This window comes from Micromonospora sp. NPDC049139 (genome assembly GCF_055586845.1).
Map to the genome: position 1 here is coordinate 170,377 of NZ_JBVJHK010000007.1, position 109,135 is coordinate 279,511.

At 73.6% G+C, this 109,135-nt stretch carries 112 protein-coding genes, 3 tRNA genes and 2 pseudogenes (2 of these 117 running past the window's edge); 48 read left to right on the forward strand and 69 right to left on the reverse strand.

The features are described 5' to 3' along the window. The 4 genes from ACZ6Q9_RS15730 to ACZ6Q9_RS15745 form a co-directional block, all read right to left on the reverse strand. Positions 1 to 697: the 5' portion of a metallophosphoesterase gene (locus ACZ6Q9_RS15730; protein WP_396829230.1), read on the reverse strand. The gene continues 548 nt to the left of window position 1, outside the view; only the first 697 of its 1,245 coding nucleotides appear in the window; the start codon lies at positions 695 to 697; its stop codon lies off the left edge, out of view. Positions 698 to 710: 13 nt separating this feature from the next. Continuing rightward, on the reverse strand, positions 711 to 950 hold the full coding sequence (locus ACZ6Q9_RS15735) for a MoaD/ThiS family protein (protein WP_393260632.1): 240 nt from the start codon (positions 948 to 950) through the stop codon (positions 711 to 713). 134 nt (positions 951 to 1,084) lie between these two features. Next, complete coding sequence (gene moaA, locus ACZ6Q9_RS15740; protein ID WP_396829231.1) at positions 1,085 to 2,098, reverse strand: GTP 3',8-cyclase MoaA; 1,014 nt, start codon at positions 2,096 to 2,098, stop codon at positions 1,085 to 1,087. After that, complete coding sequence (locus tag ACZ6Q9_RS15745) at positions 2,095 to 3,000, reverse strand: fructosamine kinase family protein (protein ID WP_393457726.1); 906 nt, start codon at positions 2,998 to 3,000, stop codon at positions 2,095 to 2,097. The genes moaA and ACZ6Q9_RS15745 overlap by 4 nt, the downstream gene beginning before the upstream one ends. A gap of 150 nt (positions 3,001 to 3,150) precedes the next feature. Here ACZ6Q9_RS15745 and ACZ6Q9_RS15750 point away from each other — a divergent pair, with 150 nt between their 5' ends. Next, positions 3,151 to 4,191, forward strand: a complete 1,041-nt coding sequence (locus ACZ6Q9_RS15750; RefSeq protein WP_393259465.1) for a DUF4192 domain-containing protein — start codon at positions 3,151 to 3,153, stop codon at positions 4,189 to 4,191. A 32-nt stretch (positions 4,192 to 4,223) separates the two neighbouring features. Here the strand turns inward: ACZ6Q9_RS15750 and ACZ6Q9_RS15755 are convergent, their stop codons facing one another. The 3 genes from ACZ6Q9_RS15755 to ACZ6Q9_RS15765 all read right to left on the reverse strand — a co-directional run bounded on the left by ACZ6Q9_RS15755 (position 4,224) and on the right by ACZ6Q9_RS15765 (position 6,211). Beyond that, positions 4,224 to 5,099, reverse strand: coding sequence for an alpha/beta hydrolase (locus ACZ6Q9_RS15755; protein WP_396829232.1), 876 nt, complete (start codon positions 5,097 to 5,099; stop codon positions 4,224 to 4,226). Positions 5,100 to 5,285: 186 nt separating this feature from the next. Then, positions 5,286 to 5,480: a DUF397 domain-containing protein gene (locus ACZ6Q9_RS15760; RefSeq protein WP_363701326.1), complete on the reverse strand. Its 195-nt coding sequence runs from the start codon at positions 5,478 to 5,480 to the stop codon at positions 5,286 to 5,288. Continuing rightward, positions 5,468 to 6,211 (reverse strand): Scr1 family TA system antitoxin-like transcriptional regulator, encoded by a 744-nt coding sequence (locus ACZ6Q9_RS15765; RefSeq protein WP_396829233.1) that lies wholly within the window; start codon positions 6,209 to 6,211, stop codon positions 5,468 to 5,470. The genes ACZ6Q9_RS15760 and ACZ6Q9_RS15765 overlap by 13 nt, the downstream gene beginning before the upstream one ends. 207 nt (positions 6,212 to 6,418) lie before the next feature. Here ACZ6Q9_RS15765 and ACZ6Q9_RS15770 point away from each other — a divergent pair, with 207 nt between their 5' ends. Next, positions 6,419 to 6,703 (forward strand): hypothetical protein, encoded by a 285-nt coding sequence (locus ACZ6Q9_RS15770; RefSeq protein ID WP_393259461.1) that lies wholly within the window; start codon positions 6,419 to 6,421, stop codon positions 6,701 to 6,703. Continuing rightward, positions 6,700 to 6,951 carry a flavin reductase gene (locus ACZ6Q9_RS15775; RefSeq protein ID WP_393259459.1) on the forward strand — a complete coding sequence of 84 codons (252 nt, stop codon included), beginning with the start codon at positions 6,700 to 6,702 and terminating at the stop codon, positions 6,949 to 6,951. The genes ACZ6Q9_RS15770 and ACZ6Q9_RS15775 overlap by 4 nt, the downstream gene beginning before the upstream one ends. A gap of 195 nt (positions 6,952 to 7,146) precedes the next feature. Here ACZ6Q9_RS15775 and fdhD read toward each other — a convergent pair whose 3' ends face one another. Next, complete coding sequence (gene fdhD, locus ACZ6Q9_RS15780) at positions 7,147 to 8,001, reverse strand: formate dehydrogenase accessory sulfurtransferase FdhD (RefSeq protein WP_393457732.1); 855 nt, start codon at positions 7,999 to 8,001, stop codon at positions 7,147 to 7,149. A 51-nt stretch (positions 8,002 to 8,052) separates the two neighbouring features. On the opposite strand from fdhD, the gene ACZ6Q9_RS15785 reads away from it, so the two are divergent. The 3 genes from ACZ6Q9_RS15785 to ACZ6Q9_RS15795 all read left to right on the forward strand — a co-directional run bounded on the left by ACZ6Q9_RS15785 (position 8,053) and on the right by ACZ6Q9_RS15795 (position 10,227). Further along, complete coding sequence (locus tag ACZ6Q9_RS15785; RefSeq protein ID WP_396829235.1) at positions 8,053 to 8,778, forward strand: NTP transferase domain-containing protein; 726 nt, start codon at positions 8,053 to 8,055, stop codon at positions 8,776 to 8,778. Continuing rightward, positions 8,775 to 9,041: a DUF6457 domain-containing protein gene (locus ACZ6Q9_RS15790; RefSeq protein WP_393259454.1), complete on the forward strand. Its 267-nt coding sequence runs from the start codon at positions 8,775 to 8,777 to the stop codon at positions 9,039 to 9,041. The genes ACZ6Q9_RS15785 and ACZ6Q9_RS15790 overlap by 4 nt, the downstream gene beginning before the upstream one ends. A gap of 79 nt (positions 9,042 to 9,120) precedes the next feature. Next, positions 9,121 to 10,227, forward strand: coding sequence for a T3SS (YopN, CesT) and YbjN peptide-binding chaperone 1 (locus ACZ6Q9_RS15795; protein WP_393259452.1), 1,107 nt, complete (start codon positions 9,121 to 9,123; stop codon positions 10,225 to 10,227). Positions 10,228 to 10,303: 76 nt separating this feature from the next. Here the strand turns inward: ACZ6Q9_RS15795 and ACZ6Q9_RS15800 are convergent, their stop codons facing one another. Further along, positions 10,304 to 12,160: a beta-propeller domain-containing protein gene (locus ACZ6Q9_RS15800; protein ID WP_396829237.1), complete on the reverse strand. Its 1,857-nt coding sequence runs from the start codon at positions 12,158 to 12,160 to the stop codon at positions 10,304 to 10,306. A gap of 91 nt (positions 12,161 to 12,251) precedes the next feature. Then, positions 12,252 to 12,710: an Lrp/AsnC family transcriptional regulator gene (locus ACZ6Q9_RS15805; RefSeq protein ID WP_350702553.1), complete on the reverse strand. Its 459-nt coding sequence runs from the start codon at positions 12,708 to 12,710 to the stop codon at positions 12,252 to 12,254. A gap of 59 nt (positions 12,711 to 12,769) precedes the next feature. Here ACZ6Q9_RS15805 and ddaH point away from each other — a divergent pair, with 59 nt between their 5' ends. After that, on the forward strand, positions 12,770 to 13,603 hold the full coding sequence (ddaH, locus tag ACZ6Q9_RS15810; RefSeq protein ID WP_393259448.1) for a dimethylargininase: 834 nt from the start codon (positions 12,770 to 12,772) through the stop codon (positions 13,601 to 13,603). Between the two features lie 81 nt (positions 13,604 to 13,684). Here ddaH and ACZ6Q9_RS15815 read toward each other — a convergent pair whose 3' ends face one another. After that, positions 13,685 to 14,881, reverse strand: a complete 1,197-nt coding sequence (locus ACZ6Q9_RS15815) for an ABC transporter substrate-binding protein (RefSeq protein WP_393457741.1) — start codon at positions 14,879 to 14,881, stop codon at positions 13,685 to 13,687. Between the two features lie 79 nt (positions 14,882 to 14,960). Continuing rightward, a complete protein-coding gene (locus ACZ6Q9_RS15820; protein ID WP_396829238.1) occupies positions 14,961 to 15,758 on the reverse strand; it encodes an alpha/beta hydrolase family protein in 798 nt (265 codons plus the stop codon). A gap of 83 nt (positions 15,759 to 15,841) precedes the next feature. Between ACZ6Q9_RS15820 and ACZ6Q9_RS15825 the strand changes: the two genes are divergently transcribed. Then, entirely contained in the window at positions 15,842 to 16,444 is a 603-nt protein-coding gene (locus ACZ6Q9_RS15825) for a bacterial proteasome activator family protein (protein ID WP_357697925.1), read from the forward strand. 31 nt (positions 16,445 to 16,475) lie between these two features. Here ACZ6Q9_RS15825 and ACZ6Q9_RS15830 read toward each other — a convergent pair whose 3' ends face one another. Both ACZ6Q9_RS15830 and ACZ6Q9_RS15835 read right to left on the reverse strand, forming a co-directional pair. Beyond that, positions 16,476 to 17,288 (reverse strand): HAD family hydrolase, encoded by an 813-nt coding sequence (locus ACZ6Q9_RS15830; RefSeq protein WP_396829239.1) that lies wholly within the window; start codon positions 17,286 to 17,288, stop codon positions 16,476 to 16,478. Then, a complete protein-coding gene (locus ACZ6Q9_RS15835; RefSeq protein WP_350678411.1) occupies positions 17,288 to 18,109 on the reverse strand; it encodes an HAD family hydrolase in 822 nt (273 codons plus the stop codon). The genes ACZ6Q9_RS15830 and ACZ6Q9_RS15835 overlap by 1 nt, the downstream gene beginning before the upstream one ends. Positions 18,110 to 18,303: 194 nt before the next feature. On the opposite strand from ACZ6Q9_RS15835, the gene ACZ6Q9_RS15840 reads away from it, so the two are divergent. Continuing rightward, positions 18,304 to 18,825: a GNAT family N-acetyltransferase gene (locus ACZ6Q9_RS15840; protein WP_393457750.1), complete on the forward strand. Its 522-nt coding sequence runs from the start codon at positions 18,304 to 18,306 to the stop codon at positions 18,823 to 18,825. A gap of 86 nt (positions 18,826 to 18,911) precedes the next feature. On the opposite strand, the gene ACZ6Q9_RS15845 is transcribed toward ACZ6Q9_RS15840, so the two are convergent. Further along, positions 18,912 to 19,658: a hypothetical protein gene (locus ACZ6Q9_RS15845; RefSeq protein ID WP_393457753.1), complete on the reverse strand. Its 747-nt coding sequence runs from the start codon at positions 19,656 to 19,658 to the stop codon at positions 18,912 to 18,914. 112 nt (positions 19,659 to 19,770) lie between these two features. On the opposite strand from ACZ6Q9_RS15845, the gene ACZ6Q9_RS15850 reads away from it, so the two are divergent. The 3 genes from ACZ6Q9_RS15850 (at position 19,771) to ACZ6Q9_RS15860 (ending at position 21,526) form a co-directional block, all read left to right on the forward strand. Further along, positions 19,771 to 20,202, forward strand: a complete 432-nt coding sequence (locus tag ACZ6Q9_RS15850) for an OsmC family protein (protein WP_350702569.1) — start codon at positions 19,771 to 19,773, stop codon at positions 20,200 to 20,202. 112 nt (positions 20,203 to 20,314) lie between these two features. Further along, positions 20,315 to 20,659 carry a metallopeptidase family protein gene (locus tag ACZ6Q9_RS15855; RefSeq protein WP_350702725.1) on the forward strand — a complete coding sequence of 115 codons (345 nt, stop codon included), beginning with the start codon at positions 20,315 to 20,317 and terminating at the stop codon, positions 20,657 to 20,659. A gap of 144 nt (positions 20,660 to 20,803) precedes the next feature. Further along, a complete protein-coding gene (locus ACZ6Q9_RS15860) occupies positions 20,804 to 21,526 on the forward strand; it encodes an AIM24 family protein (RefSeq protein WP_350678421.1) in 723 nt (240 codons plus the stop codon). 79 nt (positions 21,527 to 21,605) lie between these two features. Here the strand turns inward: ACZ6Q9_RS15860 and pheA are convergent, their stop codons facing one another. From pheA to ACZ6Q9_RS15885, 5 genes are all read right to left on the reverse strand, one after another. Continuing rightward, positions 21,606 to 22,562: a prephenate dehydratase gene (gene pheA, locus ACZ6Q9_RS15865; protein WP_396829240.1), complete on the reverse strand. Its 957-nt coding sequence runs from the start codon at positions 22,560 to 22,562 to the stop codon at positions 21,606 to 21,608. A gap of 9 nt (positions 22,563 to 22,571) precedes the next feature. Continuing rightward, positions 22,572 to 23,078, reverse strand: coding sequence for a hypothetical protein (locus ACZ6Q9_RS15870; protein WP_396829280.1), 507 nt, complete (start codon positions 23,076 to 23,078; stop codon positions 22,572 to 22,574). Between the two features lie 156 nt (positions 23,079 to 23,234). After that, on the reverse strand, positions 23,235 to 23,627 hold the full coding sequence (locus tag ACZ6Q9_RS15875; RefSeq protein WP_393259436.1) for an ACT domain-containing protein: 393 nt from the start codon (positions 23,625 to 23,627) through the stop codon (positions 23,235 to 23,237). Positions 23,628 to 23,702: 75 nt separating this feature from the next. Continuing rightward, a complete protein-coding gene (locus ACZ6Q9_RS15880; protein WP_393259435.1) occupies positions 23,703 to 24,161 on the reverse strand; it encodes a hypothetical protein in 459 nt (152 codons plus the stop codon). Positions 24,162 to 24,337: 176 nt separating this feature from the next. Beyond that, on the reverse strand, positions 24,338 to 25,078 hold the full coding sequence (locus tag ACZ6Q9_RS15885) for a hypothetical protein (RefSeq protein WP_393259433.1): 741 nt from the start codon (positions 25,076 to 25,078) through the stop codon (positions 24,338 to 24,340). Positions 25,079 to 25,238: 160 nt separating this feature from the next. On the opposite strand from ACZ6Q9_RS15885, the gene ACZ6Q9_RS15890 reads away from it, so the two are divergent. Next, a complete protein-coding gene (locus tag ACZ6Q9_RS15890; RefSeq protein ID WP_393259431.1) occupies positions 25,239 to 26,453 on the forward strand; it encodes an arginine deiminase in 1,215 nt (404 codons plus the stop codon). Between the two features lie 115 nt (positions 26,454 to 26,568). On the opposite strand, the gene ACZ6Q9_RS15895 is transcribed toward ACZ6Q9_RS15890, so the two are convergent. The 19 genes and pseudogenes from ACZ6Q9_RS15895 to ACZ6Q9_RS15985 all read right to left on the reverse strand — a co-directional run bounded on the left by ACZ6Q9_RS15895 (position 26,569) and on the right by ACZ6Q9_RS15985 (position 45,966). Further along, a complete protein-coding gene (locus tag ACZ6Q9_RS15895; RefSeq protein WP_393259430.1) occupies positions 26,569 to 27,453 on the reverse strand; it encodes a DUF5926 family protein in 885 nt (294 codons plus the stop codon). A 61-nt stretch (positions 27,454 to 27,514) separates the two neighbouring features. After that, the gene (locus ACZ6Q9_RS15900; protein ID WP_357450640.1) at positions 27,515 to 27,931 is read right to left on the reverse strand and encodes an ATP-binding protein; all 417 of its coding nucleotides are present in this window, start codon (positions 27,929 to 27,931) and stop codon (positions 27,515 to 27,517) included. Positions 27,932 to 27,974: 43 nt separating this feature from the next. Next, complete coding sequence (locus ACZ6Q9_RS15905; protein ID WP_396829241.1) at positions 27,975 to 29,456, reverse strand: PAS domain-containing sensor histidine kinase; 1,482 nt, start codon at positions 29,454 to 29,456, stop codon at positions 27,975 to 27,977. A 118-nt stretch (positions 29,457 to 29,574) separates the two neighbouring features. Then, entirely contained in the window at positions 29,575 to 30,366 is a 792-nt protein-coding gene (locus tag ACZ6Q9_RS15910) for a glycerophosphodiester phosphodiesterase (RefSeq protein WP_393259426.1), read from the reverse strand. A gap of 9 nt (positions 30,367 to 30,375) precedes the next feature. Next, complete coding sequence (locus ACZ6Q9_RS15915; RefSeq protein ID WP_357698375.1) at positions 30,376 to 30,711, reverse strand: rhodanese-like domain-containing protein; 336 nt, start codon at positions 30,709 to 30,711, stop codon at positions 30,376 to 30,378. Between the two features lie 83 nt (positions 30,712 to 30,794). Beyond that, the gene (locus ACZ6Q9_RS15920; RefSeq protein ID WP_466021407.1) at positions 30,795 to 31,880 is read right to left on the reverse strand and encodes an LCP family protein; all 1,086 of its coding nucleotides are present in this window, start codon (positions 31,878 to 31,880) and stop codon (positions 30,795 to 30,797) included. 89 nt (positions 31,881 to 31,969) lie between these two features. Next, a complete protein-coding gene (locus ACZ6Q9_RS15925) occupies positions 31,970 to 33,163 on the reverse strand; it encodes an LCP family protein (RefSeq protein ID WP_393259424.1) in 1,194 nt (397 codons plus the stop codon). A gap of 235 nt (positions 33,164 to 33,398) precedes the next feature. Next, entirely contained in the window at positions 33,399 to 34,637 is a 1,239-nt protein-coding gene (locus ACZ6Q9_RS15930) for an LCP family protein (RefSeq protein WP_396829242.1), read from the reverse strand. Between the two features lie 78 nt (positions 34,638 to 34,715). After that, positions 34,716 to 35,693: a UDP-glucuronic acid decarboxylase family protein gene (locus tag ACZ6Q9_RS15935; protein ID WP_393457771.1), complete on the reverse strand. Its 978-nt coding sequence runs from the start codon at positions 35,691 to 35,693 to the stop codon at positions 34,716 to 34,718. A gap of 86 nt (positions 35,694 to 35,779) precedes the next feature. Next, positions 35,780 to 37,453 carry a solute symporter family protein gene (locus tag ACZ6Q9_RS15940; protein WP_393259419.1) on the reverse strand — a complete coding sequence of 558 codons (1,674 nt, stop codon included), beginning with the start codon at positions 37,451 to 37,453 and terminating at the stop codon, positions 35,780 to 35,782. Then, positions 37,431 to 37,802: a DUF485 domain-containing protein gene (locus tag ACZ6Q9_RS15945; RefSeq protein WP_350702596.1), complete on the reverse strand. Its 372-nt coding sequence runs from the start codon at positions 37,800 to 37,802 to the stop codon at positions 37,431 to 37,433. Before ACZ6Q9_RS15945 ends, ACZ6Q9_RS15940 begins: the two co-directional genes overlap by 23 nt. Before the next feature lie 409 nt (positions 37,803 to 38,211). After that, positions 38,212 to 38,754 (reverse strand): annotated as a pseudogene (locus tag ACZ6Q9_RS15950) (flavin reductase family protein); the annotation flags it as partial. A gap of 172 nt (positions 38,755 to 38,926) precedes the next feature. Then, entirely contained in the window at positions 38,927 to 39,415 is a 489-nt protein-coding gene (locus ACZ6Q9_RS15955; protein WP_396829243.1) for an SRPBCC family protein, read from the reverse strand. A 68-nt stretch (positions 39,416 to 39,483) separates the two neighbouring features. Further along, the gene (locus ACZ6Q9_RS15960; protein WP_396829244.1) at positions 39,484 to 40,740 is read right to left on the reverse strand and encodes a hypothetical protein; all 1,257 of its coding nucleotides are present in this window, start codon (positions 40,738 to 40,740) and stop codon (positions 39,484 to 39,486) included. Next, on the reverse strand, positions 40,733 to 41,287 hold the full coding sequence (locus ACZ6Q9_RS15965) for a SigE family RNA polymerase sigma factor (RefSeq protein ID WP_393259413.1): 555 nt from the start codon (positions 41,285 to 41,287) through the stop codon (positions 40,733 to 40,735). The genes ACZ6Q9_RS15960 and ACZ6Q9_RS15965 overlap by 8 nt, the downstream gene beginning before the upstream one ends. Positions 41,288 to 41,388: 101 nt before the next feature. After that, entirely contained in the window at positions 41,389 to 43,089 is a 1,701-nt protein-coding gene (locus tag ACZ6Q9_RS15970; protein WP_396829245.1) for an ABC transporter permease, read from the reverse strand. After that, positions 43,074 to 43,838, reverse strand: coding sequence for an ABC transporter ATP-binding protein (locus ACZ6Q9_RS15975; protein WP_350702602.1), 765 nt, complete (start codon positions 43,836 to 43,838; stop codon positions 43,074 to 43,076). The genes ACZ6Q9_RS15970 and ACZ6Q9_RS15975 overlap by 16 nt, the downstream gene beginning before the upstream one ends. Positions 43,839 to 43,934: 96 nt before the next feature. Then, positions 43,935 to 45,575 carry a sodium/solute symporter gene (locus ACZ6Q9_RS15980; RefSeq protein ID WP_393259409.1) on the reverse strand — a complete coding sequence of 547 codons (1,641 nt, stop codon included), beginning with the start codon at positions 45,573 to 45,575 and terminating at the stop codon, positions 43,935 to 43,937. A 1-nt stretch (position 45,576) separates the two neighbouring features. Beyond that, entirely contained in the window at positions 45,577 to 45,966 is a 390-nt protein-coding gene (locus ACZ6Q9_RS15985) for a DUF485 domain-containing protein (RefSeq protein ID WP_393260619.1), read from the reverse strand. Positions 45,967 to 46,303: 337 nt separating this feature from the next. On the opposite strand from ACZ6Q9_RS15985, the gene ACZ6Q9_RS15990 reads away from it, so the two are divergent. After that, positions 46,304 to 46,867, forward strand: coding sequence for an RNA polymerase sigma factor (locus tag ACZ6Q9_RS15990; protein WP_393259407.1), 564 nt, complete (start codon positions 46,304 to 46,306; stop codon positions 46,865 to 46,867). Then, positions 46,854 to 48,089: a WD40/YVTN/BNR-like repeat-containing protein gene (locus ACZ6Q9_RS15995; protein WP_393259405.1), complete on the forward strand. Its 1,236-nt coding sequence runs from the start codon at positions 46,854 to 46,856 to the stop codon at positions 48,087 to 48,089. Before ACZ6Q9_RS15990 ends, ACZ6Q9_RS15995 begins: the two co-directional genes overlap by 14 nt. A 47-nt stretch (positions 48,090 to 48,136) precedes the next feature. Here ACZ6Q9_RS15995 and ACZ6Q9_RS16000 read toward each other — a convergent pair whose 3' ends face one another. The 5 genes from ACZ6Q9_RS16000 to ACZ6Q9_RS16020 form a co-directional block, all read right to left on the reverse strand. Beyond that, positions 48,137 to 48,787 carry a DUF5701 family protein gene (locus tag ACZ6Q9_RS16000; protein WP_396829246.1) on the reverse strand — a complete coding sequence of 217 codons (651 nt, stop codon included), beginning with the start codon at positions 48,785 to 48,787 and terminating at the stop codon, positions 48,137 to 48,139. Positions 48,788 to 48,849: 62 nt separating this feature from the next. Next, the gene (locus tag ACZ6Q9_RS16005) at positions 48,850 to 49,611 is read right to left on the reverse strand and encodes a LytR/AlgR family response regulator transcription factor (RefSeq protein WP_393260617.1); all 762 of its coding nucleotides are present in this window, start codon (positions 49,609 to 49,611) and stop codon (positions 48,850 to 48,852) included. A gap of 17 nt (positions 49,612 to 49,628) precedes the next feature. Then, entirely contained in the window at positions 49,629 to 50,855 is a 1,227-nt protein-coding gene (locus ACZ6Q9_RS16010) for a sensor histidine kinase (protein WP_393259401.1), read from the reverse strand. A gap of 39 nt (positions 50,856 to 50,894) precedes the next feature. Beyond that, entirely contained in the window at positions 50,895 to 52,466 is a 1,572-nt protein-coding gene (locus ACZ6Q9_RS16015) for a sugar transferase (protein ID WP_393260615.1), read from the reverse strand. A gap of 266 nt (positions 52,467 to 52,732) precedes the next feature. Then, positions 52,733 to 53,593 carry an Fpg/Nei family DNA glycosylase gene (locus tag ACZ6Q9_RS16020; RefSeq protein WP_393259400.1) on the reverse strand — a complete coding sequence of 287 codons (861 nt, stop codon included), beginning with the start codon at positions 53,591 to 53,593 and terminating at the stop codon, positions 52,733 to 52,735. A gap of 80 nt (positions 53,594 to 53,673) precedes the next feature. Between ACZ6Q9_RS16020 and ACZ6Q9_RS16025 the strand changes: the two genes are divergently transcribed. Then, positions 53,674 to 54,948 (forward strand): glycosyltransferase, encoded by a 1,275-nt coding sequence (locus tag ACZ6Q9_RS16025; protein WP_393259398.1) that lies wholly within the window; start codon positions 53,674 to 53,676, stop codon positions 54,946 to 54,948. A 535-nt stretch (positions 54,949 to 55,483) separates the two neighbouring features. Here the strand turns inward: ACZ6Q9_RS16025 and ACZ6Q9_RS16030 are convergent. The 5 genes from ACZ6Q9_RS16030 to ACZ6Q9_RS16050 form a co-directional block, all read right to left on the reverse strand. After that, positions 55,484 to 56,206: a CDP-alcohol phosphatidyltransferase family protein gene (locus ACZ6Q9_RS16030; protein WP_396829247.1), complete on the reverse strand. Its 723-nt coding sequence runs from the start codon at positions 56,204 to 56,206 to the stop codon at positions 55,484 to 55,486. Beyond that, complete coding sequence (locus tag ACZ6Q9_RS16035) at positions 56,181 to 57,248, reverse strand: iron-containing alcohol dehydrogenase family protein (RefSeq protein ID WP_393459414.1); 1,068 nt, start codon at positions 57,246 to 57,248, stop codon at positions 56,181 to 56,183. The genes ACZ6Q9_RS16030 and ACZ6Q9_RS16035 overlap by 26 nt, the downstream gene beginning before the upstream one ends. Beyond that, a complete protein-coding gene (locus ACZ6Q9_RS16040; RefSeq protein WP_393260612.1) occupies positions 57,236 to 57,967 on the reverse strand; it encodes a phosphocholine cytidylyltransferase family protein in 732 nt (243 codons plus the stop codon). The genes ACZ6Q9_RS16035 and ACZ6Q9_RS16040 overlap by 13 nt, the downstream gene beginning before the upstream one ends. 79 nt (positions 57,968 to 58,046) lie before the next feature. After that, positions 58,047 to 58,817 carry a hypothetical protein gene (locus ACZ6Q9_RS16045; RefSeq protein WP_393459411.1) on the reverse strand — a complete coding sequence of 257 codons (771 nt, stop codon included), beginning with the start codon at positions 58,815 to 58,817 and terminating at the stop codon, positions 58,047 to 58,049. Then, positions 58,814 to 59,263, reverse strand: a complete 450-nt coding sequence (locus ACZ6Q9_RS16050) for an NUDIX domain-containing protein (RefSeq protein WP_350682518.1) — start codon at positions 59,261 to 59,263, stop codon at positions 58,814 to 58,816. Before ACZ6Q9_RS16050 ends, ACZ6Q9_RS16045 begins: the two co-directional genes overlap by 4 nt. A gap of 115 nt (positions 59,264 to 59,378) precedes the next feature. On the opposite strand from ACZ6Q9_RS16050, the gene ACZ6Q9_RS16055 reads away from it, so the two are divergent. The 4 genes from ACZ6Q9_RS16055 (at position 59,379) to corA (ending at position 63,023) form a co-directional block, all read left to right on the forward strand. Next, complete coding sequence (locus ACZ6Q9_RS16055; protein WP_393259390.1) at positions 59,379 to 59,771, forward strand: CBS domain-containing protein; 393 nt, start codon at positions 59,379 to 59,381, stop codon at positions 59,769 to 59,771. 90 nt (positions 59,772 to 59,861) lie between these two features. Beyond that, complete coding sequence (locus ACZ6Q9_RS16060; RefSeq protein WP_393259389.1) at positions 59,862 to 60,320, forward strand: ester cyclase; 459 nt, start codon at positions 59,862 to 59,864, stop codon at positions 60,318 to 60,320. Positions 60,321 to 60,426: 106 nt separating this feature from the next. After that, positions 60,427 to 61,521 carry an aminotransferase-like domain-containing protein gene (locus ACZ6Q9_RS16065; RefSeq protein ID WP_393259387.1) on the forward strand — a complete coding sequence of 365 codons (1,095 nt, stop codon included), beginning with the start codon at positions 60,427 to 60,429 and terminating at the stop codon, positions 61,519 to 61,521. A gap of 353 nt (positions 61,522 to 61,874) precedes the next feature. Then, positions 61,875 to 63,023, forward strand: coding sequence for a magnesium/cobalt transporter CorA (gene corA / locus ACZ6Q9_RS16070; protein WP_393260610.1), 1,149 nt, complete (start codon positions 61,875 to 61,877; stop codon positions 63,021 to 63,023). Between the two features lie 76 nt (positions 63,024 to 63,099). On the opposite strand, the gene ACZ6Q9_RS16075 is transcribed toward corA, so the two are convergent. Beyond that, a complete protein-coding gene (locus ACZ6Q9_RS16075; RefSeq protein WP_396829248.1) occupies positions 63,100 to 63,912 on the reverse strand; it encodes a hypothetical protein in 813 nt (270 codons plus the stop codon). 84 nt (positions 63,913 to 63,996) lie between these two features. Here ACZ6Q9_RS16075 and ACZ6Q9_RS16080 point away from each other — a divergent pair, with 84 nt between their 5' ends. After that, entirely contained in the window at positions 63,997 to 64,527 is a 531-nt protein-coding gene (locus ACZ6Q9_RS16080; protein WP_350682508.1) for a peptidylprolyl isomerase, read from the forward strand. 94 nt (positions 64,528 to 64,621) lie between these two features. Further along, entirely contained in the window at positions 64,622 to 65,536 is a 915-nt protein-coding gene (locus ACZ6Q9_RS16085) for a rhomboid family intramembrane serine protease (protein ID WP_393459402.1), read from the forward strand. 61 nt (positions 65,537 to 65,597) lie between these two features. Here the strand turns inward: ACZ6Q9_RS16085 and ACZ6Q9_RS16090 are convergent, their stop codons facing one another. Then, complete coding sequence (locus ACZ6Q9_RS16090) at positions 65,598 to 66,029, reverse strand: PH domain-containing protein (protein ID WP_393259381.1); 432 nt, start codon at positions 66,027 to 66,029, stop codon at positions 65,598 to 65,600. Between the two features lie 89 nt (positions 66,030 to 66,118). Here ACZ6Q9_RS16090 and ACZ6Q9_RS16095 point away from each other — a divergent pair, with 89 nt between their 5' ends. After that, on the forward strand, positions 66,119 to 67,291 hold the full coding sequence (locus tag ACZ6Q9_RS16095) for a thiolase family protein (RefSeq protein ID WP_396829249.1): 1,173 nt from the start codon (positions 66,119 to 66,121) through the stop codon (positions 67,289 to 67,291). A 23-nt stretch (positions 67,292 to 67,314) separates the two neighbouring features. On the opposite strand, the gene ACZ6Q9_RS16100 is transcribed toward ACZ6Q9_RS16095, so the two are convergent. Then, on the reverse strand, positions 67,315 to 67,968 hold the full coding sequence (locus ACZ6Q9_RS16100) for a class I SAM-dependent methyltransferase (RefSeq protein ID WP_393259377.1): 654 nt from the start codon (positions 67,966 to 67,968) through the stop codon (positions 67,315 to 67,317). Positions 67,969 to 68,110: 142 nt separating this feature from the next. On the opposite strand from ACZ6Q9_RS16100, the gene ACZ6Q9_RS16105 reads away from it, so the two are divergent. The 7 genes from ACZ6Q9_RS16105 (at position 68,111) to ACZ6Q9_RS16135 (ending at position 76,017) form a co-directional block, all read left to right on the forward strand. Next, positions 68,111 to 69,112 (forward strand): phosphotransferase, encoded by a 1,002-nt coding sequence (locus ACZ6Q9_RS16105; RefSeq protein ID WP_396829250.1) that lies wholly within the window; start codon positions 68,111 to 68,113, stop codon positions 69,110 to 69,112. Positions 69,113 to 69,299: 187 nt separating this feature from the next. Beyond that, positions 69,300 to 70,898, forward strand: coding sequence for a glycoside hydrolase domain-containing protein (locus ACZ6Q9_RS16110; RefSeq protein WP_393259374.1), 1,599 nt, complete (start codon positions 69,300 to 69,302; stop codon positions 70,896 to 70,898). 20 nt (positions 70,899 to 70,918) lie between these two features. Next, positions 70,919 to 72,529: a glycoside hydrolase domain-containing protein gene (locus ACZ6Q9_RS16115; RefSeq protein ID WP_396829252.1), complete on the forward strand. Its 1,611-nt coding sequence runs from the start codon at positions 70,919 to 70,921 to the stop codon at positions 72,527 to 72,529. Between the two features lie 129 nt (positions 72,530 to 72,658). Beyond that, positions 72,659 to 73,171 carry a hypothetical protein gene (locus ACZ6Q9_RS16120; RefSeq protein WP_350702644.1) on the forward strand — a complete coding sequence of 171 codons (513 nt, stop codon included), beginning with the start codon at positions 72,659 to 72,661 and terminating at the stop codon, positions 73,169 to 73,171. Positions 73,172 to 73,239: 68 nt separating this feature from the next. Continuing rightward, positions 73,240 to 73,932: a response regulator transcription factor gene (locus ACZ6Q9_RS16125; protein WP_357698310.1), complete on the forward strand. Its 693-nt coding sequence runs from the start codon at positions 73,240 to 73,242 to the stop codon at positions 73,930 to 73,932. After that, complete coding sequence (locus ACZ6Q9_RS16130) at positions 73,925 to 75,364, forward strand: sensor histidine kinase (protein WP_393259370.1); 1,440 nt, start codon at positions 73,925 to 73,927, stop codon at positions 75,362 to 75,364. The genes ACZ6Q9_RS16125 and ACZ6Q9_RS16130 overlap by 8 nt, the downstream gene beginning before the upstream one ends. 59 nt (positions 75,365 to 75,423) lie before the next feature. After that, positions 75,424 to 76,017, forward strand: coding sequence for a hypothetical protein (locus tag ACZ6Q9_RS16135; protein ID WP_393259369.1), 594 nt, complete (start codon positions 75,424 to 75,426; stop codon positions 76,015 to 76,017). A gap of 73 nt (positions 76,018 to 76,090) precedes the next feature. On the opposite strand, the gene ACZ6Q9_RS16140 is transcribed toward ACZ6Q9_RS16135, so the two are convergent. Beyond that, the gene (locus ACZ6Q9_RS16140) at positions 76,091 to 77,689 is read right to left on the reverse strand and encodes a ricin-type beta-trefoil lectin domain protein (RefSeq protein ID WP_396829253.1); all 1,599 of its coding nucleotides are present in this window, start codon (positions 77,687 to 77,689) and stop codon (positions 76,091 to 76,093) included. 359 nt (positions 77,690 to 78,048) lie between these two features. Beyond that, the gene (locus tag ACZ6Q9_RS16145; RefSeq protein WP_396829254.1) at positions 78,049 to 80,286 is read right to left on the reverse strand and encodes a hypothetical protein; all 2,238 of its coding nucleotides are present in this window, start codon (positions 80,284 to 80,286) and stop codon (positions 78,049 to 78,051) included. A 122-nt stretch (positions 80,287 to 80,408) separates the two neighbouring features. Here ACZ6Q9_RS16145 and ACZ6Q9_RS16150 point away from each other — a divergent pair, with 122 nt between their 5' ends. Continuing rightward, entirely contained in the window at positions 80,409 to 81,116 is a 708-nt protein-coding gene (locus tag ACZ6Q9_RS16150) for a glycosyltransferase family 2 protein (RefSeq protein WP_357698383.1), read from the forward strand. 39 nt (positions 81,117 to 81,155) lie between these two features. On the opposite strand, the gene ACZ6Q9_RS16155 is transcribed toward ACZ6Q9_RS16150, so the two are convergent. Then, positions 81,156 to 82,058 carry a transketolase family protein gene (locus ACZ6Q9_RS16155; RefSeq protein ID WP_396829255.1) on the reverse strand — a complete coding sequence of 301 codons (903 nt, stop codon included), beginning with the start codon at positions 82,056 to 82,058 and terminating at the stop codon, positions 81,156 to 81,158. A 2-nt stretch (positions 82,059 to 82,060) separates the two neighbouring features. After that, positions 82,061 to 82,804 carry a transketolase gene (locus tag ACZ6Q9_RS16160; RefSeq protein ID WP_396829257.1) on the reverse strand — a complete coding sequence of 248 codons (744 nt, stop codon included), beginning with the start codon at positions 82,802 to 82,804 and terminating at the stop codon, positions 82,061 to 82,063. 46 nt (positions 82,805 to 82,850) lie between these two features. On the opposite strand from ACZ6Q9_RS16160, the gene soxR reads away from it, so the two are divergent. Then, complete coding sequence (gene soxR / locus ACZ6Q9_RS16165; RefSeq protein WP_393459372.1) at positions 82,851 to 83,315, forward strand: redox-sensitive transcriptional activator SoxR; 465 nt, start codon at positions 82,851 to 82,853, stop codon at positions 83,313 to 83,315. Between the two features lie 179 nt (positions 83,316 to 83,494). Here soxR and ACZ6Q9_RS16170 read toward each other — a convergent pair whose 3' ends face one another. Next, positions 83,495 to 84,472, reverse strand: coding sequence for an NAD(P)H-quinone oxidoreductase (locus tag ACZ6Q9_RS16170; RefSeq protein WP_393459369.1), 978 nt, complete (start codon positions 84,470 to 84,472; stop codon positions 83,495 to 83,497). Positions 84,473 to 84,481: 9 nt separating this feature from the next. Beyond that, positions 84,482 to 85,021 (reverse strand): AAA family ATPase, encoded by a 540-nt coding sequence (locus ACZ6Q9_RS16175; RefSeq protein WP_396829258.1) that lies wholly within the window; start codon positions 85,019 to 85,021, stop codon positions 84,482 to 84,484. 97 nt (positions 85,022 to 85,118) lie between these two features. On the opposite strand from ACZ6Q9_RS16175, the gene ACZ6Q9_RS16180 reads away from it, so the two are divergent. Further along, a tRNA-Ser gene (locus ACZ6Q9_RS16180) sits at positions 85,119 to 85,207 on the forward strand. 165 nt (positions 85,208 to 85,372) lie between these two features. On the opposite strand, the gene ACZ6Q9_RS16185 is transcribed toward ACZ6Q9_RS16180, so the two are convergent. Together ACZ6Q9_RS16185 and ACZ6Q9_RS16190 are read right to left on the reverse strand one after the other, a co-directional pair. Continuing rightward, positions 85,373 to 86,386 (reverse strand): hypothetical protein, encoded by a 1,014-nt coding sequence (locus tag ACZ6Q9_RS16185; protein ID WP_396829259.1) that lies wholly within the window; start codon positions 86,384 to 86,386, stop codon positions 85,373 to 85,375. Between the two features lie 330 nt (positions 86,387 to 86,716). Then, positions 86,717 to 87,424, reverse strand: coding sequence for a hypothetical protein (locus ACZ6Q9_RS16190; RefSeq protein ID WP_396829260.1), 708 nt, complete (start codon positions 87,422 to 87,424; stop codon positions 86,717 to 86,719). 153 nt (positions 87,425 to 87,577) lie between these two features. Between ACZ6Q9_RS16190 and ACZ6Q9_RS16195 the strand changes: the two genes are divergently transcribed. Beyond that, positions 87,578 to 88,111, forward strand: a complete 534-nt coding sequence (locus ACZ6Q9_RS16195) for a YbhB/YbcL family Raf kinase inhibitor-like protein (protein ID WP_393259353.1) — start codon at positions 87,578 to 87,580, stop codon at positions 88,109 to 88,111. A 127-nt stretch (positions 88,112 to 88,238) separates the two neighbouring features. On the opposite strand, the gene ACZ6Q9_RS16200 is transcribed toward ACZ6Q9_RS16195, so the two are convergent. After that, positions 88,239 to 88,949, reverse strand: coding sequence for a class I SAM-dependent methyltransferase (locus ACZ6Q9_RS16200; RefSeq protein WP_350712433.1), 711 nt, complete (start codon positions 88,947 to 88,949; stop codon positions 88,239 to 88,241). A 211-nt stretch (positions 88,950 to 89,160) separates the two neighbouring features. Between ACZ6Q9_RS16200 and ACZ6Q9_RS16205 the strand changes: the two genes are divergently transcribed. Then, positions 89,161 to 90,981 carry a DUF6311 domain-containing protein gene (locus tag ACZ6Q9_RS16205; protein WP_396829261.1) on the forward strand — a complete coding sequence of 607 codons (1,821 nt, stop codon included), beginning with the start codon at positions 89,161 to 89,163 and terminating at the stop codon, positions 90,979 to 90,981. Between the two features lie 22 nt (positions 90,982 to 91,003). Here ACZ6Q9_RS16205 and ACZ6Q9_RS16210 read toward each other — a convergent pair whose 3' ends face one another. Further along, on the reverse strand, positions 91,004 to 91,783 hold the full coding sequence (locus ACZ6Q9_RS16210; RefSeq protein WP_393260607.1) for an IucA/IucC family C-terminal-domain containing protein: 780 nt from the start codon (positions 91,781 to 91,783) through the stop codon (positions 91,004 to 91,006). A gap of 282 nt (positions 91,784 to 92,065) precedes the next feature. On the opposite strand from ACZ6Q9_RS16210, the gene ACZ6Q9_RS16215 reads away from it, so the two are divergent. Continuing rightward, the gene (locus ACZ6Q9_RS16215) at positions 92,066 to 93,583 is read left to right on the forward strand and encodes a peptide deformylase (protein ID WP_396829262.1); all 1,518 of its coding nucleotides are present in this window, start codon (positions 92,066 to 92,068) and stop codon (positions 93,581 to 93,583) included. 223 nt (positions 93,584 to 93,806) lie between these two features. Here ACZ6Q9_RS16215 and ACZ6Q9_RS16220 read toward each other — a convergent pair whose 3' ends face one another. Continuing rightward, positions 93,807 to 94,925 carry a globin domain-containing protein gene (locus ACZ6Q9_RS16220; protein ID WP_393259347.1) on the reverse strand — a complete coding sequence of 373 codons (1,119 nt, stop codon included), beginning with the start codon at positions 94,923 to 94,925 and terminating at the stop codon, positions 93,807 to 93,809. A gap of 144 nt (positions 94,926 to 95,069) precedes the next feature. Between ACZ6Q9_RS16220 and ACZ6Q9_RS16225 the strand changes: the two genes are divergently transcribed. Continuing rightward, the gene (locus tag ACZ6Q9_RS16225) at positions 95,070 to 95,840 is read left to right on the forward strand and encodes a CPBP family intramembrane glutamic endopeptidase (RefSeq protein ID WP_393259346.1); all 771 of its coding nucleotides are present in this window, start codon (positions 95,070 to 95,072) and stop codon (positions 95,838 to 95,840) included. Here ACZ6Q9_RS16225 and ACZ6Q9_RS16230 read toward each other — a convergent pair. Next, entirely contained in the window at positions 95,801 to 97,273 is a 1,473-nt protein-coding gene (locus ACZ6Q9_RS16230; protein WP_396829263.1) for a hypothetical protein, read from the reverse strand. The genes ACZ6Q9_RS16225 and ACZ6Q9_RS16230 overlap by 40 nt on opposite strands. A 170-nt stretch (positions 97,274 to 97,443) precedes the next feature. On the opposite strand from ACZ6Q9_RS16230, the gene ACZ6Q9_RS16235 reads away from it, so the two are divergent. The 4 genes and pseudogenes from ACZ6Q9_RS16235 (at position 97,444) to ACZ6Q9_RS16250 (ending at position 98,743) form a co-directional block, all read left to right on the forward strand. Continuing rightward, a tRNA-Ser gene (locus ACZ6Q9_RS16235) sits at positions 97,444 to 97,534 on the forward strand. A 36-nt stretch (positions 97,535 to 97,570) separates the two neighbouring features. Next, positions 97,571 to 97,646: transfer RNA gene (locus tag ACZ6Q9_RS16240), tRNA-Arg, on the forward strand. Between the two features lie 369 nt (positions 97,647 to 98,015). Then, positions 98,016 to 98,315: pseudogene (locus ACZ6Q9_RS16245) on the forward strand (PadR family transcriptional regulator); the annotation flags it as partial. Between the two features lie 197 nt (positions 98,316 to 98,512). Beyond that, positions 98,513 to 98,743 (forward strand): hypothetical protein, encoded by a 231-nt coding sequence (locus tag ACZ6Q9_RS16250; protein WP_396829264.1) that lies wholly within the window; start codon positions 98,513 to 98,515, stop codon positions 98,741 to 98,743. 95 nt (positions 98,744 to 98,838) lie between these two features. Here ACZ6Q9_RS16250 and ACZ6Q9_RS16255 read toward each other — a convergent pair whose 3' ends face one another. After that, positions 98,839 to 101,868: an AfsR/SARP family transcriptional regulator gene (locus ACZ6Q9_RS16255; RefSeq protein WP_396829265.1), complete on the reverse strand. Its 3,030-nt coding sequence runs from the start codon at positions 101,866 to 101,868 to the stop codon at positions 98,839 to 98,841. A 182-nt stretch (positions 101,869 to 102,050) separates the two neighbouring features. Between ACZ6Q9_RS16255 and ACZ6Q9_RS16260 the strand changes: the two genes are divergently transcribed. From ACZ6Q9_RS16260 to ACZ6Q9_RS16275, 4 genes are all read left to right on the forward strand, one after another. Continuing rightward, the gene (locus ACZ6Q9_RS16260; RefSeq protein ID WP_396829266.1) at positions 102,051 to 102,647 is read left to right on the forward strand and encodes a peptidase inhibitor family I36 protein; all 597 of its coding nucleotides are present in this window, start codon (positions 102,051 to 102,053) and stop codon (positions 102,645 to 102,647) included. Between the two features lie 670 nt (positions 102,648 to 103,317). Beyond that, positions 103,318 to 104,166: a helix-turn-helix domain-containing protein gene (locus tag ACZ6Q9_RS16265; RefSeq protein WP_393259309.1), complete on the forward strand. Its 849-nt coding sequence runs from the start codon at positions 103,318 to 103,320 to the stop codon at positions 104,164 to 104,166. Between the two features lie 28 nt (positions 104,167 to 104,194). Beyond that, the gene (locus ACZ6Q9_RS16270; RefSeq protein WP_396829267.1) at positions 104,195 to 104,623 is read left to right on the forward strand and encodes a VOC family protein; all 429 of its coding nucleotides are present in this window, start codon (positions 104,195 to 104,197) and stop codon (positions 104,621 to 104,623) included. A 40-nt stretch (positions 104,624 to 104,663) separates the two neighbouring features. After that, complete coding sequence (locus tag ACZ6Q9_RS16275; protein ID WP_396829268.1) at positions 104,664 to 104,822, forward strand: hypothetical protein; 159 nt, start codon at positions 104,664 to 104,666, stop codon at positions 104,820 to 104,822. A gap of 266 nt (positions 104,823 to 105,088) precedes the next feature. Here the strand turns inward: ACZ6Q9_RS16275 and ACZ6Q9_RS16280 are convergent, their stop codons facing one another. Next, positions 105,089 to 105,466: a hypothetical protein gene (locus ACZ6Q9_RS16280; RefSeq protein ID WP_393259304.1), complete on the reverse strand. Its 378-nt coding sequence runs from the start codon at positions 105,464 to 105,466 to the stop codon at positions 105,089 to 105,091. Here ACZ6Q9_RS16280 and sigJ point away from each other — a divergent pair. Then, complete coding sequence (gene sigJ / locus ACZ6Q9_RS16285) at positions 105,465 to 106,487, forward strand: RNA polymerase sigma factor SigJ (protein ID WP_396829281.1); 1,023 nt, start codon at positions 105,465 to 105,467, stop codon at positions 106,485 to 106,487. The two genes, ACZ6Q9_RS16280 and sigJ, sit on opposite strands and share 2 nt — an antisense overlap. A gap of 148 nt (positions 106,488 to 106,635) precedes the next feature. On the opposite strand, the gene ACZ6Q9_RS16290 is transcribed toward sigJ, so the two are convergent. Continuing rightward, the gene (locus ACZ6Q9_RS16290) at positions 106,636 to 107,214 is read right to left on the reverse strand and encodes a TetR/AcrR family transcriptional regulator (RefSeq protein ID WP_393259300.1); all 579 of its coding nucleotides are present in this window, start codon (positions 107,212 to 107,214) and stop codon (positions 106,636 to 106,638) included. An 88-nt stretch (positions 107,215 to 107,302) separates the two neighbouring features. Between ACZ6Q9_RS16290 and ACZ6Q9_RS16295 the strand changes: the two genes are divergently transcribed. Both ACZ6Q9_RS16295 and ACZ6Q9_RS16300 read left to right on the forward strand, forming a co-directional pair. Next, entirely contained in the window at positions 107,303 to 107,674 is a 372-nt protein-coding gene (locus ACZ6Q9_RS16295; RefSeq protein WP_393459339.1) for a DUF4267 domain-containing protein, read from the forward strand. 24 nt (positions 107,675 to 107,698) lie between these two features. Further along, on the forward strand, positions 107,699 to 108,193 hold the full coding sequence (locus ACZ6Q9_RS16300; protein ID WP_357702244.1) for a cupin domain-containing protein: 495 nt from the start codon (positions 107,699 to 107,701) through the stop codon (positions 108,191 to 108,193). A 169-nt stretch (positions 108,194 to 108,362) separates the two neighbouring features. Here ACZ6Q9_RS16300 and ACZ6Q9_RS16305 read toward each other — a convergent pair whose 3' ends face one another. Both ACZ6Q9_RS16305 and ACZ6Q9_RS16310 read right to left on the reverse strand, forming a co-directional pair. Then, positions 108,363 to 108,992 (reverse strand): Rv0361 family membrane protein, encoded by a 630-nt coding sequence (locus ACZ6Q9_RS16305; RefSeq protein WP_466021408.1) that lies wholly within the window; start codon positions 108,990 to 108,992, stop codon positions 108,363 to 108,365. A 7-nt stretch (positions 108,993 to 108,999) separates the two neighbouring features. Further along, positions 109,000 to 109,135: the 3' end of a LuxR C-terminal-related transcriptional regulator gene (locus ACZ6Q9_RS16310; protein WP_393459333.1), read on the reverse strand. The gene runs 875 nt beyond the window's last position; only the last 136 of its 1,011 coding nucleotides appear in the window; its start codon lies off the right edge, out of view; the stop codon is at positions 109,000 to 109,002.

Below are 109,135 nucleotides of genomic sequence, written 5' to 3' on the forward strand. Positions count from 1 at the left end.
AGCCGTCGACCAGGTCGCCGACGACCGCGACGATGTCGGCGTCCAGTCGGTTGATCGCGGCGACGATCCGCTCGGTGTGGGCCCGGCCACGCAGCGGGCCGAGGTGGATGTCGGAGACGGTGGCGATCCGCAGGCCGTCCATGCTCCGGGGGAGCTTGGCGAGCGGGATCTGCACCCGGTCAAGCCGCGGCGGGCCGAGCGCGGTGCGGATGCCGTACCCGGTGAGGCCCGTCGCGGTGAGCCCGGCGAAGATCGCCGCCCCGCGGGCGAGCAGCAACCGGCGGGCCGGGTCGTGGTCCGGCTGCGCGACCGCGCCGGCGGCCGGCGGATCGGCCGGCCCCGCCGCGCCGACCAGGGCGGGCTCGGGCGCGGCGGCGGTGGGCTCTGCGGCGACGGCCCGGCGGCGCAGCACCAGCCGGGCCACCAGCATCGGCACCTCCAGCGCCACGAGCAGCACCAGCAGGTAGAACATGACGGCGAGCCAGAGGTAGCCCGGCCACGCGAGCCAGTAGAGGCCCGCCTGGGTGCCGGCCATGGTCGCCGGTACGAGCAGCGCCAGCACCAGGGCGGTGATCCCGCCGATTCGCCGCCAACGCCCCGGGGTGGTGGTGTCGCGCACCAGCCGTTTCCAGAGGTAGAGGTGGATCAGGCCGGTGATCAGCGCCATGGTGGCCACGAAGGCCAGTGCCGCCAGCATGTGTGCGCCTCCCTCAGCCGCCCGCGAAGGGGGGCAGGACGTCGATCGTGGCCCCGGCCGGTAGCGGTGCCCGACGATCATGGCAGGTCACGCCGTCGACCAGGAAACTCGCCACCCGCAGCACGGCGGCGAGCTGCTCGCCGTGCCGCCCGGCGAGTTCCACGACGAGTTCGTCGAGGCAGCCACCGCCGGGTGCGGTCTCCTCGGGCCGGCCGGCGGCGGCCCGCGCCCCGGCGAAGTATCGGACGGTCAGCGACGCCTCGACGTCGGCACCCTCGGCCGGTGACCCGGTGCGGGCTGTGCCGGCCTGGGTCGGCGGCGTGGCGCGGGCCGTGTCTGCCTGGGCCGGTGTCCCGGTGCGGGCCGGCCGCGTCGGTTCCGCCACGGTCAACCCCCGATCGCGGACATCGGCCGGGCCGGCTGGAGGAAGGTCGGGTCGTCGATGTCGTGCCCGGCCCGCTTGCCCCACATCGCCGTGCGCCAGCGCCGGGCCAGCTCGTCGTCGTCCGCCCCGGCCCGCAGCGCGCCGCGCAGGTCGGCCTCCTCCGTGGCGAAGAGGCAGGTGCGGACCTGTCCGTCGGCGGTGAGCCGGGTGCGGTCGCAGTCACCGCAGAACGGCCGGGTGACGCTGGCGATCACGCCGACCCGCGCGGGGCCGCCGTCGACCAGCCAGGTCTCGGCCGGCGCCGCGCCGCGTTCCGTGGGGTCGGGGGTCAGGGCGAACTCCCGGCGCAGCGAGGCGAGGATCTCGTCGGCGGTGACCATGGTGGCGCGGTCCCAGCCGTGCTGGGCGTCCAACGGCATCTGCTCGATGAACCGCAGCTCGTAGCCGTGCGTCAGGGCGAAGCGGAGCAGCGCCGGCACCTCGTCGTCGTTGATCCCGCGCATCAGCACCGCGTTGACCTTGACCGGGGTCAGCCCGGCGGCGGTGGCTCCGGCGAGCCCGGCCAGCACGTCGGGGAGGCGCCGGCGCCGGGTGAGCCGGGCGAACCGCTCCGGGTCCAGGGTGTCCAGCGAGACGTTCACCCGGTCCAGCCCGGCGGCGCGCAGCGCGGGGGCGAGCCGGTCCAGCCCGATGCCGTTGGTGGTCAAAGAGATCCAGGGACGCGGCTCCAGCGCCGCCACGGCGGCCACGATGCCGACCAGCCCGGGCCGGATCAGCGGCTCCCCGCCGGTGAACCGCACCTCGGTCACCCCGAGCCGCCGCACCGCGACCCCGACCAACCGGACGATCTCGTCGTCGTCGAGCAGTTGCGGGCCCGCCAGCCAGGGCAGCCCGTCGGCCGGCATGCAGTAGGTGCAGCGCAGGTTGCACTTGTCGGTCAGCGACACGCGTAGGTCCCGGGCGACGCGGCCGTACCGGTCGACGAGGACGCCATCGGTCGGTGGGGCGGCGTTCACCCGTCGACGGTAGCGCGCACCAGCGCCGACCGGGCGGTGCGGGCGACCCCATCGCGGTACGCCCCGCCGAACAGGGCGGTGTGCACCAGCATCAGGTGGAGCTGGTGCAGCGGCACCCGCTCCCGCCACCCGTCGGCCGGCGGCCACGCCTCCGCGTACGCGGCGAGGATCCGGTCCAGGTGGGGCGCGCCGCCGAAGAGCGCCAACTGCGCCAGGTCGGTCTCCCGGTGCCCGCCGTGCGCCGCCGGGTCCACCAGCCAGGCCCGGTCGTCGGCCCCCCAGAGCACGTTGCCCGGCCAGAGGTCGCCGTGGATGCGGGCCGGCGGCTCGTCCCCGCCGAACTCGCCGATCCGGTCGACGACCTCCTCGACCAGCCCGGCCTCCGCGCCGGTCAGCGCGCCGCCGTCCACGGAGCGGCGCAGGTAGGGGACCAGCCGGCGCTCGGCGAACCAGCGCGACCATGGGCCGTCGTCCGGCGTGTTGTCCTGCGGGAGAGCCCCGATGAACCCGGCCCACTCGGCCCCGAAGGCCGGCGCGCCGGCCCGGTGCAGCCCCGCCAGCTCCCGGCCGAACCGTTCGGCCGCCTCGGGCGTCGGCTCGCCGGGCTCGACCCAGTCGAGTGCCAGCAGCTCCGGCAGCGCCACGACCACGTCCGGTACGGCGACCGCGCCCGCCTCGCGTAGCCAGCGCAGGCCGGCCGCCTCGGCGGCGAAGAAGCCCTCGGGCACGGGCCTTCCGGCGGTCTCCGGCCAGGTCTTGGCGAAGACGGAGTGGCCGTCGTCCAGGGTCAACCGGGAGGCGGCGCAGATGTCGCCGCCGGAGACGGGCGTCTCCCGGATCCGCTGGTGGGTCAGGAAGGTCGGCAGGTGCTCCGGATGCGCCCGCAGGTACGCCAGATCCATGACGGCAACGTAGCCGCTTCACCCTCACCGCGCGTCGTTCGCGCCACAGGTTCCCCGGTGAGCTGCGGCGATACTCTCCGTGTCTGTGGATAACCCGTGTGTCGTCCACAGGGTCAGCCGGCCGGTGCGCCCGCGCCGCAGGCTGCGGGCATGACCTCGACCGACCGCCCCCGGCTCGCCGTCCGTTCCCCCGCCGACCTCATCGCCGCCGTGCCGTACCTGCTCGGCTTCCACCCGGCCGACAGCGTGGTAGTGGTCGCCATGCGGGGCCGCCGGATCACCTTCGCCGCCCGCGCCGACCTGCCCGACCTGGCAGACCCGCACGATCCGGCCCGGCACCTCGCCGGCGTCATCGCCCGGCAGGGCGCCGAGACCGCCACGGTCCTGGGTTACGGCCCGGCCGCCCGGGTCACCCCGGCCGTCGACGCCGTGCGCGCCGCGCTGGCCGTGGCCGGGCTGCCCGTGCTCGACGCCCTCCGCGTCACCGAGGGCCGCTACTGGTCGTACGTCTGCACGGAGCCGGAGTGCTGCCCGCCGGAGGGCACCCGCTTCGACGCCGGGGCCAGCGAGGTCAGCGCGGCGGCCGTCTTCGCCGGCCAGGTCGCCCTGCCCGACCGGGCCGCCCTCGTCGCGCAGGTCGCCCCGGTCGACGGCCCGGGCCGGGTGGCGATGCGCCGGGCCGCCGTCCGCGCCGAGCGGCGCCTGGCGGCCCTGCTCGACAAGACGCCCCCGGCGGAGCTGCGCGACGGGCGGGCGGTCCGGGCCGCCGGGGTGGCGGCGGTACGCGGCGCGTTGCGCCGGCACCGGCGGGGGCAGCGGCTCGGCGACGACGAGGTGGCCTGGCTGAGCCTGCTGCTGACCCACGTCACCGTCCGCGACCACGCGTGGGAGCGCACGGACGGGCGGGACGAGGACATCGCGCTCTGGACCGACGTGCTGCGCCGGGCCGAGCCGGAGCTGATCGCCGCGCCGGCGGCGCTGCTGGCGTTCGCGGCCTGGCGGGCGGGGCAGGGGGCACTGGCGGCGGTGGCCCTGGAACGGGGCCTGGCCGAGCACCCCGACCACTCGCTGGCGCTGCTCCTCGACGACCTGCTCCGCCGGGGCGTGCCGCCGTCCGCGTTGGACGGCTGGCCGGCGGTCGCGGTGCCCGGCGTGCTACGCCGCAGGCGCACCCGCCGGGGGCCCCGCTGATCCGCCGCCGGGCCGACGCATGGCGGCCCGGGTCATCCCCGGGCAGGAAGCCGCCGGCCCAGCCAGGAGAGCAGGATCTGCTCGTACTGCGGGCTGACTCCGGCCAGGTCGTCGGCCTCGTCCAGGGTGGGCGCGTGGTCGCAGCCGGTCAGCCGGGCGACAGCCAGCTCGGCGGCGCGGGCGGCCCGGCGCCACACCGCCAGACTCTCCTCGATCGGTATCCAGGCGTCGGTCTCGCCGTAGCAGAGCAGCACCGGGCAGGACAGCTCCGCGAAGACCGGCTCCGGGTCGAAGTCCATGTCGGCCCAGGCACCCGGCTCCGGCACTTCACGCGGCAGGAACACCAGCGGAAACCAGGGCCGCTCGATGGCCGCGTCCAGCTCCGCCTGGGCGACCGACCGGGGCAGCCCGCCGCGCAGGTACGCCTCTGCGACCCGACGCAGCCGGCTCAGGTGGGCGAGGTCGGCGTCGCCGTACCCGTGGCGGCGAAGCTGCTCGGCGGTGGCGTACCGCATCTGCCGGGCGGGGCTGACGCCGCTGCACCCGACGAGCACGAGGAAGTCGACCCGGTGCCGGCTGGCGGTCAACGCGGCTGCCCAAGCCCCCTGGCTGAACCCCCACAGCCCGACGGGGGCGTCGCCGACCTGCCGGCGCAGCACGTCGAGGGCTGCCGCCGCGTCGTCGGCCTGGGCGGTCAGCGGCACGTCGTGACCGTCGACCCGGGGGCGCCGGTCGTAGCGCAGCACCGCGATGCCGGCCGGCGGCAGCAGCCGGGCCAGGTGCTCGTAGAGGAAGTGGGACCGCGAGCCGGCATGGGAGCCGTGCAGCACGGCGAGCGCTCCCCGGGCCGGCCCGGCCGGAAGGTCCAGGATGGCCGGAAGCTGCTGCTCGCCGACGCCCAGCTCCATGCCGGGCAGTCAACCACGGACCGGCCGCGTCCGTCTCGCCCGTCGTGCCCGCTGTTCGGGGCGGGGTGGACGGCGGTGGGCCCCGGAGCGGCAGCCTGCCGGCAGGGCGTCGTGCGGCCGGCCACCGCACCGTTTCGTTCCGGCGACGACGGTCGCGGTTCGCGCCGTGCGGAGATGCGGGGGCGGTCAGGCCCGTTCGGCGACCCGAGCGACGAATGCGCGCCACGCCGCTGGCCCGAAGGTGAGGGCCGGGCCGGCCGGGTCCTTCGAGTCGCGTACGGCGACGACGCCAGGAAGGTTGTCGGCGACCTCGACGCACGCGCCACCGTTCGAGCTGCTGCGGGTGCTCTTGCGCCACCGCGCGCCGGTCAGGTCATCCATGATCGCGCTCTCAGGAGGTCGACGGTCTGGTCCCGCGGCAGCGCGACCGATCTCACGGTATCCCAGACGGCCCAGAGCGGAGCAACGTCATTCGTGATGCGACCGGCGGCTTGGTCGTCCAGGTAGCCGACGTCGCCGTCAGGCGTGCTGGCAATGATGAACGGCCCGGCCTGGCCGGGATGCAGCCCAGCGCGAAGGGGAAGCACATGGACCATGACGTTCGGACGCCCGGCAAGTTCGATCAGGTGGTCTAGCTGCGGTTGCATGACCTCGGGTTCCCCTCGCCGGAGCGCAGCCTCGTCGATCACGAAGACCAGGAGGGGAGGACGCGGGCGATCGAGCACGGCGGCCTGCCGGCGTAGCCGGGTGTCGACATGCGCTTCCGCGTCGGCGTTCAAAGGGCCGCTGGTGAGAACGGCACGGGCATAGTCCTCGGTTTGCAGAAGGCCCGGGAGAACGGCCGACTCGAACCATCGCAGCCCTGACGCCTCGCGCTCGATCTCCGTCCACGGCCTGAACCATGCCGGCTCGCGGCGCTTCAGTGCGTCCGGCCAAAGCTCCTCTATGTCCTTGTTCAGGATTTCGGCGACCCGGGCACGGTGACGGGTCTGCGGAATTCGTCCCTGGCTCACCCACCGCGCCGCCGTCTTCGGGTCAACGCCGACTTGAGCTGCAAGGCTCTCGGCAGTCTCACCGGCCTTCGCCATCGCTACCTGTACCGCCCGGTTCATCCCGATCCCTCACTCGAACGTCCCGAATGATTCCGGTACAGACTGCTACGCGGTGTCACTGTCTGGCAACCCTCGGCAAGGTGCCTTGTAGGCGGCGCGAGCCGGTGGAGGCACCCGAAGCCCGCCGGTCGTGCCGGCGAGGGGGCCGCCGCCGGGCGAGCATCCGTGGCGGCCCCCTCCTCCAGCCGACGGACGAAGGGAAAGACGGTGAGCCCGCGAGAGATCACCTCCGGCGACGTTCTGTGCCTGACCCGATCCGCGAGCCCTCAGTTCGTCCGCCCGATCACCGTGCGGGTGATCCGTGTCCTGACCGACTGGCACACGTACCACGGATGGTGCTGGATCGACGTCTACGAGCTGAACGCGCGCGGCGACGCCGTGGACCGGCGCTCGCTGTACGTGCGGTGCGAGGGAGTGCGTTGGCGTACGCCGCCGCCCCCGGCCGCTGCCCCGGCCCGCCGCCCGATCTCCCGCGTGCGGGTGACGGCGTGAGTCGGCGGCGCCCCGAGCACCTGCCCACCCGGCCCACCTGGCGCTGCGCGGCCTGTGGGATCGCCTGGCCGTGTTCCGCCGCGAAGTTGCGGCTGCTCGCCGAGTACCGGACGGACCGGGCGGCCCTGCTGGTTCACCTGGCGACCCTCCAGGCGGAGGCGGGCGAACAGCTCGCGGCGTCGGACCGCGCCCCGGCACCGGGCGACCTGGCCGAGCGCTTCACCGGGTGGGCGCGGGCCCGCGGGTAGCCGGTACGCGGGTGGTCTCATGGACGGGGCAGCTCGACAGCGTTCCATCACCCACCCCAGACAGGGGCATCCGTCGAAGGATGTAGCGGACGTGCGTCCCGCGGGCCGACTCGACCGGTCCCGGGCCGCCCGACATCGCCGGCCTCCTGTTGGCTTGGGCCGCCGCCGCCCGGTGGGAACTGCTCGGCACATGGATCAGGCGGTGATCCGGCGGGGGTGGGCGTAGACGTTCATGGTCCGGTCGCGCAGGAAGCCCACCAGGGTCAGCCCGGCCTCCTCGGCCAGGTCCGCCGCCAGGCTGCTCGGCGCGGAGACCGCCGCGAGCAGCGGCACGCCGGCCATCCACGCCTTCTGGGTCAGCTCGAAGCTCGCCCGCCCGGAGACCAGCAGCACGTGCCCGGCCAGCGGCAGCCGCCGCTCGCGGACCGCCCAACCGATCACCTTGTCGACCGCGTTGTGCCGGCCGACGTCCTCGCGCAGCACGACCAGCTCGCCGTCCGCCGTGAACAGCGCCGCCGCGTGCAGCCCGCCGGTGCGGTCGAAACCGCGCTGCGCCGCCCGCAGCCGGTCCGGCAGCTCGGCCAGGACCGCCGCCGGCACAGTCAGCGGGTCGTCACCCACCGCGAAGACGGACCGGGTACGCACGGCGTCGATGCTCGCCTTGCCGCACACCCCGCAGGAGCTGGTGGTGTAGAAGTTCCGGGCCGGGTCGGTGGCCGGCTCGGGCACGCCGGGCGCGAGCACCACGTCCACCACGTTGTACGTGTTGGGCGTCTCCGCGCCGGCGCAGAGCTGCGCGGTGTGCACGTCGTCGGCGGCACGGATCAGCCCCTCGGTGAGCAGGAAGCCGATTGCCAGGTCCAGATCCTCGCCGGGCGTACGCATGGTCACCGCGAGCGGCCGTCGCCGGCCGGGGCCCGCCGCGCCGACCCGGATCTCCAGCGGCTCCTCCACGGCGAGAGCGTCCTGCCGGCGTAGCGAGGTGCGGCCGGTGTCCGCCGCGTCGAGGTCGATGCGGAGCACGCCGCGTCGGTGAGTCGCCCGTCCCATCCCGCCATCCTGCACCCCGTGCCCGGGCCGCCGTGCGGCTACCGTGGCCGGGTGGACGCGTACGCGGCGGTGGTGCTGGCCGGCGGGGCCGCCCGCCGGATGGGCGGCGTGGACAAGCCCGCCCGGGTGGTCGGCGGCCGGCCCATGCGGGACCGGGTGCTGGCCGCCGTCGCCGACGCCGCCCCGCGCATCGTGGTCGGCCCGCGCGGGCCGGTGCCCGCCGGGGTGCGGGTGACCTGGGAGGAGCCGCCGGGCGGGGGCCCCGTCGCCGCCGCCGCGGCCGGGCTGGCCCTGCTCGACCCCGGTACGCCGGTGGTCGCCCTGCTCGCCGCCGACCTGCCCCTGCTCACCCGTGCCGCCGTCGGCGGGCTGCTCGACCGGCTCGACGCCGATCACGACGGCGCCTGCTACGTCGACCAGGACGGGCGGCGGCAGACGCTCTGCGGGGTGTGGCGGGTGGTCCCGCTGCGCGCCGCCCTGGACCGCCTCGCCGCCGAGCGGGCCGCCACCGAGCCGGCCACCGCCCCTGAGCCGGCCACCGCCACCGGGCCGGCCGCCGTCCCTGAGCCGGCCGCCGTCCCTGAGCCGGCCACCGCCACCGGGCCGGCCACCCGTGCCGGGCGGGGCGGCGCCGCGCCGCTCGCCGGGGCGCCGATCCGGGCGCTGCTGGCCGGGCTGCGGGTCCGCGACGTGCCGTGGACCGGTGCCGGCCCGCCGCCCTGGTTCGACTGCGACACTGACGAGGACGTACGCCGGGCGGAGGAGTGGGCGCGATGACGGTGATGGACGACTGGGTGACGGCGGCCTGTGCCGAGCTGGGTCTCGACCCCGCCCAGGTGCCGGTGCCGGCCGTGCTGGACCTGGCCAAGGACGTGGCGCACCAGGTGCTGCGGCCGGGCGCGCCCGTCACCGCGTACCTCCTCGGGCTGGCGGTCGGCCGGGGCGCGGACCCGGCGGGCGCCTCGGCCCGGCTCACCGCGCTGGCCGCCTCGTGGCCGGTCGAACTGGGCGCCGAACGCCCCGGCGAGGGCCCCGCCTGAGGTCGTTGTCCGATCACTGTCGGGCTGATTCGTCCCCCCGGTTGCGTGGGTAGGGTGACCTGGACGGACGGAGGCGATCATGACGGCAGACCACCCCTCGGCGCCGAACGGTGACCCGCCCGGCACCCTGCCGGCACACCACGAGCCGATCCTGCTCGACGAGCCCACCACGGCCGACCTGCGGGCGAAGGTGACCCAGGCGTGGCGGGAGTTCGCGCGGGCGTTGGCCGAGCGGCTGGCGGCGCTGCCGACGGGCACGCACGTCGAGCTGACGCTCGACCCCACCGCCTCCGGCACCGGCGACGCGGTCTACTCCGTCAGTGTCGACGTCGGCGAGGAGGGCCGGCTGGCGGCCCGCGCGGTCGGCAACGCCACCCTGCCGCAGGGCTACCGGCTGGACCGGGCCGCGGTGGCGGACATGATCGCCCTCGGCTGGTCGCCGCCCGGCGTGGTGGCGGGCTCCGGCGAGCACTTCGGGCTGGACGGCAACACCGCCGACGCCACCCGGCTGGCGGCCCTGATCACCCGGACGCTGCGCGACGTCTACGGCGCCCCGCACCCCGCCTTCCTCGTCTACCTGATCCACGACGCCGAGGGGGAGCCGCTGCCGGTGGAGCCGCTGGGCACCGCGCGCAGCGAGTTCGGCCCGGACCGCGACGTGGAGGCCGACCTGGACGAGGCGCTCGCCGCGGCGACCGCCGCCCAGGCCCCGGAGAGCGACGTGGCCGCGCTCGCCGAGCGGGTCCGCACGGTCGTCTCGACCATGCTCAAGTCGGACTCGGACCGGTTGCAGGTCGACTCCGACGGTGACATCAACATCCGCGCCGGCTCGGCGATGGTCTTCGTCCGGGTCCGCGACAACCCGCCGCTGGTGGACGTCTTCTCCCCGGTGCTCACCGAGGTCGAGCCCACCGAGCGGCTCTACGTGAAGCTCTCCGAGCTGACCAACCGGATGCCCATCGGCCGGCTCTACTGCGCCGACGACACCGTGTGGGCGTCCATCCCGGTCTTCGGCCGCAACTTCCAGGCCACCCACCTGATGCTCGCCGTGCAGGTGATGACAGGGCTCGCGGACGAGCTGGACGACCGGCTGCACGGCGAGTTCGGCGGCAAGCGCTTCTTCGGCGAGGGCGACAAGGCGGTCAGGCGCGACCAGGGTGAGCACCGCACCGGCATGTACCTCTGACAGTGAGCCTCCTCGGCTGAGACGGGTGGGGCCCGGAAACCCCGAGAAACCGGGCCCCACCCGCCGGGGAGGAGAATCAGGTCACAGGGAGCCAGTCGAGGCTCCGGGCGGTGGTCGGATCGGTGGCCCGCAGGCCCGCGTCGGAGACGGTCCAGAGCACGTCACCCACCAGCAACGACCGGGTCACCGCGCCCGCCCCGCCGGGGTGGGACACCGTGCCGACCTCGCCGATGTCGCTCCCGGAGACCCGCAGCAGGCGTACGTCGTCGCCGACCGGGAGGGCGACCAGGCCGGTCTCCGGGCGGTGCAGGAAGGCGTGCGAGTCGTACTCCAGCGCGGAGTACTGCCCGGGCACGTGCCACTGGTCGAGCCGGGCGGGCCAGGCCGGGTCGCGGACGTCGAACAGGGAGACCTGGAGCCCCTGCGTCCGCCCCCGTCGGTCGGCCTCCTGGCCCACGCCGAGCAGCCGCCCGTCCGGCAGCGGATGCAGGTACGCCGAGTACCCGGTGATCTTCAGCTCGCCGGTGACCCGGGGCGCGGTCGGGTCGGTCAGGTCGACCGCGTAGAGCGGGTCGGTCCGCCGGAACGTGACCACGTACGCGGAGCCGCCGAGGTAGCGCACGGAGAAGATCCGCTCGCCCGGGCCGAGGCCGGTGACCGCGCCGACCCGGGTCAGCGCGTCGCCGTCCCGGCGCAGCACGTGCACGCCGGACTCGGAGGCCGGGCGGGCGCCCCAGGGATCGCCGGTGGTGGTGGCGACCCGCAGGTGCCCCTGCCACTCCGAGAGGGCGTACTGGTTGACGAGCGACCCCGGCACGGTGCCGGCGGCGAGGTAGCGGGGACGCCCCGGCGCGCCGGTGTCGAACTGGTAGATCTCGGTGACCTGCGCGCCCGCCGGCCGGTCCCGGCGCGGTCCGGCGGGCCGACCCGTGACCGGGCGTTTGCCCGCGAGGTAGAGGTTCGGGCCGGTGCCGTAGACCGTGGTCGCGTCGGCGGCGACGCTGACCGGGTCGCCGTCGCCGAGCCGGTCGGCGGCCAGGTCGAAGCTCAGCACCGTCAACATCGACGTGCCGGACCAGGTGGGCGGGCTGCTCAGCCGGTCGCAGCCGACCCGCCCGGTGTGCCGCTGGGCGCCGGCCGTCCACTCGTACGCCGGCAGCCACGCCTCCACCCCGGCCTGGTCGATGACCGCCCGGTTCGCCGCCGTCCGCGCCGCGTCGGTGCCGCGCTTCGCGTACGGGAACTCCAGCCGGGGCCGGGTGCGGACGACGACCCGCGCGGTGGACCCGGTCTGCCGGGCGTCGACCAGGCTCCCGTCCATGCGGTAGGTGCCGAGCACCCGCGGCGGGCCCGCGAGGTCGACCAGGATCAGCCGCGGTACGCCGGCGATCCGCGACCCGGCGAACTCCCTGGCCCCGCCGGCGCCCACCTGGGCCAGCACCAGCGCCCGGTCGCCGTGCAGCAGCAGGCTCTGCTGCCCCCACTTCAGCTCCGGCAGCGCCCCGGTGAGGTCGACCCGCCCGGTCTCCCGCCGGGCGGCCGGGTCGACCACCCGCAGCAGCCCCCGGCTGACCGTGACGATCCGCCGGCCGTCGGTCTTGACCAGGTCGGGCTCGTCCGCGCCGGCCTCGTGGTTGTTGGTGGTGGAGTGCTCGGGGGCGGCCGCCGCCTCCGCCCGCGCGGCGTCCGGGACCGCGCTGAGGGCGACCCCCGTGCGCCAGCCGCCGCCGAATCCCCACGGGCCGACGGACGCGCGGGCGGCGGCCCGCAGCCCGGCCAGCGCGTCGGCGCAGGAGTCGAAGGAGACCAGCACCGGCGCGGCCGGCAGGTGCCGTGGCGGCGGATCGCCGGGCAGCGGCGGAATCGCGCTCCCGCCGAGCAGGGTGAGGGCGGCCAGCGTGCCGGCCGCCAGGATGTGTGCTCCCCGTCTCATGGCCGGTTCGACGCGGCCGCGCGGCGCGTGGTTCCGACCCGCCCGGACCTTCCGCGCCGCTTTCCGCCGCGCCCCGGGCCCGTCGGTGCGGTCAGCCGCCGGAGGGCCCGACGCCGGGGGACTCGACCAGTCGGGAGAGCACGATCGTGCTGCGGGTGGAGGTCACGAAGGGCTCGGCCCGCAGCCGCTCCAGCGCCGCCTCCAGGTGCGCGATGTCGGCGGCCCGCAGGTGGACGAGCGCGTCGGCCTCGCCGGAGACCGTGTACGCGCCGACCACCTCCGGGTGCCGGCGGGTGGCGACCCCGATCTGGGCCGGCGTGGTCCGGCCCGCGCAGAACAGCTCGACGAAGGCCTCGGTGGTCCAGCCGACGGCGGCCGGGTCGACGACCGCCGTGAAACCCCGGATCACCCCGGCCGCCCGCAGCCGGTCCACCCGTCTCTTGACCGCCGGGGCGGAGAGTGACACCCGTTGTCCGATGTCCGCGTACGAGGCGCGGGCGTCCGCGACGAGCAACGCAATGATCCGCTGGTCTACGGCATCTATCTGCAACGTTCCGCCTCTGGGAAGCAATGGTTGTGGCTGTTACCAAAGTTCAACGGTACCTACCCTTGGTCACCGTGAACCAGCAGCGAGTCCCGCGAAAGCGGACATATCTCATGTGCTCGCCGGAGCACTTCGCGGTCGAGTACGCGATCAACCCGTGGATGGACGTCAGCACCCCGGTCGACCCGGAGCTGGCGGTCAAGCAGTGGGACCGGCTGCGGGAGACCCTGGTCGGCCTCGGCCACGAGGTGCACCTGCTCACGCCCGAGCGGGGCCTGCCCGACATGGTCTTCGCGGCCAACGGCGCGTTCGTGGTCGACGGCATCGTCTACGGCGCGCAGTTCAAGCACGAGCAGCGGGCCGCCGAGGCCGCCGCGCACCGGGCGTTCTACGAGTCGCAGGGCTGGCGGTTCATCGCGCCGAGCGAGACGAACGAGGGCGAGGGCGACTTCGCGTACCTGCCCGAGGCGCACGGCGGGCTGGTCCTCGCCGGGCACGGCTTCCGCACCGAGCTGCCGGCCCACGCCGAGGCGCAGGAGGCGCTCGGCCGCCCGGTGGTGTCACTGCGCCTGGTCGACCCGCGGTTCTACCACCTGGACGTGGCGCTGGCGTCGATCGACGACGAGAACATCGTCTACTACCCGGGCGCCTTCTCGGCGGCCAGCCAGAAGGTGCTCGCCCAGCTCTTCCCCGACGCGGTGGTCGCGGACGACGAGGACGCGCTGGCGTTCGGCCTGAACCTGGTCAGCGACGGGCTCAACGTGGTGCTCAACAGCGCGGCGACCCGGCTGGCCGGGAAGCTGAAGGCGGCCGGCTACCACCCGGTCCCCGTCGAACTGGCCGAGCTGAAGAAGGGCGGCGGCAGCGTGAAGTGCTGCATCGCCGAGCTGCGCCACTGAGCCGAGCCGCGCGAGGCGTACGACGAGGGGGCCGGCCTCCCGGGTGGGGAGGCCGGCCCCCTCGCGTGTGGTGCGGGGCGCTCAGCCGAGCGTGGCCAGCTCCGTGACCAGCACGTTCGACAGCACCTGGCCGTCGAGCTGCACCTCGCGCAGGTACCACTTCTGCTGGGGCGTGCGCGGCTGGTTGAACTGCCACACCCCGCGCGGGCTGTCGATCTGGCCGATCTTGCCGAGCGCCAGGTTGACCTGCTGCGGGTTGGGCGTCACGCCGGCGATCCGGATGGCCTGGTCGAGCACCTGTGCCGCGTCGTACGAGGCCATGGCGTAGGTGGTGGGCGAGGTGCCGTGCTTCTTGCGGTACGCGGAGGCGAACCGCCGGTTGGCGTTGTTGTTCAGGTCGGCCGAGTAGTTGAGGGCGGTCTGGATGCCCGTCGCATCCTCGGCCTTCACGCTCTCCAGGACCGTGCCCTCGGTGAGGAAGCCCGGGGCGTAGACCCTGCCGGTGAAGCCCTCGATGCGGAGCTGCTTGATGAACTCGACCGCCGCCGGCCCGGCGTAGAAGCAGAACACGGCGTCGGGCTTGCGGCTCAGCGCCGTGCGGATGTCGGCCCGGTACGCGGACTTCGACGGGTTGGTGAAGACGCCCGTCCAGGTCACCGGGTCCTTGATGCGCGGGTCGGACTCGCCGAACTCCTGCTTGAAGCCCCGCACCACGTCCTGGCCGCCGGCGTTCTCCGGTGCGACGATCGCCAGCCGCGCCGAGGATCCCAACTGCTCCCGCAGGTAGCGCCCCAGTGCCCGGCCCGCCTCGTCCAGCACGTACGACGTTCGCCAGATGTAGACGACGCTCTGGAGGCTGGTCGGCGAGGCGTTGGAGCCGATCAGCGGCACCCGGGCCTGCTCGACGGTGTCCCGGATGCCGAACATGACGTTCGAGTCGACCACGCCGGTGAGGGCGAGCACGCCCTGCTTGAGCAGCCCCTCGACGGCGGCCTTGCCGGTCTTCACGCTCTCGCCCTCGTCGGCGGTGAGCAGGGTGACCGGGTGCCCGCCCAGGCCGTTTCCGTTGAGGTCGAGGAAGAGTTGGAAGCCGTTGGTGATCTCGTCGCCGATCGCCTTGAGACCTCCACTGGTGGGCGCGATGAGGCCGATCTTGATCGGGCTTCCGTCGTCGGCCGCTTCGCCCTCGGCCGTGTCGGTGCCGCAGCCGGCGGCGAGGCCCGCCGTTCCGAGCGCGGCCAGCAGTTGGAGTGCCCGCCTGCGGTTCATCTGCGACACCGGGTTCCTTCCAGGGAGCGTTGCAGGGCGGATCGCGCCCCCTCGGCGTTCTACCGGGTCAGCGACGCTCCGTCAATGCTTAGCGACCTTCCAACAGAGATCGAAGAGCAGCCGTGACCTCCGGCCATGCCGTCGACTCCGGATCGATGAGCCCGAAATGTTCGCATTCTGGCAGCTCAACGAGGCCGATGTCGCCACCTGCCGCCCGGTCGGCCGCGACGAACTCGCGGCTCATCGCCACCGGCACCTGCTCGTCCAGCGCACCATGCACGACTACTGTCCGTATCGGAATGGGCACCAGCGACCGTGGATCGGCGGCGGCGTACCGGTCGGGGAGGTCGGCCGGGCCGCCGCCCAGCAGGCCGGCCACCGCCCCGGAGTCCAGATCCAGCCGGTACGCCTCGGCGAGGTCCGACACCGGGGCCAGGGCCAGCACGCCCCCGACGGCGGCCGGGGCGGTCGCCGCCACGTACAACGCCAGGTGCCCGCCGGCGGAGTGGCCCACCAGGACCGGCGGCCCGGCGGCGACCCGCCCGGGCAACGCCTCGGCCGCCAGCCGGGGCAGCTCCGTCACGCCGGTCAGCACATCGGTCAGTGTCCCGGGCCAGCCGCCGCCCGGCTGCCCCGTCCTGCGGTACTCCACTTGGGCCACCGGGTGGCCGAGCGCGGCCAGCGCGGCGGCCAGCGGGTCGGTGTGCCGCCGGTCGTACTCGGCCCGCCAGAAGCCGCCGTGCACCACCACGACCAGCGGCCGGGCCGGACCGGACCCGGCGGGTCGGCGCAGGTCGGCGACCTGGTCCGGGTGGTCGCCGTAGGAGACGGCGGCGTCCGGGGCCGGGGCGGGGCGGCTGAGCACGGCGCGCGGGTCGGCGGGCATGGCGCGACCGTAGCGCGGATCACCCGCCGATCCGGCGTCGGGGATCGGTCCCCGGGCGCGGTGTGCCGTGCGGCTGGGTAAAGATGGACCCCATGACCGAAGCGCACTCCGCTGGACAGAACGACGAGCCGGGCCAGGACGGCACCGGTCACTCCGGAACGGTGGTGGTGGTCGGCCCGGACGGGCGGCCGGTCGGCACCGTGCAGACCGACGAGGCCGCCGGCGAGGACCCCACCCGACTGGTCGAGCAGCCGGCCAAGGTGATGCGGATCGGCAGCATGATCAAGCAGCTGCTGGAGGAGGTCAAGGCCGCCCCGCTCGACGACGCCAGCCGGCACCGGATGCGGGAGATCCACGAGCGGTCGATCGTCGAGCTCAAGGAGGGGCTCGCCCCCGAGCTGCGGGACGAGCTGGAGCGGATCTCCCTGCCCTTCACCGAGGAGAAGGCGCCCAGTGAGAGCGAGCTGCGCATCGCGCACGCCCAGCTCGTCGGCTGGCTGGAGGGCCTCTTCCACGGCATCCAGGCGGCCCTGGTCGCCCAGCAGATGGCCGCCCGGGTCCAGCTCGAACAGATGCGTTCGGGCCGGCAGGCGCTGCCCAGCGGCCCCGGCGGCGTGATGCCGGGCATGCCGGGCATGGGCCAGCCGCAGGGTGGCGAGGGGCACAGCACTGGCCAGTACCTCTGAGCGTGACGGCCGGCCGGGCCACGGCCGGCCGTCAGCCCACCCCGAAGACCTTCTCCAGGTACGCCGCCACGCCGTCCGCCGAGTTCGCCGAGGTCACCTCGTCGGCGACCGCCAGGACGGCGCGGTGCGCGTTCGCCACCGCCACCCCCCGCCCGGCCCAGGTCAGCATCGGCACGTCGTTGGGCATGTCGCCGAAGGCGAGCACGTCCCGGGCGTCGATCCCGAGCCGGGCGCAGTACCACGCCAGCCCGGCCGCCTTGGTCACGCCCGCGGCGGAGATCTCCACCAGCCCCGAGTACGACGAGTGGGTCGCCTCGGCCAGCCCCTCCAGCGCCCCGGCGACCAGCGCGACGAAGGCGTTCGGGTCCTGGTCGGCGGCCCGGGCCAGCAGCTTCACCGCCGGCGCCGACAGCAGCTCCTCCGGGGTCTCGACCGCCCGGATCGCCTCGTGGTCGGCGTCCCAGCGCAGCGGGTAGTGCGCCTCGTGCCGCATCTGCCGGCTGTCGACGATCTCCACGGCGAAGCTGATGTCGGGCACCTCGGCGCGTAGCCGCCGGGCCACCTCGGCGAGCAGTTCCGGCGCGAGCGGGTCGGCCCGGAGCACCTCGTCGGCGGCCGGGTCGTAGACCACCGCGCCGTTGGCGCAGATCGCCGGCAGCGGCTCGGCGAGCTGGTCGTACACGAGCTTCAGCCAGCGGATCGGACGGCCGGTGACCAGCACGACCGGCGTGCCCCGCGCGGAGATCCGCGCCAGCACGTCGGCGGTGTGCGGGCTGAGGGTGCGGTCGTCCCGTAGCAGGGTGCCGTCGATGTCGGTGGCGATCAGCCGAGGTGCTTCTCCCATCAGCGGGACAGTAGCCGATCGAGGTACACCGCCACCCCGTCGTCGTCGTTGCGCAGCGTCACCTCGTCGGCGGCGGCGCGGACCGTCGGGTGGGCGTTGGAGACCGCCACCCGGGCCCAGCCGGCCCACGCGAACATCGGCAGGTCGTTGGGCATGTCGCCGAAGACCAGCACCTCGGCCGGGTCGACGCCGAGCCGCTGCGCCACGACGGCCAGCCCGGTGGACTTGTCCACCCCCGGCGGGCAGATCTCCACGAAGCCCAGCCCCGCCTGGGTGAGCGTGGCGACCTCCGGCGGGACGACCTCCCGGGCGACGGCGAGCAGCTCGTCGACGTGGTGGTCGGCGGTCCGGACGAACGCCTTGATCACGTCGCAGGAGAGGCACTCGGCGCGGCTGCGCGCCTCGAACGCGTCCTGGTAGGGCCAGCTCGGGTGGTAGTCGCCCCAGAGCGGCGCGTCGTGCTCGTCCGACGCCTCGACCATCACCGTCAGCGGCCCCACCGCCACCTCCAGGTCGGCGAGCAGCGTGGCCAGCACCTCGGCGGGGAGGCGCTCGTCGCGCAGCACCACCGGCCCGGCCGGGTCGCTCTGGTCGACCACGCGACCGCCGCCCGCCATCACCAGGAAGTCGGCGGCGCGGATGTCGTTGCGGGTGAGCTCGGCCAGCCGGGGACCGCGGCCGGTCGCGCCGACCACCGGGATCCCGGCGGCACGCACCCGGTCCAGCACCCCGTGGGTGTACGCGGAGACGGTCTCGTCGCTGCGGACGAGCGTCCCGTCGAGATCGGTGGCGATCAGCTTGGGCAGGCCCGGGCGGGTCATCGTTCCTCCTTTGCCCGCCGCCGCCGCAACCAGCCGTTTCGGTCGTCGATGCCTCGACCCTGAGTGACGGCGGGCAGCAACCGTACCTCGCGCGGCAGGTACCGACCATTGCCTTTGGGCGAAGTCGGTGCCAACGGACGACGGCCCGCGGGTGTCCCCGTCCCGGTCCGGCGGGGCGGCCGTACGGTGGGCGGATGGGAGAGCGGGACTGGCCGGTGGCGGAGATCATCGGCACGGAGCGGCTGCTGCTGGAGCCCCTCCGTGTCGACCACGCCGAGGAACTCGCCCCGCTCCTCGACGACCCGACCCTGCACGAGTACACGGGCGGCAGCCCGGCGAACCCCGAGCAGCTGCGGGAGCGCTACCGCCGGCAGGCGGTCGGGCGGTCCCCGGACGGCGGGGAGGGCTGGCTCAACTGGGTCGTGCGGCACCGGGACACCGGCGACGCGGTCGGGACCGTGCAGGCCACCGTGCGGCTCGACGGCGACCGGCCGGTCGCCGAGCTGGCCTGGGTGGTCGTGGCACCGCGGCAGGGCCGCGGCTACGCCGGCGAGGCCGCGGCCGGCATGGTCGGCTGGCTGGCGGAGCAGGGCATCGCGGCGCTCGTCGCGCACGTGCACCCCGACCACCGGGCCTCCGCCCGGGTGGCCGAGCGGCTCGGCCTGCGCGCCACCGACGAACTGGTCGACGGCGAGGTCCGCTGGGCCGCCCCCTGAGCGGGCCGGGTGCCGGAGCGCGCCGGGTGCTTGAGCGCGCCGGGTGCGGCTGCGGGCCGGATGGGAGGGCGCGGCGGACGGCCGGGTCAGTCCCGGGGCTCGGGTCGGGCGAAGGGGACGGCCGGCCCGACCGTGAGGTCGGCCGGTGGGGGCAGCGCGTCGTCCGCCAGGTCGCGGGCCCTGAGACTCCGGCGGCGCCGGTCGACCGGCTCCCCCTCGTCGGTGGCCGCTGCCTCGTCGGCGGCCTCCTCGTCCGGCGTGGCCGCCCCGACCGGGGCCAGCTTCAGTGCCGCCGCGAAGAGCACGCACGCGACGAACGCCGCCACCAGGCCCCGCCCGTACTCGACCCGGAACCCGTCGTCCGTCGAGTAGAAGAAGACGCGCTGACCCGCCTCGTCCAGCGAGGCGGCGGTCGCGGCCAGCAGCGCCAGCAGTGCCCCGGCCAGGGTCAGGCCGGCGAGCCGGACATTGCGCCGCACCGCAGCGGTGCCGCGCAGCGCGAGCGTCACCGCGCAGGCCAGCGCCAGCAGCCCGACCAGGTAGCCGACCCCGAAGCCGCCGATGTCGGACACCCCGCCCGGCACCCGCACCGGCGTGTTGCCCTGCGGGCCGGCGTCGGGGATCGTCATCACCTGCCACTCGCCGAGCAGCGAGGCGACGGCGGCCACCGCGCCCAGCGCCGCCAGCAGCGGCGGCAGCCGGTGGTCCCGGCCCAGGCCGGAGAGCGTACGCCCGAGCCGGCCCGCGGGGGCCGCCTCCGCCCCGCCCCACTCCACGACGGCGGTGCCGTCGGACCGGTGGTCCTGGCGGGGAATGGGGAGATCCTGGGACATCGGCCACCCTTCCGCGTTCGCGGGCCTGAGCCGAATCATGACACAGTACGCACCCGGGGACGCGGAGCGTGAACGGTCGCCGGTCGGTGCCCTTTCCGATAGCGTCGGGGGCATGCCTATCCGTACCGCTTCCGCACGTTGGCAGGGCAACCTCACCGAGGGGTCCGGCACGGTCCGCACCGGCAAGGGCGGGCTGGAGGGTAACTACTCCTTCAAGTCGCGTTTCGAGGAGGGTGAGGGCACCAACCCGGAGGAGCTGGTCGGCGCGGCGCACGCCGGCTGCTTCTCCATGGCGTTCTCCAAGGCCCTCGCCGAGGCCGGCTCGCCGCCCTCCTCGGTGGAGACCACCGCCAAGGTCCACCTGGACAAGACCGACGCCGGGTTCACCGTCACCCGGATCGAGCTCGACACGGTCGGCGACGTGCCGGGCATCGACGAGGCGCAGTTCACCAAGCTCGCCGAGACCGCCAAGGAGAACTGCCCGATCTCGCGGCTGCTCTCCCCGGGCGCGCAGATCACCCTGACCGCCCGCCTCGCTTCCTGACCGCCTCCTCCGTCGGCGTACGCCTCCACGGGGAGCCACCCTTCCGGTGGAGGCGCGCCGATCTTGGCCGGGCCGCGCGGGCCGCGCCGTCGGGCAGAATGGGCGGGTGCCGGTGGAGATGAGCCGCGAGCGCTTCGAGGAGCTGGTCGGCGACGCGCTCGACGAGGTGCCCGAGGAACTGCTCGCCCTGATGAGCAACGTCGTGATCCTGGTGGAGGACGACCCGCCCCCCGGCGAGGACCTGCTCGGCCTCTACGAGGGCCACGCCCTCACCGAGCGGGGCTGGGACTACTCCGGCGTGCTGCCGGACCGCATCCTCATCTACCGCAACCCGATCCTGCGCCTCTGCGACGACGACGAGGACGTGGTGGACGAGGTAGCGGTGACGGTGGTGCACGAGATCGCCCACCACTTCGGCATCGACGACGAGCGGCTGCACGAGCTGGGCTGGGGCTAGCGGGCGCGCGACCGATGCCGCCACCGGCGGGCGGGCCGGGGGCCGCGCCGACCGGCGTCCGGGCCGGGCCGGTCGGCCGGTGGTCGGCGGTTGCGGCGTACGCCTACCGTCGGTCCAGGCATCGCGAAATCAGGAGGCACTTCCATGCGCAGCGAGCTCTTCTCCGCGGAGAACCTGGAGAAGGAGTCCGCGCAGCCCGGCATGCGGCTGCAGAACTCCAAGATGTTGAAGATCGAACTCAACGGCGAGGCGATGGCCCGCGTCGGGTCGATGGTCGCCTACCAGGGGCAGGTGCAGTTCCAGGCGCTCGGCTCCGGGGGGCTCGGCAAGTTCCTCAAGCAGAAGCTGACCGGCGAGGGCGTCCCGCTGATGAAGGTCACCGGCCGGGGTGACGTCTTCCTCGCCGACTTCGCCAAGGACGTGCACGTCATCGACCTGGAGCCGGGCGACGCGCTCTCCATCAACGGCTCCAGCGTGCTGGCGTTCGACTCCACCCTCCAGTACGACATCCGGATGGTCGGCGGGGCCGGCATGGCCTCCTCGTCGGGCCTGTTCAACTGCGTCTTCACCGGCCACGGTCGGATCGCCATCACCACCAAGGGCACGCCGGTCGTGCTCAACGTCGACGCGCCCACCTACGTCGACCCGCAGGCGGCGGTCTGCTGGTCGGCCAACCTCCAGACCGGCTACCACCGGGCGGAGCAGCTCGGCCTCGGCACGCTGCTCGGCCGGCGCACCGGCGAGGCGTTCACGATGAGCTTCGCCGGCCAGGGCTTCGTCGTCGTGCAGCCCTCCGAGGAGCCGCCGATCATGGGCAGCGGCGCCCAGGAGCAGCAGGGCGGCCTGCTCGGCGGCCTGCTCAGCTGACCCGCGCCCCGCACGCGCACCGCCCCCGCCCGCGTCTCGCCCGGCCCCGCCGGGTCCGCCGCGATCGGGGGCGGTGCCGTCAGGTGAGGTCGCCGGCGCGCAGGCGGGCCAGCCAGGCGGCGGCGTCGGCGTAGTCGGCGTCCGAGAGGCCGGGCGGCGCGGGAACCGGCCGGTCGCCCGCCGCCGCGGTCCAGCGGTGCCGGGGGTACGAGCCCAGGAAACGCACGTCGGCGCAGACCCGGCGCAGCCCCTGCAACGCCTCCCCGAGCCGGACGTCCGCCACGTGCCCCGTGCAGTCGAGGAAGAAGACGTACCGGCCGAGCGCCTCGCCGGTCGGGCGGGACTCGATCCGGCTCATGTTGACGCCCCGGACCGCCAACTCCATCAGCACCGCCAGCAGCGCGCCCACCCGGTCGTGGGCGATGTAGACCGCCAGCGAGGTCACGTCGTCGCCGGTCGGCGGCGGGGGCGGGCCGGGGCGGGACACCAGCGCGAAGCGGGTCACCGCGTCCGGGTGGTCGGCGATCTTGTCGGCGAGCACGTCGAGCCGGTGCCGGGTGGCCCCGATCGGGGCGCAGATCGCCGCGTCGTACTCGCCGGCGGCGGCACCGGCCGCGGCCGCGCCGTTGGAGAGCACGTCGACCACGACCGCGTCCGGCAGGTGGGCGCGCAGCCAGCCCCGGCACTGGGTGGACGCCTGCGGATGGGCGGCGACGTTGCGGACCCCCGCGAGCGCCGTGCCGGGCCGGGCGGCGAGCACGAACTCGACCGGCAGGATCACCTCACGGGTGATCACCAGAGGTTCCCCCTCGGCCAACTCGTCCAGGGTCACCCCGACCGCGCCGCCGATCGAGTTCTCCAGCGGCACCAGGGCGGCGTCCGCCTCCCCGGCCCGTACGCCGTCCAGCGCCTCCGGCACGCTGCGGGCCGGTGCGCGGCTGCCCCGTTCGGCGGCGGGGATGGTGTTCAGCGCCTGCTCGGCGAAGGTGCCCTCGGGCCCGAGGTAGACGAAGCGCGTCGGCGGTGTTCCCGGCATGGCGACAGCCTACGCACCCGGTACGCCGGCCGACCCGCCGTCGCAGACCAGGGTTCGGATGCCGGGCGGCCCGGCGGCCCGGACCTCGACCGTGCAGACGTCGGTGCCGGCGGTGACCAGCCGCGGAGCGCTCGCCCGGCCCTCGGTGACCACCTGGAGGTCCTCGTGCCCGGTCACGTCGAGCACCGTGTAGTGCCACCCGCCGGCGCAGAGCGGGCCGGTCCGCACCCGCACCCGGGCGCCGCCCGGGAGCACCCCGCCCCGGCCGCGCACCAGGTCGACGACCCGCTTCCCGGAGGGGCCGTCGGTGCACGGCACCGCGACCAGGCCGGAGTCGGCGGTCGGGGTGGCCGCCCCGGGCAGGCCGCTGGCGGGGGGCGAGGTCGGTGCGAAGGTGGGTGTGCCGGCCGGGCTCGGGGCGGCGCGGGTCGGGGCGGTGGTGGGGGCGGTGTTCCGGAGCTCGGGCGGCGTGCCGCAGCCGGCCAGCGGCACCGCGGCCAGCAGCACGGCGGCCAGGAGCCGGCCGCGCCGGGCGGGGTGGCCGGTCGGGTGGTCGGGGGCGGCGGGGCGCGAGGGGGTGGGCGGCACGGGCCGATCCTCGGGACATCGGGGAGCGTCGCTGCGGCCGGGAGGCCGAGCCCATCCTAGGAGGAACCGGCGGCCGGGTGAAGGTCAGGCGAGGAGGACCCGGTGGCCGGCCCGCTCCAGCGCGGCGGTCGCCTCGCCGAGGCGTACCGAGGGAACCAGCAGGTAGTCGGTGTCGTACGTCGAGAAGGCGACCACGCTGACCCGGGCGGCGGCGAGCGGGTCCACCAGCGCGGCGAGGGTGCCGCTCACCGCCAGGTCGAGCGGCCCGGCGACCCACAGGCAGCGCCAGGCCGTCTCCGTGGCGGCCTGCTCCGGCACCCGGTCGGCGGGGCAGATCAGCGAGATCCCGTCGGCGGTCCAGCTCACCGTGACGACGTCGCCGCCGCTCAGCCCGCCCGTCAGCTCGGGCGGCAGGGCGGAGCCGGCGGCCATCCGGCACACGGCGTACTCCCCCGGCAGCAGAGCGATATCGAGCATGAGGGCACCTTACGGCCTCGGAGAGCGCCCGCCCCAGATTCGCCGCGTGCGGCGAACACCACATCCCGCCGCAGGTCAGACCTCGGAGAAGAACGTGAGGGAACCGGCGACCGAACCATCGGTGAGCACCGGGGTGGAGATCGCGTCCACGGTCGAGTCCGGCCGGTCGGCCGACGCGGCCTGGACCCGGAGCAGCCCTCGGGCCAGGCGCCCGGAGGACAGGGCCAGCAGCGGCGGGATCTTGTCGATCTCGGGCTCGGTCAGCTCGCCCCGGTTGGCGGTGAAGTCGAGCAGCCGGAGCCCGCCGTCGAGCAGCGGCAGCCCGATCACGTCCTCCGGGGTGCCCAGGCAGAGCAGCTCGCAGCCCGAGGCGGAGACGGCGATCACTCTCGTCTCGGCGTCGATCAGCAGGCACGGCTCGTCGGCGTGGGAGACGGTCGACGACCACTGCCCGAAGTTGTCGGACCCCAGCCCTGTCGATGTCCCCGCCGCCGGCACGAACACTTCAGAGAGCGAGAGTTCGACGTGGGCCACCGCGCCTCCTATGTACACCGACGGTCTGTCCACGCTAGCCGGTCGCCGCGGATGCCGCCGACCGCGCCGCGGCCACCGGGCGCCGGTGGTGACGGGGTGCCCCAACCGGGCGGCCGGCGACGGCGCGACCGGCGGGTGCCGACCGGCACCCGGGCCGCGTGGCGTCGCCGGTGACGTTACCGCCGGCCGGCCGGCTTGTCAGCGGCCGTTCGGCCGTCCTCGTACCACCGGTAGTCGGCGGCCGGCCGGTAGGAGCCGTTCATCCAGGTGCCCGGGTGCTGGGCGACCCGGGACAGCTTCTCGGCGGTGGCCGGGCTGATCCGGCTGCCCCCGGCGACGAGCAGGCGGTCCAGCTCGCGGTGGGTGGCCATGAGGCAGTCCTTCGGCAGGCCGTAGACGCTGATGACGCCGGAGCCGACGAACGTCAGCACCGGCGTCACCGGGATCGGCAGCCCCACCGCGTCGGAGAGCGCCTTGCTGGCGCGCTTGGCGTCGCGGCGGGCCTCCGCCACGTAGGGCGGTCGCTTGCCGTTGATCTGCACCACGTCGCCGGCGACGAGCACCCGGGCCCGGCCGTGGTCGGCGATGGTGACCGCGAAGAGCCCGCTCGGCCCGATGGCGAGGAAGCCGGCGCGTTCGTCGCGCTCGTGGTCGAGCAACAGGTCGGACACGTCCGTGCGGGGCCACTCGATGACGTGCCAGGCGGGCCCGAGGTGGTCGAGCTGGCCGAGCGCCCGCGCGCCGGCCGCCTCCAGCCGGCGGGCGCCCCGCTCCGCCCGACGGCGGCGGGCCCACTCCAACGGGGACGGACGGACCGGCGCGAGCACCCCCGGCGACTCCACGCGGGGATGTGGCACCGCCGCGGGCGGCAGTGCCCGGGCGGACGGTACGGCTCGACGAGCGGGAAAGACAGTCATCGCGACCTCCGGCAAAAGGTCCCTCGAAGTTATGTCCTCACTACCCTACGTTGCCAGTCCCCCGTGTCGGCAAGTTGGAACGCCGGAGTGAGTGCGGATGAATGCCATATTCATCCACCACTGTTTTATCGGATGCCGCCAAACCCTGCCCTACGCTGCGATGGTGACCCACTACGTGGACAGCGAAGTCGGCCGGCTCGGCACCGTGCTGCTGCACCGGCCCGGCCCGGAACTCGCCCGGCTCACGCCACGCAACAACGACTCGCTGCTCTTCGACGCCATCCCCTGGGTGGGGCGCGCACAGGAGGAACACGACGCCTTCGCCGCCGCCCTGCGCGAGCGCGGGGTCGAGGTGCTCTACCTCGCCACCCTGCTGGCCGAGACGCTCGCCGTGGCCGACGCGCGGGCCGAGCTGACCGAGGAGGCGCTGCGCTCTCCCCGGCTCGGCGACTCGCTGCGCGCCCGGGTCGCCGACCACCTCGCGTACCTCGACCCGGCCGCGCTCGCCGACGTGCTCATCGCCGGGCTGGCCCACGAGGAACTGCGGGTCAGCCGGGAACGGCCGGGCGGCCTGGTCTACACCCTGATGGACCGGCACGACTTCGTCATCGACCCGCTGCCCAACCTGCTCTTCACCCGGGACTCCTCGCTCTGGATCGGTGACCGGGTCGGGGTGACCAGCCTGGCGATGCCGGCCCGGCGGCGGGAGAGCACGCTGACCGATGCGATCTACCGGCACCACCCGCGCTTCGCCGGCACCGAGTTCGTCTACCACCCCGAGCTGGAGCACCTGGAGGGCGGCGACGTGCTGCTGCTCGCGCCCGGGGTGCTGGCCGTCGGCGTGGGCGAGCGGACCACCCCGGCCGGCGCGGAACGCCTCGCCCGGCAGGTCTTCGCCGCCGGGCTGGCGCACACCATCCTCGTCGTGCCGATCGCCCAGGAACGGGCGACCATGCACCTGGACACCGTCTGCACGATGGTGGACGTCGACGCCGTGCTGATGTATCCGAACGTCGCCCACACCCTGTCGGCGTACACGGTGATCGCCGGGGCGGACGGGGAGGACCCGCGGGTGGACGGTCCGGCGCCGTTCCTGCGGGCCGCCGCCGACGCGATGGACCTGGCCCAGCTCCGGGTGATCGACACCGGCCTGGATCCGGTCACCGCGGAACGCGAGCAGTGGGACGACGGCAACAACACCCTCGCCCTCGCGCCCCGGCTCTGCGTGGGCTACGAGCGCAACACGGAGACCAACGCGCAACTGGAGCGGGCCGGCATCGAGGTCATCCCGATCGCCGGCTCCGAACTCGGCTCCGGCCGGGGCGGGCCGCGCTGCATGTCCTGCCCCCTGGTCCGCGAGCCGCTTGCCGGGTAAGGAAGGGCACCTTCCTAACGCTTACGGTAGAGGAAGGGGCCCTTCCTAACACCTCGGGCGCCGCCGGGCCACGGCACTGCCGGGCGCCCCGCAGCGTCGGCGGGGGCGTGGCGGCTCAGCGCAGGGTGAGCTGACGGCCGAGCAGGCCGTGCCGGGCGCGCCGGCCGGCGGCGTCCAGCGGGGCGGGGTCGGCGAGCGCCTCGGCGTACCGCTTGGCGAACTCGGCGACCGGCTGCTCCCAGTCGGCAGCCGGGACGTCCTCGGGCAGGTCCCAGACCGGCACCAGCCGACCGTGCGCCCGGAACATGCCGGCGAACCGGGTGTTCTCGCCGAGCGTCAGCGTGCCGGCCACGCTCAGCCGGGCCAGCGCGTCCAGCGCGGCGTCCTCGTCGTCGGGCAGCACCCAGCGCACGTGCGCCTTCTCCGGCACCTGGCACCAGTACGCGGCCGGGGCGGCGGTGAGCCGCACGGTCGGGTAGATCGCGGCGTTCGCGCGTTCCAGGGACGCCTGCACGTTCGGGTCGTCGCCGGCCCCCGGGTCGAGCCAGAACTCGAACCCGTCGTGCATCGTGATCTCCAGCGGACCGTCGACCAGGACGTCCTGCAGGCGGGGGCCCGGTCCGGGCAGCGGCGGCACGGCCACCGGGCTGCCCGGCTCGGCCCGCAGCGCGCAGAGCAGCGCCTCGGCCAGGTCCCGGGAGACGTCGCCGGACTGCTGGTGGCGCTGGAGCCCGACGAGGACCCGGCCGTCCGGTTTCGTCACGGCCGGCGCGGCCATCGGCAGCACGGTGGCGAGGACGACCTCGCGGTCGCCGAACTCCTCGACCAGGGCAGGGGCGAGCCGCAGCGGCGCGGAGGCGGCCGGCACCAGCTCGCGCAGGGCGATCCACTCCGGCTCGTCGGTCAGCCCCTCGAACGGTCGGGGCACGAAGATGTCGCGCACCTTCTCCCGCTTGGGGGTGGCTTCGGCGGCCCGCTGGCTCTTTCGACGCTTGCTCACGGCGACACAGCCTAGAGGCCACAGCCGGCCGGCGTGGGCAGGACCCGCCTGTCGGGGGCGGTCAGCCGGCGACGGCCAGGTCCGACCGGGTGACGTCGGCCGGGTCGAACTCGGCCCACACGCTCTGGCCCAGGCCGTCGCGCTCGACGCCCCAGCGGTCGGCCAGCCCCGCGACGATGTGCAGGCCGCGGCCGTCGACGGCGTCCGTGTCGGCCACCCGCATCCGCGGGCCCGCGGCGGCGCCGCCGTCGGTGACCCGGAGCTGCACCTGCTGGCCGGCGGCGGAGCTGCGCAGTCGCCAGGCCACCCGGACCACCCCGCCGGGCAGCGGGTCGGCGTGCCGGACCGCGTTGCCGACCAGCTCGGCCAGGACCGCGACCAGGTCGGCCAGGAGTGGCGGGGGTACGACGCCGGTCAGCTCGTCGGCGAGCCGGTGCCGCGCCTGCCGCGCCCCCGTGGCGTGGTGGGGCACCACCACGCACCATGCCCGTTCGGCAGCTCCCGTCGACACCCTCGCCCCTTCACGCCCCGCCGCCCGTCGCCGGTCCCCCGCGCGGCAGCCGCACCTCTGCGACCGTACCGCCACCGGCCCTCGGCCGGAGGAATACCCATCCATTCTGCTGTTCAACGATCCGGCGGACGAGATAGAGACCGAGACCGGCCCCGGGATAGCGGCGGCGGTCGCCCGACTCGCCCTGCCAGAACCGGTCGAACGCGCGCTCCACGTGCTCGGGCCGGATGCCGATGCCGCGGTCGCTGACCCGGAAGGAGACGGTCGCCCCGTCCGCGTCCGCGCTGATCTCGATGGGGGAGTCGGGTGGGGAGTACTTGCCGGCGTTCGTGCACAGCTCCGTCAGCACGGTGGCCAGGCTGGGCCGGTGGCCGAGCGCCTTCGGCAGGTTGGCCGGGAGGCGGAGGACGAGCCGGTGCCGCAGCTCCGCCGGCAGGTCGGTCACCGTCGCGCGCAGCGCGTCGCCGAGGTCGTACGGGGCGGGCGGCTCGTCGCCCGGGCCCGGCTCGGCGGCGGCGGAGAGCAGTCGGTCGACCAGCCGGGCCAGCTCGTTGGCGCGCTGCCCGATGACCCGGGCGGCCTGCCGCCGGTCGGTCTCGGTCAGCGACTCCCAGTGGTCGGTGAGCGTGTCGGCGTAGCCCTTGATCACGGTCACCGGCGTACGCAGCTCGTGGCTGGTCACGGCGACGAAGAGGTCCCGGTCGTGGTCGCGCCGCTGCTGGTCGGTGACGTCGCGGAAGGTCACCACGTGCAGGGTGCCGGGGCCGGGCAGCTCCCCGGAGGTGATCTTGAGCCAGCGGCCGTCCGGCAACCGGTGGTCGAGCACCTGCCCGGACGGCGGCAGTGGGAAGGGCAGCGGCCGGTTGAGCGCCTCGGCCGCGGAACGGCCGGTGACCTGGGCGGCGGCCGGGTTCCAGAGCCGCACGTGCCCGTCCCGGTCGACCACGGCCAGCCCGTCCGCCAGCGCCGCCACCACCGGGCCGTCGCCGTGCACCGGCAGCCCGGTCTGGTCGCCGTACATGTGGGCGATGCAGGAGGCGATGTAGCCCATCGCGTCGTGTCGGCCGGCGTCCCGCGTCCCGTCCTCGCCCGGGTAGAGCGCGTGCAGGCTGCCGACGGTCAGCCCGCCGATCTCCGCGCGGGCGACCACCATCCGGAGCAGGCCGCGTGCGGCCAGCTCGCCGGCGAGCCTGCCGGTGAGCCGGTCCGTCCGGACCTGGCGTACCCGGGTGCCGGAGAGCAGGCAGGCGACGGCCGGGTCGTCGGGCGGGACGGGGCGGCCGATGATCCACTCGACGGCGCCGGTGGCGGCGATCACCCGGCCACCGGTCGGCGCGAACTCGACGAAGGCCATGCCCGCCGCGTCGAGCGCGGGCCGGACCACTCGGAGCAGTTGGGTGAGGACGGGGACGCCGGCGCCGCCGGAGCTGATCGAGTCGATCACCGCGGTGTGGCCGGCGATGAGAGCGGAGAGGTCGGTGCGCTCCGGCATGCCCCGAGTGTGCCCCGGCGGTCGGTTTCCGGACACCCCTGCCCGGCCGGATCCCGCCCATCGGTCCGGGCCGCCCGCGTCGGGCCGGGCGGGCCGGGGACGCGGTCCGGGCGCGCGGTCAGCGGCCCAGGTGGGCCAGCGCGCGCGCCGGCCGGTCGGTGATGATGCCGTCCACCCCGGCGGACAGGACGAGGTCCAGGTCGGCCGGCTCGTTGACGGTCCACACGTAGACCTGGTTGCCCGCCGCCCGCAACGCGGGCACGAGCTGCGGGCGGGCCCGCACCAGCGCCACGCCGGGCCCCGCGATCCGGGCGCCGAAGGGCAGCCGCCCCGCCCGCAGCCAGGGCGGCAGCACCTCCAGCAGCAGCACCGTGGGCAGCGCGGGGGCCAGCTCCCGCGTCCGGCGTACGGCCAGCGCGGAGAACGACATGACGGTGACGCGTACCGGATCGTCCGGTTTCGGCTCGGCCAGGCCGTACCGGCGCAGCAGCGCGACGAGCCGGCGCTCGACGTCGCCGCCGTAGCGGGAGGGGTGCTTGGTCTCCACGAGCAGCCGGACCGGCCGCCCGGCGGCGATCACCGCGTCCAGCAGCCGCTCCAGGGTGAGCAGCCGGGTGTGCGACTCGTCCAGCACCTCGTCCCCGTCGGCGGGCACGCAGCGGGGGTGCCAGGAGCCGAAGTCCAGCGCCTCCAGCTCGGCGAGGGTACGCGTGCTCACCAGGCCCTGGCCGTTGCTGGTGCGGTCGAGCCGGCGGTCGTGTACGCAGACCAGGTGCCCGTCCCGGGTCAGCCGGACGTCGCACTCCAGCCCGTCCGCACCCTCGTCGAGGGCGCGCAGGTAGGCGGCGAGGGTGTGCTCGGGCAGGTCGTACGAGGAGCCGCGGTGCGCGAAGACCAGGGGTTCGCCCATCCCGTCCGCCTAGAGGACGTGGCCCGGCTGCCCGTTCCCGCCGACGACGGGTCTCCCGGCGGCGGCCCACTCGTCCATCCCGCCCGCGACGTTGCGCACCTGGTCCCAGCCGTTGCGCATCAGGTAGGCGACGACCTGGGCGGAGCGCCCGCCGGAGCGGCAGATGACGGCGACGTCGCGGTCGGCGGGGACCTCCGCGATCCGGGCCGGCAGCTCCATCATCGGCAGGTGGTGCGCGCCGGGAGCGTGGCCGGCGGCCCACTCGTCGTCCTCCCGGACGTCGAGCAGGTAGGCGTCGTCGGCGATCTCGGGCACGGTCACGGTGGGAACCTGGGGTCCGAACACGCGCCAAGCCTAGAACCTCGCCCGGCCGACCGTCGGCGGGTGGTCGGTGCGGCCGGGTGCGGCGAGGTGGGGCATCCCGCGCGTCACAGCCGGGTGACCCACCGGGGGTTGGCCCGGGCCCACTCCGGCACCCGGGTGCCGCGGACCGCCTCGAACAGCCCGTTCCCGCCGTTGTCGAGGACCACGTACGACACCTGGTCGATGGTCTGCGGGTGGGAGGGGACCTGCACGCCGCGCAGCGCGTCGGCCGGCAGGTCGCGCACTGCGCGGACCAGGTCCTCCAGCGGTACGCCGTTGGTGTCCACGGTCAGCGAGCTGCCCACCGCCCGGATCACCTGGTCGAGCTTGACGGGATTGGTCCGCAGCGACGTCTCGCTCGTGCGCTCCAGCAGGGCCCGGAGCAGTTGCTGCTGGTGCGTCTGTCGGTCGTAGTCACCGCCGGGCAGGTCGTAGCGTTGGCGGACGTAGTCCAGCGCCTCGCCGCCGTCCATCTGCTGGCAGCCGGGGTGGAAGACCCGGTCGGTGTGGATCGAGCGGACCTCGGTGTCCACGCACATGCGTACCCCGCCGAGGAGGTCGATGACCTTGCGGAAGCCGGAGAAGTCGATCAGGGCCGCGCCGTCGAAACGGATCCCGGTCAGCCGGGCCAGGGTGGCCGAGAGCAGCCGGGTGCCCGGCTCGCCGCCCCCGCCGTGCTCGTACGCCGCGTTGACCTTGTCCTGCCCGCCGCCGAAGCCGTTGCCGGGCGGGATGGCGACCAGCAGGTCCCGGGGGACGGAGACGAGGTACGCCTCGCGCCCGCCGGCCGGCACGTGCACGATGAGGATGCTGTCCGACCGGCGGTCCGCCGCGCTGCCGCTCTGCCACCGGTCGGTCCCCACGAGCAGGTAGTTCAGCGGCCCGTCGGGGTCGGTCCGCTCCCGGCGGGCGGTGGGGTCGAGCAACTGCTCCCGCACCACGGTGCGCTCGTACCGGTCGCCGAGCACCCGGAGGCCGACCACGGCGAGCCCGGCCAGCAGCACCACGGCCAGGCCGAGGCCGAGCAGGACGCGGGGCCAGCGGGCGCGGCGCGGCCGGGCGGCCCGGGTGTCGGCCCCGGTCCGTGCCCGACCGTCGCGCGCCGATCTGGACGTGACTCCTCCCCGCGGCCGTACGTGAATCTCCCTCACGTCAGGCTACGGGCGGCTCCGTGCTCCCGGGCCGCTTCACCGAATTTGCCCGGCCGCCGCGCGCTCGGGCGGGCCGGGCAGGGCCGGCGCTAGGTGCGGCTGGATATCACTTGAGGGTTGGCGAAGACGAACTCGGCCAGTTTGTCCTGCTTGACCGCGCCGAACATGTCCAGCGTCTCCTGGCTCAGCGTCTCCCGGCTGCCGTCGCCGTGGAAGGTGCCGCCGTTGGTCTTCAGCATGACCAGGTCGTTGCCGGTGACGCCGCGCATGGTGAAGACGAAGTCCGCGACGGGTACCCCGCCGGCGTCGAGGATGAACGCCTTGCCGGCCGCCTTGATCAGCTCGTTGAGCTTGAGCGGGTTGGTCAGCGTGCCGTTCTCCGTGGCCTTCTTCGCCATCGCCTTGATCAGCTGCTGCTGGTTCTGCTGGCGGTCGTAGTCGCCGTTCTTCAGGGTCTTGCGCTGCCGGGAGTAGTCCAGCGCCGCCCAGCCCTCCATCTCCCGGCAGCCCTTCTTGTGCACCACCGGGGTCATCCGCTTGCCGGTCTTCTTGGCGTCCGCGTTCCACATCGGCTTGCCGTCGACGTACGACATGTGGATCGACGTGACCTCCTGGCTCACGCAGATGCGCACCGAGCCGAGGGTGTCGATGATGTTCTTGAAGCCGCCGAAGTTGATGATCGCCATGCCGTCGAAGCTGACCCCGGTCAGCTTCTTGATGGTCTTGGCCATCAACTGCGCGCCGCCCTCCCAGCCGCCCCCGTTCCGGGCGCCGAACTGGAACGCGGCGTTGATCTTGTCGGTCCCGTGGCCCGGGATCTCCGCCTCGGTGTCGCGCGGGATCGAGATCATGTACGCCTGGTCGTGCGTCGCCGGAATGTGCAGCACGATGATGCTGTCCGCCCGGACGTCGTCGGCGGCCCACCGCTCCCGGGCGTCCACGCCGAGGAGCAGCATGTCGATCGGGCCGTCCAGGTTGGCACCGCCCTCGGCGTCCGACTTGCCCGCGTCGCCCAGCAGGTTGCGCTGGGCGATGCTGCCGGTGGCCTTGCTGATCAGGGCCTTGCTGCCGACGATCGCGACGCCGCTGGTCATCATCAGCACGGCGCCGAGGATCAGGGTGAGTCGGGCCCAGAGCGGGTCCTTGCGGCGCGACCGCTTCTTCGCGGGCCCGCCGCCTGTCTTACCGCCCTTCCCGGGCCGGGTCGGGGTGGTCGTGGCGGCCCGCGCCGGGCCGCCGGGGGACTCCACCGCCGGAGGGCGACGGCTGGTCTGAACCGGCATGCGTGCTCCAGCTCGCGTGATCAGGGGGCGGGATCACTGTACGGACGCTTTCCCGTCCTGGGTAGTTCGTCGGGACGTCAATTGGCGTTGTCCCCGCCGTCATCCAGGAAAACTGTCCAAACGTCCAGATCGATACGACCGGTCGGCCGTTGGCTCACAGGAAACGCGAAACCGGCCCCCGACCCGCGACGACGTCCGTCGATCACGGTGGGGGCCGGCGCCGATGCGGAGCGGGTCAGTTCCCGGTGCCGTCGGCCTTCTGGTTGGCCTGCACCCACGCGGTCATGGTGTCGGCGGACATCGCCTTGTACATGGCCAGGGCCTTCTCCTTGTCCGAGACCACCACGGATTCCCCGTTGATGGTCTGGCTGCCGACGTGCGGGCTGGTCACGAAGGTGAGGTTCTCGCCCCGCAGGTTGCGGAACTGCACCGCCATGTCGACCAGCGAGAAGCCCTCGTCGACGGTGACCGCCGCGGTCACCGACTTGAGGAAGTCGTTCAGCTTCTTCGGATTGGTCAGCGTGCCCGTGCTCGCCGCCTTGTCCATCAGCGCGCGGAGGAACTCCTGCTGGTGGCGCATCCGGGCGAAGTCGCCGTCCGGGAACTGCTTGCGCTGCCGGATCCAGTCCAGCGCCTCTGCGCCGTCCATGTGGTTGGTGCCCTTGGTGAAGGTCCGGTACGGCTTGTGGATCGAGGTGATGGTCCGTTCGACCTTCAGGTCGACGCCGCCCAGGGCGTCGGTGACCTGCTTGAAGCCGGCGAAGTCGATCGCCATCACGTGGTCGAGCCGCACGTCGGTGAAGCACTCCACCGTCCGGACGGCCAGCGGCAGCCCGCCGAACGCGAACGCCGCGTTGATCTTCCCGCGCTGGCCGGAGCCGCACTCCGCGTTGGCGCCCTCGGGGATCGGCACGTAGAGGTCGCGGGGGATGGAGACCAGGTAGGCCTGCTGGTGGTTGGACGGGATGTGCATCACGATGATCGTGTCGGCCCGCCACTTGCTGGACTGGTCCACCGGGGCGTCCGGGTCCCGCGAGTCGCTGCCGACCAGCAGGATGTTCAGCGCGCCGTCCACCGCCTTGGCCGGCCGGCCACCGGTGATCTCGGAGAACGGGTCGGTGCGGGCCAGGTCGTCGTTCAGGCTCCGGGCGTAGAACCAGGCGCCGGCCCCGCCCAGGAGCGCGAGCACCAGCACGGCGACGCCGGCCACCAGGCCGATCCGGCCCCAGCGGGGACGCGCGCCGCGCCGCCCCGGGCGGTCGGGGCCGCCGGGACCGCCCGGTCGGCCCGGGCCACCTGGACCCGACGGGCCACCCGGGCCGCCGACCCGCGCCTCGTCCGGCGACGGGTACCAGCGGGCCTCGGCCGGCCGGGCGCGGCCGGCGGCGTCCCGGCCGGAGCCGGGCACCGACGCGCGCCCGGCGCTGCGGTGCAGGTACGGGAGCGGGACACCGGCGGGCGTGGTCGCTGACATGTAACTCAGGGTACGTACGTCCGGCCACAGTCGCCTCCAGGCGAAGCCGGCGTTTGTCGGCGTCCCCCGGGCGGCCGGTTACCCTAGCCGCTCGCGGAAGTACTCGATCGTGCGCCGGAGGCCGTCTTCGGGCGCCACGGTCGGCTCGTAGCCGAGCAGTTCACGGGCGAGAGTCAGGTCGGGGCGGCGCATCTCCGGGTCGTCGGCGCTGCGCGTGATGTAGGTCACCTCGGAGCTGCTGCCGCAGAGTGACACGATCGTCTCGGCGAGTTGCCGCATGCTCATCTCGTGCTCGGTGCCGCAGTTGATCGGCCCCGTCTCGCGGGAGTCGAGCAGCAGCAGGATCCCGCGGACCAGGTCCGCCACGTAGCAGATCGAGCGGGTCTGGTTGCCCGTGCCGTGCACGGTGATCGGCTCCCCGCGCAGCGCCTGGGAGATGAACGTCGGGATGGCGCGGCCGTCGTCCGGCCGCATCCGGGGGCCGTACGTGTTGAAGATCCGGACGATCGCGGCGTCCAGCCCACGGCTGCGGTGGTAGGCCATGGTGGCCGCCTCGGAGAAGCGCTTCGCCTCGTCGTAGACGCTGCGGATGCCGATCGGGTTGACGTTGCCCCAGTACGTCTCGCGCTGCGGGTGCTCCTTCGGGTCCCCGTACGCCTCGGAGGTGGAGGCCATCAGGAACCGGGCGCCGTCGGCGACCGCGCGGTCCAGCAGGTGCAGGGTGCCCACCGAGCCGACCCGGAGGATCTCCACCGGCAGCTTCTCGAAGTCCGTCGGGCTCGCCGGGGAGGCCATGTGCAGGATGGCGTCGAACCGCTCGGCCATGGCCGGGTGGTGGGTCGGCAGCCCGTCGGAGATGTCGGCCTCGACCAGCGTGAACCTCGGCTCGTCCGCCAGGTGGGCGACGTTCTCCTTGGACCCGGTGACGAAGTTGTCCAGGGCGACCACCGTGCAGCCGCGGGCGATCAGCGCGTCGACCAGGTGTGACGGTACGAAACCGGCGCCGCCGGTGACGAGGACGCGGTGACCGGTTCCGAAGCGCGCAGCAACGTTCATGTCGGTCAGCCTACCCATCGCCCCGATCCCGCACCGGGCGTGGCGGGAGGGGCCCCCGGCGCCGGGGGCCCCTCCGTCGGGTGGGGTCAGTGGGCGCCGGCGCCGGTGAGTGCGCGCACCTCCAGCTCGGCGTACTTCTCCTCGTCGTGCTCCTTCGAGATCACGGCCCCGAACCAGCCGCACAGGAAGCCGAACGGGATGGAGAGGATGCCCGGGTTGGACAGCGGGAACCACTGCCAGTCATGGTTCGGGAACATCGAGGTGGGCGCCCCCGAGACCACCGGCGAGAAGAACACCAGCAGGACGGCGGAGAGCAGGCCGCCGTAGATGGCCCAGACCGCGCCCGAGGTGTTGAACCGCTTCCAGAACAGGCTGTAGAGGATCGCCGGCAGGTTGCCCGAGGCAGCCACCGCGAAGGCGAGCGCCACCAGGAAGGCCACGTTCAGGTTCTGCGCGTAGATCGACAGGACGATCGAGATCGCGCCGATCACCAGGGCGGAGACCCGGGCGACCCGCACCTCCTGCCGCTCCGACGCCGCCCCGTTCTTGATCACGTTGGCGTAGAAGTCGTGCGCCAGGCTCGACGAGGAGGCGAGGGTCAGGCCGGCCACCACGGCCAGGATCGTGGCGAAGGCGACCGCCGCGATGATCGCCAGGAGGGTCGCCCCGCCCAGGTCGCCGCCGAGGAAGTCGATGCCGAGCGCCTCGGCGAGCTGCGGGGCCGCCGTGTTGCCCGCCTTGTCCTGTGCGGTGATCGCCTCGCCGCCCACCAGCGCCGCGGCGCCGAAGCCGAGCGCCAGGGTCAGCAGGTAGAAGGTGCCGATGATGCCGATCGCCCAGAGCACGCTCTTGCGGGCCGCCTTGGCGGTCGGGACGGTGTAGAACCGGATCAGGATGTGTGGCAGGCCGGCCGTGCCGAGCACCAGCGCGATGCCGAGCGAGAGCAGGTCCATCTTGCTGTAGAAGGTCTTCAGCGCGTCGCCGGGCGTGTCGACGCCGTACCGCAGCCCGGGTTCCAGGAAGGCGCTCCCCTTGCCGGAGGCGGCGGCGGCATCGCCGAGCAGCGACGACAGGTTGAACTTGTAGTGCGCCAGCACCAGCACGGTCATCACCAGCGCGCCGCTCATGAGCAGGAACGCCTTGACGATCTGCACGTAGGTGGTGCCCTTCATGCCGCCCACCGTGACGTAGATGATCATCAGGGCGCCGACCATGATGATGGTGGCGACCTTGGCGGTGTCCGCGTCCATGCCGAGGAAGGTGGTGCCCGGCTTGATGCCGAGCAGCAACGCGACCAGCGCGCCCGCGCCCACCATCTGGGCCAGCAGGTAGAAGATCGACACGGTGATGGTGGAGACCGCCGCGGCGGTACGCACCGGGCGCTGGCGCATCCGGAAGGCCAGCACGTCGGCCATCGTGTAGCGGCCGGAGTTCCGCAGCAGTTCCGCGACCAGCAGCAGGGCCACCAGCCAGGCGACCAGGAAGCCGATCGAGTAGAGGAAGCCGTCGTAGCCGTAGAGGGCGATGATGCCGGCGATGCCGAGGAACGAGGCGGCCGACATGTAGTCGCCGCCGATCGCCATGCCGTTCTGGAAGCCGGAGAAGGACCGCCCGCCGGCGTAGAAGTCGGTGGCGGTCTTGGTCTGCCGGCTGGCCCAGATGGTGATGGCCAGGGTCACCGCCACGAAGACCAGGAACAGGGTGATGGTGAGGTTGCGGGCCGTGGTGCTACCCGCCTCAGCCGCGAGGACCGTGTTCATGCGTCACCTCCCCGATCTCGGCGCGGATCCGGTCGGCGACCGGGTCGATCCTGCGGTCGGCGAACCGCGAGTAGAGCCAGGCGATCACGAAGGTGGAGACGAACTGGAGCAGGCCGAAGACGAGGGCGACGTTGATGTTGCTGCCGAAGAGCTTCGTGCCCATGAAGTCCCGCGCGTACGCGGACAGGATCACGTAGAGCGCGTACCACAGGAAGAAGGCGACGGTCATCGGGAAGACGAAGCCGCGCAGCGCGCGACGCAACCCGGCGAACTCGTCCGACCGTTGTACGGCGAGGTACCGGTCCGCCGCTGACGCGGAGGGGGCGGACGCGGGTGTGTCCGTGGACATTTGTGGATCACCACCTTCACAGGCGTCGGGGGTTTTCGCGCACGGTAGAAAGCGCGTTCCCCGCCGGGGAAGGCTGAGATCGACGCCGGTCGGCGGCTGCGCCGAACGGCACGGTGGCTGCGCCGAGTGACGCAGCTCACTCCGCTGAACGGTCGTCGGGGTCGAACCACCGGCCCGACACCGGTCCCGTCTCCGGACCGGTGGCCGCTGGCCACGACGAGCCACGAACCGGCGGCTGCCGGTTACGACGAGCCCCGGACCGGTGGCCGCTGGCCACGACGAGCCCCGAACCGGTGGTCGCCGGCCACGACGAGCCGCGAACCGGTGGTCGCCGGCCATGACGAGCCACGAGCCGGTGGCTCGGGACCGGGTCGTCCGCAGTCAGTCGTCCGGGACGTGGCGGTCCTCGTCAGGTCAGCTCGCGGTACCGGCCCCGGTAGTGCAGCAGCGGATCCGTCTCCCCCGTCAGCTCGACGGCCTCGATGGTGGCCTCCACCAGCAGGCCCCAGCCGTACTCGCGGGCGGCGTCGAGCTGGCATCCCGCCCAGCCCCCGGCGTCGGTCGGCACCGGACCGTAGGGCGTGTCGGTCCACGCCCCGGTGGCGAAGAGACCGCCCGGCGACGGGAAGAGGCCGGCGAACCGGTCGGCGAGCTGCCGGTGCGACGGGTTCAGCGGGGCCACCGCGAAGCGGCCGGCGGACTCGACGGCCGCCCACAGGTCCGACTCCGGGTCGACCAGGCCGAGCAGTCGATCCGGCTCGCCCTCCGCCACCAGCGTCGACGACACCGTCAGGCCCGCCGGCCCGGGCGCCGTCCAGAGGGTCACCGGCGAGGCCAGCCGGCCCCGCAACCGGCGTACGGGGGAGCGCTGCCCGGCGGGCACGGCGAACGGGTCGGTGTGGTGGATCTCGGCGCCCGGCTCATGATTCACGTGAAACATTGTGCCGCCCCTGCCCCCGCCGGTGCCGTTCCACCGCGCCCCCTACTCGCCCAACTCGGCCGGCTCGGCCCGATGATCAGTTGATGGAAAACCGCTGCCCAGGGCCGTCTACGCCTGGTTTTCCATCAACTGATCATCACCCACTCGGGCAGGTCGGTCGGGCATTCGGGTTGAGGCGTGCTGCTCAGTCGGTGAGGGTGCGGCGGGCGTCGGCCAGCACCTCGGGGTCGGTGCAGCCGGCTGCGTAACCGGCGATCCGGCGGCGGATGTCCCGGCGGAGCAGCCAGACCCCGACCCGGTCGGCGACCGGACTCAGGAATGCCGGACGACAGCGGAAGCTGTACCGCCAGGTGGCGACCGTCCACCCCGGCTCGGACGCGGGCGCGAAGCGCCAGCCGCCGGCGAACATCTCGAAGAACCACGGGCCGCTCACCATCTTCATGCCGACGTGGCTCGGTGGCGCCCAGGAGACGTACTCGCTGACCATGGTCAGCCCGTGTCGGGAGCGGGTGAAGGTGCGAACGCCCTTGCCGGGGCGGGTCGCCCCGTCGACGAGTCGCTGCTCCCGGACGAACGGATCCCAGCGGTAGCGCACCGGCGCGGTGGTCTGCGAGACCGCGAAGGCCAACTCGGGTGGCACCGGCACGGTCGCCACCGCCTCGACGACGGGCATCCGGCCATTGTGCCGCCGCCCGGCAACCCGTACGGCACGGGTTGCCGGGCGGTCCGGCCGAGTGCGGCTCAGTCGGTCACGATCAGGCTGCCGGTCACGAGGCTGTTCCTGTGGGTGCCGTTCGGCTCCGGATAGGTGGCCCCCTCACTTCCACTCCAGAACACCGTCGCCCGGTACTCACCGGCCTTGCCGGCACCCAGCCCGGGGCGTCGGACCGAGACGGACAGGTCGAGCGCCACGGTCTCCGTGACCGCCAGCGCCGCCAAGCGACAGGTGAGGGTGATCGTGTGGTCGCTGGAGACGAACCTGCTGCAACCCCTGGGAAGCGGGGTGACGTCGAACCCTGCCGGAAAATGCACCCTCACCTGCGGTTCCGTAGCCGGCTGCGGTCCTTGGTTGCCGATGATCAGGCTGAGGACGCCCTCCGCCTGATCATCGTCCACCCGGGCGAGTCGCAGCTGGCCGCCGCTGATCGACAGGTCGGTGATCCGCGGGTTGGCCGGGAAGACGGTGGGCCCGCCCGACTGGACGAAACTCGCGCCCGACCAGGAGTAGGCCCGCCATTGGTGCTGCGCGAGGCTGTCCGGGATGCCGTCGCTCGAGAAGTCGACCACCTCCGCCTCCACGGCGGAACCAGCCGGCCGGATCCGTTGGATGCCCGCGATGTCGCCGGTCTCGGCGACCACCAGGCCCGTCGTCACGATGGCGTCGGACTGGTTCCGGTCGAACGCCAGCACCCGTGACTCGCTCATCTCCAGCCCGCCGCAGTTGATCAGCGCGGCGGTCTCCGGTGCCCCGTCGCGATCCAGGTCGGCGTGGACGACCTGGAGAATCTTGACCTGGAGGTCCGCGTCGGGCGAGAGCTGGGCGCGGCCGTCCGAGAACCGTACCCGTCCCGCCGGGCAGTGCTCCCTCAGGTACGCCGGCCAGGCCGGCAGGTCGAGGGTGGCGTTGCCGAGCTCCTTCTCACCGATCCGCCCGTTCGGGGGCGGCGCGGCGGGACTCGACGTCACCGACGGGCTCTCGCAGCGAATGGCGAACGCGCTGTTGCAGATCGACGGGGTGGGTGCCGTGGTGGCAGGCGAGGTGGGCGTGGGGGTCCCGGCCGGTGGCACCGGAGGTTCCCGGTCGAGCCAGGTGCCGGCGAACGCCGGGGTGGCCACCAGCACCGCCGCCAGCACGCCGGAGGCGACGATCCGGGCCGTACGGCGCCGGCGGGCGACCTGACGTGCGGCCGCGACGCCGGGCGGCACCACCAGCGGGCCGCCGGAGGTGTAGGCGGCGAAGAGGTTGTCCAGGTTCGGTGAAGTGTCGTGCTCAGACATGAGGCTCCTCCGTCCGCGATTCGGAGAGGGCGGCGGCGAGCGCGGTGCGGCCCCGGTGTAGCCAGGACTTCACCGTCCCGGGGGCGACCCCCTCCTGGTCGGCGATATCGGCGATGCTGAGGTCGGCCACGTGGAAGAGCACGACGGCTCGCCGCTGGGTCTCGGGCAGGGTCGCGAGGGCGCGGGCGAGCGCGACCCGTTCCGGACCGGGGCCCTCGACCACTTCTTCGCGATGGAACCTCGCGTGGACGCGGGCGGCCCGCAGCCGGCGCCACCGGTTGCGCACCACGTTCATGGCGACCGTGCGCACCCAGGCCGCCGGGCGCTCGTACCGGACCAACCGGTCCCACCGGGCCCAGGCGCGGCTGAACGCCTCCTGCACGGCGTCCTGCGCCTGGCCGACGTCGGCCGTGTACGCGTACAGCTGAAGCATCAGCGGTTGGAAGTTCGCCGCGTAGAACTCCTCGAAGCTGTCGCCCACGGCCCCCGTGGCCGTGGGTGACAGCTTCTCCCGGACGTCGCCGGGGTCGTGCTCCCGCACCATCACGATGGCGCCTCCCCTGCTGCTTTCGCCGCGTGGTCGCGGCTCTGCCCAGCACACCCCGGGTGGGCGGTGCAGGTTGCAGCCGGTTGGGTGTCGCCTTCGCGTCAGCGGCGCGGGGTCACCGTGGCGAGCAGTTCGGGCATGCGGCGGTCCAGCACGTCGCCGGCCAGGTACGCGCCGAGCAGCGCGGCGCCCAGCCCGTACGCCGCGCCGACCGGCAGGGCCAGCCAGAGCCAGACGTCGCCGAGCAGCCCGGCGGCCACCACCATCGGCACCGCGGCGACCGCCGAGGCGAGCATGGACAGCAGGGTGAGGAAGCTCTTCGCCACCCCGGCGCCGCTGTTCAGTGCGAACGGGTTGCTCGTCTCCGGCAGCGAGTACGCCCCGAGCACCGAGACGAAGGTGTTGACGGCGAGCCCCACGCCGTAGGTGGCGATCAGGGTGCCCGCCATCAGCCCGATCCAGCCGGGCTCGCCGAGGACCACCGCCACGACCACGGAGATCACCGCCAGCATCGGCAGCAGGTAGATCGAGAACGCGGCCATCCGGGCGCGCAGTTCCACCTGCCCCGGCACGCCCGCCACCACGTTTGCGGCGTACGCGCTGCCGTCGAAGCCGAACTGGTTGGCCAGGGTGATCGCGGCGAGCAGGCCCACGAAGAGCATCGACAGGCTGACCAGCACCGGCGACGCCGTGTCGGGGACGGTGAACCCCTGCTCCGCCCCCACGCTGAAGCCCGAGCCGCCGAGGTTGACCATGACCGGCACGAAGAGACCGACGACCGCGACGGTGATCAGGTTGGCCCGCCGCCGGGCGTCCCGCCACCAGTAGCGGGCCTCCCGGGCGACCAGCGCGCCGAACCGGTCCCGGCGGGCCCAGCCGACCACGCGCGGGAAGAGTTGGGCGACCGCCCCGCCGGCCACGCCGCGTCGGTCCCGGGCCGGGCTGGCGCTGGCCGCGCCCACCATGGCCGACTCGAGCGAGCGGGACCACCAGGCCAGCAGCGCGACAATCGCCGCCGCCGTGATCAGCAGCTTCACCGGGGCGGCCCAGGCGCGGCCCTCGGCCACGTCGATGCCGGCCGTCCAGGGGGCGCCGAACGGCGTCCAGCCGATCACCTCGGCCACGCGGTCGAGCCGGTCCCAGTCCGCGTCCCCGAGGGCGGCGACGCCCGCGAGCTGCAACGGGCCGAGCAGCGCGGCGAGCACGGCGAGCAGCACGGCGGCCAGGTCACGGACCCGGCGGGACCGCAGCGCCGTGGCGAACGCGCTGGTGACCGCCCGGGCCCCGGCGACACAGAGCAGGAGCCCGGCGACCACCCCGACCGACATCACCGCGGCGGCGGACCAGCCGCCCAGCGCCCCGGCGGTGACCACCAGCCCGGAGAGGGCCAGCAGCACCGCGAGCGTGGGGACGCTGACGAAGGCGGCGGCGAAGAGCCCGGTGACCAGCGTGCGGCGGGGCAGCGGCAGCAACGCGAACCGGGCCGGGTCCAGCGTCTCGTCCACCCCGAAGAAGACCAGCGGCAGCAGCAGCCAGCCGAGCACGGCCAAGCCGCCGCCGAGGGAGGCGACCATCAGCGCGTAGCGGCCCCCGTCGGCCAGGCCGGGCGCGGCGAAGAGGAAGAAGCCGGTGCCGCCGAGCCAGAGGCCGGCCAGCACGCCGGCCACGAAGAGGCCGACCCGCCAGCCCTGGCCCCGGAAGTTGTTGCCCATCACCCGCAGCTTGAGGCGGACGAAGTGTCGGGCGGAGACCCGTCGGACCGCCGTGGTCGGGCTGGTCGGGTGCGTCACCGCGACAGCCACGCCAGCTCCTCACCGGTCGCCGTACGGCCGCCGACCACCTCGACGAAGACCTGCTCCAGCGGCCGGCCACCGCGCACCTCGTCGATGGTGCCGACCCGCTTGATGGTGCCCGCCGCCAGGATCGCCACGTGCGAGCAGAGCCGCTCGACGACCTCCATGACGTGGCTGGAGAAGACGACCGTCCCGCCCCCGGTCACGTACCGGTGCAGGATGTCCCGGATCAGCGCGGCCGACACCGGGTCGACCGCCTCGAAGGGCTCGTCCAGCACGAGCAGCCGGGGCCCGTGCAGCAGCGCGCAGGCCAGGCCGATCTTCTTCTTCATGCCGGCGGAGTAGTCGACCACCAGGGTCCGCCCGGCGTCGCCGAGCGCGAGCACGTCCAGCAGCTCCGCCGCCCGCTGGTCGACCACCGCCGGGTCCATGCCCCGCAGCAGGCCGTGGTACGCGAGCAGCTCCGCGCCGCTGAGCCGGTCGAAGAGGCGTACGCCGTCCGGCATCACGCCGAGCAGCTGCTTCGCGGCCACCGGGTCGGCCCAGACGTCGTGCCCCAGCACCCACGCCCCACCGGCGTCGGGCCGGAGCAGGCCGACCGCCATGGACAGGGTGGTCGTCTTGCCGGCGCCGTTCGGGCCGAGCAGGCCGTAGAAGGATCCGGCCGGGACATCCAGGTCGACACCGGCCACCGCGACCTTGCCGTCGAACTGTTTGGCCAGGCCACGGAGGGAGAGAGCCGGGTGCTCAGCAGTCATGCGTCCGACCGTATCCGGCATCGGCCGGCCACCGGTCCGGCCGCAGGATGATCCCCGATCATCCCCGAGACGTACCCGGGGCGTGGCGGCGGTCGCTCACAGCCGCAGCGCCTCCGGCGTGTGCAGCCGGAGCATGGTGGCCCCGACGTCGGCCGGAGCCCGGCGGCGGGTCGCCACGGAGACCGCCACCATCACGGTGAAGGCCAGCGGCACCGTCCACGCGGCCGGCTGCGCGGTGAGCGTGGCCGGCCAACCGGAGAGTGGCGGGCCGAGCACGGTGACCAGGACCGCCCCGACAGCGGCACCGCCGCCGACCAGGATCCCGGCGGCGGCGCCGAGGTCGGTCAGCCCGCGCCACCAGATGCCCAGCACCAGCAGTGGGCAGAAGCTGGACGCGGCGACCGCGAACGCCAGCCCGACCACCTGGGACACGTCCAGCCCGGCGAGGTTGAGCGCGAGCACCGCCGGCACGCCGCCGGCGATCACCGTGGCCAGCCGGAACCCGCGGACCGAGCCCCGGCCGAGCACGTCGGTCGAGATCACCCCGGCGACGCTGGTGAGCAGCCCGGACGAGGTGGACAGGAAGGCCGCGAACGCGCCGGCCGCGACCAGCGCGGCGAGCAGCCGCCCGGTCGCCCCGTCGCCCAGCGCGGCGCCGGGCAGCAGCACCACCACCGCGTCCGTCTGGCCGGTGACGAGCAGTTGCGGGGTGTAGATCCGGCCGAGCACCCCGTAGATGGTGGGCAGCAGGTAGAACGCGCCGACCAGAGCCAGCACCACCAGCGTGGTGCGCCGGGCGGCCGCGCCGTCCGGGTTGGTGTAGAAACGCACCAGCACGTGCGGCAGCCCCATGGTGCCGAGGAAGGTGGCCAGGATCAGCGAGTAGGTCGCGAACAGGCCCCGGTCGTCGTCCCCGGCGGTGCTCGGCAGCAGCCAGTCGGCCGCGTCGGTGGCCACCCCGGAGACCTCCGGCACCGGGTCACCGGCGGCGAACGACAGCTCGTCGCCGGGGCGTACCTCCCGGATCTGGCCGTCGGGAAGGGTGAGGGTCGCGCGGTGCTCGACCACGACGGTGGTCGCGGTCCGGAACGTCGGCCCGTCGGGCGGGGTCACCGCCGGCCGGGCGTCGGCCTGCCACTGCAACGCCAGGAAGATCGCCGGTACGGCGAGCGCGGTCAGCTTCAGCCAGTACTGGAAGGCCTGGACGAAGGTGATCGCGCGCATGCCGCCGAGCGCCACGTTCGCGGTGACCACGACGGCCACCAGTAGGGCCCCCAGGGGGTACGGCGAGCCGGTCACCGTGGCCAGCGTCAGCCCCGCCCCCTGGAGCTGCGGCACCAGGTAGAGCCAGCCGATGAAGATCACGAAGGCGGTGGCGAGGGTGCGTAGCCGGCGCGAGCCGAGCCGCAGCTCGCAGAAGTCCGGCAGGGTGAACGCGCCGGAGCGGCGCAGCGGCGCGGCCACGAAGAGCAGCAGCGCGAGGTAGCCGGCGGCGAAGCCCACCGGGTACCAGAGCACGTCGACGCCGTACTTGAGGATCAGCCCGGCGACGCCGAGGAAGCTCGCCGCCGAGAGGTACTCCCCGCCGATCGCCGCCGCGTTCCAGGTCGGGCTGATCGCCCGCGAGGCGACCAGGAAGTCGGAGGTGGTGCGGGCCAGCCGCAGCCCGTAGAAGCCGATGCCGACGGTGACCAGGGTGACCGCCACGATCGCCGGGACGACGAGATCGTTGCCCACGTCAGCGCTCCGGCCGCTGGACCAGGTCGGTGAAGTCCTGCTCGTTCCGTTCGGCGAGCCGCACGTACGCCCAGCCGACCGCGATCAGGAACGGGAACGAGACCACGCCGAGCAACAGCCAGGGCAGGTTGACGCCGAGCACGGTGATCCGGCCGACGTCGGGCGCGATGGCGAACAGCCACGGCAACCCGCCGAGCCCGATCGCCACCACCAGGGAGAGCCGCAGGGCCAGCGCGAGCTGGGCCCGGACCAGCCCCCGGACGAGCGCCTCGCCGACCCGGGTCTGCTGGGCCAGCTCGGCGCGGGTGCGCTGCGCCCGGTCCTCGCGGCGGGACACCTCGGCCAGCACGATCCGGGCCCGGGGCTGGGCGGCGGGAGTCTGCCGCGGCACCACGGGCCGGCCCGTCCGCCCCGGCGTTTCGGGCCGGCCCGACCGGGGCGCCGGGACGGGATCGTCGGCAGCGGCCACCCCGGCAGTCTGGCCCGCTCACCGCGATTGTCAAGGGCAGTCGTCGCACCGGCCACACCTGCCGCGAACGTCCCAAGCCGTGACGCGGTCGCGGCCGTCGCGCCCGCCGCAGCCGTCGCGGGGATGGTCCACACCGGGCTGTGCACAACCTGTGGAGAACGCGTCACCCCTGTGGATAACTCCCGTGGGCACCCTTTCGATCGGCCGGGGAACCTGCCGCCGTGCTCGTGGGTGGGATAGGTGGAGGAGGGAGGTGACGGTGTCCGACGGCGATCTGATCTCGGAGCTCTACGCCGGGTGTTTCCGCCGGCTCGTGGTGCAGCTCTACGCGGTGACCGGTGACCTGAACGAGGCGCAGGAGGCGGTCCAGGAGGCGTTCACCAGGGCGCTGGCCGCGCCCCGGCGCTTCGCCCGGCTGGAGAACCCGGAGTCGTGGCTGCGGCGGGTCGCGGTGAACGTGGCCCGCAGCCGGTACCGGCGACGGCGAGTGCTCGACGGGCTGCTGCGCCGGATCGGCCCGCCGCCCGCCGTCGCCGACCGTGCGCCGGAGCACCTCGCGTTGCTGGCCGCGCTGCGCGGGCTGCCCGACGGGCAGCGGCACGCACTCGCCCTGCACTACCTGGTCGACCTGCCGGTCGACGAGGTGGCGGCGACGCTCGGCGTCTCCGCCGGCACGGTCAAGTCCCGCCTGTCCCGCGGCCGGCAGGCGCTGGCGGCGCTGCTCACCGAAGACCGCGACCACGAGGTTAGGCGCGACCGCGACCAGGAGCCCGCCGACACCGCCGAGACCACGCAGACCGGGAGGGCCGATGTCCGATCGTGAGTTCACCGGGTTCGACGCCGAGACCGTCGCAGTCGCCGTCCGTCAGCCGCCGCTCGGCGACCTCCGGCGCGCGGCCCGGCTCCGGCGGCGCCGCCGGGCGGCCGGCGTCGGGTCGGCGGTCGCACTGGCGCTCGGCGGCACGGCGGTCGCCCCGTTCGCCGGGCACGGGAGCGGGGTGGACTGGGCCGGTCCGGACCCCACCGACCCGCCGGCCGACCCTCGCGTGAGCCATCTGGTCGTGCTCTCGGAGCGGTCGGCGGTGGCGGTGGAGGAGGCCGACAACGGTTGTCGGCTGAGCTTCACGGCCACCACCGACGCCGGGCGTACCTGGTCGGGCTGGCGCACCAACTACCTCGACGGCCCGTGCAGGTCGGACGCGGAGGGACGCCGCACCTCGGACGTCCGGTTCACCGTGCTCGACGAGCAGCGGTACCTGGTCAGCATCGACGGCAGCCAGGTCGTCTCGCTGGACGCCGGCCTCACCTGGCGGAGTCTCGCGTCGGTGGCGACCGAGGTTCGCGCCTTCCCCGAGAAAGCCCGTCCGGCTCGCTGCGCGGAATCCTGCGGGGCGATGCCGCGCCCGCTGGCGGTCGATTCGGGCACCTGGCGGGTGTACCGGCTCACGGACGCGCCCGGGGAGGTCGTGCCGCAGGCGGTGGACCAGGCCGATGACGGCGCCCTCTGGCTCATGTCGCCCGCGCCCGACCACGGTGCGCCCGCCTCGGTCGCCCTCAGCGTCGACCGGGGAGCGACCTGGCGCACGTCGACGGTGCCCGAGGGTGTGTGGGCGAGCTCGTTGGTTGCCGTGAGCGCGCAGGAGGCGTACGTGCTGGGCGGGACCATGTCCGCCGACCCGCACGGGGAGCGACCCGCCGGTCCGGCCCGGCTGCTGCACACCACGGACGGCGGCCGGTCCTGGGCGGATGTCGGCACCGACCTCCCCTCGACGGACCTGGTGCGGGGAATCACCCGGGGCGCGAACGGGGCCCTGCTCGTCTGCGACGTGACGCAGGACGGCGTCACGTCGTTCGTGTGGATCAGCCGGGACGGCGGGCGGCACTTCAGCCGGAGCACGCGGACCGGCAACGAGGGCACGTCGTTCGGCACGTCTCGGGGGCTGGTCTGGCTGGCCGATCGGGAGGACCCCACCGACGCCAACTCGGTCGTCGTCCACATCAGTGCTGATGGTGAGAACTGGAGCCGGCTGACGTTGCCCCGGTGAGTGGAGGCGGGACGGCCGGGATACCCACCCGGCCGTCCCCGCGACCGTCAGCCCAGCCCGATGCGCTCGGGGCGGGCGGTGGCGGAGCCGAGCCAGGTGTGCGGGTTGCCGTACCAGCACCAGCCGAGCTTCGGCGCGCCCTGGCTGATCCAGATCGCCGGCACCCGCCTGTCGCCGCAGCGGGAGCCGACCAGCGAGAAGCACTTGTTCTTCGCCAGTGCCTCCGGGTGCAGCGTGACGAAGGCGAGCCCCTCGTCGATGGAGAGCGGCAGCCGGCCCTGGCCGGTGATCACCTCCATCGCGGCGGCGGGGGCCAGGTTCAGCGTCTCCTCGCCCCGGTCGACGTCGAAGAGCAGGTACGCCGGCCCCGCCGGCACCTCCAGCTCCTTGATCGGGTCGAACTTCGGCAGGTCACCCTCGGCGTAGTGCCGGTCGACGACGCCCGGCTTCCGCTTGCCGGCCAGCGTGGTGAGTGCGACCCGCGCCTCCACCGGCACCAGCTCGCGGGTGATCACCAGGAGGAACGGCACCCGGCCCTCGGTCGGCGCCGGCAGGCCCGCCGCACCGGTGACGGCCGCCGCCCGCAGCGGGGCGACCAGGGCACGGAAGGCGTCCTCGGTCAGGTCGGCCAGGGCCGGGTAGCCCAGCTCCACCATGCGGTCGAGCTGACGGTCGAATTCGGTCGCGGCATCGAACAAGGCGGCCTCCATTTTCGTACGGAGTACCGTACAGCGTACGACAATGCGAGCTTATTCCCGCCTCAGCGGTTCCAGTCCTGCTTCGCCGCGCGCACCAGCTTGTCCTTCAGCTCGCGGGTGTGCCGGCGGCTGACCGGCAGCTCGGCCGAGTCCACCACCACGACATAGCCGGAGTTGGCCAGCCGCAGCTCGGCGATCAGCTTGAGCTGCACCAGGTACGACCGGTGGATCCGGACGAACCCGGCATCCGCCCAGCGCTCGGCCAGGGTCGCCAGCGACACCCGGACCAGGTGCGAGCCGTCGGCGGTGTGCAGCCGCGCGTAGTCGCCCTGTGCTTCCACCCAGCGCACCGCCGAGCGGGGCAGCATCCGGGTGGTGCCGGCCAGCTCGATCGGGATGGTCGGGTCCTCCTCCGCCCGCGCGAGGGCCGCCGGGTGGGACGGCACCACCCGCGCGCCGATCACCCGGCGCAGCGACTCGGCGAGGCGCTCGGCGCGTACCGGCTTGCGGACGTAGTCGGTGGCGCCCAGGTCGAACGCGTCCACCGCCCCGTCGTCGTACGCCGTGACGAACACGATCGCCGGTGGGCGGGCGAACCGGCGCAGCACCCGGGCCAGCTCCATGCCGTCCAGGCCGGGCATCCGGATGTCGAGGAAGACCACGTCCACGTCGCCGTCGCGGAGCACCCGCAGCGCCTCGGTGGCGTCCCCCGCCGTGTGCAGCCGGGCCACCCGGGGGTCGGCCCGCAGGTGGTACGCCAGCTCGTCCAGCGCCGGCGGCTCGTCGTCGACCGCCAACACCCGGAGGAAACCGGACGCGTTCACCCCGCCGGTCCGGTCGGTCACGAGCCCGCCCGTACGCCGGGGTGGAACTTCGGCACCCGCATGCTCACCTTCGTACCGGAACCGAGACCCGTCTCGACGACGAGGCCGAAGCCGTCCCCGAAGACCGAGCGGAGCCGCTCGTCGACGTTGGAGAGGCCGACGTGCTGGCCCGGGTCGTCGCCCGGGTCCACGGTGGCGCCGGCCAGCTCGGCGATGCCGGCGGTCAGCGCGGTCGGATCCATCCCCACTCCGTCGTCCTCCACCGTTATGTGGCATTCCGTGCCCGCGTCCCGGGCCTCGATGCACACCATGCCCGTGCCCGGCTTGCGGGACAACCCGTGCCGGACGGCGTTCTCGACCAGCGGTTGCAGGCACAGGAACGGCAGGGTCACGGGCAGCACCTCGGGGGCGATCTGGAGGCGCACCTGGAGCCGGTCGCCGAACCGGGCCCGCTCGATGGTCAGGTAGCGGTCGATCGAGCGCAGCTCCTCCGCCAGCGTGGTGAACTCGCCGTGCGCCCGGAACGAGTACCGGGTGAACTCGGCGAACTCCAGGATCAGCTCCCGGGCCCGGTCCGGATCGGTGCGCACGAAGGAACCGATCGCGGTCAGCGCGTTGTAGATGAAGTGCGGGCTGATCTGGGCGCGCAGGGCGCGCACCTCGGCGCGGGCCAGCCGCTCCCGGGAGGAGTCCAGCTCGGCCAGGGCGAGCTGGTTGCCGGCCCAGTGTGCCGTCTCCAGGGTGGCCTGCACCAGGCCGGGCTCCGGCTGACCGTCGGCGACCGCGACCAGCGCGCCGACCGTGCGCCCGTCGGCACCGGTCAGCGGGGCGACCACCGCGCCGCGCACCGGGCAGTCCACCCGGTCGCAGTGCAGCTCCGAGTCGCCGAGCACGGTCGAGCGGCCCGTCGCCACGGCCCGCCGGGCCGCCGCGACCAGTTGGTCGTCGTGGTGCCCGCCCCGCCCGTCCAGGGCGAGCAGCGTGTCCCGGTCCGTCAGCGCCAGCCCGGCCGCCCCCACCAGGGCCCGCAGGTGGCGTACGGCCTTCGCCGCGTTGGCCGCGCCCAGCCCGGCGCGCAGCGGCTCGGCGGCCAACCCGGCGGTGTGCAGCACCTCGTAGGTGGCCCGCTGGGTGGCCGTGGCGATGCCCCGCCGCCCGCGCAGCCGGAGCACGGCGAACAGCGCCGCGGCCAGCGCGGTGACCAGCGAGACGACGCCGAAGACGGCCGAGAGGTTGCCACCCACGCAGCGATCCTGGCCCCTGCCGGCCTGTTCGCCAAGGGGTCAGTACGCGCCCTTGCGGGCGAGCACCACCCCGACCGTGCGCCACAGGATGCTCAGGTCGTACGCCAGCGACCAGTTGTCGACGTAGTAGAGGTCGAGCCGGACCGCCTCGTCCCAGGACAGGTCGGAGCGGCCGGAGACCTGCCACAGCCCGGTCATGCCCGGCCGGACCAGCAGGCGCCGGCGCACGTCGCCGAGGAAGTCGCCGTCGTCGGCGGGCAGCGGGCGCGGCCCGACCAGCGACATCTCGCCCTTGAGCACGTTGATCAGCTGGGGCAGCTCGTCCAGCGACGAGGCCCGCAGGAAGCGGCCCACCGGGAAGACCCGCGGATCCTGCTTCATCTTGAACAGCATGCCGTCGGTCTCGTTCTGGTCGACCAGGCTGGCCAGCCGGTCCTCCGCGTCCACGTACATGGTGCGGAACTTCCAGACCCGGAAGGTGCGGCCCTCGTGGCCGACCCGGGGCTGGCGGAAGAACACCGGGCCGGGGTCGGAGAGGCGGATCGCGATCCCGATGGCCAGGAAGACCGGGACCAGCAGCAGCAGGCCCAGCCCGGCGGCCACCCGGTCCATCAGGTTCTTGGCGAGCAGCGCCGGCCCGGACAGGGTCGGCTCCTCGACGTGCAGCAGCGGCAGGCCCTCGATCGGCCGGATGTGCACCCGGGGGCCGGCGATGTCGGTGAGCTGCGGGGCGACGACCAGGTCGACGCCGGAGCCCTCCAGCTGCCAGGCCAGCCGGCGCAGCTCGCCCGGTTCGGCGCTGGCCGAGCCGCAGACCGCGATCGTGTCGCCGCCCACCTCGCGGACGAGGGCGAGGACGTCCCGGCCCGCGTACACCGGGACCGGGGTCTCGATGCCCTTGGCGGCCGCGTAGCCGTCGGTGACGTGGATGGCGACCGGCACCAGCCCGGCGGCCGGGTTGCGGGTGACCGCGGTGTAGACCTCCAGGCACTCCGGCAGGGTGCCGACCAGCACCATCCGGTGGCCGGCCTGGCCGATGTTGCGCCGGACCACGTGCAGCACGAAGCGGCAGAGCATCCGGTTCAGCAGGATCAGCAGCAGCGCGGCGAGCAGGGCGGTGCCGACCGTGTAACGGGACAGGTCGGTCTTGGTGGCGAAGGCGAGGAAGGACACCGTCGCGGTGACGGCCACGCCGGCCCGGATGACCCGCTTGTACTCGTCCGGCCCGAGGCCCAGGTAGCGCCGGTCGTAGGCCCGGTTGGCCCAGAGGCTGACCACCCAGCCGAGCGGCAGCAGCACGAACGCCACCGTGTGGAACCACGTCGGGTCCTGCTCGGCGTTGTAGAAGCCCGCCGTGGACTGGTCGAACGTCTCGATGGCGATCAGGCTGGCGACCGCGGCGGCCGCGAAGTCGAGCAGCAGCAGGAGGGTGATGTAGGGGCGGTGCCAGCGCGACACCCGGCGGCGGGCCCGGGCCCACGCGGACCGGGGCACGCCGTTGGGGGACGGCGACGCCGGCGGCTGGATCTCGAAGCTGTCGACGTGCCGCACGAGTTTGCTCCGGCCTGTGTTGGTTACCGGGCGCTGGAGGCTTGTCGTCACCTCACCCATGTCCTCCCGCATGACACGTGCCGCTCACTCGCCGTGAGGGCCCGGGTCGCCCACCGTCCCAGTCTCCCACGCGGTGCCGACCCCGTACGCCGACCCGAGGGACATTGCGCGGGTGTGGTGCCGCCTGGCATCTGGCCGGCTTCGCGCCATTTCAGAAGCCGGGGACCGAGCCACTATACCGATGGATTGCGGCCCCGGTAGAGCTCCGACTCCGACCTTCGACGCAGGATGGCCGATTCCTCTGCGTAGTGGGGCAGTGTCGTTACTCACCGTACGAGCCGCGACAACCTACGGTCAGCGAGGGGCTTGCCGCCGGTCTGACAGGTGGCGCAGTACTGGAGGCTGGAGTCGGCGAACGAGACCTCGCGGACGGTGTCGCCGCAGACCGGACAGGGCTGCCCGGTCCGGGCGTGCACCTTCAGGCCCGAGCGCTTCTCGCCCTTCAGCTCGGCCGCCTTCTGCCCGACCGACCGGCGCACCGCGTCGCCGAGCACCTCCCGGGTGGCCGCGTGCAGGGCCGCGAGTTGGTCGTCGGTCAGCCGGTGGGTCAGCGCGAACGGCGACAGCTTCGCCGCGTGCAGGATCTCGTCGGAGTACGCGTTGCCGACACCGGCCAGCACCGTCTGGTCGGTGAGCACCCCCTTGACCTGGCCCTTGCGGCTGCGCATCCGCTCGGCGAAGGTCGCCGGGTCGGCGGCGAGGGCGTCGGGGCCGAGCCGGGCCACCCCGGGCACCGCCGCCGGGTCCGCCACCAGGTAGACGGCGAGGCTCTTCTGGGTGCCGGCCTCGGTCAGGTCGAAGCCGGAGCCGTCGTCGAGGCGTACCCGCAGGGCGACCGGGCCCTTGCCGGGGCGCAGCGGGGCGGCGGACGGGAACGCCTCCCGGTAGTGCAGCCAGCCCGCCCGCGCCAGGTGCACCACCACGTGCAGGTCGCCGTCGAGCACCACGTCGAGGAACTTGCCGTGCCGGCGGGCGTCCACCACGGCCCGCCCGGCGGCGGCGGTCGGTGCCGGGTCGTACGTCTTCAGGGCGCTGATCGCGGCGACCTCGACCCGGTCGACGCGCCGCCCCACCGCGCGCTCGCGCAGGTAACCCGCGAGCGCCTCAACCTCCGGTAGTTCGGGCACCAGCCAACGGTAGCCTTCTTTCCCGTGAGCGCGAGGAATGAGCTTGCGAGTCCCGCAGTCGCGAACGAAAGGCAAGCTCCGTGAGAATCGTGGTGGCGCACAACCGGTACCGGGAAGCCCAGCCGTCCGGTGAGAACACGATCGTCGACGCGGAGATCGCCCAACTGACGGCGGCCGGCGTCGAGGTGCTGCCGTTCATCCGCAGCTCGGACGAGATCCCGACGATGCCGAAGACGGCCAAGGCGCTGCTGCCGATCTCCCCCATCTGGGCGCCCCGCGCGCAGGAGGACCTGAGCCGGCTGATCACCGAGCACCGGCCGGACGTGCTGCACCTGCACAACCCGTACCCGCTGATCTCGCCCTGGGTGGTGCGGACCGCGCACCGGCACGGCGTGCCGGTGGTGCAGACGGTGCACAACTACCGGCAGGTCTGCTCGTCCGGGCTCTACTTCCGGGACGGCATGATCTGCCAGGACTGCCGGGGCCGGGCGCTGGGCGTGCCGGCGATCGTGCACCGCTGCTACCGGGGCTCGCGGGCGCAGAGCGCGCTGATGGCGACGACGCTGGCCGTGCACCGCGGCACGTGGCGCTCGGTGGACCGGTTCATCGCGCTCACCTCGGCGGTCGCCGACCACCTGCGCGACTACGGCATCCCGGCCGGGCGGATCGTGGTCAAGCCGAACGCGATCCCCGACCCGGGCCGCCCCGCCCCGCTGGGTGCGGGGTTCCTCTTCCTCGGCCGGCTCTCCCCGGAGAAGGGGCTGGACCTGCTCCTGGACGCCTGGCGGCGACACCCGGACGGGACGCTCGGCCCGCTGCGCATCGCGGGCGACGGCGAGTTGCGCCCGCTGGTGGAGGCAGCGGCCGCGGACCGGGCGGACGTGACCTTCCTCGGGCCGCTGGACCGCGCGGGGGTGCGCGCCGCACTGGAGGCGAGCGCGGTGGTGCTGGCCACCTCGACCTGGCACGACGTGCTGCCCACCGTGATCATCGAGGCGCTCGCCGCCGGCCGCCCGGTGCTCGGCACCGCGCTCGGCGGCATCCCCTACCTGGTCGGCGCGGACGCCCCCCGCGAGCCCGCCGGCACCGGGCCGGCCGCCGTCGCCTCAGCCGTCGCCGGGGACGGGCCGGCGGCCCTGCCGGTGGGTGCGCGGCGGGGCGAGGCCGGCTGGGTGGCACCTCCCGAGCCGGCGGCGTTGGCCGCCGCCCTGCCGGTGGCCGCCGCCGGGGCCGCGGCGCTGGCGCCGGCCGCCCGGCTGCGCTACGAGCGCACCTTCCATCCCGACGTGGTCACCAAGCAACTTCTCGACATCTACGCCGGTGTCCTGCGCACCGGCACGCCGGCCGGCCGCTGAGCCGGCCGGCGTTCCGGTCGACCGCTGAGCCGGATGGCGTTCCGGTCGACCGCTGAGCCGGCGGCGCTAGGTCGGCTTCTGAGGGTGCCGGCCCTCGGTCGGCGCTGAGCCGCTGTCGCTCCGGTGGGACGCGGAGCGTGCCGGTGAGCCGGTCGGCCGTCACTCCACGTGACTGTCCGTCAGGGAGCGGCTTGCGTCACTGAGCGTGACTGCACTCGCTCTCGTGTGGTGTCCTATATGTCACCTTAGTTGTCACACAAGCCTGTTGAGCAGCGTCTTCGCCATGATCCGCGTTTCCGCCCCGGTGGCCACTCGCCGACGCTTTGCTCTGCACCCACCGGCGCACCAGCTACTGCACGTGTCCGGTGCGTGGATGGGTGCAGAGCAAAGCGTGCGGGGCGGGAAACCGGTGGGTGCCGCGACACGCGCATGACGATCGCGGAGGGTGACTGCCCGGTGCCCGGTGCCCGGTGCCGGGCACCGGGCCGGGTGTTGGTGGCAGCCGGGCGGACCGGGAGGTGGTCGGATGTTCCCCTCAGCGCAGCGAGGCGCGGGCGGAGAAGGCGATGCTGGCGAGCAGGAAGCCGCCGTTGACGATCGTGAAGGCGACCATCACCCAGAGGGCGAGGGCGGGGGCGAACATCAGCACCAGGGCGGCGGCGAAGATCACCGCGCCGTAGTCGCGGACCAGCTTCACCAGGCGTACGGGCAGCGAGGTCGAGGTGACCATGCTGGCCGCGTTCGGGCCGGCCTGCATCACCGAGGTGACCAGGTTGACCATCCAGGTGCCGGCGAAGATCGCGACGAGCCAGCTCGGCGTCGACGGCTCCTGCGCCACCGCCGTCGCCGCCAGCGCGGCGACCAGAGCGATCTGGGCGGCCACGTCGCAGAGCACGTCGACCCGGGCGCCGGCCGCGCTGCCCTGCCCGGTCACCCGGGCGAGCTGACCGTCGGCGCAGTCCAGGGAGTACGCGACCTGCCAGCCCACCAGGGCGAGCAGACCGACCGCCCAGGCCGGCACCTCGCCGGCGGCGACCCGACCGGCGAGCGCGACCACGGTGATCGAGGTGGCCAGGCCGAGCACCAGGTTGAGGATGGTCAGCGCGGTCGGGCGCAGCCCGAGACGTTGGGCGACGAGCGCGAAGACCGCGCCCAGCCACTGGCTGACCGATTCGCTGAACAGGCCGCCGCCCCGGTTCACCCGGTGGAAGTCGGCGACGGTGGGGCGGGGCTCAGCCAAGGTGGTCGCGGATTGCACCGGCGTAGTCTGCCAGCCGCTCCCGGATCTCGGTAGACGACATCGCCAGGTGTTCGAGGATGGTGTAGCGGTCCGGCCGGGTGGCCGGCGCGAACTGTACCGCCTCGACAAACTGGTCGTCGGTCAGCTCGACCTCGGCCGGCAGGCGCGGCAGCCCGTGCCGCGCCAGGCAGGCGGACATCTCTACGAACCGGCGCTCGTCGCCGCGCAGGAACGTGCAGAACAGCGCGCCGATCCCGGCCAGTTCGCCGTGCGACGCGGTGCCGGGGAACAGCGCGTCGATCGCGTGCATGATCTCGTGGCAGCCGCCGCTGCACGGTCGGCTGGTGCCCTCGATGGCCATCGCCAGGCCGCTGGAGATCAGCGCGTCGGCCAGCACCGTGACGAACCCGTCGTCGCTCATGTCGCCCGGGTGGTTGAGCACGGCCTCCGCGCCGGCGCGCGACAGCGAGGCGGCCAGCCCGTCGACCGGCTCGCCGCGTACTCGCCGGGCCAACTCCCAGTCGGCCAAGGCACTGATGTTGCTGACCACGTCGCCGATGCCGGCGCGGTTGTGCCGCTCCGGCCCGGCCTCGACGAAGTCCAGGTCGACGATCACCGCGATCGGGATGTGCACCCCGTAGGAGCCCTTCAGGCCCTCGGTGATCAGGCTGGCCACCGGGGAGGCGATGCCGTCGTTGGCGAGACTGGTCGCCACCGAGACCATCGGCAAGCCGCGCCGGGTGGCAGCGTACTTGGCTACGTCAATCGTCTTGCCGCCGCCGATGCCGACGACCGCGTCGTAGGACCGGTGCCGTAGCTTCGCCCCCAGGTCGTCGGCGGCGTCCAGCGTCCCTCCGGCGACCGTGAACACGTCCGCAGAGCGCAGCGACGGCCGGATCAGCTCGGCGATCCGCTCGCCCTGCCCCGGCCCGACCACCACGGCGACGTCGCCACCTGCGGAGATCCGGCCGTCGGACAGGATCGACGCCAGGTCGGCCACCGCGCCCCGGCGCACGTCGATGTGCAGCGGGGTGAGGACGCTACGGGCTAGTAGCGGCACGCGATCTCCCGCGCGCGGGCCAGGTCGGCGTGGTTGTCGACCTCGACCCAGGAGACGTCCCCGATCGGTGCCGCCCGTACCTCGCCGCCCCGGTCGGCGAACTCCTGGTAGCCGTCCTCGTAGTAGAGGTTCGGGTCGCGCCGCCAGGTCGCCTCCAGCGCGTCGGCGAGGGCGTCGGCCACCTGCGGCTCGATCAGCGTCGCGCCGATGTACTCCCCGTACGCCTCGCCCGGGTCCATGATCTTGGTGATCCGGGTGAGCTGGCCGGCCGCGTCGAAGGTGGTCTTCATCTCCTCCTCGGCCAGCGCCTTGATCGTGTCGACGGCGAGCAGGATGCCCGGGCCGCGCTCGGCCAGCAGGGTCTTCTCCACGCTCACCGGGTGCACGGTGTCGCCGTTGACCAGCAGCACGCCCCGGGCGAAGTGCTCCCGGGCCAGCCAGAGCGAGTAGGCGTTGTTCCACTCCTCGGCCTTGTCGTTGTGCACCAGGGTCAGCGTGACGCCGTACCGCTTCTCCAGGTCGGCCTGCCGCTCGCGTACCGCGTCGGCCGCGTAGCCGACCACGATCACGATCTCGGTGAGCCCCACCTCGGCCAGGTTCCCCAGCGCGATGTCCAGGATGGTGGTGTCACCGTCCACCGGCACCAGCGCCTTCGGCAGGGTGTCGGTGTACGGGCGCAGCCGGCGCCCCGCCCCGGCCGCGAGCACCATCCCGATCATTGAGGCGTCCTCCCTCGTACGACTCCCGGTCACCGCTGGAGGATAGCGCCGCGTGACGGCGCCGCTGTGACCAACCGGGTCAGCCGGGCAGCGCCGCCAGGTCCGCCAGCATCACCAGCCGCTCCTCGGCGGTCAGCACGGTGTACGGGCCGGCCGCCCGCCGGTCGGTCTCCAGCTCGATGGCGAGCTGCTCCGGCCCGGGCGGCAGGGCGGCGACGCTCGCCGCGGTGTGCCCGGCGGCGGTCCAGGCGGCGGCGTGCGCGTCGGCCCGGTGGTAACGCAGCGTGCCCAGCCGATTGAGCAGCAGCACACCGGGCGGGGTGCCGTCCGGCTCGTGCGGCGGCGCCATCGCGGCGAACGCGGCGCCGTCGTCGGCGTCCTCCTCCTCGGCGAGCACCAGCGCGTACGCGAGCACCCGGCCGAGCGCCTCCACCAGCCGGAGCACGCGGTCGTCGTGCCCGGCCCAGAGTTCCCTGGTCACCTCGGCGTGCACCTGCCAGATCCCGGCGAGGAAGGCCAGCCCGCGTTCGGTGGCGGAGAGCCCGCCGTCGGGGCTGCGGTGGATCATCCCGTACGCCACCTGCTTGTCCAGGGCCCGCCGGCAGTCGGCCGGGTCCCGGTAGCGGGTGACCGCCGCGAACCCGGCCTCGTCGACCGTCCCGCCGGGCGCCGCGAGGCGGGTGCGGAACTCCAGCAGGAAGCCGGTGGCGGCCGGCCCGCCGTACTGCTGGCTCAGCTCCGCGCCGCCACCGTCGCGGCCGGCCAGCATGCCGGCGACGAAGGCCCGGTCGACCGCCGGGGCGACCAGGCCGGCGAACCGGTGCGGCGCCAGCTCGACGGTGTCGTTCACAGACCGATCGAACGCAGGGCGGCGAAGGCTTCCTCCGCGATCCGCCGGATCAGGCCGTCGTTGACGTCGCGGTGCTCGTCGAGCAGGTCGACCTCGTCGGCGGCGAGCCACCGGAACTCGGTGTGCTTGCCCGCCTCCAGCGTCGGCCGGGCGAGGTCGCCGTCGACCCGGACCAGCCAGTCGCTCTCGATCCGCTCCAGGCCGTCGTCGGCGACGTAGCGGTACTCCCCGACGTGGCCGAGCACGTGCGACACCGTCCAGCCGGTCTCCTCGGTCACCTCCCGGCGCAGCGCGTCGTCCACGTCCTCGCCCGGTTCCAGGTGGCCGCCGACGATGTCCCAGCAGTTGGGAAAGATGCGCCGGTCGGGAGACCGTCGCTGGACGAAGAGGCGGCCCTCGTCGTCGACGATCAGCGCGCCGGCGCAGCGTAGAGGCTCGGTGGACACGCCACGACAGTAGCGAGCGGTCGGGCGTCGCGGCGATGCCCGGTCTTGTCCCGGAAACCTCAGGAGCGGACCATGTCCCCTACCGGATGCCACCGTCCCACAGGGGTGATGCGTGATGCAGGTACGGGAAGCGATGTCCAGCGAGGTCCTCGTGGTCGGCCCGGAGCACACGCTCCGTCAGGCGGCCCGGATGATGTCGGCCCGCGGCGTCGGGTCGGCGGTCGTGATCGATCCCGACTCCGAGGGGGTCGGCATCATGACCGAACGCGACGTGCTCAAGGCCATCGGCGCCGGCCTGGACTGCGACGTCGAGCGGACGGGCGCCCACCTCACCTGGGACGTGGTCTACGCCGGGTCGGAGTGGACGGTGGAGGAGGCGGCCGCCGCGATGGCCCGGGGCGGCTTCCGGCACCTGGTGGTGCTCGACGGGCGCGAGGTGGCCGGGGTGATCTCCGTACGCGACATCATGCGGGTCTGGGCGGCCAGCCGGATGGTCGACGCGAGCTGAGCGGCCGGTCCGGCGCGGGTGTGGCCGGCCGATCGACGGGTAAGGATTCCCTGCGGGCGCGGACGGGCCGTGCCCCGCGGGGAGGCCCTCATGCGCGGCGCGGATCGGCTGGTCGAGCAGCAGTACGCGATGCTCCTGCGGCGGGACGTGGCCCGGCTGCCGGACCTCTACGCGACGGACGCCTTCTACTCGATGCCGGGCGTCACGGTGCGCCCGATCGAGCTGCCCGCACTGCTGCGCACCTGGACCGGGGCCTTCCCGGACCTGTCCGTCGACCGGCTCGGGTCGGTGCAGACCGCCGGGGGCGCGGCCGTCGAGCAGCGGCTCACGGGCACCCACACCGGGGTGCTGCACACCCCGTTCGGCACCGTCGCGCCGACGGGCCGGGTGGTGAGCTGGGACGTGGTCGACGTCGTCCGGGTGCGGCACGGGAAGGTCTCGGCCTGGCGGTCCTACTTCGACTGGGGCCAGCTCATCGCGGCGCTCGGGCTGCACGTGGACGGGCTTTCCCGCGAGGCGCAGCACGACCCGCTCGGCCTTCCGGTCTGATCTGCCGCCGACCGGTTGACGCGGGTCACCCGTCCCGGTGGCTCAGGATGCGGACATCGCCGTGCCGTCGGCGCGCACCCCACCGCCTTCCGTACGCTGAACAGCCATGACCGCCGAGCAGCTGATCTCCTTCGCCCGTGGCGCTCCCTCGCTGGACATCGTCGATGTCGAGGGGCTCAAGGCCGCCGCCGTCCGCGCGTTCGACGCCGACCCCGCCGGGGTGACGGCGTACGGCACCTCCGTCGGCTACCTTCCGCTACGGAAGTGGATCGCCGAGAAGCACGGGGTGTCGGCCGACCAGGTGCTCATCACCAACGGGTCGTTGCAGGCCGACGCGTTCCTCTTCGACCACCTGGTCCGCCCCGGCGACGCGGTGGTGGTGGAGCGCCCGACGTACGACCGGACCCTGCTCAACCTCCAGCGGATGGGCGGCGAGCTGCACGGCGTCTCCATCCAGCCGGACGGCCTCGACACCGCCGAGCTGCGCAAGCTGCTGGAGTCCGGGGTGCGCCCCCGGCTCGCGCACGTCATCCCGAACTACCAGAACCCGGCCGGCGTGACGCTGAGCCTGGAGAAGCGCCGCGAGTTGCTCGATCTCGCCGCCGAGTACGAGTTCACGATCTTCGAGGACGACCCGTACGCCGACATCCGGTTCCGGGGCGAGGCGCTGCCGTCGATGCTCTCGCTCGACACCCGCAACGTCGTGGTGCACGCCTCCAGCTTCACCAAGACGGTCTGCCCGGGGGTGCGGGTCGGCTACCTGGTCGGCCCGGCGGACCTGATCGGCGACATCGCGAAGAAGGCGACCAGCCTCTACATCTCGCCCGGCATGGTCTCCGAGGCGATCGTGCACCAGTTCTGCGTCTCCGGTGACATCGAGCGCTCGATCGAGACGGTGCGCGCCGCACTCGGCGAGCGGGCCCGGGTGCTGGCCGAGTCGCTGCGCCGGCACATCCCCGAGGCCCGGTTCGTGGAGCCGGACGGCGGCTACTTCCTCTGGGTCGAGCTGCCCGAGGACGTCGAGGTCGACAGGCTCGCCCCGGCCGCCGCCGAGCGCGGGGTCGCCGTGGTCAAGGGCAGCGACTTCGTGGTCGACGGCGGGCGGCACGCCCTGCGGCTGGCCTACTCGGCGGTGACCGCCGACCGGATCGATGAGGGCGTCCGGCGGCTGGCGGAGGCCATGGCGGCCGTACGGGGCTGATTTCTGTCGGATTTCTGACAGTGCGGCGATACCGGCCGTCCCGGGTCTCCCGTCGGGGCGGCCGGTGGCCCACAATGCTGCGAGCGTCACTCACCACGTAGCGCAACTCACCGTTCGGCGCCGGCCCACGCCGCGCCCGACGACGAGATTGACCCGGCCCCCGCCGGGCGGCACGCGGAGCGACGCGAGCAGCACAACCCCCGCCCCCAAGGGTGCCGGGTGGGCCGTGTCGTCCCCTCACCCCCCTGATGCGGCCCGGCCCGCCCGGCGCCACCACGGTCGATCGTCACCGCCCGTGACCGTCGACGGCGGCGTACCCTGCTAGCCGCGGCAGCGCGTGGGGAGGGGGCGTGATGACGGACCGGGGGCAGCGGGGGCGGACGGCCTCGCCGAGCGGCGGGCGGGTGCTCAGGCCCCGGGACTGGGCGGCGCCCGTGCGGGCGATGACCCGCCGGCTCAACCCCGACAACCTCCAGGGCCCCCCGACGCCGGCCGGCCCGCAGCGCAGCGCGGTGGTCGACTGCGCCCTCTACGTCGACGGCCGCCGGCAGCCCGGCGACTGGCGGTACGCCGACGCGCTCGCCGCGGCCCGCCGCGAGGAGAACGCCTTCGTCTGGCTCGGCCTGCACGAACCAGAGCTGGCCGAGATGACCGCCATCGCCGCCACCTACGGCCTGCACGAGCTGGCCGTCGAGGACGCGGTCAAGGCGCAGCAGCGCCCCAAGCTGGAGCAGTTCGGCGAGGTCAGCTTCCTGGTGCTGCGGACCGCGCGCTACTGCGAGCACGCCGAGCTGACCGAGAACTCCGAGGTCGTCGAGACCGGCCAGGTGATGCTCTTCATCGGGCCGAACTTCCTGATCAGCGTCCGGCACGGGGACGCCTGCCGGCTGGCCCCCGTCCGGGCCGACCTGGAGACGAAGCAGGACCTGCTGCTCCACGGGCCCTGGTCGGTGGCGTACGCGGTGACCGACCGGGTGGTGGACATCTACCTGGAGGTCGCCGACCGGCTGGAGGACGACCTCGACACGCTGGAGGTCGAGGTGTTCGACCGCCAGGCGAGCGGCCGGATCCAGCGGATCTACCAGATGAAGCGGGAACTGGTGGAGTTCAAGCGGGCGGTGACGCCGCTGCAACGCCCGCTGATGACGCTCACCGCGCAGCTGAACCGGGACGTGCCCGACGAGATCCGCCGCTACTTCCGCGACGTGCAGGACCACCTCAGCCGCACCGTCGAGCAGGTCAACTCCTACGACGACCTGCTCAACTCCATCCTCCAGGCCCGGCTGGCCCAGGTCACGGTCGACCAGAACAACGACATGCGCAAGATCGCCGCGTGGGCGGCCATCGCCGCCGTCTGGACCGCCATCGCCGGCATCTACGGCATGAACTTCGACGTCATGCCGGAGCTGCGGATGACGTACGGCTATCCGGTCGTGCTGGCCCTCATGCTCGCGATCTCGCTGGCCCTCTACCGCTGGTTCCGCCGCAACGGCTGGCTCTGACCGGGGGCGGGGACGCGGAAGCGCCGGCGGCGCGGGGTGACCCGCTCTGCCGGCGCTTTCCGGGGACTTCGGGGCGTCAGCGGCGCCCGTTGGTCTTGGCGCCCTTGCCCAGCGCCTCGGTCAGGTCGTCCGCCGGGCGGCCCGACACGTCCTTGGCGCCCTCGGCCACCGACGGGACCTTGTCCGTCGCGTGGACCGTCGGCTGCGTGCCGGGGGCGGTGGTGGAGGTGCTGTCGCCGCCGGCCACCGCCGAGCTGCCGGCGCCGGTCGGCCCGCCGGCCATGCCCGAGCCGCTCGACAGCGTCGAGGCCTCGGTGACCGGGGTCCGGATCTCCATGGTCTCGACCTCGTCGCGCATCGGTTCCAGCGTGCGGGTCGGGTCGTACTCGGCCCACTCCTGCTGCTCGCGACGGCGACGCATCGCCATCGCGGCGACGCCGGCCACCGCGCCGGCCGCCAGGAGACCGGTCAACATGGACCCGCCGCGCCGTGCGTTCTTCTTCCGGGAAGCCTTCATGTTCTTCGCCTTGACCTTCCTGGTGACCGCGGCCTGCTTGGCTGCGGCGGCCTTCCTGCCGGTGACCGCCTTGCCCGCCGCCTCGGCCTGGGCCTTGCGGACGGCCAGGGCCAGCGGCGCGAGCGCGGCGACCGTGGACGCGAGACCGCTGGAGGCGCGGTCGCGCACGATGACGGCGGTCGGCGCGACGGCGCCCCGGGCCGCCTGGACCCGCGGGCCGACGGTGGCGCCGGCGCCCTTCGCGGCGTAAGTCGCGGCCTGCCTCAGGTGACCGAGGCCCTGGTTCAGCTCCGCCTTGGCCAGCTGCCCCTGGGTCTTACGCCGCCCGATTCCAAACACGGTCCCACCTCCTGGGAGTTGTTCCTTCGTCATCCTCCACCTTCGGATGCCTCCGCACTGCCAGATCGGGCACATGGGAGGATCCGCATGGAACTGACCAACGAGTGAGGAGTACCCGTGGCCGAGGCTGTCTACGCCACCTTGCACACCAACGCTGGCCCGATCCGGCTGGAGCTCTTCCCCAACCACGCGCCGAAGACCGTCAAGAACTTCGTCGACCTGGCCGAGGGCAACCGCGAATACACCGACCCGCGCACGGGTCAGCCGGGCAGTGGGCCGTACTACGACGGCACCATCTCGCACCGGGTGATCAGCGGCTTCATGATCCAGATGGGCGACCCGACGGGCACCGGCCGCGGTGGCCCGGGGTACAAGTTCGCCGACGAGTTCCACCCGGAGCTGCGCTTCGACCGGCCGTACCTGCTGGCCATGGCGAACGCCGGGCCGGGCACGAACGGCTCGCAGTTCTTCATCACCGTCTCGCCGACGCCGCACCTGAACAACCGGCACACCATCTTCGGTCAGGTGGCCGACGAGCAGTCCGCGAAGGTCGTCGACTCGATCGCCAACACCCCGACCGGCCCGAACGACCGGCCGCTGCAGGACGTCGTCATCGAGCGGGTCGAGATCGAGCGCTCCGCTGCCTGAGCCGTCCGCGAGGTACCTTTGCCCACATGACTGAGCGCTCCGAAGGTCGGGACCGGTTGGCGGGCCGCGCGGCCCGCGTCGGCGGGCGGGCGCGGTGAGCGAGTCGCCGCCGGTCACCCCGGTCTGCTACCGGCACCCCGGCCGGGAGACGTACGTCCGGTGCACCCGCTGCGACCGGCCGATCTGCCCGGACTGCATGCGGGAGGCGTCGGTCGGGTTCCAGTGCCCGGAGTGCGTGGCGGAGGGACGTCGTGGCGTGCGGCCGGCGCGCACCGTCTTCGGTGGCGGTGCCGCCGGCCGGCACGGCTATGTCACCAAGGCGCTGATCGCGCTGAACGTGCTGCTGATGCTGCTCTCCATCGCCTCGGACCGGGGCGGGGACGCGGCGGTCGGCGGCTCCGGCTTCGGCGGCCTGATGGGCGGCAGCACCCCGCTGACCGACTGGGGCGCGGTGCTCGGCGGCGCGATCTTCCCCGACGGCACGGTCGGCGGCATCGCCGAGGGCGAGTGGTACCGCCTGGTCACCGCGATGTTCCTGCACTACGGCGTGGTCCACCTGCTGCTGAACATGTGGGCGCTGTGGGTGCTGGGCCGGTCGCTGGAGGCCAGTCTCGGGCCGCTGCGGTTCGGCGTGCTCTACCTGGTCTCCGGGCTGGGCGGAAACGTCGCCGCCTACCTGTTCAGCGAGCAGAACCAGCTCACCGCCGGCGCGTCCACGTCGATCTTCGGCCTCTTCGCCGCGCTGGTGGTCATCGAACGCAAGATGGGGCGGGACATCTCCCAGGTGCTCCCCATCCTGGTGATCAACCTGGTCTTCACGTTCACCGTGCCCGGCATCTCGATCCCCGGGCACCTGGGCGGGCTGGTGGTCGGCGGGCTGGTGGCGCTCGTGTTCGCGTACGCCCCACGGTCCCGGCGGACGCTGGTGCAGTTCGCCGGCGGCGCGGTGGTCGTGGTGGCGCTGCTCGGCCTGGCGCTGATCCGCACCGCCGTCATCCTCGGCGGCTGACCGTCCGCTCGGTCGTGCCGCGCGGGACCGACCGGCGGCGGGCCGGCGGCTGACCCGCCGCTCAGCGCGGGCGGGCCTCGTGCAGGGCCTCGGCCACGTCGGCGGGGTCGGCGCCGAGGTCGAGGCGGCCGAAGAGGTGCAGCGACTCCCCGGCGTCGATCTCCAGCACCTCGCTGGTCAGGCCCAGCCGGGCGCGGCGGTCCACGGTGACCCGCTCGACGGCCGGCCAGGGCAGCCGGCGGCGACCCGCGAAGCCCCGGACGACGGTGACCCCCTCCGGGTCGACCGCCAGCCGGACCGGCGCCACCAGGTCGCGCGCCGCCCAGCCGGCCAGCGCGGCGGCCGCGACCACGGCCAGCCCCAACTGGACCGGGTCGCCCTCGTCGAGGAGCAGTGCGAGCGCGAGCAGCGCGACCGCGCCGGCCAGCTTGAGTGCCGGCAGGGTGGCCGGCACCCGCCACTGGTGGACGGTCGGGGACGGGTCTGGGCGCATCCGTCCAGGATGCCAGCGCACCCCGGGGGAGGACGGCGGCCCGCCCAGGACGTAGTATCGGTGGCAGCCGAAGTTACCGGGGAGTAGTCATGAGTGACGCAGTCATCGTCGGCGCGGTACGCACCCCGGTGGGGCGGCGCAAGGGCAGCCTGGCCGCCGTGCACCCGGTCGACCTCTCGGCGCACGTGCTGCGCGCCCTCGCCGAGCGCACCGGGATCGACCCGGCCCAGGTCGACGACGTGGTCTGGGGCTGCGTCTCCCAGGTCGGCGACCAGTCGTGGAACATCGCCCGCAACGGCGTGCTGGCCGCGGGCTGGCCCGAGTCGGTGCCCGGCACCACGCTCGACCGGCAGTGCGGCTCCAGCCAGCAGGCCCTGCACTTCGCCGCCGCCACCGTGCTCTCCGGCCAGGCCGATCTGGTGGTCGCCGGCGGCGTCGAGTCGATGACCCGGGTGGCCATGGGCTCCAGCGGGGCCGGCGGGATGCCCTTCAGCGAGCAGCTCCGCGACCGCTACCGGGGCGTCGAGGGCTTCGCCGAGGATGCGCCGCTGCCGTTCAACCAGGGCGTCGGGGCGGAGCTGATCGCCGCGCGCTGGCGCTTCTCCCGGGCCCAGCTCGACGAGTTCGCCCTCGCCAGCCACGAGAAGGCGGCCGTCGCGCAGGACGCCGGCGCCTTCGAGGCCGAGATCACCCCGGTCGCCCTGGCCGACGGCGGCAAGTTCGCCGCCGACGAGGGCATCCGGCGGGACACCTCGCTGGAGAAGCTCGGTGAGCTGGCCACCCCGTTTCGCCCCGACGGCGTCGTCACCGCCGGCTCCGCGTCGCAGATCTCCGACGGCGCGGCGGCGCTCGCCGTCACCACCAGCGAGTGGGCCAGCCGGCACGGCCTGCGCCCGCTGGCCCGGATCCACACCGCCGTGGTCGCCGCCGACGACCCGGTCACCATGCTCACCGCGCCCATCCCGGCCACCGCGAAGGCGCTGCGCCGCGCGGGGCTGGGCATCGAGGAGATCGGGGTGTACGAGGTGAACGAGGCGTTCGCCCCGGTGCCGCTGGCCTGGCTGGCGGAGACCGAGGCGGACGCGGAGCGGCTCAACCCGCGCGGCGGCGCGATCGCCCTCGGCCACCCGCTCGGCGCCTCCGGCGCCCGGATCATGACCACCATGCTCGCCCACATGCGGGACAACGACATCCGCTACGGCCTCCAGACCATGTGCGAGGGCGGCGGCATGGCCAACGCCACCATCGTCGAGCTGCTCTGACGCCCGGCCTGCCGGGGCGGGAGCTACGCCCCGGCGGGCCGGCGCGCCACCATGTGGCCCTGCGGGGTCTTCTCGGTGCCTTCGGGCTCCTTCACGACCGTGGCCCACAGGTCGAAACCGGCCTCGCGCAGCAGCGCGGCCACCTCGTCCGGCTGCTGCCGGTACCAGTCGGCGCAGATCGGTTTGCCGAAGGCCTCGTCGAGGTGCAGGCATTCGTCGCCGACCTGGAAGGCGAGCATGAGCTGCCCGCCCGGCGCGAGCACCCGGTGGAACTCGGCGAAGACCTCGGGCCGCCGCTCCCAGGGGACGTGGATGATCGAGTAGTAGGCGAGCAGCCCGCCGAGGGAGGCGTCCGGCAGGTCCAGCGCGAGCATCGAGCCCACCTCGAACCGCAGCCCCGGGTACGTCTCCCGGGCCAGCGCGACCATCCCGGGCGACAGGTCGACGCCGAACGCGTCCAGGCCCAGTCGGTGCAGCAGGATCGTGACGCGGCCGGGCCCGCAGCCGACGTCGGCGACGGGGCCGTTGCCGTTGGCCTTCACCGCCTCGGCGAAGGCGGCCAGCAGCGCGCGGTCGAGGGGTCTCTCGTCCATGTCCGTGCGGAGCCACTCGGCGTAGTCGACGGCCATGGTGTCGTAGGAGTCGCGGGTGGCGGCGAGGAACGAGGCGTCCGGCATGGCGGTGAAGGGTAGCCGTCCCCTCCGCCGGCCGCGATGATCATCGCCGGGACCGGCGGGGCGTGTCGATCGCCGCCGGGCACGGGGTGCGCCGGGGATAAGGTGTCGCCCCGGCGCCGGGGACCGGGCTAGATTCCGCGGCGTGACCACTGCCTCCATGCCGTACGCCGACTGGGCCGACCCGCACTGGCGGGACACCGCGCTCGGCTGGGTCGGCGACCAGCTCGGCCGGCACGGCCGGCGGGTCGTCGGGCCGGTCGAGCCCCGGGTCCGGCCGTGGTCCCTCGTCTGGCGGGTACCCACCGACGCCGGGGACGCCTGGTTCAAGGCGAACAACCCGGGCACCCGGCACGAGGCGGCGCTGCTGGCCGCACTGGCCCGGCTCGCCCCGGGGCGGGTGCTCGACCCGATCGCGGTCGACACCGACCGCGGCTGGTCGCTGCTGCCCGACGGGGGCCGCTCGCTGCGCGACGCGCTGGGCGGCGACCGTGACCTGCTGGCCCGCTGGGAGCAGGTCCTGCCGGAGTACGCCGACCTCCAGCGCACGGTCGCGCCCCGCGCCGGTGAGCTGCTCGCGCTCGGGGTGCCCGACCACCGGCCGGAGGTGCTGCCGGAGCTGTTCGAGTCGCTGCTGGAGGACGAGGAGTCGCTGCTGCTGGGGGCGGCGGACGGGCTCGACGTCGAGGCGTACGGGCGGTTGCGCGCCCATCGGGACACCTTCGCCGAGCACTGCCGACGGCTGGCCGACTCGGGCATCGAGCCCAGCATCCAGCACGACGACCTGCACGACGGCAACGTCTTCGTCGCCGACGACGGGCACCGGTTCTTCGACTGGGGGGACGCCTCGGTCGCCCACCCGTTCGGCACCCTGCTGGTCACGCTGAACTCGGTCGCGGACGCCTTCGAGCTGCCCGCCGGCGACCCGACGTCGGCGCGGCTGCGGGACGCGTACCTGGAGCCGTGGTCGGACCGGCACGACCGGGCGACGCTGCGCGAGGTGGCCCGGCTGGCCGTCCGCGTCACCCGGGTGAGCCGGTCGCTCTCCTGGCGCCGGGCCCTCATGACGCGGGATCCGGCCCGGGCGCAGTACGCGTCCGCGGTGCCCGGCTGGCTGACGGAGCTGTTCGAGCCCGACCCGGTCTGAACCCGGACGGGCGGCGCGCGGCCCCGCCCAGCAGGCGCGAGGGCCCGCCCGCGACACTTCCGGCCCGTCCGGTGCCGGCCACGACCTCGACAGGAGCCGTCGACTGTGGTCAGAATCAGCGGGCCGGCGGCGCGAGTGACGCGTCCGCCCGCCGGCCGTCCGACTCACGGGGACAGATCGGGGAAACGTGAAATCCACACTCTCGCCGGCCGGGCTGCGCCGTGCCGCCCGCCGGACCGTGGCCCTCGCCGCCACCACCGTCGTCGGCACCGGCCTCGCGTTGACAGCCGTCACCAGCCCGGCCCACGCCGCCGTCCCACCACAGCCCGGCACCTACACCGGCCTCGGCTTCGACGCCTGCACCGCGCCGACCAGCGCACAGATGCAGGCGTGGCGCGACCACTCGCCGTACCGGGCGGTCGTCATCTACTTCGGCGGCAGCAGCCGGGGCTGCGCACAGCCCGCGCTGACCCCCGAATGGGTCGCGGAGCAGACGGCGGAGGGCTGGCACCTCGTCCCGATGTACGTCGGGCTCCAGGCCCCCTGCCTGGCGACCAGCCGGCCGCGCATCGACCCGGCCCAGGCGGCGGCGCAGGGCCAGGCCGAGGCCGACGACGCCGTGGCGCGGGCGGTGGAACTCGGCCTGCCCCGGGAGAGCGTCCTCTTCTACGACATGGAGGACTACGACGGCGGCGACGCCGCCTGCACCACCGCGGTCCTCACCTTCATGAGCGCGTGGACCGCCCGGCTGCACGACCAGGGCTACCTCTCCGGCTTCTACAGCAGTGTGGCCCGGGGCGTCGCCGACCAGGTCGCCGCCTACGACACGCCCGGCTACGTGCGTCCGGACTACCTCGACTTCGCGCGCTGGGACAACGACGCCACGGTCGAGGACCCGACCATCCCGGCCAGCTACTGGATGCCGAAGCGGCGGATGAAGCAGCACGTGGGCCCGCACGACGAGACGTGGGGCGGGGTCACCATCAACATCGACGGCGACTACCTCGACGTCGCCCCGCTGCCGGCGACCCGGTTCGGCGACTTCACCGGCAACGGCTGGGCGGACCTCGGCTACCGGGAGCCGTCCACCGGCCGGGTGTACGTCTATGGCGGCAACGGCACCACGCTGAGCGGCCGGATCACGCTGGGCGCCGGCTGGAACGGCATGGACACGATCATCCGGGCCGGCGACTTCGACCGGTCCGGCGGCGAGGACGTGATCGCCCGCGAGCCGGCCACCGGCTACCTGTGGCTCTACCCGGGCACCGGGTCGGGGATCAGCGGCCGGATCAACCTCGGCGCGGGCTGGAACAGCGTCCGGGAGATCACGCCGATCGGCGACTACAACCGCGACGGCTTCCAGGACCTGCTGGCGGTGCAGAGCTCCACCGGCGCGCTCTACCTGTATCCCGGCACGGGAGGCAGCGCGTTCACCAGCCGCATCCTGCTCGGCTCCGGCTGGAACACGGTGGACGAGCTGAACGGCGGCGGCGACTTCAACAACGACGGCTACCCCGACGTGGTCGCGCGGGAGAAGAGCACCGGTGACCTCTACCTGTACCCGGGTCGTGCCGGCGCGCCCAACACCCGTACCAAGGTCGGTGCCGGCTGGAACACCATGCGCGACCTCGTCCAGCTCGGCGACTTCGACCGGGACGGCCGGCCGGACATGGTGGCCGTGCAGAATTCGACCGGCTACGTCTACCGGTACCGCTGGCTCGGCACCGCCTGGGCGTCGCCCATCCGGCTCGGCACCGGGTTCGGCTCCATGACCCCGCTGCTCTGAGCGACCAGGATCGAGGACTCGTGACGCTCCGTTCCGCTCTGCCCGCCGGGCTGCGGCGTACCGCCCGGCGGGCCCTCGCCGCGACGGCGGCCACCGTGCTCGCCGCCGGCGCCGCCCTGACCGGCACCGCCGGGCCCGCGTGGGCCGCCGGCTACACCGGGCCGCACCCGGGCGCGTTCACCGGCCTGGGCTTCGACACCTGCACCGCGCCGTCGAACGCGGCCATGAACGCGTGGCTCGCCTCGCCGTACCGGGCGGTGGGCATCTACATCGGGGGGAACGGCCGGGCCTGCGCCCAGCCGAACCTGACCCGGGAGTGGGTGACCACGCAGGCGGCGGCGGGCTGGCGCTTCTTCCCGCTCTACGTCGGGCCGCAGGCGCCCTGCCGCAGCACCAGCAAGCCTCGGATCGACCCGGCGCAGGCCGCCGCGCAGGGGCGGGCCGCCGCCGACGACGCCGCGGCGCGCGCCCGCGACCTGGGGCTCGCCCGGGAGAGCACCGTCTTCTACAACATGGAGAAGTACCCGGCGGGCGACGCGACCTGCACGGCGGCGGTGCAGACCTTCACCCACGCCTGGACCATCCGGCTGCACGACCACGGCTACTTCTCCGGCTTCTACACCGACGTGGCCTCCGGCGGCCTCGCCGACCAGGTCTCCGCGTACGAGCGGGCCGGCCACGGCCGGCCGGACTACCTGGACTTCGCCCGGTGGGACGGCGTGCAGACGGTGGCGGACGAGGCGCTGCCCGAGTCGTACTGGATGCCGAAGCAGCGGATGAAGCAGTACCGGGGCGACCACCACGAGACGTGGGGCGGGGTGACGATCAACATCGACAGCAACCACCTCGACGTCGCCCCGCTGCCCGCCACCCGGTTCGGCGACTTCACCGGCAACGGCTGGGCCGACCTCGGCTACCGCGAGCCGGCCACCGGCCGGCTGTACGTCTACGGCGGCAACGGCGCCACGCTGAGTGGGCGGGTCTCGCTCGGCGCGGGCTGGAACGGGATGGACGCGATCGTCCGGGCGGGCAACTTCGACCGGGCCGGCGGCGAGGACCTGCTGGCCCGCGAGAAGTCGACCGGCTACCTGTGGTTCTACCCGGGCAACGGCACCGGCGTGACCACCCGGGTCAGGGTCGGCAGCGGCTGGAACGGCATGCGCGAGATCACCCCCGTCGGCGACTGGAACGGCGACGGCTTCCAGGACATCGCGGCGGTGCAGACCTCCACCGGCGTGCTCTGGCTCTATCCGGGCACGGGCACCGGCTTCGGCAGCCGGGTCGCCCTCGGCGGCGCGGGCTGGAACGCGATGGACGAGCTGACCGGCGGCGCCGACTTCACCGGTGACGGGCGCCTCGACGTGCTCGCCCGGGACACGGCCACGGGCCGCCTGCACGTCCACCCGGGCGGCCCGGACGGGCTCCTCGGCGCCCGGCTCGACGCGGGTGCCGGCTGGGGCGGCATGCGCGACCTCGTCCAGCTCGGCGACTTCGACCGGGACGGCCGGCCCGACCTGGTCGCGGTCCAGAAGTCGACCGGCAACGTGCTGCGGTACCGCTGGAGCGGTGGCGGATGGCTCGCCCCGAACCGGCTGGGCAGCGGTTTCGGCGCGATGCAGCCGTTGCTCTGACCCGTACTTCCGGGCCCGTCCGGCGCGACGGGCCCGGAAGTCGGACAGGCGGTGCGACGCGCGGGTGTGGAAGTTCTGCAATTTGCGCGTGACCCACGTCACCCTCCGGCGCCCGTCGTTGGGCAGGGCATGGACGTCTTCTCCCGAACGTTCCTCCCGGCCGCCTCCGAGGCCGGACTGGCGATGCAGACTGTCAGCCGGCACATGCCGGTCTTCCGCCGCTGCGTCGGCTCCGGCGACGCCACCATCCTGGTCACCCGGTGCAGCCGGCCCGACCGCCCGATGGCCGGCGAGTACCTCTTCCTGCTGACCCACCGGCGGCTGGTCGTCACCCAGCAGACCCGGGTCCTGCACCGGCTGCGCCTGCACCTCAACACCGAGCTGCGGGAACTCAGCAACGTCACCTGGAGCCCGGACCCGCGCCTGCACTCGGTCGAGCTGGCGGCCACCGCGATCGACGGGGTCCGCGAGCGGTTCCTCATCCACACCCGGCACCCGAAGCAGGTGTGGCAGCTCGACGCGCTGCTCAACCACGCCTTCCGGACCCGGCTGCGGACGCCCCGGGAGCGGCTCGTCGCCACCATCGGCGAGGCGCCGGCGGTCGCGCGTCCCGCCGCGTTCCGGCCGGCCGTGGTGCGCTGACCGTCTTCTTACCGAATCCGAACATCCGCTGACCCGCCCGGCGCCGCCGCGTCGGGAATCATGGGCCGGTGACCGTCGACGCCCCGACCCGCGGGCTCGTCCTCGTGGTGGAGGACGAGCCGGCCATCGCCGACCTGGTCCGGCTCTACCTGATCCGCGACGGGTTCGGCGTACACCTGGAACGGGACGGCGCCGCCGGCCTGGCCGCCGCCCGCCGGCTGCGGCCGGTGGCCTGCGTCCTCGACATCGCGCTGCCCGGCCTCGCCGGTACCGAGGTCTGCCGGCGGCTGCGCGAGGCCGGCGACTGGACGCCGGTCATCTTCCTCACCGCCCGGGACGACGAGGTGGACCGCGTCGTCGGGCTGGAACTGGGCGCCGACGACTACGTCACCAAGCCGTTCAGCCCGCGCGAGCTGGTCGCCCGGGTGCGGGCGGTGCTGCGGCGCACGGCCGGAGCGCCCGGGGGAATGGGCCGGCCGCGGGTCGTCGGCGCGGTGACGCTCGACCCGGCCCGGCGCACGGTGACCGTCGCGGGGGCCCCGGTGCAGCTCACGTCGACCGAGTTCGACCTGCTCGCGCACCTGATGGCCCGGCCGGGCCGGGTCTTCACGCGGGAGGAACTGCTCGCCGGGGTGTGGGGGTACGCGGCCCACGCCGGCACCCGCACCGTCGACGTGCACGTCGCGCAGGTCCGCGCGAAGCTCGGCGCGGCCAGCGTGATCCGCACCCACCGGGGCGTCGGGTACGCCGCCGATGGCTGAGCCCACCGTCGCGCTGCCGGTGGTCGGCCCGCCGGCGCGACCACCCCGCCCCCGCCCCGCCCGTACGCTCACCTCCCGCGCGGTGCTGGTCACCTGCGCGGTGGCTCTGGTCTCGGTGCTGGTCACCGCGATCGTGGCGGTGCCCCTGGCGGTGCGCGGCGTCGAGCGGCGCGACCAGGAGGCGCTGGCCGCCCAGGCCCGGCTCGCCGCCGAGGTGCTGCGGCCCCGGCTGGAGACCGGGCGGACCGCCGACGAGGAGCGGCTCGTCCGCCAGTTGCGCGCCCAGGGCGTCGACGCGTACCTGGTCCGGCGGGGCGTCGCGGACCGGCCCGGCCTGCCGCCCCGGGTGGTGCAGCGCGTCGCCGAGGGACGGAACGTGTCGACCCGCCGGCCCCTCGACGGGCGGCGCACGCTCATCGAGGGCCGCGCCCTGCCGGGCGGCAACGGGGTGGTGCTGACCCGCTCCCGGGCCACCGCCCCGTGGCGGCAGGTGCTGCCCAGCCTCTGGCTGCCGCTGCTGGCCGGGCTGGCCGCCGGCGTGGTCGCCGGGCTGCTGCTGGCCCGCCGGCTGGCCCGGCCGATCCGGCGCGCCGCCGACGCCGCCGCCCGGCTGCGCGCCGGGGACCGGACGGTACGCGTGCCGGTGGAGCCGCCCGACGAGGTGGCCGACCTGGCGTACGCGCTGAACGGGCTGGCCGCCGCGCTGGCCACCAGCGAGGGCCGGCAGCGGGAGTTCCTGCTCTCCGTCTCGCACGAGTTGCGCACCCCGCTGACCGCGATCCGGGGCTACGCCGAGGCGTTGGCGGACGGGGTGATCGGGGCGGCGGACGCGGCGGGCACCGGCCGTACCGTGCTCGCCGAGGCGGAGCACCTGGACCGACTGGTCAGCGACCTGCTGGCGCTGGCCCGGCTGGAGGCCGCCGACTTCCCGCTCGAACCGGTGCCGGTGGACCTGGCCCGGTTGGCCGCCGACGCCGGCCGGACCTGGGCCGACCGGTGCGCGGCGATGGGGGTCACGTTCCGTGCCGAGGTCCCGGAGCAGCCGGTGCCGGCGTACACCGATCCGGGGCGGATCCGGCAGGTGGTGGACGGGCTGCTGGAGAACGCGCTGCGCGTCGTACCGCCGGGGGCGCCGGTCGTGCTCGCGGTCCGGGCGGCCGGCGCGGACCCGGCGGCGGGCGGCGTCGTGGAGGTCCGCGACGGCGGACCCGGTTTCACCGACGACGACCTGGCGGTGGCGTTCGAGCGCGGCGCCCTGCACCAGCGCTACCGGGGGGTGCGCAAGGTCGGCAGCGGGCTGGGGCTGGCGCTCGCCGCCGGCCTGGTCCGCCGGCTCGGCGGGGAGATCACGGCCGGGCACGCGCCGGAGGGCGGGGCGGCGTTCACCGTCCGGCTGCCCCCGGATCCTTACCAAGCTCGAACATCGGCCTGACCCGCCGCTCGCCGGACGGCGGGAGGCTGGGATTCCACGGACGGACGAGAGGGAGACTCATGGCACGTTGGGGAATCGCCGCCGGCACGCTGTTCGCGGCGGTCGCGTTGGGGCTCACCGGCTGCGGCGCGGCCGAGGTGGCGGGCCAACCGGCCCGCGAGACCGCCGTCGAGGTCGTCGCGGCGCTCGGCGCGGAGGGCCAGGCGCTCGCCGCGATGGGCTTCGACGCCGGCGACCTGGACGTCGACCCCGTGGCCGCACCCGCCTCGCCGACGGCCTCGCCCGCCGCGACCGGGGAGAAGCCGCGACGCGAGCGCGCGGAGGAGTGGCGTAAGCGCCGGCAGGCCCGGGTGCTGCTGCGGAAGAACACGCTGCACGGCGAGGCCGTGGTGCGGACGAAGGACGGCGGCACGAGGACCGTCGCCGTGCAGCGGGGCGAGGTGACCGCGATCGACGGCGGGAAGATGACCGTGAAGTCCACCGACGGCTTCACCATGACCTGGACCTTCGGCGACGAGCTGCGCGTCGTCGAGCGTCGTACGACGATCGCGTCCACCGACATCGGGGTGGGCACGACGGTCGGCGTGGCTGGCGCCAAGGAGGGCGACGGCGGCGTGGCCCGCCTGATCGTCGTGCCGGTCAAGCAGAAGTAGGTGTGGCCGCCGTGCCCGGCGGAGGGATCAGGCCGGACCGCCCGGAGCCGGGCACGGCGGGCCACACCCCACCTCAGTACACCCGGGAGCCGATGAAGTCGTCGTGCCCGTAGCCCACCGGGTTGGCGAAGGCGCGGGACTCGAACGACCACTGCTGGCGCGTGCTGGTGGAGCAGGTGGCCAGCCGCAGCCGCGGGGTGCCCAGCCACGGGTCGTCGAAGGCCAGGCAGAGGTTGGTGTTGCCGGCCGCCTTGATCTGGTTGCCGGCCAGCACGAACCTCTGGTTGGCGCCGCCGTGGCAGTCGTGGACGTTGACCGCCGTGCCGGAGTTCAGCGTGCCGCCCGAGACGTCCAGGCAGCGGTCGTGGGAGAGCTCCGAGTGCAGCGACTGCCGGGCCGGGTCGTACCAGAAGCCCTGGTTGCGCCCGCCGTGGCAGCCGTACGACTGCTGCGGCGTGCCGTTGCGCGAGTCGTAGCCCTTGCCGTCGACGCAGGTGCCGGTGGCGGCGTTGCGTAGCTGCCTGAACTCGAACAGCCCCGGGTAGAGCACGCCGTTGCCGGTGCTGGCCGGGTCGACGCAGGTGGCGCGCTGCTGCCCGGAGTTCCAGAACTGGGTGACGCACTGGGCGAACATGCCGTGCCCCCGATAGTTCGGGTGGAACGACTGCCGCGCCGCGTTCTCGTCCCAGACGCCGATCTCGATGTGGAGGCCGCGGACGGCGGTGTTGTCGGTGCACACCTCGTGGCCGTGGAACAGCCGGCTCGCGTCGAGGTAGCGGGTGCCGGTGTTGGTCGCCGCCGCCCGCAGCGCCGACTCGAACAGGGGCACCGCCTTGTTCCGGGCGAACGCGGCGTCGGCCAGGTAGAGCAGGCAGCCACCGGCGTACCAGCCGGGGAAGTTCGGGTTGTCCTCCACGTCCGGGCTGCCGGGGCTCGGGTACGACATGAGCACCAGCTCGTAGTCCGACCGCAGGTAGCCCGCGCCCGTCATGGTCTGCCGGATGTCGGTGAGCGCGTCCTCGACCGCCTGTCGGCTGCCGTCGGTGCGCACCGTCCACTGGTCGGTGTAGGTGGGGTAGCAGGGGCCCTGAAAGAAGACCCGGCGGATGGTGCAGTCGGTGGCGACGGGGCCGAACTGGATCGTGCCGTCGCCGTTCGCGCCGACCACCACCCAGATCAGCTTGATGTGCGTGTTGCGCGCCTTGATCGCCAGGTGGTCGCCCTGGTTCAGCTCGTTGTGCTGGGTGGGTCCGCCCCGGATCAGGTTCCACGGGGTCGCGCCGGAGCAGGCGATGTTGTACTTCTCGTCGGCGGGTATGCCGGTGCGGAAGACCGCCTGGTCGTACGAGCGGTCGCACCAGTTGCCGGGTTCGTGGGTGCCGGGGACGTAGTTGCCCACCCCCTCGCCCGAGATCTCGCTGTCGCCCATCGTGATCAGCGCGGTGCGGCGCTGTTCGATGGGGCGGATGGCGGGCGCGCCGTAGAGGGCGGTGGCCTCGGCGGCGCGGATCGCCTCCAGGTTGCCGGGGAGTGGCTGGATGGCCGGACGGTCGGCCGCGGTGGCGGGGGAGGCCGTTCCGGCGAGCATCGGCAGGACGAGCGCGGCGGCGGCGACGACGGTGAGCACCCGTCGTCGGGTCGCGCGTTCGCGTCTGGCAGGGGAACCATGCATCGACGCACTCCTTTCAGCTCGATCGCGGGACATCGATCGAGTTACCAGAAGGTAGCGCCGGCTTCGAGATATGTGAATGTGTCTCGGAATCCTTGCGCGCGGAGTGTAGAACCGGACGATCCGGGCGAGGCGGACGACGTCAGGGGTGCCGCGGCCGTCGCTCCGGCCGCCCTCTCCGGCGTGGCCGGGCGGCATCGGCGGTGTCCGGCCGGAGGCGCCGGGCGGCATCGGCGGTGTCCGGCCGGAGGCGCCGGGCGGCGTCGGCGGTGCGCGGCCGGAGGCGCCGGGCGGTGCCGGCGGTGCGCGGCCCGGACGCGCCGGGCGGTGCCGGCGGTGCGCCGGCGGAGACGCCGGGCGGGTCAGCGCCCGGGCGGCAGGGCGTAGCCGACGTAGCCCCGGAACTCGACGCGCCAGCCCGCCGGCACCAGCTCCGCACACGCCGGCCGGCTGCCGGTGCAGACGATCGCGTCCACCAAGGCGGGGTCGGCCGGCGGGCGCCCGGGCAGCACGGACTGCAGCGCCACCAGCTCCGGCGGGCGGCCGTCGGCGTCCCGCAGCAGCAGCCACCAGGGGTACTCCCAGTTGTCGTTCTGCTGCACCAGGCCGATCCGGCGGGCGTCCGTCGCGCGTACCGCGCCCGCCGCCCAGCGGAACTCCTCCGCCCACTGGGGGCGCCGCAGGAACCGGGTCTCCCACTCGGAGGTGGTGAAGACCGAGCCCGCGCCGACCAGCCGGCGCGGGAAGCCGTACGACACCGCGAGCACCCCGGCCAGCGCGCAGGTGGCCAGCACGGTCACCGCGAGCCCGACCGCCACCGACCGCCGTCCCGCGCCGCCGTCCCGCGCGGTCGACCGGCGGCGGAACAGCGCGTCGAGCCAGAGCCCCGCCAGCGGTACGGCCAGCGCCAGCGCGTAGAGCAGCAGGCGGTTGCCCCACGGCTGCCACTTGACCATGGCGGTGTGCAGCAGCACGGCCACCACCACGACCACCGCGTACGCGCGCAGCGGCCCCACCTGCGTCGGGCCGACCCGGCCCGGCCTGGCCAGCGCGAACCCCGTCCCGATCAGCGCCAGCGCCCCGGCCAGCGGGAAGGCCACCCGGTCCTCGTCCGGGTACCAGGACGGCACCGGGAAGCGTTCCCGCCCGAAGGTGGTGGCCCGGTCCTGGGGGTCCACCCCGATCAGGTCGGCGCCGGCGACGATCGCCTCGGCGCCGGCCCGGCGCAGCGGCGCGAGCGGGGTGTCGAACGCCGTGTGCGCGATCCGCAGCGCGTTGACGAGCACCGAGGGCGGGTCGTGCCGCTCCATCGGGACGGACTCGCGCAGCCGGGGCGGGCCGAGCGGGTGCCCGAACTCGGCGGTCACCCGGGCGAGGAACGGACCGACCACGACCGCCGCGACCAACAGGATCAGCACGGACCCGGCCACCGTCCGGGCCACCTGGCGCCCCGGCCGGAGGCCGCCGGGCGCGGCAGCCCCACCGGCGTGACCGACATCCGGGCCGCCCACCGCGCCGGCCCTGTCGGGCACCGCTCCGGCGCGCTCCCGCGCGGTGCCCCGCGCCAGTCGTAGCTGGGCGAGCCCCCAGAGCACCAGCAGCGGCCCGAGCGCCATCAGGCCGTTGGTCTTGGTGACCGCGGTCAGCCCGGTGGCCGCCCCCAGCCCGAGCATCGTCCCGACCCCGGCGCGCCGGCGCAGCCCGTCCAGCGCGAGCGTCGCCGCGCAGGCCACCCAGGCGGCGCAGACCAGGTCGGTCTGGGTGCTGGTCGCCTGGAGCGCCACCATCGGCGTGGTGGCCAGCACGAACGCGGTGAGCAGCTGGGCCCGGCGGCTCCCGCCGAGCTGGGCGGTGATCCGGGTCGCCGCCAGCAGGACGCCGACCCCGGCGGCCCACTGCACCAGGTGGTGCAGCGCGTCGCCGCCGGTGAAGAGGCGCAGGTGCAGCAGCAGGTACTCGGCGCCGGGCGGGATGGTCACCTGGCGGTGGATGGCGGTGGGCCAGAAGTCGAGGTCGCCCTGGGCCACCCAGTGCTCCACCTTCGGCAGGTGGTAGGTCTGCGAGTCGAAGTTGTTCGGTTCGGCCAGCAGGGCGATCAGCAGCTCGACCAGGAGCAGCGCGCCGACCGTGCCGGCGAGCAGCCGCTCGCCCCGCCCCGCCGTACGCCAGACTTCGGCCAGACCGGTCCACCAGCCGGACCGGCGGGCCCCGGCGGCGCCCGGCGCGCCGGCATCCGGTGCGGGCGGCGGGGCCGGGGCACCGGTGGTGGGGCCGGTGGTCGCGCCGACCAGGGCGCGGCGTGGCGCCGCGACCGCCGCCGCCCGTCGCGCGGCGTCCCGCCACCGGCGCTGTCCGGCGGCCGCGCCGGTGGCGGCGAGGAAGAGCAGCCAGGCGACGGCGAACGCCGGCAGGGTGAGCAGCCCCAGCGCGCCGAGCAACTCCACCGTGAGTACCGCGAACGCGCCCGTGACCAGGGCGGCCCGGACCAGCGCGAGGCGCAGCGGCGCCACGGTCTCGGTGGCCAGCGGCCGGAGGGCGACGGTGAGCAGTCCGATCGCGGCGACGGGGGCCAGGGCGAGCGGGTAGCCGGCTGCCGACATGGCGGAAGTAAACACCATCTTCCTGAGGCCGCCACGGTCGATGCCCGCGGTGCTGGGCACCGTCCCGCTGACCAGCCAGGCTAGGCTAGGGCCGACGTATTGTCGCCACCGTGGAGATTCCCGTGAAGCTCTCGATCCTCATGCCGGTCTACAACGAGGAAGAACGCATCGCGGATGCTCTCAAGCAGGCGTTGGCGGTCGACTACCCGTGCGAGATCGAGCTGGTCGTGGTCGACGACGGCAGCCGGGACGGCACCGGTGAGATCCTCGGCCGGGCCGACGACGCGCGCCTGCGGGTCATCACCCACCAGCGCAACGCCGGCAAGGGCGCGGCCATCAAGACGGCGGTCGACAACGCGGAGGGTGATTACCTGGTCATCCTCGACGCCGACCTGGAATACGACCCGCAGGACATCCCCAAGCTGCTCGACCCGGTGCTCGACGGGCGGGCCACGGTCGTCTACGGCAATCGCACCTTCGGCAGCCACAGCGCCTACAGCTTCTGGTACGTGATGGGCAACAAGGGCGTCACGATGGCCGCCAACGTGCTGTTCAACTCCTACATCGGCGACCTGGAGACCTGCTTCAAGCTGATGCCGGTCGACCTCTACCGCTCGCTCGACGTCCGCTCGCGCGGCTTCGGCATGGAGGCGGAGGTGACCGGCAAGCTGCTGCGCCGCCGGATCCGCCCCTACGAGGTGCCGATCAGCTACCGGGCGCGGGGCCGCGAGGAGGGCAAGAAGATCACCTGGAAGGACGGCGTCGAGGCGCTCTGGATCCTCGGCCGCGAGCGCACCCGCCGCCGCCCCCTCGGCGCCCCCACCCGCTGACCCGCCGCCGAGACCTGCCCCGCGGCGGGTCGTCGCGGCTCAGCGGCCGGCCGGCGCCAGCGCCGACTCCAGGAACCCGCCGACCGAGCGGCGCAGCCTGGCGGCGTCCAGCCCGTGCCACCGGGTGTGGTCCTCGGCCGACCCGTAGCGGCGCAGCTCCTCGCGCCCGACGCCGAGCGCCAGCAGCCGGTGCGGCCGGTCGGCCAGCGCCGCCGACACCACCCGCGCCGACGTCCCGGCCAGGTAGGGCTCGACCAGGATCACCTCCGTGCCGGCCAGCGCCCGCAGCCCCGCGGTGTCGAACGGCCGGGGCCGGTGGGTGTACGCCACCGTGACGCCCAGATCGGCCGCCGCGGCGAGCGACGCGTCCAGCACCGGGCCGACCGCGACCAGCAGCGGGGCGCCCGGCCCCGCGTCCCGGAGCACGCGCAGCGCGCCGTCGCCGCCGTACGGCCGGTCGTTGTGCTGGGTGGAGAGCCGCAGGTACGCCGAGCCGTCGGCGGCCACCGCGTCCCGCAGCAGCGCCGGCACCTCGTCGGGGTGGCCGGGGACGTGCACGGTCCAGCCGTGCAGGGTGTCGATCAGCGAGACGTCCGCCGGCGAGAGGTGGGTGCGCCCGGCAGCCGCCCGGTCGTACGACGCGCCGACGCTGACCAGCACCGCGCCCACACCCTGGTGGTCGAGGTCCAACTTGAGCTGCTCGTACGCGCGCTCGACCAGGAACGGGGCGTAGCTGTGCGCGATCGGCCGCAGCCCGGTCAACGCCAGCCCGCCGGCCACGCCCACCATCAACTGCTCGCGGATCCCGACGTTGAGGACCCGGTCCGGGTGTCGCCGCGCGGCCGGGGCGAACGCGGCGGCGGAGATGTCCGCCAGCACCAGCGCCGTACGCGGATCGTCCGCGAGCAGCGCGGTGGTGGTGTCGACGAAACGGTCCCGCACGGTCACTCCCCCTGGTCGACGACCGCGACGACGACGTGCGGCCGGTGGTTGTCCTGCCCGGTCAGGGCGGTGTGCAGGGCGTCGTGGTCGCGCCCGTCGACGGTGGCGGCGGTCCAGCCGTTGACGGTGAACCGGGCCGCGGCGCCGCCCGGCCAGCCGTGCGTGGCGGAGCCGTTGTCGATCACGATCGCGGTCAGGTTGCCCAACCCGGTCGCGCCCGCGTACGCGATCGCCTCGTGGTTGGATCCCTCGTCCAGCTCCGCGTCGCCGAGCAGCACGAAGACCCGGGGCGTGAGCAGGCCCTGGGCGCGCAGCCCGAGCGCGGTGCCCACGCCGAGCCCGAGCCCGTGGCCGAGGGAGCCGGAGCCGATCTCCACCCCGGGCACCAGCATCCGGTCGGGGTGGTCGCCGAGTCGGCTCCCCGGGCCGCCCTGGTCGTCCAACCAGTCGGCGGGGACGAAGCCCTTCGCGGCGAGCACGGCGTAGTAGCCGGCGACGGCGTGCCCCTTGGAGAGCAGGAACCGGTCCCGCTCCGGCGCGTCGACGGTCTCCGGGGTGATCCGCAGGATCCGGTCGTAGAGCACCCAGAGCACGTCGACCGTGGAACGGACGTTCGCGCCGAACTCCCGGCCCGCGCGGACCCGCTCGTACAGCGGGGCGACGGGCCCGGGCAGGGGCGGCACGGTCGGGTCGTCCGGCGGTGGGGCGGTCGCCACCCGACCCGCGTTGGCGGTCATCGTGGTCATGCCGCTAGCCTGCAAGTTGAAGTCCGCTTCAACTCAAGGCGACGTGATGCACGAGTCACTGACCATCGGCCAGCTCTCCACCCGCAGCGGCGTGGCCCCCTCGGCGCTGCGCTACTACGAGCGGCTCGGGCTGATCCGGGCCGAGCGGACGGGCGGCAACCAGCGCCGGTACGCCCGCACCGAGCTGCGCCGGGTGGCGTTCATCCGGATCTCCCAGCAGGTCGGCATCTCGCTCGAGGAGATCCGGGAGGCGCTGGACTCGCTGCCGGCCTCCCGTACCCCCACCGCGGAGGACTGGGCGCGGCTCTCCGCGGCCTGGCGGGAGCGCCTGACCGAGAAGATCCGGCTGATGACCAAGCTGCGCGACGACCTCGACGGCTGCATCGGCTGCGGCTGCCTGTCGCTGCGGCGCTGCACGCTCTACAACCCGGACGACTCGCTCTCGGGAGAGGGCTCGGGGGCCCGCCTGATGCTCCCCCGCCCGGCCGCCGACCCGGCGCCGGCCGCCTGACGGCGGACGACGCGGCGGACGACGGCGGCGCGGCGGACGACGGCGGCGGACATGGCGGCCGGCGGTGGCGGACGACGGCGGCGCGGCGGCCGACGGTGGTCGGCGCGGCACCGGCTGCCGCGGCGCGGCACCGGCCGCCGGCCGGCCAGCTCGTGATGCTGCGCCGGCCGATTGACGCGTCAGCCGGTGGTGAGCAGCACCTTGCCGACGTGGTCGCTCGACTCGACCAGCCGGTGCGCCTGCGCCGCCTCGGTGATCGGCAGCCGGCGGTCCACGATCGGCCTGACCGCGCCCGCCTCGACCAGCGGCCAGACCTGCTGGCGGACGCCCCGGACGATCTCCGCCTTCTGATCCCGGGGCCGGGACCGCAGCGCGGTGGCCGCGACCGTGCCCCGCTTGGCCAGCAGCGCGCCGAGATCCAACTCGCCCTTGCGACCGCCCTGCATGCCGATGACCACCAGCCGGCCGTCGGTGGCCAGCGCCGCCACGTTCCGGGGCAGGTAGGAGGCGCCCATGATGTCGAGGATGACGTCGGCGCCCCGGCCGTCCGTGACCCGCCGGACCTCCTCGACGAAGTCCTGCTCGCGGTAGTCGATCGTGTGCGCCGCGCCCAGCTCGCGCAGCCGCTCGTGCTTGGCCGCCCGGGCGGTGACCACCACCGTGGCGCCGAGCGCGACCCCGAGCTGGACCGCGAAGGTGCCAATCCCGCTGCCGCCGCCGTGCAGCAGCAGCGTCTCGCCCTTCGCGAGCCGGGCCAGCTGCACGACGTTCGACCAGACCGTGCAGGCCACCTCGGGCAGCGCCGCCGCGTCGACCAGGTCGACCCCCGCCGGCACCGGCAGCAACTGCCCGGCCGGCACGGCGACGCGCTCCGCGTACCCGCCGCCGGCCAGCAGCGCGCAGACCTCCTGGCCGACCTCCCAGCCGGCCACGTCGGGCCCGGTCGCGCTGATCACCCCGGAACACTCCAGCCCGGGGTACGCGGGCGCGCCCGGCGGCGGCGGGTAGTGCCCCTGCCGTTGCAGCAGGTCCGCCCGGTTCACGGCGGTGGCCCGCACGTCGACGACCACCTCGCCGGGGCCGGGCTCGGGATCGGGCACCTCGCTCCAGACCAGTGCGTCGGGTCCGCCGGGCTCCGGGATCGTCATCGCGCGCATGCCCTGTGTCTACCCCACCCGCCCGTCGGTCCACGCCCGGGACAGGATCTCGTCCACCGTCTGCCCCGGCGTCTGCGCGGAGGTGTCCAGCCAGAGCCCCATGCGGGGCGTCTCCGCGCGGAACCCCGCGTCCAGGTCGGCGACCGGCCAGTCGCCGTACCCGGTCTTCTCCCGGGCGTCCTCGCGGGCGGCGACGACCTCGGGGCTCGGCGCGAGCACGACGACCGCCAGCGGGCGGTGCCGGATGCGGTCGACCATGCCCGGCAGGTCCGCACCGAGGATCACGTCCTGGAGCACCACCGTGAAGCCCGCGGCCGCGTAGCGGTCCGCCGCCGCCGCCGCGAGGTCGTAGCGCAGCCGCAACTGCCGCCACGCCTCCTCCGACGGCTCGGCGGTCATCTCCTCCCGCCCGCTGACCACCATCCGCCGGAAGACGTCCCCACGCAGGTGCACCGCGCGCGGCAGCCGCCCGGCCAGCGCCTCGGCCACAGTGGACTTGCCGGCGGCCATGATGCCGGTGATCAGCACGACGGACGGGGTCTCCCACATGCCGCCGATCATCTCAACGCGGGTGCCGTGCCCGCTCGCCCGGTGCGCCGCCGTGGCAGACTAGGCACGGTCGCGTACCCCTGCGGGGCGCGGCCCGGGAGGGTTCGCCTAGTGGCCGATGGCGCTGGTCTTGAAAACCGGTAAGGGCAGCGATGTCCTTCGTGGGTTCGAATCCCACACCCTCCGCCCCTGAACAGCAGAAACGCCCCCTGACCAGCGCGAACGCCGGTCAGGGGGCGGGTCTACGGACGGTGAGCCGGTCTCACTTCGTCTCGCTCCGGGCCGCCGCGTCCGGACGCTGTCGCCGTTGTCGGTCTCCGCGTCGCCGATCAGAAACGTCACCGGTGGCGCTCAGTGGGCCGCCACGCCCGACAGTTCGGCGCGCTGCTCCCTGTCGCTGGGCGACGCGGACCGCCGACGCGCAGCGACGACCACCGCAGCGGTCGTCACGAGGGTGAACACCGCCACCCCGGCGAAGGCGACCAGTGTCTGCCGATCGAGACGGGTCACCGGCATGCCTCGCTTCGCCTGCCAGGTGAATATCGCGAACACACCGGTGTAGCCGAGGCTGGCGACGCCGACCAGTCGGGCACGCACCCATTCGTCGCGGAGCCAACCATGACTGGCCGCGAGCACACCCAGGATCGCGGTGACGAGCAGCAGCACCTGGATGGCGTGCAGGCCGACGAAGTGCGGTACGCGGAGGTCGCCGCCGGTCGTACTCCAGTTGGTGAGGAACATTCCGTTGCCGTCGGGATCACCGATTCCGTGGCCGCCGGTCATCGACACCGGGTGGCCGTTGGCGTCGGTCACCGTGCGGGGTGCTGCGCTCGAGGAGTTGCCGAGCCAGAGGGCCACGACCATGCTGGCGACGGCAAGCCCGAGTCCGGCGCGCAGGGCGCGGGTCATGGCGCGGTCGCCGGTGCGTTGGATCAGGACCAGGACCGCGATGATCAAAGTGGTCAGCAGGAGTGGCGCGACGCCGATGGAGAACACCGTCCGCACGGTTTCGGCGACAGGCTCGGCATTGTTGTTGAAGTGGCTGAAGGTGCCGTGTGCGGCAGCGTAGGCGACGGCACCGACGTCCAGCAGACCGGCGACCGCGAAAACGGTGCCGAGCCACCAGCCGAGACGCCTGCCCTTGCTCAGCTTGCTGAGCAGCCACGCCAGGGTCAGGCCGTACACCCCCATGGCGAAGCCGAACTTCATCGGCTTCACCCAGACCGATTCGCCCATGAGCAGGCGATCGTCGACGAACAGGCCGACGGCGGAGACCAACGTCAGGGTGAACATGAGCGTCACGTTCGCCACCAGCGGGCGGTGCCAGCCGCGTAGCGGGCTGAGGCACGTTGCAACGATGGTCATCGGGCTCCAGACGAGGATCAGGGGGCCGGATCTGTTCGAACGAGCCCGCCGTGGACGGTGCTGATGCGTCCACCAGCCTCAGCGACTTCGCCCCGCTCAACCATCCGATCAGCCCCCGGACGCGTCCGCCGGTCAACCCCCGGCCGGGCCGGGGGTTATCCCCCGGCCCGGGCAGGCGCGCCGAGATCGATCCTCACCCGAGTTCGGAATGTTTCGAGCCGAGTCTCGGCCGGCGCCGGCTGCACACCATCCGGCCCGGAACAGCACAACGCCCCCTGGCCGGCGCGAACCCTGGCCAAGGGGCGTCGTGGTGCCCGTTCGGGTGGTGCGTCAGTAGTCCAGCAGCAGGGGCTGACGGTGCTCGATCGCGGTCTCGGCGAGATCGAGCATCACGGCGAGGCCGAACCGTGCGAACTCCACCAGCGACGGGTCGTCGGTGAACAGCCCACGCCGAAGCTCCGCCGGGTCGTACCCGGCGAGGAGACCGGCGCGTTCGTCCAGCAGGCGCAGCTCCGCCGCCAGCCGATCGATCGAACCCATTCGGGTCGGCTGACCCGTCGGCCGGGACGCCTCGATCACCAGCGGATCCTCGGCGAGCGGCAACCACCACTCCACCCCGGACAGCAGGGTGACGTAGCGCTCGGGCTGTGCCGAGGCCGCCTGGTACGCGGGCGCGTCAGCGAACTCGCGCGGGCTGTCTTCCTTGCCCCAGGGGCCCGGATGCAGGTCCGGGCGCTCGTCGTACGCGGCGAACAGCAGGACGGCGCCGAATCCGTCCCAGTCGGGTTTGTCGGTCCAGTACGGCTGAATCGCGCCCTCCGGCCAGTCCACGGGGCCGCCGAGCGCCTCCCCGAGCCACTGTTGCCACTCCCGTACGGCGTTCTGAACCATGTCCGGGTCGGTCTCGTGGTCCTCGTCCTCGTGCGCCCGGACGATCCGCACGTCGTATCCCTCCTGTGCGCCGATCTGCTGTGTGATGGTCAGCCAGTCGTTCAGGTGGTAGCGGGTCAGCGGTCCGACGTAGAGATCAAGGCCCATGGGGAGGCATTCTTGCCCACGGCGCACGTGACGTGCCGGCTCGGGTCGAAGCCGCCTCGTACGGGACGCCGGGCGCCGCCGGTTCGATCGCGGGCACCGGCGGGGTATGAAGGGTGCGGAGGACAACCGCGCTCACCGGAAGGACCTGTCCAGATGACCCTGGAACGACCGATCGCCCCGGACCCGTACGAGCTGCTGCCGACCGTGTCGTCGTTCACCCTGACCAGCGACGACGTGCAGAACGGCGAGCCGATGGACACCGCGTACGCCCACGGCAGCGTCGGGGGCGGGAACGTCTCGCCGCAGCTCGCCTGGTCCGGCTTCCCGGCCGAGACCAAGGGCTTCGTGGTGACCTGCCTCGACCCGGACGCCCCGACGGGCAGCGGGTTCTGGCACTGGGTGCTGGTCAACCTGCCGGCGAGCGTCACCGAGTTGCCCAGAGGAGCGGGCGCGGAGGATCTCGGCGGTGCCTTCACGGTCCGCAACGACTACGGCGACCAGGGCTACGGCGGCGCCGCGCCGCCGGCCGGTGACCGCCCGCACCGCTACGTCTTCGCCGTGCACGCCCTGGACGTGGAGCGCCTCGACGTCACGCCCGACGCGACCCCCGCCGCGGTCGGCTTCAACCTGGCCTTCCACACCCTGGCTCGCGCCGTCATCCGCCCCACCTACCAGATCAAGGAGTAGTCCCTCCGCCCGTCAGCTCCCGTGATCTTGCACTTGCTGCCCGGACGTAACGGACGAAAGCCTCGGAACGAGGGCGGAAAGTGCAAGATCGCGGGAGCGGGAGCGGGAGCGTGAGCGGGAGAACGGGTCAGGCGGGGACGCGGGCGACGGCGAAGACGGACTGGCCGAACGGGGGGCGGACGCGCTGCTCCGCCGCCTTGGTGGCGGGGAGCACGAGGGTGTCGTAGACCTTGACCATCGGGCCCTCCTTCGGCATCAGCCGGAAGACCTTGGTCGCCATGAAGTAGCCGATCAGCCCGAGCGCGTTCGCATAGTGGATCTTCTCCACCGTCAGGCCGGCGGCGGTCATCGCGTCGGCCAGGGTCTTCTTGGTGTAGCGGCGCACGTGGCCGGTGGCGATGTCCGCCGGGCTCATCGCGAACTGGAACGCCGGCACGATGATGATGACGTTGCCGCCAGGCCGGACCAGGTCGCGCATGCTGCGCAGCGCGCCCACGTGGTCCTCGATGTGCTCCAGCACGTTGTACGACACGGCCGCGCTGTAGTCGCCCCGCTCCGAGTGCGGCAGCAGCATCTGGCGGACCTCGATGTTCGGCTGGTCGGCCAGCCGCTCCTTCAGGGAGACGAGCCGGTCCGGGTCGGCCTCGGTGGCGGTGAACCGGGGCAGCCGCTCCGCCCACTCCAGCGCGTAGTCGCCGAGCCCGCTGCCGATCTCGATCGGGTTGTCACCGAGGTGCGGCACCGCCAGCTCGACAAACCAGCGACGGTGGTTGACCGCGGTCGCGAGGCCTTCCAGGACCTCGGACTGCACGCGCTGATCCCCAGTGATTTCTGCCATGCGTCGATTCCTCACGATATGACTCGACCCGCGCCTGGACCGACAGAGTGAATCATCCGCGCTGACGGCAGAAGAATCGGGGCACCTGGGTGGCCGAATTGCGGTCGGGGGGTGGGCACGTGATCGGCGGTCGGCGAACCCGGCACATGGTACGCCAGTACCCCGAAACATGTCACGGCGGTGCCATAGCCTGACTACTCTACGAATCGTTATGACTACTCCTGAATCGGACCTCCCCGCCGGCGTGCCGGGACGCGGAGCGCCGGAAAGCGGGTCCGACCGGGGCGTACGCCCCTGGAAGGGGTGGTGGACGGACCTCGCCGCCGTGGCGAGCTTCGTCCTGCTCGGCTTCTGGGTGACCGCGCGGCTGTGGCTGCGTCCGTCCCACGGCATCCGGGACAACCGTACGGACCAGTCCCAGTTCGAGTGGATGATGGCGCACGGCGCGCGGGTGGTGACCGATTTCGTTTATCCGTTCACGTCGGACCGGATGAACGTGCCGGACAGCGTCAACCTGATGGCAAATACGTCCGTATTATCCGTGTCTATCCCAATGACGCCCGTCACGCTGTTGTTCGGCACGCGGGCGTCGTTTCTGCTGTTCCTCACATTGGGCATGATCGCCACGGCGACGGCCTGGTACCTCCTGCTCTCCCGGGTGGTCGTCGGCTCCCGGGGGCCGGCCTGGCTCGGCGCGGCGTTCTGCGCGTACGCCCCGGCGATGGTCTCGCACGCGAACGCGCACCCCAACATCGTCTCGCAGTTCGTCGTGCCCCTGATCATCTGGCGCACGCTGCGGCTCGCCGAGCCGGGGCGCTGGCTGCGCAACGGTTTGCTGCTCGCGCTCGCGATCGTCTGGCAGGCCTTCATCAACCTCGAAGTGCTGCTGATGACCGCGATCGGGCTGGGCGTGGTCGTCGGGGCACTCGCCCTCGGCCGGCCCGAACTGCGCCGCCGGGCCCGGCCCTTCCTCGCCGGCCTGGTCACGGGCGCCGTGGTGGCGCTCGTCCTGCTGGCGTACCCGCTGTACGTCCAGTTCTTCGGGCCCGGGGCCTACCACGGACTGTCGTGGCTGATCCGCGGCTACTCCACGGACCTCGCCTCGTTCGTGGCGTACTCCCGGGAGTCCCTCGCCGGTGACGCGCGCACGGCACAGGGACTGGCGAAGAACCCGACCGAGGAGAACGCCTTCTTCGGCTGGGCGCTGGTCGTGCTCGTCGTCGCCCTGCTCTGGTGGCTGCGCCGGCACGTCGTGGTGCGCGGGCTGGCCGCCCTCACGCTGCTCTTCGGCCTGCTCTCCCTGGGGCGGGAGATCCAGCTCAACGGGAGGGGGACCGGGGTGCCCGGCCCGTGGGCGGCGCTGGAGGGCCTGCCGATCCTGCACTCGGTGGTGCCGACCCGGTGGGCGCTGGCGATCACTCCGATCGTCGGGGTGCTGCTCGCCTACGGGGCGGAGCACGTACGCGTCCTGGCCGCCCGGCATCCGCGGGCCCGACCGCAGATCCGCTTCGCCGCCGCCACGGTGCTCGCCATGGCGCTGCTGCCGATCCTGCCCACCCCGCTGCCCACCACCCGGCTCGACCCCGTCCCCGCCTTCGTCACCTCCGGTGCCTGGCGGCCGTACGCGGCCGGCGGACGGAGCATCGTGACGCTGCCCCTGCCCGACACCCACTACGCCGACCCGCTGCGCTGGTCGGCGCGGACCGGGCTGGACATGCCCATCGCCCGCGGCTACTTCCTCGGCCCGGACACCCGCCCCGGGCGGGACCGGGTCGCGCTGTTCTCCGCCCCGCCCCGGCCGACCAGCGAGTTCTTCGCCGAGATCCGGCGCACCGGCGCGGTGCCGCCGATCACCCCGCAGGCGCGGGTCGACGCGGTCGGGGACCTGCGGTACTGGCGGGCGGGCGCGGTGGTCCTCGGCCCGCACCGGCACGCCGACGCGCTGCGCCGGGGGATGACCGAGCTGACCGGCATCCGCCCCACGTACGCCGGAGGGGTCTGGCTCTGGGACGTCCGTACGCTCACCGACTGAGGCGGGACCGGGAGTTCGGGCGTTACGGGCGGACGCAGCAGCCCTGGCAGATCTTGGGCTTGGGGAGGGTGAAGGCGAGGCAGCAGGTGCGGCGCTGCACGGTCGGCTCGCCCGTCGGCCCGGGGACCAGTTCCACCAGGTCGGCGAGGTCCAGCGCGCCGAGCAGGGTCTCGATCGTCTCGACCGAGGAGCCGGGCAGGCCGTCGGCGGCCCGGAGGATGCCGTGGGCGATGCCGGAGGCCACCGACCCGAGCAGGGTGCGCGCGCCGATCCGGACCTCGGCCTGGATCGCGGCGATCATCGGGGCCAGGTGGGCGTCGAGCAGCGAGGCGCGGAGCACCCGGAGCAGCTCGGCCTCGTCGGCGACGACCCGCACCTCGGGCAGCCCGGAGAGTGCCAGCGGGTCGCCCGGCAGCACCGCAACCGTGGTCGAGCGGCGCAGGCCCAGGGTGAGCAGCGGGCGGTGGTCCTCGAAGTGGATCAGCACGTCGGCCGGGTCGAGCAGCGGCACCCGGCGGGCGGAGGCCCAGCCGAGCACCACGGGCAGCGCCGTCCAGTAGCTGTAGGACTTCCAGGCCAGCGCGGCGCAGGCGTGCGGGGTGCCGCCCCAGCGCAGGGTGGCCGAGTGCAGGAACTCCGGCAGCCGGGTGCCGTCGACCAGGGTGCTGGCCCGACCCCAGCCGAACTCGTCGGCGACCAGCAGGCCGGGCGCGAGGCCGGGCACGTCGTCGGTGCCGAACATGGCCCGCAGGGCGGCGGTGACCGGGGCCAGCGGCGCGGCGGCGACCTGGCGCCCAGGCATCACCGCTGTCATCCGACTCATCCCCCGTTCGAAGCGCCCGTCGCTGAGCTAAGGCTAGCCTAACCACAGCTCGCGGGCTAAGGGAAGCCTCACCTACGCCGGATCGGGAGGTGCGGATCACTCCGCCGCGTGCGGCGTACTACCCGGGCGTCGGGGCGGGAAACGCCGGTGCGCAGTATCGAGAAACATCGCTTTGTCAAGGCTCGTGTCGGCAAGGCGGCACTTCTCGTGTGCGCGTGGCCACAGAACGTGAAACTGATACTCCCGGCCACGAGGAAGCTGATGACGACCTCACCGCTCGATCGGGCTGCCGACTCCTTCGCGGCCGAGCTCGCCCGGCACCGTACGGGGCGGGGGCTGTCCAAGAAGCAGCTCGCCACCCTGATGGGGTTCGACCCGTCGTACGTCAGCCACGTCGAGGGGCGGCGACACCGCCCCACCGAGGACTTCGCGCGCCGCGCCGAGGCCGTGCTGGAGGCCAGCGGCGCGATCTGGCAGCGCTTCCGGGAGTACGACGAGCTGCGCCACGCCCGCGCCGAACGGGCCCTCCGGGAGCCGCCCGTCCCCGGGCAGTGGATGCCGCCCGGCACCGGGCTCATCGTCGAGCGGGAACTCGCCACGCTCACTCATATCGGCGACGCGTACCGCTGCGTCATCCGGCGGGAGCTCTACAACGCCGGCACCGAGCCGGTCACCCGCTACCTGGTGCGGGTCGCCGTCGACCGCTACCCGAACGACCCGGGGCGCTCCAACCGGCACCACCGGGAGCATCCGCTCACCTTCGCCGAGCTGCGGCTGCGGGCCGTCCGGGAGGACGCGGGCGAGCAGGAGGCGATGCACTGGCGGGCCAAGCACGACCGGGACGCCTTCAAGGAGATCTGGCTGCTCTTCGAGAACGCCGACCGACGCTTCCCGCTCTACCCCGGCGACCGCGCCACCATCGAGTACGCGTACTGCGTCGGGCACGACAAGTGGGGCCCGTGGTTCCAGCGGGCCGTCCGGCTGCCCACCAGGCAGATGGCCGTACGCCTGGATCTCCCGGCTGCCCTCGACCCGCAGGTCTGGGGCGCGGAGACCTCGCTCTCGGCGGAGGAGGGCCCGCTGCGCACGCCGGTGACCCGCCGCGACGACGCCGACCGGGTGATCTTCGACTGGGCGACCGACGATCCGCCGCTCAACGCGCGCTACCGGTTGCAGTGGCGGTTCCGCGGCCGGCCCGACGCCGAGCCGGAGGAGGCCGGGCGGGTCCGGCCCAGCGACCGGATGCGCGGCATCGGCATCGTGCAGCGCGGCGCCGACCTGCTCCGCCAGCCGGCGCGTCCGTTCGACCTGCCCCGCGAGGAGCAGGCGGCCCGGGACGTGGTCGACCGCCTCTGCGCGGCCCTGGTCCGGCTCGACGAGCTGCACCCGTTCAGCAAGGGCGTGGGCATCGCCGCCCCGCAGCTCGACCTCGGCCGCGCCGCGGCGGTGGTCCGACCCCCCGACCGGTCGGCCGACCCGGTCGTGCTGCTCAACCCCAGGGTGGTCGACACCTCCCCGGACACCGACGAGCAGTACGAGGGCTGCCTCTCCTTCTTCGACCATCGTGGCCTGGTGCCCCGGCCGCTGCGGATCGACGTGGAGCACGCCCAGTACGACGGCAGCCGGATCATCACCTCGTTCGAGTTCGGCATGGCCCGGCTCGTCGCGCACGAGATCGACCACCTGGAGGGGCGGCTCTACGTGGACCGGATGGCGCCGGGCGTGCCGCTGGTGCCCGTCGAGGAGTACCGCGAGACCGGCCACCCCTGGCGCTACTGACGCCCATCCGCGCGTCGTGGCCCTCCCGCCGCCGTGCCCTCTTGCGGTGGTGGCGTGGTGGCGTGCCGGTCGGCTCCCCGGGGTGCGCGACCACGTCCGCCCGGGTGGGAAGGACGGCCGGGCGGACGTGGTCGGGCGGGGCGGTGCCGGTCCGCCCGTCGGGGACCGGGGCGCGTGCCCCAGGGGGCAGGGGCACGCGCCCCGGTTGGGGGGAGGAACGCTTCTAGAGGTCGCCGAAGGTGTCGTAGCGGGTGTTCTGCGGCGGGACGTCGTCCTCGGCGAGGACGCGCAGGGTGGCCCGGACCATCCGGGCGGAACCCGAGACGTAGCAGTCGTGCGCCGTCCACGGCCCGTACCGGCTGGCCACGTCGGAGATGTCGCCCAGCTCGCCGTCGAAGTCCGGGTCCTCGCTGCACGCCGGGGTCACCGACAGCCACGGGTGCGCCGCCACCAACTCCCGGAGCCCGGCCAGGCCGTACAGGTCCGCCTCCGTGCGGGCCCCGTAGAAGACGTGCACCCACCGGGTCCGGTTGTAGCTGGCCAGCTCCTCCACCAGCGCCTTCACCGGGGCGAGCCCGACGCCGCCGGCCACGCAGAGGACGTCCCGCTCGGAGGAGCGGTCCAGCGTCATCGACCCCATCGGCGCCGCCACCCGGAGCAGGTCACCCGGCTTCACCCGGCGGACCAGCGATCCCGAGACCCAGCCGGCGCCCGCCGGCGTACGGACGTGGAACTCCAGCACGTTGTCGTCGTTCGGGGCGTTCGCGATCGAGTAGGTGCGCCACACCCGGGGCTGGTGACGGGGTACCTCGACGCTCACGTACTGGCCGGCCCTCCAGCGCAGCGGGTGCTGCAACGCCCGGCAGGTGAGCACCGCCGTGTCCGTGCCGTACCGCTCGTGGGTCAGCACCTCCGCGTGCCAGAACGGCGGGTTGTCGTCGGCCGCCGCTCCGGCGAGCATCTTCTCCGAGATCGCCGCGTACGCGTCCCGCCACGCCTGGTCGTACTCCAGGTTCCAGCCGTCGCCGGCGGTGCTGCGCAGCGCGTCCAGCAGCGCGACGCCCATGGTCTCGTAGTGCGCCGCCTCGACGTGGTACTTCCGGTGGTCCCGGCCCAGCGAGCGCAGGTACTCGTCGAAGCTCTCCGGGTCGCCGACCGTCTGGCTGGCGGTGACGATCGCCTCCAGGATCCGGTCGCCCTGCCCGGCCATCTGCACCGGGAAGAGCTTCCGCAGCTCGGGGTCGAGGAGGAAGAGCCGGGCGTAGAAGTGACCGGCCAGCCGCTCCCGGTGCTCCTCGACCAGGGTCCAGCTCTCCTTCAGCAGCCGTGCGAAGTCGTCCACGGGGCGCGCTCCTTCTCCTGACGGCGGATCGGGCACCCATAGAATGTCCACGGAGCGTGTCGACCGGTCGCACAGAATGTGCGATCGGCTCGTGAGGTTCGTTCGGCGCTGCCGCCGACCGTCGTCGTCGGGCACAGTGGTGCGGTGACACTTGAGCTGGACCGCCCGGCGACCCGCCGGATGCTCGGCACCGAGACGCTGCTGGTGCTCGGCCTCTCCCTCGGCCAGTCCGCCGTCTACGCGACGGTGTCGATCATCGCGAAGCTGGCCGCCGACGGGCCGCTGTCGAAGCAGACCGCCGCGCTCAACACCTCGGTGTCGCCCCGGCCGTGGCTGGACCTCACGTACCAGCTGCTCGGGATCTTCTTCGCGCTGCTGCCGGTGCTGCTCGCCGTACACCTGCTGGCGCGGGACCCCGGTGACCCGGCGCGGACGCTCGGCCTGGACGTCCGGCGGCCCGGCCAGGACCTGGCCCGGGGCGCCGGCCTGGCCGCGCTGATCGGCCTGCCCGGCCTGGCGCTGTTCTGGGTGGCGGCCCAGCTCGGCGTCAACGCCACGCTGGTGCCGGCCGCGCTGCCCGAACTCTGGTGGACGGTGCCGGTGCTGGTCCTGGCCGCTGTGCAGAACTCGGTGCTGGAGGAGGTGATCGTGGTCGGCTACCTGGTCACCCGGCTGCGTCAGCTCCAGTGGCGGCTCGGTGCCGTCATCGCGACGAGCGCCCTGCTGCGCGGCTCGTACCACCTCTACCAGGGCTTCGGCGCCTTCCTGGGCAACGTGGTGATGGGCGTCGTGTTCAGCCTGTTCTACCTGCGCACCCGCCGGGTCATGCCGCTGGTCGTCGCGCACACCCTGCTCGACGTGTTCGCCTTCGTCGGCTACGCCCTGCTGCCCAGGGAGTGGTTCGACTGGCTGTGAGCCGCTGTCCGCCGGTAGGCGCTGATCGCGCGGGCGGCGAGCCGCTCGGCCCCCGCCGCGTCGCCGGCCGCTGCCGCGAGCACCGCCGCGCCCGGCAGCAGCCGGGACGCCGCCCGCAGCGCCAGCCAGCCACCGGCCTGGGCGGCGAGCGGCGCGGCCAGCCGCCACGCCGCCTCCGCCGCCCGCGGCCACGGCGCCTCACCGGGCCCGTCCGCAGCCCGGGCCGCCGCCAGTGCCGCCCCCGCGCTCCCGGCGTCCGGGTGCACGCGAGTCAGCACCAGCAGCTCCACCGCCCGGTCCGGATGGGCCGGGTCCCGGCCGTACGCCGCGGCCAGGTGCAGCACCAGGTTGGCCTGGGCCCACAGCACCGCAGCCAGCTCGGCCAGCGGCGCGAACAGCCCCGCCAGCGCGGCCGTCGCCCCGCCCGCCCCGGCCTGCCGGACGAACCGCCGGGTCGCGAGCCGGGCCAGCCCGTCGGCACCCGCATCGGGGTACGCGTCGCGCAGCCCCTGCGCCCAGTCACGGGCACGCGGGCCGAGCACCTCGACGGCGGCCAGGGCCAGCAGCTCCGGAGCGAACCCGGGATGGCCGAGCACCCGCGAGGTGATCCCCCGCAGGGCCGGTTCCGGCGTACGGCCCGACGGGGTGCTCGCCGGCCCGGCGTCGGCTGTGGTGCTCGGCACGCCGGCGGCGGACGTGTCTGCTGCTGCGGCCGGCGGCAGGTCGACGGCCTCTCGCGGCTGCTCGGCCGACGGGCTCTTCGTGGCGCCCGTCTTCCTCGCGGGAGTCTTCCTGGCGGGGGCCTTCTTGGCCCCGGTCTTCTCGGCCGGGGTGGCGGTGCCTGCGGTGGCCTTCCGGGCAGGGGCGGTGGCCCGCGCTGCGGTGGCTTCCTCGACCGGGGTTCCGGCGGCGGTCTTCTTCGCGGGGGGCTTGCTGGCGGGGGTGGCGCGGCGCGTTCGCTCCGCGGCGGCCGGCGCGAGCGACCCCTCGCCCGGCGCCTTTGCCGCCACCGGCCCCGCTGACGTGCCCTCGTCCGGGCCGTTCGTCCCCGCCGTCCCGGCAGGGACGTCGGTCGGTGTCCCCAGACTGGTGGCTCCGGTGGTCACGGGATCCGCGCCGCTCGTGTGTGGGACGCCACTCTGCCCGACCGCCCCGGCCCGGTCGGCGCGCTCGCGGGGCGCCGGACCGGCCGAACGATCGGCCTGGCGAGGCAGCGGCGGGTCGTCCGCAGGTGGCTGGAAGAGCACCGCCGGGGCCGGCTTCACCCGCCGGGGGCGCTCCTCGGCATCCTCCGCCGGCCGGGCCGGCGAGGGCGCGGGCGGCGCCGGCTCCGGTGGCGCGGGCGGCGGCGTGAAGGTCGGCTTCGGGGAGCGCCGCCGCGCCCCCTCAGCAGGCTCTCGTCGGGTCGGCTCGCGCGGCGGCTGCTCCTGCATATCGATGGAGCCTAGTCCCGATCACGCTCGCGCACAGCCGGGATACCGACCGCCTGGCGGCCCCCGAGTGCTCCGGCCTGCCGGGCGGTCGGTCGGTCGGGGGAAGTCGCTTTGCTCCCGATCGCTGCGGGCATGTATCCTCGGGCGCGGTGGTCTGCAGGGGCCACCAGGGAGACTTCGCCTAGTCTGGTCTATGGCGCCGCACTGCTAATGCGGTTGGGGTCTTAAAGCCCCTCCCGGGTTCGAATCCCGGAGTCTCCGCGCGAAAGCCGGTTGTGTAGACTGGCCGAGCACCAAGCGCCCGTAGCTCAATGGATAGAGCATCTGACTACGGATCAGAAGGTTAGGGGTTCGAGTCCCTTCGGGCGCACCAGATCGTAAGGGCCTGACCTGCGGAAACGCGGGTCAGGCCCTTCGCTTGTCCGTCCCTTGTGGACGCGTGGCTGCTCGGTGGCTGCTCGTCCGACGAGCATCCCCTACGTCCTGCCCTGTCCGGTGGGGTCCATGGCGTCCGGTCCGGTCCATCGGGGCCCGGGGCAGATGATCACCGGATCAACGCGAACATCGAGGTAGTGGCCGCGGTATTCACCGGGACGCGGCCGTTTGGAGCGTTACCGGCACGTGGTTGGCATGCGACCTAGATCAGCTGGGTTAGGACCTGATTGGCGATTTGCCCCTCCTATACCTTCGCGGTCGATATGTTGCGGGCGTGGACACACCGCTGCGGGAACCGACCTTCTGAATCCTCACCGCTCTCGCCGGCCCGGCACTGCACGGCTACGGGATCATCAGGGAGGTGGCTGCCCTGTCCGAGGGCCGGCTGTCCATGCGGCCTGGCACCTTGTATGGCGCGCTCGACCGGTTGACGGAAGCGGGCCTCATCGAGGTCGACCGGGAGGAGGTCGTCGACGGCCGCCTGCGCCGCTACTACCGCCTCTCCGCCACCGGTAGTGCCACCCTCGCTGGTGGGACCGAGCGCCTGCGGCGCAACGTGGAGGCAGCGACCGCCCGCCTGGGCAACCCGACGCGCGCCGCCCGGCCCATCGCCGCCCACGGACCTGAGCGTGGCGCTCGACCAGTTGCGACTCGCCGTCGAGCGGATCTGGTGATGGACGTCGAATCTTTGCGCCGCATCTGCGGCGACATGGTGGCGGCGATGACCCGGGCCGCCGAGTTCGCCGAGCGGGCGCCGCACACCGAGTAGGAGGCCACATCCCCGACGGGGAGGTCACCGTCCGGGTGTCCGGGGCGAAGGAGCTGCTGGAGATCTGGATCAACACGCGGGCGAAACGGACCGTCGACAACCTCACGCTCGGCGAACTGGTGACGCAGATGATCCGCGCCGCCGAGCTGCGGGCCGATGACGCGCGGGCGCAGTTGCTCGACGGAACGTCCATCGGCGGGTTCGCGGTCGGTGACGTCCTGCGCGACCCCGGCCAACTGCTGTCCCGCTTCCAGCCCGGGCGCTGAGCCGCGGAGCTCGGCCTGGCTCGCTGTCGAGCGCGGCGAGCAGCCCTGTGCCCACCGGCCCACCAGCCGATTCCGGCCGACCGCCGCCGGCGGGTTCATTCGGACGATGCCGGATCGAGGCGGGCCAGGTGGGCGCGGACGGCGTCGGTGCTGGTCTCCTCGTCCTCGGTCTGGTCGACCCCGAGCCCGGTCAGCAGGGCCAGGGCCTGCTGCCAGTGGCCGCGGGCCGACTCGAACCGCCCGAGGGCGTGCTGGGCGTGGGCGAGCCCGTCGTGGGCGCGGGCCTGGTCGAGGGGCTGACCCAACTCGTCCGCCAGGGCGAGGGCCCGCGCGTGCTGGTCGACGGCGGTCGCCGGATCGCCGGTGGCGTACCGGATCCGGCCCAGGCCCTGCCGGGCCTCGAACTCGAGATTTCGGTCCCGGGCTTCCCCGGCCAGGTCGAGCAGTTGCCGGAAGTGGGCCACGGCCTCGGGGTACCGGCCCTGGGCGCGGAGGATGTCGCCCAGGCCGTTCAGCGCGTCCAGCTCACCCCGGTGGTGGCCGGTTTCCCGGGCCAACGCCAGCGCCTGCCGGTAGTGCTCGGCAGCCCGCTCCTGCCGCCGCTGGGTGCGGTGCACCAGGCCGAGCCCGTTGAGCGCGTCCAGTTCGCGGGGCCGGTGGCCGGTCTCCCGGGCGATCCGCAGCACCTGCTCCAGGTGGTCGATGGCCTGCTCGGGGCGGCCCTGCCGGCGGTGGACGTGGCCGAGACCGTGTAGCGCGTCCAGCGTGCCGCGGCGACGGTCGGTCTCCTCGGCGATCCGCAGGACCTGGCGGTAACAGTCGGTGGCCTCGGCGTACCGGCCCTGGGATCGGTGGACGTCACCGAGACCGGCGAGGGCGTCGAGTTCGCCGGCCCGCTCGCCGGTCGCGCGCGCGATTCGCAGCGCCTGCCGGAAGTCGTCGATGGCCTCGGCGTTGCGCCCCTGGGACCGGTGGATGTGCCCGAGGTCGTTCCAGGCGGTCAGCTCGTCCGTCGGCCGGTCGGCCGTCCGGGCGGACGCGAGTGCCTGGTGGTGCAGGACCTCGGCGGTCGGGTACCGGCCCCGGGTGTGCAGGTGCCGGTGCAGGGTGGCCGACAGGTACGGCAGGTACGCGGTCATGCCGTGCGTGCCGGCGTGACGCGCGGCGGCCAGCAGGTTGGGCAGCTCGGCGTCCAGCCAGTCCAGCGCGGTCGCCTGGTCGGGCAGGTCGACGGTGGGGGTACCGGCGGGCGGGTCCGGCGGCGGCGGCCGCCGTGCGTAGGGGTAGGCGACCGCCGTCGCCCGTGCCGCGGTGTGCCGGTAGTGGTCGAGCAGCCGGATCAGCGCCGCTTCGGTCTGTGCCGCCTGGTCCGGGCCGGCCGTGCCGGCCGCGTGGGTGCGGACCAGGTCGTGGAACCGGTACCGGCCCGGGACCGGCTCCTGGAGCAGGTGGGTGTCGAGGAGCTGGTCGACCGTCCGCCCGGCCTGCCGCACCGGCACCCCGAGGAGCGCGGCCATGGCGTACGGGTCGATGTCGGGGCCCGGGTGCCGGCCCAGCAGGCGGTACGCGTCCTGCTGGGCACGGTTCAGATGCCGGTAGGACAGGTCGAGGGCGGCGGTGACGCTGCGCTGGCCGGCGTCGAGTTCGGCCAGTCGGTGTTCCTGGTCGCGCAGCCGCAGCACCAGGTGGGACAGATTCCAGGCGGGATGGGAGCGCAGCCGGGCGGCGGCGATGCGGATCGCCAGCGGCAGCCGGCCGCACAGTTCCACCACCTCGATCAGCAGTTCGGTCGACGGGCTGCCGAGCCGGTCCCGGCCGACGGTCCGCTCGAACAGCGCGACCCCGTCCGGGGTGGGCAGGGTGTCCAGGGAGAGCGCACCGGTGTGGTCGAGGCCGGTCAACCGGTGCCGGCTGGTGATGAGGACCAGGCAGCCGGGCGCACCGGGCAGCAGCGGCGCCACCTGTGCCTCGGTGGCGGCGTTGTCCAGCACGATCAGCATCCGCTGGTCGGCCAGCCGGGTGCGGTACAGTCCGGCCCGTTCCTGGAGCCCGGCCGGGATCTGCGGGCCCGGGACACCGAGGGAGCGCAGCAGGTGGTCGAGGACCTCGCCCGGCTCGCGGGGCGACATCCCGGGCGTGTGGCCGTGCAGATCGACGAAGAGCTGGCCGTCCGGGTAGCGGTCGGCGATCCGGTGGGCCGTGTGGACGGCGAGGGCGGTCTTGCCCACTCCGGCCATCCCGTCGATGGCGCTGATCACCACCGTGGCGGCGTCCCGGACCCGGTCGAGGGCGGCCAGCTCGCGCGTCCGGCCGGTGAACGACGGCGGCGGGGTCGGGAGCTGCCGGGGTACCAGCCGGGCCGTGCCCCGCCCGGCCGGCACGGGTTCCCCGCGCAGGATGGCCCGGTGCAGGTTCCGCAGTTCCGGGCCGGGGTCGGTGCCGAGCTGCTCGGCCAGCCGCGCCCGGGTGACCGCGTAGTGCGCCAGGGCCTCGGCGCCCCGGCCGGCGGCGTGCAGCGCCTGCATCGACACCGCGACCAGGGGTTCGACCAACGGGTGGTCGACCACCAGGTCGGGCAGTCGCCCGAGGACGGCGTCGTGGTTGCCCAGTCGCAGCTCGGTCCGGGCCCACGCCACCACGGCGGCCAACCAGTGCTGCTGCCAGCCGTCGCGCAAGCGGGCGAACCACCCGCCGGACAGGTCCACCACCGGGTCGCCCCGCCACAGGTCCAGTGCCTGGCGCAGCAGCGTCACGCGTTGGATGTCGTCGTACCGGCCGTCGCGGGCCTGGTCCACCAGACGTTGGAAGCGGTGCAGGTCGACCCGGTCCGGGTCGAGGTCCAGCAGGTATCCGGCGGGCCGGCGGTCCAGCCGGGCAGCGCCGCCGTCCAGCTCGGCGGCCCGGTCGAGCAGGCGCCGGATCCGCATGATGTGCGCGTACAGCGCGTTGCGGGCCTCGGCGGGCGGCGGATCGTCCCAGACCCGGTCCACCAGGGTCTCCACCCGGACCGGCCGGCCGGCGTCCACGGCCAGCGCCGCGAACACCGCCCGCTGCTTGGGTGGGCCGAGGGCGAGCGGCTGGCCGGCCGCGCGCGCCTCCATCGCGCCGAGTAACCGGACCTCCATGCCTCCTCCGCGTCCTGGGCGACTGGTCGGTACTGGTCAACGCTATGCGGCGCCGGCAGCTAAGACCTTCGTAAGGTCGCCAACCAGACCGTGCCGGCAGGGTCGAGGAACAGCAGTCGGCGGCTCCGGGCTCGTACGAGGGGGGAGCCCAGTGCCGCCGCCCGACCCTGAAGGGGGTACCCATGAAACTCGCGGCACGAATGATGGCCGTTCTCGGACTGGCCGCGGTGCTCGGCCCGGCGCTGGTGGTCGGCGGGCCGGCCGGACCGGTCTCCGCGGCCGAGCCGGACCGCCCCGCGCAGGCCACCACCGTCGGTGACCGGACCGAGCGGGTCCGCAAGGCCTACCGGATCGAGCCGGACGGCACGGCGCGGGAGGTCACGTCGACGGCCGGGGTCGGCCCGACCGGCAGTACGTACGCCTACGTCGTCTACCCCGCCTACGAATCGGACTGCTGGTCCGGGGAGATGTGCATCTGGACCGGGGACTACTACAGCGGCTGGGGCCTCATCATGGGCGGCAGCTACGCCTCGTGCCAGGGCTGGCGGTTCGAGAACACGGTCTTCCAGGACCACACCTGGTCGATCTGGAACCGGGTGCCCGGCGGAACGTCCTCGATCTGGGACCGGTACGCCGACGGCTCGTACCGCTACACCAAGTACGCGCGGCTGGCCACCGGGTACAAGCACGACACCCGGTTCAGTCTGATCATGGACGCGTGGACATTCGACCCGGCCAACAACTGCCGGAGCCTCAACCTGAGGCACGTGGACTTCTGACCGACAGGGTGCGGTCGCCCCGCCCCGGGCGACCGCACCCGTGCGCGGCGTGCCGGCGACGTGACCTGACCGCAGAGCTCCGTTGCGGCAACACTTGACTCCATGCTGCTCCGTGGCTGCTCGGACGTCGGCGAACTGGTCCGGATGCGCAGGGAGTGCTCGGATCCTGGGCCTCATCTCGCGGCGACTGGTGATCGATGAAAGCCGATGTAGGGCCAGATGCATGCCTCCGCTGTGCGGGCGGAAGGAAGCATCTCCGGCGCCACTCGACGACCGACGAGGATCTCCGCCCAGAACCCCGACGTGGCCGTCTGCCTCGTGTGCCGGCACAGTGGTGGAACCGCCTACAACGCGGATCAAGGTGACTGTGTCCGCGGCGAGTCCGACGACACCATCTGGTCCCTGAAGGAGTGCCGGAACGGCACCTTGCTCGGTTCGAAGGGAAGAGCTCAACCCGTAACTGCGAGGAGGTCCCCGGGTACCAACGGGATCGCTACTTCACCGTGGCGGGCATGCCCGACCTGAACGTACGCCTGTGCCTGAAGCTGAATGGTTCAGGCGGCGGCTGATCCCTCAGAGCCCCGGCAAGAGCGGCACGCGGCGCCCGGGCCTACTACGACGTCCAGCGGGCCAGCGTCGGTTGCACGGCCCACCGCCGTACTGTTGCAGGGTGACCGTGCCTGCCGATCACATGTCCACCGTCTTGGCGCCGTTCGTGGTGACGCTGGAGGCATACGATCTTGGGCCGGGTCCGGTCGGCGTTCATCGCGGGCTGCCATCGTCCACGGTGTCGATCACGATTCCCCAGGAGGACTCGCTCGAGATCGGGTGGATCGGACGGCCCGGCTCGCGCCAGAAGCTACGGGCCGTGGTCGCCGGACTCCACTTGGATGCGGCCGAGCTGAGGCAAGAGCGGTGCACGCGCGGGGTGTACGTGACGCTCAGCCCACTGGGTGCCAGCACACTGCTGGGGCTTCCGGCATCGGCTCTGGCCGGGCAGGTCGCCGACCTCGCCGATGTCGTCCCGGCGATGGCCGACCTGCCGGAGCGCCTGATGGCCTGCCGATCCTGGCCAAGCCGTCGCGCACTCGTCGAGCGCTGCCTGGTCAGTGGCCTGTTTCGTCATGGCGAGCGCGCGAACCACGACGAACTGCGCGCAACGCTGGCGGTCCTGTCCGAGGCCAGCCGGGTGCAGGAGGCCGCTGAGCTACTCGGATGCTCCCGACGGCACCTGAGTAGTACGGTCCGTGCCGAGTTCGGGGTGACGCCGAAGGAGTACCAACGGCTCGTTCGCTTCGAGACTGCCCGGGGCCGGCTCGTGGCCGCCGCCAATGCCGGAAGGCTCAGTCTGGCAGCGGTGGCCGCCGCCTCGGGTTTCGCCGATCAGGCCCATCTCACCCGCGAGTGGCGGGCCATGGCCGCGTGCACCCCGATGGAGTGGCTACGCGCCGAGGGCCTGGCTCCGCGGTGTGTGCCAGCCGATGATCGGCCAACCGGCAAGGAGCGCGCGGGCGGTTGACGACCGGTGTGGCCGGATTCGTTCCCAGATGTTCAAGACTCTGCCGCCGCCCGATCCCATGATGGGGGGCATGAAGTCGCTTTCCCCTCGTCTGATCGTCTCCGATCCGGACTCTGCGTCGGCGTTCTACCAGGTTGCCCTCGGCGCCGAGGAAGTGTTCCGGGCCCCACCGGGCGACGATGGCCGACCCACCGTCGTCGATCACCGTATCGCTCGTTGGTCCTTCCGGGTCTCGCCTGCCGTCTCGTCGTGGGGGTGGCTCTCACCGGATGATATCGGTGGATCCGCGGTCCTCCTCGAGATCGAGGTCGATGACCCGGACGGAGTAGGCGACCGCATGATCGCCCACGGCGCCGAGGTGATCGTGCCTATCGAGAACCGGCCCTACGGCAAGCGCTCGGGTCGCATCCGTGACCCGTTCGGCCATCTCTGGATCATCACAGGCGAGCTACGCTGAGGCCCGACCGGCGACCCGTTGAGCACAGGTCGTCGGCTACATGACCAACAACTGCGTGCCGGCCTCCGCCGCCGAGGCCGAGACCCACGGCCCGGCCGCCGAAGTCTTCTCCGACGCCACCGGAGCGATCAACAGCGCAAACGAGGCCGGCTTCGCCGGCGCCCGCGCGACTGACAACTGTCACCGTGGCGAGGCGTAGTCAAGTACCGATGGACGCTCAGCGAGGACCTGCCATGCCCGGCAGGTCCTCGCTGAGCCGGAAGGCTCGTACGGAAACGCGGGTCAGGCTCTTTGCTTTGTCTGTTCCGTGCGGACGTGTGGCTGCTCGGCGGCTGCTCGCCCGACGAGCATCCCCTGCGTTCCGCCTGATCCGGGCGGTTCCGGGAGCGTCCGGTTCGGTCCAGCGGGAATCCGGGGCTGATGATCGCTGAAGCAACCGACGGATCTCAATATCGTCCTGGTCCGCTATCGGACCTCAGGCCGGGCCAGCGCCAGCACACTCAGGCCGAACATCAAGACACCCAGGGGGAGGTGGACCGACGGGACGTGCGCGATGCCCAGCACGACCTGGACCGAGGCGAGTACGAGGAATCCTGACGCGTGCCAGACAGGCCGGGGCGAGCTGCCGCCGGGCTTCCACGCCAGCACCGCCGCGAGCACGTACAGCATCGACGCCCCGTACATCACACGGGCTCCGACGCTGTGCAGCGTCTCTCCGTAGGACGAGGTCAGCAGCAGTCCGGCGGAGACCGCCTGAAGGAAGATGGTCAGGGTCTGCAGGGCGATCGCGATCTGCAGGAACGAGGAACTGCGTTGTGCGTTCGCCGTCACCTGGGTGGCCATGTCACAGTCCCCTTTTCCGCCCTCGGGCAGTAGGTCGATAAGGTCTCACCAGTCCGACGACGCGGGCCTGCAGAAGGTAAGGCGAGGGGCGGCCGGAAGCATGGGGACTGTCGCGACCAGCGCAGATGAGATAGTCGGCGAGCGACGTCAACTGATCAATGTCGCTTACCGGTTGCTCGGTTCGGTGACCGAGGCCGAGGACGCCGTACAGGATGCCTACGCACGCTGGTACGGGCTGCCGCGAAGCCGGCAGGAGGAGATCCTGTCCCCCGGTGCCTGGCTGACGACGGTGACCAGCCGCATCTGCCTGGACCTGCTCGGCTCGGCGCGGGCCCGCCGTGAACGCTATGTCGGCGCGTGGCTGCCCGAGCCGCTGCCCGACCGCACCGAGTGGGACCACGCAGGCGGCGCCGGCCCCTCCGACGGTGCAGACCCCGCCGACCAGATCGTTCTGGACGAGTCGGTGGCCATGGCCTTCCTCGTCGTCCTGGAGTCGATGACGCCCGCCGAGCGGGTGGCGTTCGTCCTGCACGAGGTCTTCCGGTACCCGTTCGCCGAGATCGCCGAGGTTCTCGGCCGGAGCCCCGCGGCCTGCAAGCAGCTGGCGGCCTCCGCCCGGCGGCGGGTGAGCGCCGCGCGCGCTCGGGTGACGGCGACCGGCCAGGCCGACGTGGTGAGGCACGTCAAAGAGGCATGGGAGGCCAAGGACGTCGCAGCCCTCGTCGGTCTCCTCAACCCGGCTGCCGTGATGACCGCCGACGGCGGCGGCATGGTCGGCACCGTCCTGCGCCCGGTCGAGGGCGGCGCGCGCATCGCCCAGTACATGGTCGCCATTGCCGACAAGGCTCCGGGGCTCGAACTCCTGGAGCGGTCGGTCAACGGTGTGCCGGGCCTGGTGGCCCACCGTGCGGGCGTCGTCGTGACCGTAGCCTCGTTCGACGTCGCCGACGGGCGTGTCACCCGGATCTGGGCGGTCCGCAACCCGGAGAAGCTGCGGCCGTGGGCGCGGGAGGCTAGCTAGCCCTCGCTCTGCAGAGCGTGCGTCGGCCTCCTCCTCTAACGCCCAGATATGGGAGCCGTCGACCACGGCCCGGGAGAAGTACAGGGCGTTCGTGCTGCGGCGACGGGTGCGTGGTCGGCCATCGGGTGCACTCCTCCCTGCGGTCAGCTCACCCTGGCTGGGTGAAGCGGTCGACCAGCAGGGCCAGCCGCCGCTCGTGCTCCTCCCGCCGGAGCCGGCCGCTGCGCATCAGCGTGACCAGGCCGTGCACTCCACTCCAGAAGGTCTCGGTGAACGTCTCCAGGTCGTCGTCGCCGGCGACCGGGCGCAGGCTCTCGGCCAGCTCGGCGAAAGCCCGGGCCAGGTCCACCGGCACGTCCTGGCTGGCGAAGGGCAGGTCGACGGCGAGGTTGAACATCGCGTCGTAGAGGGCGGGCCGCCGCTCGGCGAACGCGGCGTACGCTGCGGCGACGTCGGCCACGGCCTGCCGCGGGTCGGTTACGGCGGCCCGGGCGGCGGCGAGTTCGTCGGCCAGGTCACCGAAGCCTTCCACGGCGACCGCCGCCATGATCGCGTCCTTGCCCTTGAAGTGGCTGTAGAGGACGGGCTGGCTGTACTCGATCTCGGCTGCGAGCCGACGGGTGGTGACCGCGTCCCAGCCTTCCGACTCCGCCAGCTCGCGGGCCGCTGCGACGATCGCCCGCTCCCGTTCCGCCCGCTCCCGCTCCCGGCGTGCCTGAATCGACATGACCGAAACTCTAGCATCGCTAGTCTATCTGCCGCCGCTCTGCTACCTTCGCTCGCATATCTAGCGCTGCTAGCGTTCGGAGTCGAACATGCTCAGCCCCCTCGCCTACGGGCTCGCCATCGTCCTCAGCCTCTTCGTCGTCCTCATCGGTGCCCGGTTCCTCCTGGCGCCCCTGGCCGCGGCCGCCGGCTACGGCGTCCCGGCCACAGCGGACGGCGACCCCGCCTACCTCACGATCAAGGGCCTGCGCGACCTCAGCTACGGCCTGCTCGGCCTCGCCCTGATCGCCTTCACCACCGCCGACGCGGTCGCCTGGTTCATGCTGATCGTCGCGCTCAACCCGTTGGGGGACACCGTCGTCGTGCTCCGGCACGGCGGCACGAAGGCCGCTGCCTTCGGCATCCACTTCGCCACAGCCGTGGTCGTGGTTCTCGACGCCATCCTGCTGTTCGCCCTGTAGACACCCCCGCGAAGGAGCCGTCCGATGTCCCTGATCACGCCCGAGTTCGACAGGTCCGTCGTCGTTCGCGACGCCGACGCCGAGGTGGTGGGGCGGGCCCCGACCACGATCCGGCTGCTCGCCGACAGCAGTGCCACCGGTGGCGCCCTCTCCACCCAGCGGGTCACCCTGACCGACGGCGCGGACGGCGCCCGGCCGCACCACCACGCCAACTCGGCCGAGCTGTTCTACCTGCTGGACGGCACCGCGCAACTGCTCTCCGGCGAGCAGGTCGTCACCGCCGAGCGCGGCGACCTGGTGATCGTGCCGCCTGGCGTGGCGCACGCGTTCGCCGCCGCCCCGGGCGAGAACGCCGACATCCTCATCGTCATCACCCCCGGCGTCGAACGGTTCGAGTACTTCCGGCACCTGGAGCGGATCGCCTACGGCAAGGTGCCGCCGGAGAGCCTGCTGGAGGTGCAGGAGTTGTACGACACGTACTTTCGGGGCAGCCCCGCCTGGGATGCCGCCCGTCGTTGACCGGCGACCGGACTCGCGACTGTCGACTCTGGTCGCCGGTCCGGCCAGCCGGCGGCCGTATCGGCGGGGCGCGGTGCAGTCATGACGAAGGTGCGCAGGCCTGGCCCAGCGGCAGCCTTGACATCCGGGAGGGGGCGAGACCGCATGTCGCGGTCGCGCCCCTACCGAATCAGTCCCGCGTCTCGTCGACGTCGCAGACCTTCCAGTCGCCGTCCTCTTTGAGGAGGGCCATGGTGATGTTGCCGGTCCTGATCTTGCCGTCGTCGGTTCCGGTGTACTCCGCGGTCACGGTCGCCGAGTTCTCGCGCTCCTTGCTGGATGTGATCTCCCAGTCCAGCAGGCCTTCGTCGTCATCCCACTCGTCGCCGTCGATCCGTCTCTGCTCACTGGCGCAGATCACCGCCCGTAGGTCATCGAGGCTTCTGTCCTGGACGGCGGAGAGGTACTTCTCCGCCACGTCCTCGGCGTCGTCCTTGAACGCGACCCGGTAACCGAAAATGCCGAAGCCGCAGCAGAGCAGGAGCAGCAACGCACCCGCCCCGGCGATCAGCCCATTCCTTGTGTTCTTCAAGATGATTATCGATCCATTGAGAGGTGCGGCATCGCCGGGAGCAGCCCGGCGATGCCAGGCTAATGAGTAGGCCGGGCGACGCCAGGCCTGATGAGGTGTCCGCCTGCGGCCATGACCGCATTCGGACAGGCCGGGCCAGCGCTCGTGGCGACCACGCGTCCCCATCCTCTGCTCAGCACGGTGGCGAACCCGCCGAGCTTGCCTCGTGGCGGCTGGCGGGTTCGCCATCGGCGGCTCAGGAGTGGAACGGCTCGGGTCCCGGTGCCGGCTGGGGTGTGTCGTCGAGCCAGCCGAGGCGTACTGCCCGCACACCGAGCTCGAACCGGCTGCTCGCGCCGACCCGGTCGGTCAGGTCGGCGATCATCCGCCGG

Excerpts from the sequence above, each read along its gene's own strand:
- ACZ6Q9_RS16075 (WP_396829248.1), bottom strand. The coding sequence starts at position 63,912 with ATGACGAAGGAACAACTCCCAGGAGGTGGGACCGTGTTTGGAATCGGG.
- ACZ6Q9_RS15835 (WP_350678411.1), bottom strand. The coding sequence starts at position 18,109 with ATGACCCGCCCGGGCCTGCCCAAGCTGATCGCCACCGATCTCGACGGG.
- ACZ6Q9_RS16120 (WP_350702644.1), top strand. The coding sequence starts at position 72,659 with ATGGACGTCTTCTCCCGAACGTTCCTCCCGGCCGCCTCCGAGGCCGGA.
- ACZ6Q9_RS15875 (WP_393259436.1), bottom strand. The coding sequence starts at position 23,627 with ATGCTCGATATCGCTCTGCTGCCGGGGGAGTACGCCGTGTGCCGGATG.
- ACZ6Q9_RS15850 (WP_350702569.1), top strand. The coding sequence starts at position 19,771 with ATGCCTATCCGTACCGCTTCCGCACGTTGGCAGGGCAACCTCACCGAG.
- sigJ (WP_396829281.1), top strand. The coding sequence starts at position 105,465 with ATGTCACAGTCCCCTTTTCCGCCCTCGGGCAGTAGGTCGATAAGGTCT.
- ACZ6Q9_RS16140 (WP_396829253.1), bottom strand. The coding sequence starts at position 77,689 with ATGCATGGTTCCCCTGCCAGACGCGAACGCGCGACCCGACGACGGGTG.
- ACZ6Q9_RS16015 (WP_393260615.1), bottom strand. The coding sequence starts at position 52,466 with ATGGGTGAGGTGACGACAAGCCTCCAGCGCCCGGTAACCAACACAGGC.
- ACZ6Q9_RS16190 (WP_396829260.1), bottom strand. The coding sequence starts at position 87,424 with ATGGGCCTTGATCTCTACGTCGGACCGCTGACCCGCTACCACCTGAAC.
- ACZ6Q9_RS16275 (WP_396829268.1), top strand. The coding sequence starts at position 104,664 with ATGACCAACAACTGCGTGCCGGCCTCCGCCGCCGAGGCCGAGACCCAC.
- ACZ6Q9_RS16300 (WP_357702244.1), top strand. The coding sequence starts at position 107,699 with ATGTCCCTGATCACGCCCGAGTTCGACAGGTCCGTCGTCGTTCGCGAC.
- ACZ6Q9_RS16295 (WP_393459339.1), top strand. The coding sequence starts at position 107,303 with ATGCTCAGCCCCCTCGCCTACGGGCTCGCCATCGTCCTCAGCCTCTTC.
- ACZ6Q9_RS15995 (WP_393259405.1), top strand. The coding sequence starts at position 46,854 with ATGTCCGATCGTGAGTTCACCGGGTTCGACGCCGAGACCGTCGCAGTC.
- ACZ6Q9_RS16210 (WP_393260607.1), bottom strand. The coding sequence starts at position 91,783 with ATGCCTGGGCGCCAGGTCGCCGCCGCGCCGCTGGCCCCGGTCACCGCC.
- ACZ6Q9_RS16060 (WP_393259389.1), top strand. The coding sequence starts at position 59,862 with ATGCGCGGCGCGGATCGGCTGGTCGAGCAGCAGTACGCGATGCTCCTG.
- ACZ6Q9_RS15960 (WP_396829244.1), bottom strand. The coding sequence starts at position 40,740 with ATGTCTGAGCACGACACTTCACCGAACCTGGACAACCTCTTCGCCGCC.
- ACZ6Q9_RS15890 (WP_393259431.1), top strand. The coding sequence starts at position 25,239 with ATGGTGACCCACTACGTGGACAGCGAAGTCGGCCGGCTCGGCACCGTG.
- ACZ6Q9_RS15975 (WP_350702602.1), bottom strand. The coding sequence starts at position 43,838 with ATGACTGCTGAGCACCCGGCTCTCTCCCTCCGTGGCCTGGCCAAACAG.
- soxR (WP_393459372.1), top strand. The coding sequence starts at position 82,851 with ATGCACGAGTCACTGACCATCGGCCAGCTCTCCACCCGCAGCGGCGTG.
- ACZ6Q9_RS15750 (WP_393259465.1), top strand. The coding sequence starts at position 3,151 with ATGACCTCGACCGACCGCCCCCGGCTCGCCGTCCGTTCCCCCGCCGAC.
- ACZ6Q9_RS16055 (WP_393259390.1), top strand. The coding sequence starts at position 59,379 with ATGCAGGTACGGGAAGCGATGTCCAGCGAGGTCCTCGTGGTCGGCCCG.
- ACZ6Q9_RS16215 (WP_396829262.1), top strand. The coding sequence starts at position 92,066 with ATGACGACCTCACCGCTCGATCGGGCTGCCGACTCCTTCGCGGCCGAG.
- ACZ6Q9_RS15745 (WP_393457726.1), bottom strand. The coding sequence starts at position 3,000 with ATGGATCTGGCGTACCTGCGGGCGCATCCGGAGCACCTGCCGACCTTC.
- ACZ6Q9_RS16160 (WP_396829257.1), bottom strand. The coding sequence starts at position 82,804 with ATGACCACGATGACCGCCAACGCGGGTCGGGTGGCGACCGCCCCACCG.
- ACZ6Q9_RS16090 (WP_393259381.1), bottom strand. The coding sequence starts at position 66,029 with ATGCGCCCAGACCCGTCCCCGACCGTCCACCAGTGGCGGGTGCCGGCC.
- ACZ6Q9_RS15910 (WP_393259426.1), bottom strand. The coding sequence starts at position 30,366 with ATGGGCGAACCCCTGGTCTTCGCGCACCGCGGCTCCTCGTACGACCTG.
- ACZ6Q9_RS15945 (WP_350702596.1), bottom strand. The coding sequence starts at position 37,802 with ATGTCCACGGACACACCCGCGTCCGCCCCCTCCGCGTCAGCGGCGGAC.
- ACZ6Q9_RS16175 (WP_396829258.1), bottom strand. The coding sequence starts at position 85,021 with ATGTGGGAGACCCCGTCCGTCGTGCTGATCACCGGCATCATGGCCGCC.
- ACZ6Q9_RS15755 (WP_396829232.1), bottom strand. The coding sequence starts at position 5,099 with ATGGAGCTGGGCGTCGGCGAGCAGCAGCTTCCGGCCATCCTGGACCTT.
- ACZ6Q9_RS15790 (WP_393259454.1), top strand. The coding sequence starts at position 8,775 with ATGACGGTGATGGACGACTGGGTGACGGCGGCCTGTGCCGAGCTGGGT.
- ACZ6Q9_RS16270 (WP_396829267.1), top strand. The coding sequence starts at position 104,195 with ATGTTCAAGACTCTGCCGCCGCCCGATCCCATGATGGGGGGCATGAAG.
- ACZ6Q9_RS16305 (WP_466021408.1), bottom strand. The coding sequence starts at position 108,992 with ATGGCGAACCCGCCAGCCGCCACGAGGCAAGCTCGGCGGGTTCGCCAC.
- ACZ6Q9_RS15860 (WP_350678421.1), top strand. The coding sequence starts at position 20,804 with ATGCGCAGCGAGCTCTTCTCCGCGGAGAACCTGGAGAAGGAGTCCGCG.
- ACZ6Q9_RS16280 (WP_393259304.1), bottom strand. The coding sequence starts at position 105,466 with ATGGCCACCCAGGTGACGGCGAACGCACAACGCAGTTCCTCGTTCCTG.
- ACZ6Q9_RS16290 (WP_393259300.1), bottom strand. The coding sequence starts at position 107,214 with ATGTCGATTCAGGCACGCCGGGAGCGGGAGCGGGCGGAACGGGAGCGG.
- pheA (WP_396829240.1), bottom strand. The coding sequence starts at position 22,562 with ATGCCGGGAACACCGCCGACGCGCTTCGTCTACCTCGGGCCCGAGGGC.
- ACZ6Q9_RS15825 (WP_357697925.1), top strand. The coding sequence starts at position 15,842 with ATGGACCCCATGACCGAAGCGCACTCCGCTGGACAGAACGACGAGCCG.
- fdhD (WP_393457732.1), bottom strand. The coding sequence starts at position 8,001 with ATGGGACGGGCGACTCACCGACGCGGCGTGCTCCGCATCGACCTCGAC.
- ACZ6Q9_RS16230 (WP_396829263.1), bottom strand. The coding sequence starts at position 97,273 with ATGCAGGAGCAGCCGCCGCGCGAGCCGACCCGACGAGAGCCTGCTGAG.
- ACZ6Q9_RS16100 (WP_393259377.1), bottom strand. The coding sequence starts at position 67,968 with ATGCCGGACGCCTCGTTCCTCGCCGCCACCCGCGACTCCTACGACACC.
- ACZ6Q9_RS15905 (WP_396829241.1), bottom strand. The coding sequence starts at position 29,456 with ATGCCGGAGCGCACCGACCTCTCCGCTCTCATCGCCGGCCACACCGCG.
- ACZ6Q9_RS15800 (WP_396829237.1), bottom strand. The coding sequence starts at position 12,160 with ATGAGACGGGGAGCACACATCCTGGCGGCCGGCACGCTGGCCGCCCTC.
- ACZ6Q9_RS15925 (WP_393259424.1), bottom strand. The coding sequence starts at position 33,163 with ATGCCGGTTCAGACCAGCCGTCGCCCTCCGGCGGTGGAGTCCCCCGGC.
- ACZ6Q9_RS15760 (WP_363701326.1), bottom strand. The coding sequence starts at position 5,480 with ATGGATGACCTGACCGGCGCGCGGTGGCGCAAGAGCACCCGCAGCAGC.
- ACZ6Q9_RS16040 (WP_393260612.1), bottom strand. The coding sequence starts at position 57,967 with ATGATCGGGATGGTGCTCGCGGCCGGGGCGGGGCGCCGGCTGCGCCCG.
- ACZ6Q9_RS16095 (WP_396829249.1), top strand. The coding sequence starts at position 66,119 with ATGAGTGACGCAGTCATCGTCGGCGCGGTACGCACCCCGGTGGGGCGG.
- ACZ6Q9_RS15955 (WP_396829243.1), bottom strand. The coding sequence starts at position 39,415 with ATGCCCGTCGTCGAGGCGGTGGCGACCGTGCCGGTGCCACCCGAGTTG.
- ACZ6Q9_RS16130 (WP_393259370.1), top strand. The coding sequence starts at position 73,925 with ATGGCTGAGCCCACCGTCGCGCTGCCGGTGGTCGGCCCGCCGGCGCGA.
- ACZ6Q9_RS15830 (WP_396829239.1), bottom strand. The coding sequence starts at position 17,288 with ATGGGAGAAGCACCTCGGCTGATCGCCACCGACATCGACGGCACCCTG.
- ACZ6Q9_RS16135 (WP_393259369.1), top strand. The coding sequence starts at position 75,424 with ATGGCACGTTGGGGAATCGCCGCCGGCACGCTGTTCGCGGCGGTCGCG.
- ACZ6Q9_RS16065 (WP_393259387.1), top strand. The coding sequence starts at position 60,427 with ATGACCGCCGAGCAGCTGATCTCCTTCGCCCGTGGCGCTCCCTCGCTG.
- ACZ6Q9_RS15885 (WP_393259433.1), bottom strand. The coding sequence starts at position 25,078 with ATGACTGTCTTTCCCGCTCGTCGAGCCGTACCGTCCGCCCGGGCACTG.
- corA (WP_393260610.1), top strand. The coding sequence starts at position 61,875 with ATGACGGACCGGGGGCAGCGGGGGCGGACGGCCTCGCCGAGCGGCGGG.
- ACZ6Q9_RS15820 (WP_396829238.1), bottom strand. The coding sequence starts at position 15,758 with ATGCCCGCCGACCCGCGCGCCGTGCTCAGCCGCCCCGCCCCGGCCCCG.
- ACZ6Q9_RS16205 (WP_396829261.1), top strand. The coding sequence starts at position 89,161 with ATGACTACTCCTGAATCGGACCTCCCCGCCGGCGTGCCGGGACGCGGA.
- ACZ6Q9_RS16195 (WP_393259353.1), top strand. The coding sequence starts at position 87,578 with ATGACCCTGGAACGACCGATCGCCCCGGACCCGTACGAGCTGCTGCCG.
- ACZ6Q9_RS16145 (WP_396829254.1), bottom strand. The coding sequence starts at position 80,286 with ATGTCGGCAGCCGGCTACCCGCTCGCCCTGGCCCCCGTCGCCGCGATC.
- ACZ6Q9_RS15940 (WP_393259419.1), bottom strand. The coding sequence starts at position 37,453 with ATGAACACGGTCCTCGCGGCTGAGGCGGGTAGCACCACGGCCCGCAAC.
- ACZ6Q9_RS16200 (WP_350712433.1), bottom strand. The coding sequence starts at position 88,949 with ATGGCAGAAATCACTGGGGATCAGCGCGTGCAGTCCGAGGTCCTGGAA.
- ACZ6Q9_RS15840 (WP_393457750.1), top strand. The coding sequence starts at position 18,304 with ATGGGAGAGCGGGACTGGCCGGTGGCGGAGATCATCGGCACGGAGCGG.
- ACZ6Q9_RS15795 (WP_393259452.1), top strand. The coding sequence starts at position 9,121 with ATGACGGCAGACCACCCCTCGGCGCCGAACGGTGACCCGCCCGGCACC.
- ACZ6Q9_RS16170 (WP_393459369.1), bottom strand. The coding sequence starts at position 84,472 with ATGCGCGCGATGACGATCCCGGAGCCCGGCGGACCCGACGCACTGGTC.
- ACZ6Q9_RS15935 (WP_393457771.1), bottom strand. The coding sequence starts at position 35,693 with ATGAACGTTGCTGCGCGCTTCGGAACCGGTCACCGCGTCCTCGTCACC.
- ACZ6Q9_RS15765 (WP_396829233.1), bottom strand. The coding sequence starts at position 6,211 with ATGAACCGGGCGGTACAGGTAGCGATGGCGAAGGCCGGTGAGACTGCC.
- ACZ6Q9_RS15845 (WP_393457753.1), bottom strand. The coding sequence starts at position 19,658 with ATGTCCCAGGATCTCCCCATTCCCCGCCAGGACCACCGGTCCGACGGC.
- ACZ6Q9_RS15930 (WP_396829242.1), bottom strand. The coding sequence starts at position 34,637 with ATGTCAGCGACCACGCCCGCCGGTGTCCCGCTCCCGTACCTGCACCGC.
- ACZ6Q9_RS16185 (WP_396829259.1), bottom strand. The coding sequence starts at position 86,386 with ATGACCATCGTTGCAACGTGCCTCAGCCCGCTACGCGGCTGGCACCGC.
- ACZ6Q9_RS16260 (WP_396829266.1), top strand. The coding sequence starts at position 102,051 with ATGAAACTCGCGGCACGAATGATGGCCGTTCTCGGACTGGCCGCGGTG.
- ACZ6Q9_RS16255 (WP_396829265.1), bottom strand. The coding sequence starts at position 101,868 with ATGGAGGTCCGGTTACTCGGCGCGATGGAGGCGCGCGCGGCCGGCCAG.